Annotated in this window: 88 protein-coding genes (2 of these 88 cut by a window edge); 23 read left to right on the top strand and 65 right to left on the bottom strand. The window is 73.4% G+C overall.

Features of this window, described 5'->3' with window-relative positions:
- Positions 1 to 13 carry the final stretch of a hypothetical protein gene (locus tag CLV34_RS04080; RefSeq protein ID WP_100348908.1) on the top strand. Its footprint begins 353 nt before the window's first position, so only the last 13 of its 366 coding nucleotides appear in the window; its start codon lies beyond the left edge, outside the window; the stop codon is at positions 11 to 13.
- 184 nt (positions 14 to 197) lie between these two features.
- Here the strand turns inward: CLV34_RS04080 and CLV34_RS04085 are convergent, their stop codons facing one another.
- The 3 genes from CLV34_RS04085 to CLV34_RS04095 all read right to left on the bottom strand — a co-directional run bounded on the left by CLV34_RS04085 (position 198) and on the right by CLV34_RS04095 (position 1,666).
- Positions 198 to 494 (bottom strand): WXG100 family type VII secretion target, encoded by a 297-nt coding sequence (locus tag CLV34_RS04085; protein WP_100348907.1) that lies wholly within the window; start codon positions 492 to 494, stop codon positions 198 to 200.
- Positions 495 to 635: 141 nt separating this feature from the next.
- Positions 636 to 950: a hypothetical protein gene (locus CLV34_RS04090; RefSeq protein WP_157803683.1), complete on the bottom strand. Its 315-nt coding sequence runs from the start codon at positions 948 to 950 to the stop codon at positions 636 to 638.
- On the bottom strand, positions 947 to 1,666 hold the full coding sequence (locus tag CLV34_RS04095; RefSeq protein ID WP_100348910.1) for a hypothetical protein: 720 nt from the start codon (positions 1,664 to 1,666) through the stop codon (positions 947 to 949). The genes CLV34_RS04090 and CLV34_RS04095 overlap by 4 nt, the downstream gene beginning before the upstream one ends.
- Before the next feature lie 161 nt (positions 1,667 to 1,827).
- Here CLV34_RS04095 and CLV34_RS04100 point away from each other — a divergent pair, with 161 nt between their 5' ends.
- Positions 1,828 to 2,424, top strand: a complete 597-nt coding sequence (locus CLV34_RS04100; protein ID WP_100348911.1) for a hypothetical protein — start codon at positions 1,828 to 1,830, stop codon at positions 2,422 to 2,424.
- A 22-nt stretch (positions 2,425 to 2,446) separates the two neighbouring features.
- On the opposite strand, the gene CLV34_RS04105 is transcribed toward CLV34_RS04100, so the two are convergent.
- The 17 genes from CLV34_RS04105 to CLV34_RS04185 all read right to left on the bottom strand — a co-directional run bounded on the left by CLV34_RS04105 (position 2,447) and on the right by CLV34_RS04185 (position 30,908).
- The gene (locus CLV34_RS04105) at positions 2,447 to 3,067 is read right to left on the bottom strand and encodes a hypothetical protein (RefSeq protein ID WP_100348912.1); all 621 of its coding nucleotides are present in this window, start codon (positions 3,065 to 3,067) and stop codon (positions 2,447 to 2,449) included.
- Positions 3,064 to 3,687, bottom strand: coding sequence for a hypothetical protein (locus CLV34_RS04110; RefSeq protein ID WP_157803684.1), 624 nt, complete (start codon positions 3,685 to 3,687; stop codon positions 3,064 to 3,066). Before CLV34_RS04110 ends, CLV34_RS04105 begins: the two co-directional genes overlap by 4 nt.
- A gap of 23 nt (positions 3,688 to 3,710) precedes the next feature.
- Positions 3,711 to 5,141, bottom strand: a complete 1,431-nt coding sequence (locus tag CLV34_RS04115) for a hypothetical protein (protein ID WP_100348914.1) — start codon at positions 5,139 to 5,141, stop codon at positions 3,711 to 3,713.
- Between the two features lie 8 nt (positions 5,142 to 5,149).
- The gene (locus CLV34_RS04120; protein WP_157803685.1) at positions 5,150 to 5,449 is read right to left on the bottom strand and encodes a hypothetical protein; all 300 of its coding nucleotides are present in this window, start codon (positions 5,447 to 5,449) and stop codon (positions 5,150 to 5,152) included.
- Positions 5,450 to 5,564: 115 nt separating this feature from the next.
- The gene (locus tag CLV34_RS04125; protein WP_100348916.1) at positions 5,565 to 10,073 is read right to left on the bottom strand and encodes a type VII secretion EssC family protein; all 4,509 of its coding nucleotides are present in this window, start codon (positions 10,071 to 10,073) and stop codon (positions 5,565 to 5,567) included.
- Positions 10,070 to 10,816 carry a hypothetical protein gene (locus CLV34_RS04130; protein WP_100348917.1) on the bottom strand — a complete coding sequence of 249 codons (747 nt, stop codon included), beginning with the start codon at positions 10,814 to 10,816 and terminating at the stop codon, positions 10,070 to 10,072. Before CLV34_RS04130 ends, CLV34_RS04125 begins: the two co-directional genes overlap by 4 nt.
- Before the next feature lie 7 nt (positions 10,817 to 10,823).
- Complete coding sequence (locus tag CLV34_RS04135) at positions 10,824 to 12,584, bottom strand: serine/threonine-protein kinase (protein ID WP_100348918.1); 1,761 nt, start codon at positions 12,582 to 12,584, stop codon at positions 10,824 to 10,826.
- Positions 12,581 to 14,365: an FHA domain-containing protein gene (locus tag CLV34_RS04140; RefSeq protein ID WP_100348919.1), complete on the bottom strand. Its 1,785-nt coding sequence runs from the start codon at positions 14,363 to 14,365 to the stop codon at positions 12,581 to 12,583. The genes CLV34_RS04135 and CLV34_RS04140 overlap by 4 nt, the downstream gene beginning before the upstream one ends.
- A complete protein-coding gene (locus CLV34_RS04145; RefSeq protein WP_245858961.1) occupies positions 14,362 to 15,219 on the bottom strand; it encodes a PP2C family protein-serine/threonine phosphatase in 858 nt (285 codons plus the stop codon). Before CLV34_RS04145 ends, CLV34_RS04140 begins: the two co-directional genes overlap by 4 nt.
- Positions 15,213 to 16,823, bottom strand: coding sequence for an RDD family protein (locus CLV34_RS17165; RefSeq protein WP_100348920.1), 1,611 nt, complete (start codon positions 16,821 to 16,823; stop codon positions 15,213 to 15,215). Before CLV34_RS17165 ends, CLV34_RS04145 begins: the two co-directional genes overlap by 7 nt.
- Positions 16,820 to 19,219, bottom strand: coding sequence for a transglutaminase-like domain-containing protein (locus CLV34_RS04155; RefSeq protein ID WP_100348921.1), 2,400 nt, complete (start codon positions 19,217 to 19,219; stop codon positions 16,820 to 16,822). The genes CLV34_RS17165 and CLV34_RS04155 overlap by 4 nt, the downstream gene beginning before the upstream one ends.
- Entirely contained in the window at positions 19,216 to 20,499 is a 1,284-nt protein-coding gene (locus tag CLV34_RS04160; RefSeq protein ID WP_100348922.1) for a DUF58 domain-containing protein, read from the bottom strand. Before CLV34_RS04160 ends, CLV34_RS04155 begins: the two co-directional genes overlap by 4 nt.
- 1 nt (position 20,500) lies before the next feature.
- Positions 20,501 to 21,484 carry an AAA family ATPase gene (locus CLV34_RS04165; protein WP_211289337.1) on the bottom strand — a complete coding sequence of 328 codons (984 nt, stop codon included), beginning with the start codon at positions 21,482 to 21,484 and terminating at the stop codon, positions 20,501 to 20,503.
- A gap of 22 nt (positions 21,485 to 21,506) precedes the next feature.
- Positions 21,507 to 27,608, bottom strand: coding sequence for an Ig-like domain-containing protein (locus CLV34_RS04170; protein ID WP_100348924.1), 6,102 nt, complete (start codon positions 27,606 to 27,608; stop codon positions 21,507 to 21,509).
- A 158-nt stretch (positions 27,609 to 27,766) separates the two neighbouring features.
- Positions 27,767 to 28,711, bottom strand: a complete 945-nt coding sequence (locus CLV34_RS04175) for a polyprenyl synthetase family protein (protein ID WP_100349214.1) — start codon at positions 28,709 to 28,711, stop codon at positions 27,767 to 27,769.
- A gap of 161 nt (positions 28,712 to 28,872) precedes the next feature.
- The gene (locus tag CLV34_RS04180; protein WP_100348925.1) at positions 28,873 to 30,192 is read right to left on the bottom strand and encodes a geranylgeranyl reductase family protein; all 1,320 of its coding nucleotides are present in this window, start codon (positions 30,190 to 30,192) and stop codon (positions 28,873 to 28,875) included.
- Positions 30,189 to 30,908, bottom strand: coding sequence for a demethylmenaquinone methyltransferase (locus CLV34_RS04185; RefSeq protein ID WP_100348926.1), 720 nt, complete (start codon positions 30,906 to 30,908; stop codon positions 30,189 to 30,191). The genes CLV34_RS04180 and CLV34_RS04185 overlap by 4 nt, the downstream gene beginning before the upstream one ends.
- Before the next feature lie 71 nt (positions 30,909 to 30,979).
- Between CLV34_RS04185 and CLV34_RS04190 the strand changes: the two genes are divergently transcribed.
- Positions 30,980 to 32,338 (top strand): isochorismate synthase, encoded by a 1,359-nt coding sequence (locus CLV34_RS04190; protein ID WP_425436171.1) that lies wholly within the window; start codon positions 30,980 to 30,982, stop codon positions 32,336 to 32,338.
- Positions 32,339 to 32,569: 231 nt separating this feature from the next.
- On the opposite strand, the gene CLV34_RS04195 is transcribed toward CLV34_RS04190, so the two are convergent.
- From CLV34_RS04195 to CLV34_RS04210, 4 genes are all read right to left on the bottom strand, one after another.
- Positions 32,570 to 34,333 carry a S1C family serine protease gene (locus CLV34_RS04195; RefSeq protein ID WP_211289338.1) on the bottom strand — a complete coding sequence of 588 codons (1,764 nt, stop codon included), beginning with the start codon at positions 34,331 to 34,333 and terminating at the stop codon, positions 32,570 to 32,572.
- A gap of 56 nt (positions 34,334 to 34,389) precedes the next feature.
- On the bottom strand, positions 34,390 to 36,234 hold the full coding sequence (menD, locus tag CLV34_RS04200; RefSeq protein WP_100348927.1) for a 2-succinyl-5-enolpyruvyl-6-hydroxy-3-cyclohexene-1-carboxylic-acid synthase: 1,845 nt from the start codon (positions 36,232 to 36,234) through the stop codon (positions 34,390 to 34,392).
- A gap of 85 nt (positions 36,235 to 36,319) precedes the next feature.
- Positions 36,320 to 37,360 (bottom strand): o-succinylbenzoate synthase, encoded by a 1,041-nt coding sequence (locus CLV34_RS04205; protein WP_100348928.1) that lies wholly within the window; start codon positions 37,358 to 37,360, stop codon positions 36,320 to 36,322.
- A complete protein-coding gene (locus CLV34_RS04210) occupies positions 37,357 to 38,061 on the bottom strand; it encodes a TetR/AcrR family transcriptional regulator (RefSeq protein ID WP_157803686.1) in 705 nt (234 codons plus the stop codon). Before CLV34_RS04210 ends, CLV34_RS04205 begins: the two co-directional genes overlap by 4 nt.
- A gap of 104 nt (positions 38,062 to 38,165) precedes the next feature.
- Here CLV34_RS04210 and CLV34_RS04215 point away from each other — a divergent pair, with 104 nt between their 5' ends.
- Positions 38,166 to 39,149, top strand: a complete 984-nt coding sequence (locus tag CLV34_RS04215; RefSeq protein ID WP_100348930.1) for a 1,4-dihydroxy-2-naphthoyl-CoA synthase — start codon at positions 38,166 to 38,168, stop codon at positions 39,147 to 39,149.
- A gap of 4 nt (positions 39,150 to 39,153) precedes the next feature.
- On the opposite strand, the gene CLV34_RS04220 is transcribed toward CLV34_RS04215, so the two are convergent.
- Complete coding sequence (locus CLV34_RS04220) at positions 39,154 to 39,684, bottom strand: SRPBCC family protein (protein WP_157803687.1); 531 nt, start codon at positions 39,682 to 39,684, stop codon at positions 39,154 to 39,156.
- A gap of 99 nt (positions 39,685 to 39,783) precedes the next feature.
- On the opposite strand from CLV34_RS04220, the gene CLV34_RS04225 reads away from it, so the two are divergent.
- Positions 39,784 to 41,541, top strand: a complete 1,758-nt coding sequence (locus CLV34_RS04225) for a metallophosphoesterase family protein (protein ID WP_157803688.1) — start codon at positions 39,784 to 39,786, stop codon at positions 41,539 to 41,541.
- A 96-nt stretch (positions 41,542 to 41,637) separates the two neighbouring features.
- Here the strand turns inward: CLV34_RS04225 and CLV34_RS04230 are convergent, their stop codons facing one another.
- Positions 41,638 to 42,759 (bottom strand): ABC transporter ATP-binding protein, encoded by a 1,122-nt coding sequence (locus tag CLV34_RS04230; protein ID WP_100348932.1) that lies wholly within the window; start codon positions 42,757 to 42,759, stop codon positions 41,638 to 41,640.
- A gap of 99 nt (positions 42,760 to 42,858) precedes the next feature.
- On the opposite strand from CLV34_RS04230, the gene CLV34_RS04235 reads away from it, so the two are divergent.
- The 3 genes from CLV34_RS04235 (at position 42,859) to CLV34_RS04245 (ending at position 45,435) form a co-directional block, all read left to right on the top strand.
- A complete protein-coding gene (locus CLV34_RS04235) occupies positions 42,859 to 43,515 on the top strand; it encodes an ABC transporter permease (RefSeq protein ID WP_100348933.1) in 657 nt (218 codons plus the stop codon).
- On the top strand, positions 43,512 to 44,210 hold the full coding sequence (locus CLV34_RS04240; protein ID WP_100348934.1) for an ABC transporter permease: 699 nt from the start codon (positions 43,512 to 43,514) through the stop codon (positions 44,208 to 44,210). Before CLV34_RS04235 ends, CLV34_RS04240 begins: the two co-directional genes overlap by 4 nt.
- Before the next feature lie 133 nt (positions 44,211 to 44,343).
- Positions 44,344 to 45,435: a glycine betaine ABC transporter substrate-binding protein gene (locus tag CLV34_RS04245; protein ID WP_100348935.1), complete on the top strand. Its 1,092-nt coding sequence runs from the start codon at positions 44,344 to 44,346 to the stop codon at positions 45,433 to 45,435.
- 93 nt (positions 45,436 to 45,528) lie between these two features.
- Here the strand turns inward: CLV34_RS04245 and CLV34_RS04250 are convergent, their stop codons facing one another.
- The 4 genes from CLV34_RS04250 to CLV34_RS04260 all read right to left on the bottom strand — a co-directional run bounded on the left by CLV34_RS04250 (position 45,529) and on the right by CLV34_RS04260 (position 49,082).
- Entirely contained in the window at positions 45,529 to 46,206 is a 678-nt protein-coding gene (locus CLV34_RS04250) for a winged helix-turn-helix domain-containing protein (RefSeq protein WP_100348936.1), read from the bottom strand.
- The gene (locus tag CLV34_RS16280; protein WP_157803689.1) at positions 46,203 to 46,349 is read right to left on the bottom strand and encodes a hypothetical protein; all 147 of its coding nucleotides are present in this window, start codon (positions 46,347 to 46,349) and stop codon (positions 46,203 to 46,205) included. The genes CLV34_RS04250 and CLV34_RS16280 overlap by 4 nt, the downstream gene beginning before the upstream one ends.
- A gap of 109 nt (positions 46,350 to 46,458) precedes the next feature.
- Complete coding sequence (locus CLV34_RS04255; RefSeq protein WP_100348937.1) at positions 46,459 to 47,988, bottom strand: dihydrolipoyl dehydrogenase family protein; 1,530 nt, start codon at positions 47,986 to 47,988, stop codon at positions 46,459 to 46,461.
- 44 nt (positions 47,989 to 48,032) lie between these two features.
- Complete coding sequence (locus CLV34_RS04260; protein WP_211289339.1) at positions 48,033 to 49,082, bottom strand: DUF3048 domain-containing protein; 1,050 nt, start codon at positions 49,080 to 49,082, stop codon at positions 48,033 to 48,035.
- Positions 49,083 to 49,289: 207 nt separating this feature from the next.
- Here CLV34_RS04260 and CLV34_RS04265 point away from each other — a divergent pair, with 207 nt between their 5' ends.
- Together CLV34_RS04265 and CLV34_RS04270 are read left to right on the top strand one after the other, a co-directional pair.
- Positions 49,290 to 50,567, top strand: coding sequence for an AMP-binding protein (locus CLV34_RS04265; RefSeq protein ID WP_100348938.1), 1,278 nt, complete (start codon positions 49,290 to 49,292; stop codon positions 50,565 to 50,567).
- Positions 50,568 to 50,665: 98 nt separating this feature from the next.
- The gene (locus CLV34_RS04270) at positions 50,666 to 51,550 is read left to right on the top strand and encodes a 1,4-dihydroxy-2-naphthoate polyprenyltransferase (protein ID WP_100348939.1); all 885 of its coding nucleotides are present in this window, start codon (positions 50,666 to 50,668) and stop codon (positions 51,548 to 51,550) included.
- Here the strand turns inward: CLV34_RS04270 and CLV34_RS04275 are convergent.
- Positions 51,502 to 52,665, bottom strand: coding sequence for a VanZ family protein (locus CLV34_RS04275; protein WP_100348940.1), 1,164 nt, complete (start codon positions 52,663 to 52,665; stop codon positions 51,502 to 51,504). The two genes, CLV34_RS04270 and CLV34_RS04275, sit on opposite strands and share 49 nt — an antisense overlap.
- Positions 52,666 to 52,721: 56 nt before the next feature.
- Entirely contained in the window at positions 52,722 to 53,045 is a 324-nt protein-coding gene (locus CLV34_RS04280; protein WP_157803690.1) for a DUF4229 domain-containing protein, read from the bottom strand.
- Between the two features lie 31 nt (positions 53,046 to 53,076).
- On the opposite strand from CLV34_RS04280, the gene CLV34_RS04285 reads away from it, so the two are divergent.
- A complete protein-coding gene (locus CLV34_RS04285; RefSeq protein ID WP_100348942.1) occupies positions 53,077 to 53,397 on the top strand; it encodes a PLDc N-terminal domain-containing protein in 321 nt (106 codons plus the stop codon).
- 45 nt (positions 53,398 to 53,442) lie between these two features.
- Here CLV34_RS04285 and ccsB read toward each other — a convergent pair whose 3' ends face one another.
- The 6 genes from ccsB to CLV34_RS04315 all read right to left on the bottom strand — a co-directional run bounded on the left by ccsB (position 53,443) and on the right by CLV34_RS04315 (position 59,183).
- Positions 53,443 to 54,507: a c-type cytochrome biogenesis protein CcsB gene (ccsB, locus tag CLV34_RS04290; RefSeq protein WP_100348943.1), complete on the bottom strand. Its 1,065-nt coding sequence runs from the start codon at positions 54,505 to 54,507 to the stop codon at positions 53,443 to 53,445.
- Positions 54,504 to 56,276: a cytochrome c biogenesis protein ResB gene (resB, locus tag CLV34_RS04295; RefSeq protein ID WP_100348944.1), complete on the bottom strand. Its 1,773-nt coding sequence runs from the start codon at positions 56,274 to 56,276 to the stop codon at positions 54,504 to 54,506. Before resB ends, ccsB begins: the two co-directional genes overlap by 4 nt.
- Complete coding sequence (locus tag CLV34_RS04300) at positions 56,273 to 57,091, bottom strand: cytochrome c biogenesis CcdA family protein (RefSeq protein WP_100349219.1); 819 nt, start codon at positions 57,089 to 57,091, stop codon at positions 56,273 to 56,275. The genes resB and CLV34_RS04300 overlap by 4 nt, the downstream gene beginning before the upstream one ends.
- 102 nt (positions 57,092 to 57,193) lie before the next feature.
- Complete coding sequence (locus tag CLV34_RS04305) at positions 57,194 to 57,757, bottom strand: TlpA family protein disulfide reductase (RefSeq protein ID WP_100349220.1); 564 nt, start codon at positions 57,755 to 57,757, stop codon at positions 57,194 to 57,196.
- 152 nt (positions 57,758 to 57,909) lie between these two features.
- Positions 57,910 to 58,557: a histidine phosphatase family protein gene (locus CLV34_RS04310; RefSeq protein ID WP_100348945.1), complete on the bottom strand. Its 648-nt coding sequence runs from the start codon at positions 58,555 to 58,557 to the stop codon at positions 57,910 to 57,912.
- An 89-nt stretch (positions 58,558 to 58,646) separates the two neighbouring features.
- Positions 58,647 to 59,183: a MarR family winged helix-turn-helix transcriptional regulator gene (locus tag CLV34_RS04315; protein ID WP_100348946.1), complete on the bottom strand. Its 537-nt coding sequence runs from the start codon at positions 59,181 to 59,183 to the stop codon at positions 58,647 to 58,649.
- A 178-nt stretch (positions 59,184 to 59,361) separates the two neighbouring features.
- Between CLV34_RS04315 and CLV34_RS04320 the strand changes: the two genes are divergently transcribed.
- Complete coding sequence (locus CLV34_RS04320) at positions 59,362 to 59,913, top strand: YceI family protein (protein ID WP_100348947.1); 552 nt, start codon at positions 59,362 to 59,364, stop codon at positions 59,911 to 59,913.
- 134 nt (positions 59,914 to 60,047) lie between these two features.
- On the opposite strand, the gene CLV34_RS04325 is transcribed toward CLV34_RS04320, so the two are convergent.
- On the bottom strand, positions 60,048 to 60,305 hold the full coding sequence (locus CLV34_RS04325) for a glutaredoxin family protein (protein ID WP_100348948.1): 258 nt from the start codon (positions 60,303 to 60,305) through the stop codon (positions 60,048 to 60,050).
- 82 nt (positions 60,306 to 60,387) lie between these two features.
- Here CLV34_RS04325 and CLV34_RS04330 point away from each other — a divergent pair, with 82 nt between their 5' ends.
- A complete protein-coding gene (locus CLV34_RS04330; RefSeq protein WP_100348949.1) occupies positions 60,388 to 60,711 on the top strand; it encodes a DUF2277 domain-containing protein in 324 nt (107 codons plus the stop codon).
- Between the two features lie 11 nt (positions 60,712 to 60,722).
- Here the strand turns inward: CLV34_RS04330 and CLV34_RS04335 are convergent, their stop codons facing one another.
- Positions 60,723 to 62,990 (bottom strand): exo-beta-d-1,3/1,6-glucosidase, encoded by a 2,268-nt coding sequence (locus CLV34_RS04335; protein ID WP_100348950.1) that lies wholly within the window; start codon positions 62,988 to 62,990, stop codon positions 60,723 to 60,725.
- 238 nt (positions 62,991 to 63,228) lie between these two features.
- Here CLV34_RS04335 and CLV34_RS04340 point away from each other — a divergent pair, with 238 nt between their 5' ends.
- Complete coding sequence (locus CLV34_RS04340; RefSeq protein WP_100348951.1) at positions 63,229 to 64,017, top strand: HAD family hydrolase; 789 nt, start codon at positions 63,229 to 63,231, stop codon at positions 64,015 to 64,017.
- Positions 64,018 to 64,527: 510 nt separating this feature from the next.
- Here the strand turns inward: CLV34_RS04340 and CLV34_RS04345 are convergent.
- Both CLV34_RS04345 and CLV34_RS04350 read right to left on the bottom strand, forming a co-directional pair.
- Entirely contained in the window at positions 64,528 to 64,626 is a 99-nt protein-coding gene (locus tag CLV34_RS04345; RefSeq protein ID WP_003792170.1) for a 30S ribosomal protein bS22, read from the bottom strand.
- Positions 64,627 to 64,819: 193 nt separating this feature from the next.
- The gene (locus CLV34_RS04350) at positions 64,820 to 66,013 is read right to left on the bottom strand and encodes an acetoin utilization protein AcuC (RefSeq protein WP_245858965.1); all 1,194 of its coding nucleotides are present in this window, start codon (positions 66,011 to 66,013) and stop codon (positions 64,820 to 64,822) included.
- A gap of 109 nt (positions 66,014 to 66,122) precedes the next feature.
- Between CLV34_RS04350 and CLV34_RS04355 the strand changes: the two genes are divergently transcribed.
- Both CLV34_RS04355 and CLV34_RS04360 read left to right on the top strand, forming a co-directional pair.
- A complete protein-coding gene (locus tag CLV34_RS04355; protein ID WP_245858967.1) occupies positions 66,123 to 67,511 on the top strand; it encodes a TrkH family potassium uptake protein in 1,389 nt (462 codons plus the stop codon).
- A gap of 28 nt (positions 67,512 to 67,539) precedes the next feature.
- A complete protein-coding gene (locus CLV34_RS04360) occupies positions 67,540 to 68,256 on the top strand; it encodes a potassium channel family protein (RefSeq protein WP_100348953.1) in 717 nt (238 codons plus the stop codon).
- Positions 68,257 to 68,562: 306 nt separating this feature from the next.
- On the opposite strand, the gene CLV34_RS04365 is transcribed toward CLV34_RS04360, so the two are convergent.
- The 18 genes from CLV34_RS04365 to proC all read right to left on the bottom strand — a co-directional run bounded on the left by CLV34_RS04365 (position 68,563) and on the right by proC (position 100,102).
- Positions 68,563 to 69,129 carry an isochorismatase family protein gene (locus tag CLV34_RS04365; protein WP_100348954.1) on the bottom strand — a complete coding sequence of 189 codons (567 nt, stop codon included), beginning with the start codon at positions 69,127 to 69,129 and terminating at the stop codon, positions 68,563 to 68,565.
- Positions 69,130 to 69,189: 60 nt separating this feature from the next.
- The gene (locus CLV34_RS04370) at positions 69,190 to 70,599 is read right to left on the bottom strand and encodes an MFS transporter (protein ID WP_100348955.1); all 1,410 of its coding nucleotides are present in this window, start codon (positions 70,597 to 70,599) and stop codon (positions 69,190 to 69,192) included.
- Between the two features lie 5 nt (positions 70,600 to 70,604).
- Positions 70,605 to 71,045, bottom strand: a complete 441-nt coding sequence (locus CLV34_RS04375; RefSeq protein WP_100348956.1) for a MarR family winged helix-turn-helix transcriptional regulator — start codon at positions 71,043 to 71,045, stop codon at positions 70,605 to 70,607.
- A 168-nt stretch (positions 71,046 to 71,213) separates the two neighbouring features.
- The gene (locus CLV34_RS04380; RefSeq protein WP_100348957.1) at positions 71,214 to 71,720 is read right to left on the bottom strand and encodes a hypothetical protein; all 507 of its coding nucleotides are present in this window, start codon (positions 71,718 to 71,720) and stop codon (positions 71,214 to 71,216) included.
- Positions 71,696 to 73,705, bottom strand: coding sequence for a family 43 glycosylhydrolase (locus CLV34_RS04385; RefSeq protein WP_170044565.1), 2,010 nt, complete (start codon positions 73,703 to 73,705; stop codon positions 71,696 to 71,698). The genes CLV34_RS04380 and CLV34_RS04385 overlap by 25 nt, the downstream gene beginning before the upstream one ends.
- A gap of 331 nt (positions 73,706 to 74,036) precedes the next feature.
- A complete protein-coding gene (locus tag CLV34_RS04390) occupies positions 74,037 to 79,550 on the bottom strand; it encodes a family 43 glycosylhydrolase (RefSeq protein WP_100348959.1) in 5,514 nt (1,837 codons plus the stop codon).
- A gap of 115 nt (positions 79,551 to 79,665) precedes the next feature.
- A complete protein-coding gene (locus tag CLV34_RS04395) occupies positions 79,666 to 83,196 on the bottom strand; it encodes an Ig-like domain repeat protein (protein WP_157803691.1) in 3,531 nt (1,176 codons plus the stop codon).
- A 103-nt stretch (positions 83,197 to 83,299) separates the two neighbouring features.
- Positions 83,300 to 88,027, bottom strand: a complete 4,728-nt coding sequence (locus CLV34_RS04405) for an alpha-L-arabinofuranosidase C-terminal domain-containing protein (protein WP_100348962.1) — start codon at positions 88,025 to 88,027, stop codon at positions 83,300 to 83,302.
- A gap of 236 nt (positions 88,028 to 88,263) precedes the next feature.
- Positions 88,264 to 89,433, bottom strand: a complete 1,170-nt coding sequence (locus tag CLV34_RS04410; protein WP_100348963.1) for an ABC transporter permease subunit — start codon at positions 89,431 to 89,433, stop codon at positions 88,264 to 88,266.
- Entirely contained in the window at positions 89,430 to 90,509 is a 1,080-nt protein-coding gene (locus CLV34_RS04415; protein ID WP_100348964.1) for an ABC transporter permease, read from the bottom strand. Before CLV34_RS04415 ends, CLV34_RS04410 begins: the two co-directional genes overlap by 4 nt.
- Positions 90,506 to 92,068, bottom strand: a complete 1,563-nt coding sequence (locus CLV34_RS04420; RefSeq protein ID WP_100348965.1) for a sugar ABC transporter ATP-binding protein — start codon at positions 92,066 to 92,068, stop codon at positions 90,506 to 90,508. The genes CLV34_RS04415 and CLV34_RS04420 overlap by 4 nt, the downstream gene beginning before the upstream one ends.
- A 105-nt stretch (positions 92,069 to 92,173) precedes the next feature.
- A complete protein-coding gene (locus CLV34_RS04425) occupies positions 92,174 to 93,160 on the bottom strand; it encodes an ABC transporter substrate-binding protein (protein WP_100348966.1) in 987 nt (328 codons plus the stop codon).
- 152 nt (positions 93,161 to 93,312) lie between these two features.
- The gene (gene araA, locus CLV34_RS04430; protein WP_100348967.1) at positions 93,313 to 94,821 is read right to left on the bottom strand and encodes an L-arabinose isomerase; all 1,509 of its coding nucleotides are present in this window, start codon (positions 94,819 to 94,821) and stop codon (positions 93,313 to 93,315) included.
- Positions 94,822 to 94,823: 2 nt separating this feature from the next.
- The gene (locus CLV34_RS04435; protein ID WP_100348968.1) at positions 94,824 to 95,588 is read right to left on the bottom strand and encodes an L-ribulose-5-phosphate 4-epimerase; all 765 of its coding nucleotides are present in this window, start codon (positions 95,586 to 95,588) and stop codon (positions 94,824 to 94,826) included.
- A complete protein-coding gene (locus CLV34_RS04440) occupies positions 95,578 to 97,221 on the bottom strand; it encodes a xylulokinase (RefSeq protein WP_100348969.1) in 1,644 nt (547 codons plus the stop codon). The genes CLV34_RS04435 and CLV34_RS04440 overlap by 11 nt, the downstream gene beginning before the upstream one ends.
- A gap of 422 nt (positions 97,222 to 97,643) precedes the next feature.
- Positions 97,644 to 98,066 (bottom strand): hypothetical protein, encoded by a 423-nt coding sequence (locus tag CLV34_RS16285; protein ID WP_157803692.1) that lies wholly within the window; start codon positions 98,064 to 98,066, stop codon positions 97,644 to 97,646.
- 145 nt (positions 98,067 to 98,211) lie between these two features.
- Complete coding sequence (locus CLV34_RS04450) at positions 98,212 to 99,270, bottom strand: LacI family DNA-binding transcriptional regulator (RefSeq protein ID WP_342747197.1); 1,059 nt, start codon at positions 99,268 to 99,270, stop codon at positions 98,212 to 98,214.
- 1 nt (position 99,271) lies between these two features.
- Positions 99,272 to 100,102, bottom strand: a complete 831-nt coding sequence (proC, locus tag CLV34_RS04455; RefSeq protein WP_100348970.1) for a pyrroline-5-carboxylate reductase — start codon at positions 100,100 to 100,102, stop codon at positions 99,272 to 99,274.
- A 104-nt stretch (positions 100,103 to 100,206) separates the two neighbouring features.
- On the opposite strand from proC, the gene radA reads away from it, so the two are divergent.
- The gene (radA, locus tag CLV34_RS04460) at positions 100,207 to 101,655 is read left to right on the top strand and encodes a DNA repair protein RadA (protein WP_245858970.1); all 1,449 of its coding nucleotides are present in this window, start codon (positions 100,207 to 100,209) and stop codon (positions 101,653 to 101,655) included.
- Between the two features lie 62 nt (positions 101,656 to 101,717).
- Positions 101,718 to 102,800 (top strand): DNA integrity scanning diadenylate cyclase DisA, encoded by a 1,083-nt coding sequence (gene disA, locus CLV34_RS04465; protein ID WP_100348972.1) that lies wholly within the window; start codon positions 101,718 to 101,720, stop codon positions 102,798 to 102,800.
- Between the two features lie 117 nt (positions 102,801 to 102,917).
- Here disA and CLV34_RS04470 read toward each other — a convergent pair whose 3' ends face one another.
- The gene (locus tag CLV34_RS04470) at positions 102,918 to 103,772 is read right to left on the bottom strand and encodes a hypothetical protein (protein ID WP_100348973.1); all 855 of its coding nucleotides are present in this window, start codon (positions 103,770 to 103,772) and stop codon (positions 102,918 to 102,920) included.
- A 360-nt stretch (positions 103,773 to 104,132) separates the two neighbouring features.
- On the opposite strand from CLV34_RS04470, the gene CLV34_RS04475 reads away from it, so the two are divergent.
- Positions 104,133 to 105,050, top strand: a complete 918-nt coding sequence (locus CLV34_RS04475; RefSeq protein WP_100348974.1) for an HhH-GPD family protein — start codon at positions 104,133 to 104,135, stop codon at positions 105,048 to 105,050.
- A gap of 6 nt (positions 105,051 to 105,056) precedes the next feature.
- Here CLV34_RS04475 and CLV34_RS04480 read toward each other — a convergent pair whose 3' ends face one another.
- Positions 105,057 to 105,578: an amino-acid N-acetyltransferase gene (locus CLV34_RS04480; protein WP_100348975.1), complete on the bottom strand. Its 522-nt coding sequence runs from the start codon at positions 105,576 to 105,578 to the stop codon at positions 105,057 to 105,059.
- 85 nt (positions 105,579 to 105,663) lie between these two features.
- Complete coding sequence (locus CLV34_RS04485) at positions 105,664 to 106,662, bottom strand: sugar-binding transcriptional regulator (RefSeq protein WP_100348976.1); 999 nt, start codon at positions 106,660 to 106,662, stop codon at positions 105,664 to 105,666.
- Positions 106,663 to 106,752: 90 nt separating this feature from the next.
- On the opposite strand from CLV34_RS04485, the gene CLV34_RS04490 reads away from it, so the two are divergent.
- From CLV34_RS04490 to glpK, 3 genes are all read left to right on the top strand, one after another.
- On the top strand, positions 106,753 to 108,507 hold the full coding sequence (locus CLV34_RS04490; protein WP_100348977.1) for a glycerol-3-phosphate dehydrogenase/oxidase: 1,755 nt from the start codon (positions 106,753 to 106,755) through the stop codon (positions 108,505 to 108,507).
- A 129-nt stretch (positions 108,508 to 108,636) separates the two neighbouring features.
- Entirely contained in the window at positions 108,637 to 109,365 is a 729-nt protein-coding gene (locus tag CLV34_RS04495) for an MIP/aquaporin family protein (protein ID WP_100348978.1), read from the top strand.
- 108 nt (positions 109,366 to 109,473) lie between these two features.
- Positions 109,474 to 110,991 (top strand): glycerol kinase GlpK, encoded by a 1,518-nt coding sequence (glpK, locus tag CLV34_RS04500; protein WP_100348979.1) that lies wholly within the window; start codon positions 109,474 to 109,476, stop codon positions 110,989 to 110,991.
- Between the two features lie 74 nt (positions 110,992 to 111,065).
- Here the strand turns inward: glpK and CLV34_RS04505 are convergent, their stop codons facing one another.
- On the bottom strand, positions 111,066 to 112,502 hold the full coding sequence (locus CLV34_RS04505) for a helix-turn-helix domain-containing protein (RefSeq protein ID WP_100348980.1): 1,437 nt from the start codon (positions 112,500 to 112,502) through the stop codon (positions 111,066 to 111,068).
- A 172-nt stretch (positions 112,503 to 112,674) separates the two neighbouring features.
- Here CLV34_RS04505 and CLV34_RS04510 point away from each other — a divergent pair, with 172 nt between their 5' ends.
- On the top strand, positions 112,675 to 114,645 hold the full coding sequence (locus CLV34_RS04510; protein ID WP_100348981.1) for a phosphoenolpyruvate carboxykinase (GTP): 1,971 nt from the start codon (positions 112,675 to 112,677) through the stop codon (positions 114,643 to 114,645).
- A gap of 45 nt (positions 114,646 to 114,690) precedes the next feature.
- Here CLV34_RS04510 and CLV34_RS04515 read toward each other — a convergent pair whose 3' ends face one another.
- Positions 114,691 to 115,343, bottom strand: partial view of a sugar-binding transcriptional regulator gene (locus CLV34_RS04515; protein WP_100348982.1) — the 3' portion only. Its footprint extends 331 nt past the window's final position; the window shows 653 of its 984 coding nt (coding positions 332–984); the start codon falls outside the window, past its right edge — the gene reads right to left on this strand; the stop codon is at positions 114,691 to 114,693.

Genomic DNA, 115,343 nt, shown 5'->3' on the forward strand with positions numbered 1-115,343 from the left:
CGAAGCCCTCTGACGGAAGGCCGACCCGGAGGGCGCCGCAGCGCGCGCCGACACGATCGCCCGGATCATCGCGGACCACGCCAAGCTCAAGACCGACGGCAAGATCTGACGTCGGCCGCCGAACGACGACGGGGCGGTGGTCGCCCCCTGCGACCACCGCCCCGCTCCCCCTGCCGACCCCGGGAGGGCCGACCGCCTCAGCCCCGGATGCCGGACGCGAGCTGCGAGTCCACGTCCTGCAGCGTCTGCGCCGCCTGCTCCAGGAAGTGCGCCATCCCCTCGATACCCGAGACCGCCTGCGTCGTCCCCGTCGTGAACTGCTCGTACGACGACTGGAACGCACCCGACGCCTGGTCCGTCACGAACCCACCGGCCACCAGGTTGTCCACCAGCGACTTCAGGTGGTGCAGCGTGTCCGTCAGCTGCTGCTGACCGTTACGCAGCTGACCCGCCGCACCGCGCATCTCCTCGTACGTCACGTTCACGTTCGCCATGACAAAGCTCCTCGGATCGACCGTCGTCGGACCCCTGCGGTCCGGCACGTCGCTCACGCTAACGGACCGCGTCACGACGCGACATGGGGAGCACTCCCCATGGGTCGCGCCCGGGCGACGCCGCAGGCCGCGGGCCGCAGCTCAGGGCGTGCGACGCCGCGCCAGCGCCCGCCGGAGGTGGGCCCACGCGCCCACCAGCAGGGTCACGACCGCCCCGACGAGCGCGCCGAGACCGACGGCACGCCACGTCGCGGCGTCGGTCGTCTCACGCCACAGGGCGCGGGGATAGTCGAACGGATCACCTGTGCCGACGCCGTCGTGCAGGACCCCGACGGTGACGGCGACCACGAACGCGATCGCCGCTCCCGCGAGCGCCACCACGATCACCATCTGCCACAGCGCCGGGCGTCCCCGGCCGGCGGTCGGACCGACCCGACCCTGTCGCGTACCGCTCACCGGATCTCCCATCGACGGTCCTCTCCCAGTGGCCGCGAACGACGTCGCAGGAGCACGAGCGCCCACCCGTAGGACCCTGCGGCCAGCGCTCCGGCCAGCACCCCGCACACCAGGCGCGCGCCGTCGCCGACGTCGACCGCGATCGCTCCGAACATCAGCACGTACGCCACCCCGGCGGGGAGCATCGCGACCGCGGTCCGACCGTCGGGCTTCCACCCCGCCAGGTAGAACGCCATGAGCAGGTCCGTCGCGCGGCTCCGACGCACGGGCAGCAGCGACAGCGTCGCACCCGTGGTCGCAGGCGGTCCGATCGTCTCGCCGAGCTCGGTGCGCTCCGACCGTGAGAGCGGCTCGGCCGCGTACGACGGGCGCAACGACCGCAGCACGTAGACGCCCGACAGCGCCGCGAGCGGCCACGTCGCGCACGGGAGCACCCAGAGGACGCCCGGACCCCACACCGCGACGAAGGCGGGGAGGCCGACCAGCACGAGGCCCACGAACCCGCCCACCGACGAGGTCGCCGGGCGGGTGATCTCGTGGACCGTCAGGTCGCCCGACACGATCCCGTACACGGGGATCGCCCAGGCGAGGCCGAGCACGACGAGCCACAGCGCGGTCCACGTCACGGCGGTCGTGAGGTAGCCCACGGTGCGCAGCGCGCGACGCGTCGGCGAGATCCGGACGGGACCGCGCTCACCGCACGTGATGGTGTTCACGGTCGCACTCCTCGCTCTCGCCGCCGGTCCCCGAGCGCCCTGCCGCCGGGCACGAGCACGGTATCCCACGCTTGCTACCCTCGGTCGTCGGGACCGCGAGCCGCGGCCGACGACGACGGCGGACCGCACGCGGGCCGACAGCGGACGGAGTGGTGAGGACGATGACGGACACGCCGTGGATGGCTCCCGGAACCCGGTCGGGCGTGCTGCTGATCGACAGCCCGACCGCGCGGCCGCAGGAGGCCGCCGCAGCGCGTGACCGGCTCGACGCGGCGCTCGGCGCCGTCGTCGACCCCGAGGGTCCGGGGTGGTACCGACCGCTCGCGCGGCTCGGCCGCTGGTGGTACCTCGTGTGCGCCCTCGTCTGCGCCGCGCTGCTCCTGCTGACGCCGCTCCCGTGGTGGGCAGCGCTTCTCGTGGGCCTCGCGTTCGGCCCGATGGTCGGCGGCTTCAGCGGCGCAGCCCTCGCCGGCATCGCTCGCACCGTCAGCGTGACCGACGAGGTCAGGGGCGCCGCCCGGGCAGCCCGGACCGCCGAGCATCCCTTCGTCCGGACCGTGCTGGACGGCACCGCCGAGATGGTCCGCGACATCGTCGAGCGCGCCCCCGACCGCGCCGCCGAGGCGCACGCACGTGGCTGGGACGTCGCCGTGATGCACCCGGACGACCCCGTCGACGAACCCGCCGCCGCCGCGCTCGTCGACCTCTGGGAAGCCACCGGCGGGGTCCTGCCCGAGGGCCTCGGCCGCACGACCTGACGAGCGGGCCGCAGCACCCGGGTCAGGTCCGCTCCGCGCCGCCGCCCGTCACGAAGGTCACCGAGTCGACGATCTCGTCGAACAGCGTCGCGAACGGCTCGGCCGACGGGATGCCCGGGACCACCACCCTCACCAGCAGCAGGCCGTCGCCGGCGGGGTACGGCACGTGGTACTCGAGGCGCATCGTGAGCGACGGCTCGCCGTCGTCCGTCGTGACGTCCGACCGCGCCATCTCGACCAGGCGCGCGACCGGCCCGCTGCGCTGCTCGGCGACCTCTCCCGCCGGGTAGGCCGCGGCGAGAGCGGCCGCGACGTCCCCCGCCGCCAGACCTGCCGCCGCGGCGGGCGGCCACGCCTCGTCGAGCAGGAGCATGGCCGCGGGGAACGGGATGCCGGGGAGGATCTCCAACGACATCAGGTACGAGTGGACCCCGATCCCCACGGCGTCACGCACGTTGGCCACGAGCTCCTGGGTCGCGTCGCGCCGGACCCGCGCGAGACGGTCGGCGTTGCCCACCTGCCGGCGCACGATCCGCTTGACGAACCGGGTCGCGACCTCGGGCGAGTCGAGCGGGACGTTGACCCACGTGCCGGGCAGGACGATCCTCATGCGTCCGTCGACCAGGCCCACCGCGCGCGTCATGCGGCCTCCGTCCGGACGGTCAGCCCCGCCAGGAGGTCGACGGCCACCTGGGAGACGTCGTCGAACGTGCTCGCCGCGGCGGCCACGAGCGTGAGCTCCAGCATGTCGCCGCAGCCCACGGGGGCGACGCCGAGCGCGACGCGCTCCTCGAGGTGCGCCACGCCCGGGCCGGCCTCGGGCTCGAGGTGCCCGATCACCAGGTGCATCCCGGCCGCACGACCCGCCAGGACGGTCGCGTCGATCCGCTGCGCCGACAGGTAGCCACCGCCGGACCGCACGGCCTGCTCGATCTCGCCGACGTAGGTCTCCGGGACGACGTCACGCTGGAGCACCACCGTCAGCATCGCGTCGACCCTCCCGAGCCCGGGACGACGGACCAGGGCAGCTCCCCGCAGAGCCGGCAGCCCTGCCCCCTCGACCGCGGCGAGCACGGCGCCGATCGCGTCGGCCAGGGACGTGATCGCTGCGGGATCGGGCGGCGCGTCACCCGCGGCGACGTCGGCCGCCACGAGCTGCGACGCCGCGGCGCGGCACCACGCCGGACCGTCGTCGACGCTCGCCGGGAGCAGGCACCAGTCCTCGGGCAGGTCGAGCGAGAAGTCGACCACCCTGGTGCGCACGAAGCCTCCCCGCGGGGCCCCGCTCACCCGAACACCGTCTGCTTGATGTCGACGACGTCCTTCGGGATCTCGCTCCACGGCGCGTCGAGCCCGGACGTGCTCAGGCTCGTGCCGTCCGACGTGAGCTGCCACCCGTCGAAGCCGGTCGTGGCCCGCGCGAAGCTGCCACCGGCCTTCGCGAAGTCGGTGATCTGACGCAGGCCCGACGCACCGCCCGCCACGAGAGCGACGACCCGCGTCGGTCCGTCGATCACGGTGCCCGCGCTCCGCGCCACCCGGACCATGTCGATGACGTCCTGGTTCCCCGTCAGCGCCCGGAGCCGGAAGTCCGTGAAGGGGTTCGGGAACGCGTCCTTCGCCGCGCCCACCGCCTGCCGTCCGAACCCGGCCAGCGTCCGGTCCGCCCTGAACGCCTGCAGGCGTGCGGCGTCCTCCGAGCCACGGACGAACGGCGAGGCGAGGAGATCGAACGCACGCTTGCCGCCGGTCGTGCCCAGCTCGTCGCGGGCCTGCGTGATCGCACCGGCGCCGAACCGTGAGACCGCCGAACCCGTCGACAACGTCTCGGCGGTCTGCACCACCATGCGCGCCTTGGCGTACCTGGCCAGAGCCGTCACGGCCTTCCCGCCGAACAAGGTCAGTGCCGCGCCGCCGACCGCGAGCAGGAGGTCGCCCAGACCCGCCTTGCCCCGCCCCATCTTGATCGCCGTGTCGACCACCGCCATGATCGCGCCGACCGCTGCCAGCACCACGAGGACCTGACCGAGCACGGGCACCCACGACAGGAAGATCGAGAGGATCCCGGCGACGTCGCAGACCACCTTGAACACCTTGTAGACCGAGTCCCAGACCGTCCCGACGTGGTCCCAGAACGAGTCCTTGAGACCGTTCACCTTGTCCCCGGTGACGACCTCGTCGATCTTGCTCCTCGCAACCACCGCGGCGACGTCCTTGTCCCGCTTGGCGTCGTTCCACCGACCCTGCCACTGCGTCAGGAGCGTCTCCAGCCCGCTCGTGTGCCAGGTCGCCGAGCTCAGTGCGCCGTGCGCGCTCAGCACGTCGTCGCTCGACGCGTCCTGCGGGAGGTCGTCGACGACGGACTGCGCGTTCCGCGTCGCCGTCCGGGCCGCGGCCAGCTCGGCCTCGAGCGCCGCGATGTGCGTGGCGGCGGTGTCGGAGTCGTCGACGGCCCGGCCGAGCGCGTCGGCGTACGTGGTCAGGGCGTCGCCGGTGTACCGGTAGCGGTCGGCCGCCTTGCGGATGTCGTCGCGCACCCCCGCCGAGAGGGTCTTCGTCGCGTCCATGGACTTCGCCCTGGTGCTCGCGTCGTCGACGATGGCGTCAAGGGTCCCCGTCGCGCGGGTGATCGCGTCGGCGATCTCCTGGTACCTCGTGCCCTTGCTGCGCACGAGGTCCGCGTCGCCGTCGAGCCGCTGCCACTGGGAGTCGCCCATGATCCGGCCTACGCCCTCTCCGCGCCCTTTTCGAGCGCCTTCGCGAGGTCGGCGTCGACCTCGGTGAACGTGTCCACGATCTGCTGGAGGATGCCCTGGAGCTTGTCGACGTTCTCGGTCATCTCGTCACGCTTGATGCGCCACGCCGCCGAGAAGTCGTGCACCGTGTCGTGCAGACCCGCGTCGCCGGTCGCGCTCGCGGCCTCGTCGGCACGCTCGTCGGTGCCCTGGAACTCGTCCCCGATCGTCTTCAGGTCTTTGGCCAGCTCGCGCAGCGCGTGCATGTCGATCGACAGGTCGTACGCCACCTCGAAAGCCTCCTCGTGGTCGTCGTCGTGCTCGGTCCGGCAGCACCGTAGCGTGTGCCGGCACCCGCGGGCGGTGGGGAGCACTCCCCATGTGCTCCCCCGGGGGGACCCGGCGTCAGCGCTCGCCCAGCACCAGCGGGACCTGGACGCGCGCCACCTTGCCGCGGGCGACCCACGCCCCCCGGCCGACCGGGTACTCACCCTTCGACGCCCGCGGGAGCGAGGTGCGCAGGATGTTGTCGCCGTCCAGGTTGTCGGGCTGGAGCAGCAGACCCCGGCGTGCGGCCTTGACCTCGGCGAACAGCGGCCACGACGCGTTCCACGCCGACGTCTCCGCGTCCGCGACGAGCAGGTGGCCCGACGAGCGCGCCGCCTTGATGAGCTCGACCAGGTGCCGGTCCGCCGGGGACTGCAGGTACTCGTTGATCGACTCCACGACGACCAGCACGCGACCCTCGGTGTCCTCGTCCGTGATCGCCGCGGCGAGGTCCTGCGCGAGCGTGGCCGCCGCGTCGACCGTCGTCGCGACGGCGGCCCACGCCACGGCGCCCGCGAGCGGCGAGCGCCCGGGCGCGAACAGGTACGCACGGGTCGACGGGTCGGCCCGTCGGACCGCGCCGACCAGCGCCGCCACGGCGTTCGTCCGGCCGGACGCGGGCGGCCCCGCGACCAGCAGCACGCCCTCCGGGGCGAAGCCCACGGGCTCGAGCGTGACCGCGTCCAGGCCGACGACCGGCTGACCGCCGACCGCGTCGGGCAGGCGGCTCGCCGGGTACTCGGCCGGCAGCACCGCGACCTCGGGCGCCGGACGGATCCCCGCGCGCCGCATCGCGTCCGCGAGCCGCTTCGTCGCCGCCGCCTGCTCGGCGACCGACGACGTGCCGCCCAGCACCGCGACCTGCACCTCGACGTTGTCCACGACGGCGCGCCCGCTGGGCGACGTCGGCGTGATGATGTCGCGCGGCGCACCGAACGCGACGTACCCGTCGTCGGTGAGCCGGTGCAGCACGTTGCGCTGCACGAGCGAGCGCACGTACGTCGGCACCGCGCCCGAACGGTCGGCCGTGAACACGACGTGGATGCCGAGCTGGCGGCCGTTCGCCAGGATGTCGCGGAACACGTCGAACCACTCCGCCCGGCCCGCGCCCGCCTCGAACTGGTCGCGGAACTCCGCGAGGTTGTCGAGCAGCAGCAGCAGGCGCGGCAGGTCCGTCCGGCCCGTGATCCGCCGGAACTCCGTGATGCTCGACGCGTTCGCCTCCGCGAACGCGTCCGCCCGGCCCTCGAGCTCGGTGCGCAGCATGCGCATCAGCGCGACCACGCGCTCCACGTCGTCGCCGTTGATCACGGCACCCACGTGCGGCAGGTCGTCCAGCATGCGCAGCGCGCCCGCCGCGAAGTCCAGCGCGTACACGTGCACGGGCCCGCCACGCGGCGTGATGCCGGCCGCGCCCGCGAGCGTGCGCAGCGTCGTCGACTTGCCTGCACCCGACGTGCCGTAGACCGCCAGGTGACCCTCGACGTCCGGCAGGAAGTACACCGGGCTCTGCACCTGCCGCTCCGGCAGGTCCGCCACCCCGAGCAGGAGCTCCGAGTCGGTGCGCTGGCGCAGCTTCGTGAGGTCGTACGCGGTCGCGAGCTCGTCCTGCCACGGGCGCCGCGGCGCCGGGATCCGCGCGTGCTCCGACGCCGCGCCGATCGACGACACCAGGCGCTGCTGGTCCGTGGGACCGAGGTCGTCCTCGGCGGCCACCTCGTCGACCGTGCCGGCCGGCTCCTCCCACCGGACCTCGCCACCGAACCGCAGCTCGGCGACCTCGACGTCGAGCCGCTCCGGCTCGCGCGTCGTCCAGCCGCCCGCGTACGCCGACTGGAACACCTGGAGACGCCCCGGACCGGTCTTCGCGAGCCCGCGGCCCGGCAGCCCCGGGTCGAAGCGCGCCGGGTCGGGCACGTCCACCACGTCGACCGCGTCGGTCTCGTCCGCCATGCGCAGCGCGACACGCAGGTTCGTGTTCGCGCGCAGGTTGTCCTTGATGACGCCCGCCGGACGCTGCGTCGCCATGATGAGGTGGATGCCGAGCGACCGGCCACGCTGCGCGATGTCCACGACCCCGTCGACGAACTCCGGGACCTCGCCCACCAGCGCCGCGAACTCGTCGATCACGAGGACGAGGGCCGGCGGGCACTCCGGGTCGCCGCGCTTCTCCAGCTCGAGCAGGTCCTTCGCCTTCTTGCGGTTGAGCAGGTGCTCCCGGAAGTGCAGCTCCGCGCGCAGCGACGTCAGCGCGCGGCGCACCAGGTGCGGCGACAGGTCCGTCACGAGGCCCACGCAGTGCGGCAGGCTCACGCAGTCCGCGAACGCCGACCCGCCCTTGTAGTCCACGAACAGGAAGGTCACCCGGTCCGGGCTGTACTCCGCCGCCATGCCGAGCACCCACGCCTGGAGGAACTCCGACTTGCCCGAGCCCGTCGTCCCGCCCACGAGCGCGTGCGGGCCCTGCGACCGCAGGTCGAGCTGCATGGCGTCCACGCCCGCCGACCCGACGATCGCGCGCAGCGTCCCCGCCTTGCGCCGCTTCGGCGTCGCGCCCGGGGTGCGGTCGTGCACCGACTGGTTCTGGCGCCACCGGTCCAGGACGGCGTCCGCGCCCTCCGCCATGTCGTGCCCCACCAGCGTCACGAGCGACACCGAGCGCGGCAGGTCGGAGGAGTCCTCGACGATCGCGCCCGCGTCGAACACCGGCGCCATGCGCCGCGCGTAGTCGTACGCGGCCTGCGTGTCCACGACGTCCTGCGACACGTCGACGCCGTCGATCCGCTCCCCCAGGCGCACCAGGCCGACCGCCGCGCGGCCCGCCTCGTCGTACGCGAGGAACGTGCGGCACGCCCCCGGCAGCCGCTCCACCGTCGGTGCCACCCAGATCGGGTAGACGCCCGCGTCCGCACCGCGCTCCGCGAGCTGCGTCAGACGCGCCCGGTCCACGCCCGCGTCGTCCGCGACGATCACGACGAGCGCCGGCAGGGGCGCCTGCGACCCCTTCGCCTTGTCCGTCCCGACGCTCGCACCCCGGTCCAGCGCCGCGTCGTCCGCGCCCACCGCGCCGCGCCACGTGCCCGACTGCGCACCCTTCGCCGCCAGCCGCGTCGAGACGACCTCCTCGATCTCCGCGAGGAGGGTCGCCGCGCTCGACGGCGAGTCCGCCAGGTGCGACCCCTCGAGCGGGCTCTGCGGCGACGACGTGTGCGGCATCCACGACAGCCAACCCAGCGGCTGCGTCCACCCCGGGCTCACGATCGCCGCGACCGCCAGCTCCGCCGGCGAGTGCAGCGCCGTGAGCTGCACCAGCAGCGCCTGCAGCGTCGCGACCGTGTACGACGGCGACCCCGCCAGGCCCAGCGCGCCCACGTCGTGCAGGTTCTCGATCACCGGGACGCCCGGCACCCGGCGGTACCGGTCCACCAGCGCGTCCAGCCGCTCCGTGTACTCGGGCAGCATGTCGCCGCCCTCGCGCGTCTTCACCGTCGTGCGCGACGGCATCGCGCCCACGCCGAGGCGCACGTTGAGGAACGACCAGTGCTCCGGACGACGCGTCCACAGCAGCGGGCCGCGGCGCACCGCCTCGCCCAGCGCCTGCGTCGTCGCCGGCGCCTCCAGCAGGCGCCCGACGTGCTCCTCCTGCGCGCGCGAGCCGAGCGTCGCCTCCAGGCCCTCGAGCCGCTCCTCGAAGCGCTCCACCTGCCGCTCGCGGCGGCGCTTCCTCTGCTTCTTCTGCGTCGCGAAGTTGCCGATCAGCATCATCGGCGTCATCACGACGAAGATCAGCGAGGAAGGCCGCCCCGTGATCGCGTACATCGCGCCGCCCATGAGCAGCGGCGCCAGCATCCCGAGCAGCGGGAACGGCGCCTTCTCCTCCTCCGCCGGGGCGTCCGGCGACGCGAGCTCCACCCCCTCGTAGCGCGGCTCGACCCGCGGGGACCGGTTGAACGGCACCGGGCCGGCGCTCGCCTGGACGCCCGTCAGGACCGTCCCGCCGTGCGGCTCGACCACCAGCACGGTGTCCCCGATCTGGACGGTCTGCGCCGCCTCGACCCGCAGGCGCGTGATCAGCCCGCCGTCGACCTGCACGCCGTTCGCCGACCCCAGGTCCACCAGCTCGATGCCCTGGTTCACCTCGAGCCGCGCGTGCCGCTTCGACACCAGGGCGTCCGACAGCAGGACGTCCGCGCCCGCCGCCCGGCCGATCACGTAGCTGCCGTCCGGCAGGTTCACCGTCAGGCCCGCGTCCGGACCCGCGACCACCCGGACCTGCACCCGGACCGGCGCGTCGCCCAGCGCCGGACCCGACCGGTGCACGCCGGCGTCCAGGACCGCGACCGCCGCCCCCGACCCGATCCACGCCTCGCCCAGCGGGACGTCCGGCGGCAGCACCACCGGGCGCTCCTGACCCGGCAGCTGCGCCTGCAACGTGAGGCCGCCCGTGCTGCGCTCCGCGACGCCCCCGCGCGGGTCCACCCGCACGATCGTGCGCGCGACGTCCGCGACCGTGGTCGCCGCGTCCGCGGTGACCACCACGTCGTCGCTGGTCCCGCTGCTGCGCACCAGCGTCAGCTTGAGCCTCACTGCGTCACTCCTGTCTCGTGGTCGGCATCCGGGCCGGTCTCGGGATCGTCCGTCACGTCGAGCAGCGGGAGGTCCGCGGAGGTCACCAACCGGCTCGCCACCGCGTACTCGACCAGGCGGGCCCGCCGGTTCTTCGCGTGCGACGCCGGGCCGCCCCGCAGCCCCTTCACACCGATCCGGTCCAGCTTGTCGCACACGTTGTCGAGCTTGCGGTTGAAGCGGGTCATCGCCCACCCCAGCCGGGCCGCCGCGTCCGCCGACGACGGCAGCTCCGACAGGCCCGTGCCATCGCGCCGCAGCATCGGCTCCGCGAGCGCCACGATGAGCTGCCGCTGACTCACGGTGAACGGCACCACGCCGATCGTCACCGTGCCGTCGCCCGCGTCGTCCGGGTCGGGGTGCACCGCCTGCGTGTACGGGGCGTCCTCCAGCCGGGCCGACAGCTCGTACGTCGTCGGACCGGCCGTGAACACGATCGTCGTGCGCCCGAACACGAGCGGCAGCCGCGTCCCCGGCGCGAGCCACGACTGCACGCCACCGTCCGCGTCGCAGACCGTCGCCGAGAGCAGGCCGCCCACGTTCGACAGCCACCAGATCCCGAACTCGTGCGTCACCCGCAGGAAGCGCCGGTGCAGGTACGGGTTGTCGTCGATCGCGAGGTCACCCTCGCGGCCCACCTCGAACGGGACGTCCGGGTCGACGTCGAACCACTCCCCGCAGAACTCCAGACGCAACGCGCTCATGAGGGCCCTAGTCCCCCTGTGCCGTCGCGCACGCGTGCGTCGGGTTGGCCGAGAACTTGCCGTCGCGGACCACCACCACCTTCAGGCACATCGGGTCCTGAGTGATCGGCAGGTCGACGTTCGTCCCCGCGACGGTCACCCACGGCGAGTCGTCGGACGTCGGGTCGACGACCTGGTACGCGTAGGTGTCGCCGATCTGGCTGTCAGCGGGCTGGTCCCACGTGAACACCGCGTCGCCCAGCGCCGGGTACGCCGAGCCCTCGAGGTGCCGGACGGACGGCACCAGGTCTCCCAGGTTGTCGTGGGCGTCGCCACCGCCGTCGACCTGACCGCCGTCCGCGTCCGTCACGACCGGGTCGGGGGTCCCGCCGCGGCCCCCGCCGAGGAGCAGCGCGGCCGCGACCACGACGGCCGCGAGCACCGCGACGCCGCCGCCCACCAGGGCCACCACGCGACCGCGTCCCGGCCCACCCGCCGGACCCGGGGTGCCCGGGTCCCACGTCCCCGGCGCCGACGTGCCCGTGTCCGGCCGCAGGACGGTGTCCTCCTGCGGGACCTGCAGACCCTGCGGTGCCGACACGAGCGCCACCGGCGTCGACGACGCGAACTGCGGCGCCGGCTCGACCACCGCGACGCGCGCCGTGTCGTCGTGGACGGCCGGCGGCGCGACCGGTACCGGCGCGTCGAACGTCGGCGGGACGTCACGGCCCGGACGACGCGCGGCCTGCCACGGGTCCGCCACGTCGCTGCGTCCGCCCGGCGTACCGGGCGCGCCACCCTGCGCCGGACGGGGGGCACGCGCACCGCCCGCACCCGACGGGTCGATCGACACCACGCCACGCAGGCGGGTGCCCTGGTCGTCGTCACCCGACGACACGACGTCGTCCTGCACCACGCCCGAGTCGTCGAGCAGGTCGATCGGGGTCACCGCGAGACCCAGCTCGATCTGCACGTGCTGCAAGGCCCGCGCGAGCTCGAGGACGCTCGGGTACCGCGCCTGGGGGTTCTTCGCCATCGCGGTCGCCAGCGCCATCTCGAGCGACGGCGGGGCGTCCGACCGGCCCGTCGGCGCGAGCGGCTGCGCACAGATGCGCTGCACCAGCTCGGCGCTGCTGTTCGAACCACCCGGCACCTCGAACGGCGACCGGCCCGCGAGGAACGAGTACAACGTCGCCCCCAGCGCCCACACGTCCGTCGCGGCGCTCGCCCGCGGCGGCTCCTCGAAGGACTCGGGCGGCGACCACGGGATCGACAGGCCCTCGGCCCGCGTCACGTCGTCCACCGTGGACGAGATGCCGAAGTCCGTCAGGACCGGGTGCCCGTAGTCCGTGCCGAGGATGTTTGCCGGCTTGATGTCACGGTGCAGGATCCCGGCGCGGTGCGCCGTCTCGACCGCGCCCGCGATCTGCACGACCACGCGCAACGACTCCGCGACCCCGAGACGCTCGGTGCGGTAGCGCGTCCCCAGGCTCGGGCGCGAGCAGTACTCCATCGCGAGGTACGGGCGACCGTCGGGCGCGACGTCCGCCTCGTAGATCGTGACGATCGACGGGTGCGTCGACAGGCGGGCCATGACGTCCGCCTCGCCCTCGAACGCGGCACGCTGCCCCGGGCTCGACCACTCGTGGAGCAGCACCTTGACCGCGACACGGCGACGGGGACGCTGCTGCTGGTACAGGAAGACGTCCGCGAAACCGCCCGACCCGACGAGCTGCAGGTGCTCGAAACCGGGGATCTGCGGCGGCGGGGACGGCGCGCGCTTGCTCACGGGAGGTCCTCGAACACCAGGGTCGCGCCGTCGCCGAGGTCCACGAGGTCGCCCGAGACGACGAGCACCGGCTCGTTCGGGTGGATGCGCAGCGGCTCCTGGCCAACCCGGCGCAGCATCGTGCCGTTCGTGGTGCTGAGGTCGACGACCAGCACGTGCCAGCCCTCGATCCGCACCTCGACGTGCGAGCGCGACACGTCCTGCTCGGGCGACGGGACCGTCACGATGCGGTGCAGGTCCGCCGTGCCCGCAGCCCCCGGGCCGCGCGGGGAACGTGGCCTGCGCCCCACGACGAGCGGCGCGTCCAGCTCGAGCACCTGACCCGTCGACACGCGCACCCGGCCCAGCGGCGGACGCGGCACCGGACGGGCCTCGCCGCCGACCGCGGCGCCGCACCAGGCGCACCGGCCGCGCGACGGCGGGTTCGCGTGCCCCGCCGCGCACAGGCGCGCCACGATCATCGGACCGGCCGTGACGGCCGGCTCGGCCGGGACGGGCAGCCCGGCCCCGCCCTGCGCGGCAGCGGCTGCCGCGACGTCGTGCAGCTCGCCCAGGCTCGACGACAGCACCGTCTGGCCGTCGTGGTCGAGCCCGTCCGGCGCCGCCGCCGCAGCCACGGGCTGCGCGGGCCAGGGCGTCCCTGTCGCCACCGGCGCAGGCTGCTCGGGCGACGGGGCAGGCGGCGCGGGGACGACCGGCGGGACCGTCCAGTCCTGCGGCACCGAGATCAGCCCGGCGTCGGGCGCCGTGGGGCTCGCCGGTGCCCGGCCGTCGTCGGCGCCCGCGTCACCGGCACCACCGTGCTCGTCCTCGTCCTCGTCCTCGGCACGCACGGCCGCGTCCTCGACCGAACGCAGGATCGTGCTGCCCCACAGCGCGGCGTAGTCGTCGGACTGGCCGGCGGACGCGGCGGCGTCGTCGTCGGGACCCGCCGGGGCGACGGCAGCGTCCGGCGTGTCGCCGTCCGGCGCGATCGTGTGCTCGGGCGCGATGGTCTCGCCGAGGGGGAGCTCACCGGGAGACGCGTCGACGACGTCGTCGACCGAGCCCTCGGCGGAGTCGTCGGCGGAGTCGTCGGGCCGGTCGACAGAACGGTCGTCGGGCCGGCCGGTGAGCTGGTCGTCGGCCGAACCGTCGGACGTCCCCGCGGCGTGCGCGGTGCCGGCGTGCGCGGGCCCGGCGTCCACGGGCTCGGTGCCGGCGCCGGACGTGGGCTCCTCGTGCACCGGCACGTCCTTCGCCAGCACGACCGGCGACGACGCGGGCGCCGACGACGGGTCCGCAGCGGACGCCCGGGACGTCAGGTCGCCGTGCTCCACGACGGACGCCCGCACGACACCCCCGAGCAGGGGCAGCCCCGGCAGCCCGGCCGACACGTCCGACCGCCCGCCCGCGGCGCCCCCTCCGACACGCACCTGGACGCCGTCCACCGGCTCCGCCGAACGCTCCACCCAGGTGGTGACGTCACGCCCGTGCAGCACGACGGTGCCGTCCTCGGTCGCGAGGGTGACCTCGACGTCGCCCCGGACCAGCACGTGCGCCCGGCGGCCCGTGCGCACGACGACGGCGAACGGCGGCAGCGCGGCCAGGCTGGTGCCGAACGCCTCGCCGACCGCCTGGAGCACCTCCATCACGCCGTGCGCGTCGTCCGTGGCCGCCCACGTCGCGGTCGCCTGATCGGCGGTCGCGCTCGGCAGCACCACGAGCAGGCTGCCGCGCACGACAGCCCAGCCCGAACCGGTCGCATAGCGGGACAGCTCCCGCGTCACCACGTCCGTCATGCCACTCCTCCAGTCGTCGCGCGGGCCTCGCGCGGCAGCGTGTCCTCCCACGACACGGACGGCGTGCTCGCCCGGGGGGCGGTCGCCGCGTCGTCCGCGTCGTCGCTCCCGTCCACACCGACCGCGTCGATGACCAGGACGGTGATGTTGTCGCGCCCCCCGGCGGCGAGGGCGTCCGCCACGAGGGCGTCCGCCGCGTCCTGGGGGTCGGGCCTGCCGAGCAGGACCTCCGCGATGCGGTCGTCGTCGAGCTCGGTCGTCAGACCGTCCGAGCACACGAGGAGCCGTCCCCCCGCCTGGAGCGGGAGGTACCAGTAGTCGGCGTCGGGGCGTGCCGTCGCGCCCAGCGCACGCGTCACGACGTGCCGGCGGGGGTGGTGCGCAGCCTCCTGCGGCGTGAGCGCGCCGGCGTCCACGAGCTCCTGCACCTCGGAGTGGTCGACGCTGACCTGCTCGAGGGCGCCGTCCGCCAGGTGGTAGGTGCGCGAGTCGCCGACGTTCGCGACGAGCCAGTAGGGCCGCCCGTCCTGCTCGGACACGACGACACCGGTCAAGGTGGTCCCCGCGCCCCGGCCCTCGGGCGCCTGGATCCCGGCGACGTCCGCGTGCGCGACGGCGACACGGTCGCGCAGGTCGTCCGCGGGGACGACCTCCATCCACGACAGCGGCCGCATGGCGTCGATCGCCATCGCCGACGCGACCTCGCCGGCCTCGTGGCCACCCATGCCGTCCGCCACGAAGAACGCCGACGCGGACGCCAGGTACGAGTCCTCGTTGAGGACACGACGCGCGCCCCGGTGCGTCGCCGCACCCCAGCGCAGGTGCACCCCGCGACCCGTGGCCGCGTTCACCACGTACCCCCACCCTGAGGGGGGCGCCGCGCCGACATGACGGTCTCCTCGGCGATGCCGCCGCCGTCGAGCAGGAGCATGCGCCGCTCCCCGAGCCGGACGGTCGACCCGGTGGGGACGCGGACGGGGACGCCCGCGTCGGCACGCGACTCGGTGCCGCCGGGAGGGGTCACGAACGAGCCGTTCGTCGACCCGCGGTCCACGAGGAAGACACCGTGCTGGTCGACGCCGAGCTCGGCGTGCGTCTTCGAGGTGGAGCGCTGCGGGTCGGGCACCGGGACGAGCCGCGGTCCCGCGGGGCCGGTGGGCGTCCCGGGCGCGACGACCGGGTCGCGGCCGAGCAGCATCGGTCCGGTCACGGGGACCCGGTGGCCGTCGCCGAGGTCGAGCTCGTAGCGCGGCGCGGTGCCGTGCGGGCCCGCGACCGGGGCGGCGACGGCAGCGGGCTGCTGGGGCACCGCGGGCTGCTGCGGCACGACCGGGTGCGAGGGGACGGGAGCCTGCGGGGCCGGTGGCGCCGCAGGTCGCGCGACCCCGGGGACGCCGGTGACGAGCCCGCCCTCACCGCCGGGAGCGGGGGCGCGCGGGGGTGCGGCCGGGGCGGGGAAGAAGCCGGTCCCGGGCAGGGGCGCGGGAGGCGCGGTCGGCACGCCGACGGCCGGGAAGGCCGCCTGCTGCCCGAGGCCGCGGTCCGCGACGGGGGCGGGCAGCCCGGCGCCCTGGCCGGGCATGACGGAACCAGGCCCGGCGTATCCGGGCGTCGCGGATCCGGGCCCGGCGTATCCGGGCATCGCGGATCCGAGCGGTGCGGAGCCCGGCGCGGGGTGCACGGCGGGCGCCCCCCGGAGCGGGACCACGCGTGCGCGGCCCACCTTGTCCTGCCACCCCTGGCGGCGCGGCGAGGAGTCGAACACCGGGCTGAGCACGACGAGGACGACACCGATCGCGCACGCGAGCACCCCGGCGAGCACGATCAACCCGCGGAGCAGGCCGCGTCCGACGCCGAGGGTGACCCCGGTCGTGGCGTCGACGGTCCGCAGGCCCAGGAGCGACTTGCCGACGGTCCGGCCGGTCGCGCCCTCCCAGGCGAACAGCCCGAGCGCGAGCAGGACCGCGAGGCCGTACCCGAGCAGGACGGGCGCGAGGCTCGGGCCGTCGGCGACGCGGCCGCCCTCGACGAGGGGCTGCTGGTTGACGGCGATCCGGAACGACGCCCCACCGGTCACCGCGACGGCCACGAGGTACGGCAGCGACACGACGAACGCGTCGATCGCGGCGGCACCGATGCGCCGGCCGATGCCGGCGGACTCTGTCGCGGGGTCGACGATCGGACGTCGAGCCGGGGTGAACCCGGGGACGCCGGGTGCGGTGGGACGGCTCGTGCCGAGGACCGTCGCCTCGGGCGCCTCCGCGGCCCACGGGAACGCCGGCGCACCCTGCTGCGCCGGGTTCTGGCCGGGCAGCCGGACGGGTTCGGTGGTGTGGCCCGACGGGGCGGCACCGAGAGCAGCCGGCATCCCGGCCACCGGGAGGCCGCACACCGCGCACGCCGGCGCACCCGCCGGGACACCGTTCCCGCACCGGGGACACGCTGCAGGGACGGTCATCGCTGATCTCCTTCAGGGGTGCGCGGTCGGCGCCGCGTCGTTGCTGCCCGCCGCGACCGCCGCAGCGACCGCACCGAGAACCGGGAGGCGAGCCTACGGCGCCACGGCACGGACGACCGCATCTCGCGCACGGCAGCGTCGACGCCCGTCCAGTAGGCGGTGACCTCGTCGTGCTCCGGGTCGGTGCCGCCGAAGACCGTGCGGTCGGCGTGCTCGGCGAGGGCGGTCGTCGCGACCTTCGGGTACGCCTCGGTGAGGAGCTCGGCGGTCTCGCGCCGGGTGGCGCCGGACGGCACGTCGTGGCCGAGGTCGACCGCGGTGTCGAGCACCTCGCGCCATCCGCCGCTGATGCGGTGGGCGGGGTGCCCGGTGTTGCGACGTCGTGCGCGACGCCGCGACTTGAGCGCCAGCAGCACGAGGAACGGCAGGGCGAGCAGGCCCAGCGGGATGACGACGGCGGCGGTGACGGCGGCCGCGTGGCCCCAGTCGAACCCGTCGGCGGTGTTCTTGTCCTGCTTCTTCTTCTCGTCCTTGGTGGCGCCGGTGTCGGCCTGGTTCGGCTCGGCAGGCGGGTCAGGGTCCTGCAGGACGGGCGGCTTGGGCACCTGGGCGCTGCGCGGCTGCGGCTGCACCTTGTTGTCCTCGTCGGGCACGACGTCGATCGGCACCCAGCCCTTGCCCTCGAACGGCACCTCGACCCACGCGTGGACGTTCGCGCCGGTCGCGACGAACGGGGTGCCCTCCTTCCAGGCGCCCGCGTCGGGGTAGACCCCCATGACGACGCGGGCCGGGATGCCGAGCGACCGCGCCATGAGGGCGTACGCGACGGCGAACTGCTCGTCGTCGCCGACCATGGTGTCGGACGCGAGGAGGGTGTCGATGCGCTCGGCGGAGTGGCCGGGACGGGACGGCATCTGGGTGCTGAGCCCGCTGGAGTACAGGCCGCTCTTGACGAGGGCGTCGTGCAGACGCAGGAGCTGCTGGCGCGGGTCGGTCGCACCGCCGATGAACTGGTCGGCCTTCGCGGCGACCGCCGCGGGCACACCGCTCGGGTCGGGCACGGCGACCTGCTCGACGGGGACGCCCTTGAGGTCCGCCAGGGTGGTGGGCGCGGTGGTGACGACGTCCACGGTGTAGCTGTCGCCGGGCGAGAGCCGTGCCGTGTTGAGGACGGTGCCGGTGGTCGCGTTGTAGAACGTGCCCTTGGCGAGCGTCGCGGCGTCGCCACCGAGGTAGCGGATGCCGGTGACGCTCCCGGCGTCGGGCACCCAGGGGCCCTGGTAGCCGTCGTCGACCTTGACCGTGAGCGTGCTCGCGGTGCCCTGCGCGTCGGACGCGACGTGCTGGCCCGCGCGGACGAACACCCCCGAGCCGTCCTCGTCGCTCGACGCCGCGTAGACGATGCCGTCGTAGGAGTCGAGGGTCGCGATGCGCACCCGCTCGCCGGACGTCAGCCCGGAGACGGTGAGGACCTTGTCGTCCTTGAGGTCCTTGGCGTAGTGGCGGAACGAGACGAGCGGCGTCGGGTACTGGTGGAGGTCGGGCGGTGGCTCGACGCTCTCGCGCAGGACGGTGCGGCCGCTGTCCGGCAGGACGACGGGCGCGACCGCGACGGCCACGGCGGCGGCGCCGGCGAGCACGGCGAGCCCGCCGACCGCACGGTGCCGGGCGAGGCGGCGGCGCGCGTCCGCGGACGCGTCCGACTGGAGTTCGCTGTCGCCGGTGCGCGCCTGCGTGACGCGCCACGCGGACCACAGCAGCCCGACGGTCGCGAGGACGACGCCCTGGACGAGCGGGTACGCGGTCTCGACGGTCCCGAGGAGGACGGTCGCGACGAGCCCGACGAGCACGGGGACGAGCGCCCAGGCGGCGTGCTTGGCGCGCCACGCGACGGTCCCGGCGACGACCGCGACGAGCAGCAGGACGAGGAACGGGACGAGCGCGAGGTCGGGGAACGACGCGAGCGGAGGCGCGGTCGTCACGAACGACTTCCACGACAGCACGGCACCGCGCAGCAGGCCGCGCGCGGTCTCGGCGGTGGGGACGACGCCGGCGACGGTGGTGCGGCTGAGCGCGAGCGGCCCCCCACCGAGCAGGTAGGCGAGCACGACCGCGCCGGCGACGGTCAGCGTGGACCAGCGCCGCGCGGCGGCGACCCAGGCGATGCCGAGCCCGAGGACGGCACCGCCGCCCGCGGCGAGGACGAAGCCCCAGGAGCCCCACACGGGGCGGAAGCCGACGGCGACGACGCCGAGCAGCACGACGAGGACGGCGAGGTCGACGAGCCCGTCACGGGTGAGCGCCCGGGGCCGGAGACCGCTGGCGCGGGCAGCGTCGGCGCGGGCCGTCGAGGACGCGGCTGCCGACCGGGGAGCGGGCGCGAACGTGGTGGTCATCCGCCGGTCACCGCCCGCATGGCCCGGGGCAGGTCGTCGAGGCCGCCGATGGTGACGACGAGCAGGTCGGAGATGGTGCGTCGCGAGACGGGCTCGCCGGGCACGCAGCGCGCCGCGACGACGCGCACGTCGACGGGCATCCGCGCGGAGGCCGCCCGGAGGGTGGCCGGGGACACGTTGCTGCCGACGATGAGGACGACGACAGACGCGTCGTCGAGCTCGCGCACGGACGCGCGGGCCAGCTCGGCGAGGCCGGCCGCGAGGGACGTGGTGCCGACGCCGGAGAGGTCGTCGAGGAGCCGGATGCGGCTGTCGCCGCGCAGCGTGCCGTGGTTGGACAGCACGGTGAGGCCACGGTCCTCGCGGATGGCCTGGAGGCCGAGGGAGCCGCAGACGGAGACGGCGAGCTCGAACTCCTCGTCGTGCGCGTAGTCCTCGGCCCGGGTCGACAGGATGACGGCGAGGTGCGAGCGCCGGGTCTCCTCGAACTGGCGGACCATGAGCTGTCCCGTGCGGGCGGTGGACTTCCAGTGGATGTGCCGGCGGTCGTCGCCCGCGACGTAGTCGCGCAGGGCGTGGAACGACACGTCGGAGTTGGAGATGTCCTGCGTGGCCTGGCCCTCCAGGTCGCGCAGGAAGCCCGACGACGACCCCATGAGGCCGGTCGTGCGGGGGTGCACGTAGAGGTCCTCGACGCCGGTCCACGCGACCTGGCGGCGCAGCAGCCCGAGGGGGTCCTGGCGGACGGACCGCACGGGGCCGACGGGGATGACGGCGCGCTTGCGGGTCGGGACGGCGAACACGTCCTCGTGCTCGGCCCCGCCGCGCAGGCGCGGCACGGGGAACGTGGCGAGGCCCTGGCCGACGGGCAGCTCCATGACGGCGGGCAGCATGGGGCGCGTCGTCGGGTTGGTGACGACGACGCGCCCCACGGCCCGCTCCCCCACGACGACGCGCGTGCCGGCCATGTCGAGCCGCACGTCGTAGCGCAGGCGTCCGGCGACGAGCACGCCGGCGACGGCGAGGGCGACGGTCCCGACGACCGCCGCCGCCACGATCTCGGCCCAGCGGTAGTGCAGCCCGGCCCACCAGGCGAGCCCTGTGAGCACGAGCACGGCCCACCCGAGCGCGCTGACCGTGTCGCGCACGGGGCGCAGCACGGGCGCGACCCGCGCGGACACCGGGCGCAAGGCGTCGACGACAGGCGCCACCAGCGCCCCCGCGCGGGCGACGACGGTGCGCCGCGTCCGACGGACGCTGCGGGTCGGGCTGCTGGTCATGTCAGGCGCCGGCCCTCTCCTGCGGCGCCGGGACGTCCGCCATGACGCGCGCGAGCACGCCCTCGGCGGTGGTGCCCGTGAACTCGGCCTCGGGGTCGAGGACGAGCCGGTGCGCCCACACGGGCAGGGCGAGCTGCTTGACGTCGTCGGGCAGCACGTAGTTGCGGCCCTGACCGGCCGCCCAGACCTTGGCGCAGCGCGTCATCGCGAGCGCACCGCGGACGCTCACGCCGAGCCGGACCTCGGGCACGGCACGGGTCTGCTCGCACAGGTGCGCGACGTAGTCGAGCACCGCGTTGTCGACGTGGACGGTCGCGGCGAGGTCGGCCATCTCGGCGACCGCCTGCGTGGTCGCGATGGGCTTCAGCGCGGCCGACCGGTCACGGGTCGCCGACCCGGACAGGATCTCGACGGTCGCGGCGCGGTCCGGGTAGCCGAGGCTCGTCTTCACGAGGAACCGGTCGAGCTGCGCCTCGGGCAGACGGTAGGTGCCGGCTTGCTCGATGGGGTTCTGGGTCGCGATCACCATGAACGGGCGGCCCACCGAGTGCGGCACGCCGTCGACCGTGACCCGACCCTCCTCCATGACCTCGAGCAGCGACGACTGCGTCTTCGGCGAGGCACGGTTGATCTCGTCCGCGAGGAGGATCGACGCGAACACCGGTCCGGGGTGGAAGTCGAACGAGCCGGTCTTCTGGTCGTAGATCGTCACGCCCGTCACGTCGGACGGCAGGAGGTCCGGCGTGAACTGGATGCGGTTGTGGCTGCCCTGGACGCTCGCCGCGATGGCACGCGCCAGCATCGTCTTGCCGGTGCCGGGCGCGTCCTCGAGGAGGAGGTGGCCCTCCGCGAGCATGCAGGTGAGCGCAAGGCGCACCACGGTCTGCTTGCCGAGCACGGCCTGGCCGACGTTGCCGGCGAGGCGGTCGAACGTCTGCGCGAACCAGGCGGACTGGTCGGGGGTCATCCGGGGGAGCGTGGTCATCGTTCGCACTTCTCCGAGCTGTCTAGTTGGGCCATGTGATCGCGTCCTTCTTGTACGAGGTCCCGTCGACCGTCACCCAGGCGATCGCGCCGCTGTGGTGACCGGCGACGCACGACATCGTGATCGTCGCGCCAGCGTTGAGGGTGACGTTGTAGCTGTGCCCGGTGACCGAGTGGTCCGCGCCGCCGTACGTCCAGAAGCACTCGATGTCGTGCGAACCGCTGGGGAAGTTGTCGCTCGCCGTGACGTTGAACTGATGGCAGGCCGAGCCGACGCACCCGGTCACGTCCTTCTGCGGGCCGCTCGAGACCGTGACGTGGATCTCGGGCTCCTTGCCCGACGTGGCGCTGGCGGGGTCCGACTCGGCGGTCCGGCTGCTGTCGCCGGTCTCGATCGTCCGTGCCTTGATCGAGTGCTTCTCCGAGTATCCGTTTCCGACCGTGGTGGACCCACCGCCGGACTTGTTCTGCCAGCCCCCTCCGTCGACGCTGATCTGCAGCTGGTACGGGTGGCCGTTCGACCCCGGGTCCGTCCAGCTGAGCGTCACGGACTTGGCGTTCCCGGACGCGGAGACGCCGGGCGTACGCGGTGGTCCGTAGGGCGTCGCCGTGTCTGACGACGAGGGGCCCGCGTTGGTCGTGTCGAGCGAGCCCTCGAAGTTCGGGACCGCGCGGACCTGGTAGGTGTATCGCGTCCCGTTCGACCCGCACGTCACGGTCGCCGCCTTGGCACCGTTGCTGGTGCTCGTCCACCCGCCACCGCACGCCGAGTACTGGTACATGATCTCGGAGTCCTTGAGGCCGGTCGCGCTCGCGGTGCCCCAGGCCAGCCTGACCGTGGTGTTGGCACCCGTGGCCGTCGCCGTCACCGTGCCGGGGCTGCCCGGCTTGGCGAACGCGCGCACCGCGTTCGACGCAGGGCTCCACGCTGCGTCGCCGAACTTCTCGGTCGCCTTGTTCTTCGCCCGGACCTCGAACGTGTAGTCGGTGGTGTTGGCGTCGACGTCGATGACCTGCGAGGTCGCAGCGGCCTCGGCCGTCACGACCTTCTGCTCCGAGCCCCCGCGCAGGACCCGGATGTCGTACCCCGAGATCGTGCCGCCGTTGTCGCTCGGGGGCACCCACTCGACCTTCATCTGTGCCTGCTGGCCCAGCGAGGTCCGCGTGACGGTCGGCTTCGCGGGCGCCGCCGGCTTGCCGGCGGGCGTCTCCGCGGCCGAGACCGCGCCCCAGTCGGAGGGTTCCGGCGCCTGGTTCACGGCCTGCACGCGCACGGTGTACCCGGTGCCGTTGGCCAGGCCCTTCCAGACGAACTTGGTCCCGGTCACGCCGGTCTGCTCGTCCCCCTGGCCGTCCGGTGCCGGGGAGATCTGCAGGTTCACGTTCTCGATCGGTGAGCGGTCGTCGTACGTCTTGTTGTCCCACGTCACGGTGAGCTCTCCGTCACCGAACTCGAGGGTCGGCGCGTCGGGCGCGTCGGGCTTCTCGTCCGGTCGCGCCTCCTCCGACTCGGGCGACGGGTCGGACGTGTTGACCTCGTTCGTCGCGGTGACCGTGAACGTGTACTTCTGGTTGTTCGTCAGGCCCTCGATGGTGCACGTCGTGGTCTCGCACCTCTGGCTCACGCTGCCGTCCGCGGACTGCACCGTGTAGTACTCGATCGGGTCGCCGTTGTCGTTCGGGGGCGACCACGACAGCACGACCGTGTGGCTGCGGACCTCGACGGTCTCAGGGGTCGCCGGGGCGTCCGGGCGACCCTGGACGGTCACCTCGATCTGGCCCTCGGCGTCACGGTCGGGGTCCTTGGTGGCGTCCTGGACGGTGTACCGCAGGCGCAGGGTGCCGACGAAGTCCGCGTCCGGCGTGACGACCACGTCGTCACCCTGGACCGTCGGCTGGGCGGCGCCGCCGGTGGCGAGCGTGACGGCGGTGACGGTGAGCGGCTTGCCCTCGTCCGCGAAGGGGTTGAAGTCGTTGTCGAGCACCGGGATGCGGAGCTCCTCGCCCTGGTGCGCCTTCGCGACGTCGTCCTCGACCGCGCGAGGCTTCTCACGGTCCGACGCCACGATCTTGACGGTGAGGTTGGACCCCACCGCAGCGTTCTTCTCGTCCTTGACGGTCACCGGGACGACGATCGTCGCCCCCTTGGCGAGCTCGGGGGGTGCCGAGACGGTCACGACCGAGCCGTCGAGCGAGACCTTGAGGCCCTGGCTCCCCTGGCCGGCGGTGAACGTCAGGGGGTCGTCCTCCGCGTCGGAGGCGGACTGGGCGAGATCGACCCGGACGGGCTTCGCGCCGACCTCACCGCCCGACGGCACCTGCACCGTGGGCGACTGCTTCCAGACCGGCGGCTCGTTCTTGGGCGCCGTCACGTCGATGCGCAGCGACAGCGTGGCCTTGTGGCCCTTCGGGTCGTCGGCCCCCGTGCCGTCGGTGACCTCGAAGGCCACGGACGCGTCGCCCGCGAAGTCCTCGTCCGAGGTGAAGACGATGGTGTGCTTGTCCTTGACGACGCGCGACCCGTTGACCGCTGAGACCTTCGACTCCTCGGTGAGCACGGGTGTCTTGCCGTCGGCGACCCGCACGTACTTGCGGATGTCGATCGTGAGCGGCTCGTTGCTGCGCACGGTCGGCGGGGACACGTCGGTGCGCAGCGTCGGGGCCTCGGCCTGCAGGCCGGGGACGCGCACGAAGGCGCTGGCCGTGAGCCCGTCCGGGTCGGTGACGGTGTAGAGGATCGTCTGCGGGTCCTCGGTGAGCGGCACGACGACCTTGCCGGCGACGACGGTCGCCCGCGTGTCCTTCGTCGAGACGGTCAGCGCCGTCGCAGCGCCGTCGGGGTCCTCGTCGTTCGCGCGGACGTCGACGGAGACAGACGTCCTGCCGATGATGTCGTCGCCCGAGAGTACGTCGTCGCGCGCCACCGGAGGCTTGAGAGGCGCGTCCTTGGCGACCTGCACGACGAGCACCGCGGACGCCCGCGCGCCGGCGGTGTCCTGGATCGTGTACACGATCGAGTAGGTCCCCGGCTTCGAGGGCGTGCGGAACGCGATGCGGTCCTGGGCGACCTTCGCCGTCACACCGTGACCCTCGACGGCCTGGCGCACCAGCGCGATGACGTCACCGTCCGGGTCCGAGTCGTTCTTCATGACGGCGACCGACAGGTCACGGTCGGGCCGCGCCTGCACGGTGTCGTCGACCGCGACCGGCGGCTGGTTCTGCGCCGGCGGGGACGCGACGCCCACGCGGACCGACCCGCTGGCCGTCTGGCCGCGGGCGTCGGCCACGGTGTAGGTGAAGGCGTCCGTCCCGGTCGAGCGCTTGCCCGCCGTGTAGACGATGGTGCCGTTCGTGACCTTGGCCTGCCCCTTCGACGGCGGCGTACCGATGCCGGTCAGGCGCACGGAGTCGCCGTCCGGGTCGGTGCCGTCGAGCGGCACGGTGATGGTCACGGAGCCGCCGGAGAGCGTGCGGGCGTCCAGCGTCGGAGGCTTCGGCGGGGAGTTCTGGTCGCCGCCGAGGATGTGGACGGTGATCTGCGCGGAGTCCACCTGGTCGTTCTTGTCGCGGACCTTGTAGATCGCGTACGCGGTACCGGGCGTCGTGCCCGCCTGGAAGCGCACCACGGTGTCGGACACGAACGCCTTGCCGAGCTTCGGGTCGGGCTCCTGGCTGAGCTTGGGGTCGAGCGTCAGCGCGAACCCGTCCGGGTGCGTGTCGTTCGCGAGCACCGGGATCGTCACCACGTCGCCCACGTGCACGGTGGCCTCGTCGGCGACCGCGTTCGGCGGGTGCAGCCGGTTGGGCGGCGGCACGCTGATCACGCGCACCTGACCGGTCGAGCTCTGCGTCCCGTTCGAGGCCGTGTAGTGGATCGTGATCGGCTGGTCGAAGTGCTTGACCTCCGTGATGCGGAGCACCGAGTGTGCGAGCACCGCGACCGTGATCCCCGCGTCGTCCGGCACCCTGACGGACTGCACGACGAGCACGCCGCCCGACGGGTCGGTGTCGTTGTCGAGCACGCCGACGAGCGTCTGGCCGCCCGACGGGAGCAGCGCCGTGTCCGGCACGGTCACGGGCGCGCCGTCGTTCTTCGCCGGGTCGACGACGTCGACGCGGGCGACGCCGGTCGCGGTCGAGGGGCCGTCCGTCACCTGGTAGGTGAACACGTACGAGTCCGCGGCCTGGGCGACGAACTGGAACGTGCCGTCGGACGACGTCGTGATCTTCGCGCCCGGGACGTTCGCGACGCTCGCGAGCCGGAGCTCGTCGCCGTTGGGGTCCGAGTCGTTCTTGAGCGGCTCGACCGTGACGGGCTCCCCGACCCGCGTCTGCGCGTGGTCGCCCACGGCGACGGGCGGCAGGTTGCCGGGCGCCTTGACGTCGACCCAGAGCGTGCCCTCGACCGTGCCGCCCAGACCGTCCGCGACGACCAGGGTCACGGCCTTGCGGCCTGTCGTCGCGCCCGTGTCGCGGTACTCGACCGTGCCGTCGGGCTCGAAGCGCACCTCGTCGCCCTTGACCTTCGGCTGCGCGTCCGCGAGGTAGAGGTCGTCGCCGTCGGGGTCGCGGAAGTACGGCAGCACCTTGATGCGTCCCGTCGTGCCCTTCTCGAGCTGGAGCACCGGCTCGCCGGTCTGCTCGGGGTTGCGCTCCTTGTCGAGCGGCACGACCTCGAGGCGCACCGACGCGGTGTCGTTCCCCCCGCGCCCGTCCGTCACCTTGTACTGGAACGTCGACGTCCCCGAGGCGTCGGGGTCCGCGGTCGCGAGGAGCGCGTCGCCGCCCATGGCCTGGTCGACGTGCGCGTTGGACGGCTGGTCGCCGTCCAGCGCCGCGACCATGACGTCGCCGTCCGGGTCGACGTCGTTGCCCAGCACCGGCAGGACGGTCGAGCGGCCCGGCCGCACGCCGAAGGTGTCGTTCTTCGCGATCGGGTCGTGGTTCTTCTTGCGCTGGGCGCTGATCGGCTTGTCGACCTGCTCCGGCTTGTCGTTCTCGGCCTCGGTCTTCTCGCCCTTGGCGTTCTCCGGAAGCTTGAGCTCCCAGTCGTCGACCTTCTGGAACTGGTCGGCCGCCATCCAGACCGTGCCGGCGGACAGCTCGTTGAGGACCACGACGTCCCGGTTGAACCGGTAGGAGAGCGCGGCGGACGGGTCGACCCCGTCGAGGGTCTTGACGAGGTCGCGGTCGGTGCCGGCGCAGTCGCGCACCACCTGCCCCGTGCCGGCCCACGCCCCGTACGTGCAGCCGCCCACCTGGACGGGCGCGGACGGACGGCCCGAGCCGTCCTTGACGACCGAGGCCGAGCCGTCGAGCGGCTGGGACACGAGCGCGGTCGTCGTGGCCAGCGCCACGCTGGACGACCCCGGGCCGGCCTGCTGGAGCACGGGCTGCGCTCCGTCGACGGCGACCCACGTGCCGTCGGGGAGCCGGACCTTCCCGGTCGTCGTGTCGAGCACGACGAGGTCGCCGCCGACCGTGGTGGCGGACACCACGTCGCTCGCCGCCGTGCCGTCGAGGTGCGCGGTCGAGACGCCGTCGACGCCGCCCTTGCCGGTGGTGCGGACGGTCGTGACCGTGCCGGCCGGGTCGACCACGCGGACCGTGCCGTCGAGACCGACGGTCAGCACCGAACGCTTGCCGACCTCGGCGGTCGCCGGCGTGACCTCCTTGTCGAACGCCGCGACGCCGTCGGTCGGGACGACCCACAGGTGCTGACCCGCCGCGTCGAGGATGGCGGTCGCCGCGCCGCCCATGCCGACCTGCGCGTCGGCGGGGAGCTTGGCCGTCCCCTGGAGCTTCGCGTTCGCGACGTCGACGCGGCTGAGGCTGCCGAGGCTCGGGTCGAAGGCCAGGACGGACGTGCCCTGCTGCAGGACGTCGACGGCGGTGCTGCCGCCCACCAGGGTGGCGTCGATGGCCTGGGCGGACTCGTTGAAGCGGCCGAACATGGCGCTCGAGCCCTTGGTCACCCACACGCCGGAGTCGTTGAGATGCACGTCCGCGGTCGGCTGACCGTCGTAGGTCAGCGCCAGCGCGATCATCGCCGTCGAGACCACGGAGACGGTGCCTACGGACGTGACCGTCTTGCGACGCGCGCCGAGGCGCTGAAGGATGCCCACTGCTGATACCGCCCGATCTCGTCCGCCACCCTGGTTGCGACGGCACTCGGGACAGCACGCCGCGCGGGAACCTTAGCCTGCGCGAACGGTCTGGGCGTAATCCCGCTCGCTGGTCGGGACGGCGTCACGGCGTCTGCGCAGGTGAACGCCTCGCGGGCTCAGGACGCGCGATCGGAGAGCGCGTCCGCGAAGGTCGAGAGCGCGTCCTTGACGTGGCCCGCGGGCAGCGGGGCGAGCTCGGCGACCGCGTCGTGCGCCCACCGCACCGCGAGGTCGCGGGTCTGCGCGACGACGCGGTGCTCGCGCAGCGCGGCGACCGCCCCCGCCAGCACGGCGTCGTCCGACAGGTCGGAGTCGAGGAGCGCGAGCAGGTCGACGTCGGCAGGGCCCGCCTCACCCGACGCGACGAGCCGGCGCAGCAGCAGCACCGGCATGGTCGGGACGTGCTCGCGCAGGTCGGTGCCGGGCGTCTTGCCCGACGTCGAGCCGGACGACGTGAGGTCGATGACGTCGTCGGCGAGCTGGAACGACACGCCGACCTTCTCGCCGTATCCCGTGACGGCCGTGACGACCTCGGGCGCACAGCCCGACAGGAGAGCACCGAACCGCGCCGACAGGGCGATGAGCGAGCCCGTCTTGTCGGCGAGCACCTGGAGGTAGTGGTCGACGGCGTCGTCGCCGTCCTGCGGGCCGACGGTCTCGTGGAGCTGGCCCATGCACAGGCGCTCGAACGTCTCCGACTGCAGCAGCACCGCGTCCGGGCCGAGCCCCGACACGAGCGCGGACGCCCGGGCGAACAGCAGGTCGCCCATGAGGATCGCGACGGTGTTGCCCCACACCGCGTGGGCGGCCGGGACGCCGCGGCGCACGGCCGCCGAGTCCATGACGTCGTCGTGGTAGAGCGAGGCGAGGTGGGTCAGCTCGACGACCGTGCCCGCCACCACCGCGTCGTCCGCGCCGCCGTCGCCGAGCTCGGCGGTGAGCAGGGTGAGGAAGGGTCGCAGCCGCTTGCCGCCCGCCGCCATGAGGTGGCGCGACGCGGTGTCGGCGAGGGCGTCGTGGTTCGCCGTCGCGGCCCGCAGCCGCGTCTCGACGAGGTCCATACGGTCGACGAGGCGCGCCGCCAGGGCAGCGTCACCGACGGGGATCGCCGCGGTCACCGGAGAAGTCACCCCCCGACGATAGTCGGGACGAGCATCCCCCGTGTCCTCGAGAGGCCTCGCGCGGCGCGGGCGTGTGCCGAATCACCCCCGCCGCCCGCTCGTCAGGCGGCCGGCGCCCAGCGCGCGGCGGTCGCGACGACCCGGTCGACCCAGTCGCCGCCGTGCGGCTCGTACGAGTCCGCGAAGAGTCTCAGCACCACGTCCATGACGGCCCGGCGCGGCAGCCCGTGCTCGACCGCGACCCGCTGGAGCGCGGGCTGCTCGATGAGGCGCGTGAACCAGCGGCCGAGCGTGTAGAAGCCGCCGAGCTCGGCGCGCACCCGGGCGTCGTACGCCGTCAGGGCCCGCTCGCGCGCGGCCGGCGACCCGGACGCGAGCGCGTCCGCCGCCGCCTCCGCCGCCAGCCGGCCCGCCTGCATCCCGTACCCGATGCCCTCTCCGTTGAACGGGCTGACCATGCCCGCGGCGTCGCCGACGAGCAGCAGCCCGCGCGACGCGAGCGGCGAGCGGTTGAGACCCATCGGGAGCGCGGCGGCACGCACCGGACCCACCCGGTGCCCGGGCGTCAGTCCCCACTCGGGCGGGAGCCCGGCGGTCCACCGGGCCAGGGCGTCCCGGTAGTCGTGCCCGGCCGCGGACTGCCGCGCGGGCGTCGAGTGCACGGACCCCAGGCCGACGTTGACGGTCCCGTCCGCGAGCGGGAACAGCCACCCGTACCCCGGCAGCGGGGCGGAGCGGCGCGGCTCCCCCGCCCACAGCCGCACGTGGCTCTCCATCCACTCGGCCGCCGGACCGCCGTGCCACGGCGACCCCGCCGGCACGCGGTAGTACGTCCGGACGGCCACACCGAGCGGCCGGTCCTCGCGCCGGGTCAGCCCGACCGCGACCGCGAGCCGCGACGACACCCCGTCCGCGGCGACGACGACCGGCGCCCGGTACTCGACGTCCGGGCCTGCCGCGCGGCCCGCGTCGTCGAGCGGTCGCGCGACCACGCCGACGACGCGTCCCGACCGCTCGTCCAGCGCCGGCCCGCGCACGGCCGTCCGCTCGACGAGCCGTGCCCCCGACGCGGCGGCGTGCCGCGCGAGGACCTCGTCGAGGGACGTCCGCGCGAGCGCCAGCCCGTACGACGGGAAGCTCGCGAGCTCGGGCCACGGCAGCTCGAACGCGCGGTCGTCCGCGACGAGCCGCAGCCCGCGCACCCGCGACCAGCGGTCGTCGTCCGTCGCGACGCCCATGCGGACCAGCTCGCCCACCGCGCGCGGTGTGAGGCCGTCGCCGCACACCTTGTCGCGCGGGAAGGCCGCGCGCTCGAGGAGGACGACGTCGAGCCCGGCCGACGCCGCGTAGTGCGCCGCCGCCGACCCGGCCGGGCCCGCACCGACGACGACGACGTCCGCCGTGACGACCTGCGCCGTCACGACGCGTCGGCCGCCACGTCGTCCGCCGGGCGCGTCGCCCGGTGCAGCGCCACGACCCCGCCGGTGAGGTTGCGGTAGCCGACCTGCGACCACCCCGACCGGTACAGCAGCTCGGACAGGCCGAGCTGGTCGGGCCACGCGGTGATCGACTCGGCGAGGTAGTCGTACGAGCCCTCGTCGCGCGTCAGGGCGCCCGCCACCTTGGGCAGCGCCGCCACGAGGTACTCCTGGTAGACCCGGCGGAACGGCTCCCACGTGGGCGTCGAGAACTCGCACACGACCAGCCGCCCGCCCGGACGCACGACGCGACGCATCTCCCGGAGCGCCCCGTGGACGTCGACGACGTTGCGCAGGCCGAACGAGATGGTCACGGCGTCGAAGCTCGCGTCCGCGAACGGGAGCGCCGTCGCGTCGCCCGCGACGAACGGCAGGTCAGGGCTGCGGCGGCGACCGACGGCCAGCATCCCGACCGACAGGTCGCACGGCACGACGCGGACGTTCGCGTCCGCGTACGGCTCGGACGACGTCCCGGTGCCGGCGGCGAGGTCCAGCACCGTCTCGCCCGGCCTCGCCGCGACGGCCCGGACGGTGGCGCGGCGCCAGCCGCGGTCCTGGCCGAGGGAGAGCACGTCGTTCGCGAGGTCGTAGCGGCGGGCGATGCCGTCGAACATGGACGCGACGTCGGAGGGGGTCTTGTCGAGACCGGCGCGGGGCATGCGGCCCAGGCTATCCGGCCGCGCAGCCCGTCGCGGTGTCGCGGGCCCGTCGCGCATACCCTGGGACCACCATGAGCAGCCTCCCCGCGGACGACGCGCACACGATGTCCAAGGCCGGCGTCTCCGACGCCCGCCCCGCCGTGACACCCCTCGTGGTCCGCACCGCCGCGCTCGACCCGGCGCTGCTCGACGACGGACCGGGTGCCCTCGTCGACCTGCTACCGGTGTCCGACGGCGTCGCGTGGGTCCGCCGCGGCGACGGGCTCGTGGGCTGGGGCGAGGCGCTGCGCCTCGTCACGACGGGCCCCGGACGCTTCGAGGACGCCGCCCGCGCGTGCCGGGAGGCGCTGGCGTCCGCGGTGGTCCGCGACGAGGTCGGCCTGCCCGGCACCGGGCCCGTCGCGTTCGGCTCGTTCACGTTCGGCGACGACGGCCCCAGCGTGGTCGTGGTGCCGCGGGTCGTCGTCGGGCGGCGCGGCGACCGCGCGTGGGTCACGACGATCGACCTCGCGGGCTCCCTCGGGCCCGCACCGAGCGCGGACCTGCTCGACCCGGCGCACCGCAGCCCGGTCGTCTCCCCCGGCGCCGTCAGCTACGCGCCCGGCGCGCGCGACGAGGACGCCTGGACGGACGTCGTCGCCCAGGGGGTCGCGCGCATCCGGTCGGGCGCCCTCGACAAGGTGGTGCTGGCCCGGGACGTCGTCGCCGTCACCGAGAACCCGGTCGACGCGCGGCACCTCCTCGGGCGCCTCGCCCGCGGCTACCCGACCGCGTGGACGTTCTCCGTCGCGGGCATGGTGGGCGCGACCCCTGAGCTGCTCGCGCGGGCCGAGCGCGGGCTCGTCACGTCGCGCGTCCTCGCGGGCACCGTGCGCCGGACCGGCAACGACGACGCCGACCTGGCACGTGCCGCCCAGCTCGCGCACTCGTCCAAGGACCTCGAGGAGCACGAGTACGCCGTCGAGTCCGTGGCGCGCGCGCTCGAGCCGTACTGCTCGTCGACGAACGTCCCCGAGAGCCCCTTCGTGCTCGACCTGCCCAACGTCCTGCACCTCGCGACCGACGTCACCGCCGTGCTGCGCGAGCACACCACGAGCCTCGCGATCGCCGCGGCCCTGCACCCCACGGCCGCCGTCTGCGGCACGCCCACCGCCGCGGCGCGCGACCTCATCACCGAGATCGAGGGTATGGACCGCGCCCGGTACGCCGGACCGGTCGGCTGGTTCGGCGCCGACGGCGACGGCGAGTGGGGCATCGCGCTCCGGTCGGCCGAGATCGGCGGTGGCGTGCACCCGGCCGGCCCCACGGGCGACCCGCGCTCGGTGCGCCTGTTCGCCGGGTGCGGCGTCGTCGCCGCGTCCGACCCGGCCGCGGAGCTGCGCGAGTCCGAGGCCAAGCTCGTCCCGATGCGGTACGCGCTCGACGCCTGACGCCCGGGCCCCCCGGGCTGCCGGCCCGGCGGTGGACATGACGGTGCCCGCGCCGGTCGACAGGAGGCGAGGGGGGTGCCTCCCGGACCGCGCGGGCACCGGGGCGGGCGCGCACCGGAAGGGGGGATCGGGAGCGCCGCGCCGGTCCCGGGACCGGAGGGGGGTCGGTCACCGGGACGGGTGGTCCGGCACGCTCGTCAGGACAGCCCGACGAGCGTGCCGGAGGTGTGATCAGCCTCCGTTGCCGAAGAAGTCACCGAACGGGTTGTCGTCCTGGCCGGACTGGCCGGAGCCGTCGCCCTGGCCGTCCTGGCCCGACTGACCCGAGCCGTCGCCCTGCTGGCCGGAGCCGCCGCCCTGGCCCGACTGACCCGAGCCGTCGCCCTGGCCCGACTGGTCGCCGCCCGAGCTGGCGGTCTGCGAGTCCTCCTTGACGGCGAGCGTCACGTCGACCGTCTTGGACTTGCCGTCGCGGACGAGCGTCAGCTTCACGACGTCGCCGGCCTGGTGGGCCCGGACGTAGCCGGTGAGCGACTCGGCACCCGGCGTCGGGTCGCCGTCGATCGCGACGATCACGTCGCCGTTCTCGACGTCGGCCTTCGCGGCCGGCGAGCCGTCAGACACCGAGCTGACCTTCGCGCCCATGCGGGTCACGCCGTCCGCCGTCGCGGTGCCGTCGGTGAGCGTCACGCCGAGGAAGGCGTGCTTGGCCGTGCCCGAGCTGATGAGCTGCGAGGAGATGTTCTTGCCGACGTTGATCGGGATCGCGAACCCGAGCCCGATCGACCCGGACTCCGAGTCACCGCTCGACGACGAGCTCGAGAGCGTCGCGATGGACGACGTGATGCCGATGACCTGACCCTTCGCGTTGAAGAGCGGGCCACCCGAGTTGCCCGGGTTGACGGCCGCGTCGATCTGGATCGCGTTCGTCACGACGGCGTCGGAGCTGTTGTCGGTCGCCGTCGAGACGGGACGGTCGAGCGCGGACACGATGCCTGTGGTCGCCGTGTTCGCGAGGCCGAGCGGGTTGCCGACCGCGAGGACCGACTCGCCGACCGTGACGTCGTCCGAGTCGGCGAGGGTCGCCGGCTGCAGGTCGGACGGCGGGTCCTGGATCTGCACGACCGCGAGGTCCGACGTCGGGTCGGTGCCCACGATCTTCGCGGTGTAGATGCGGCCGTCGGACAGGGTCACCTGGACCTGGTCGTCCTGCGCACCCGACACCACGTGGTTGTTCGTCAGGACGTGGCCCTTGGAGTCGAGCACGACGCCCGAGCCCTCGGCCTCTCCGTTGCTGAGCTGGACCGAGATCGCGACGACCGACGGGGACACCGTCTTGGTGACGGCTTCCCAGTTCGGGTTCTCCGAGGTGGACCCCGACACGGGGACGGTCGCCTCGTCGGACGAGCGGTCGTTGCCGAGCGACGCGATGTTCGCCGCGCTGCTGCCGTCGTGGTCGTCCAGCGCGTACACGACGCCACCGGTCGCCGCGGCCGCGACGATCGCCGCGGCGGCGACGGAGCCGACGAGCGCGCCCCAGCCGGGACGGCGGCGCTCGCGCTTCGTCGCGGTGGCCGTGGCGGACCCGTCGGCGGGCGGCTGCGCCACGCCGAACGCGGCCCCGGGCTGCGTCGTCGGGTGCTGCGGCGCACCGTGCTGCGCGGTGCCGTGACCCGGCTGCTGCGTGTACGCGGCCTGCTGGCCGTAGGGAGCCTGCTGGCCGTACGGCGACTGCGGCACCTGCTGCTGGCGGGCGTAGCCGCCGTACGCCTGACCGGGCGCCTGCTGGCCGGGCGCCGGCACGGCGGGCTGCTGCAGGGTCGGCTGCGCGGGGGGCGCCGGGACGGGCTGGCGCGGGATCGGCTGGGTCGCGTGCACCTGCGGGGCCGGGTCCTGCTGCGCTGCGGGCTGGTGCGCGGGCTGCTGAGACGGGGTCCCCTGCGGCGACGCGGGGTCCTGCGGAACGCGGTCGTTGTCGTTCGTCGGCTGGCTCATGACCTCTACTTCACACCATCCCTCTGGAGTATGGCTGGACCATTCCTGGGAGTTCGCTACGAGTCGCTCGCGTCGGCATCGCCGCCAGCCCCGAGGACGGCACGCACGGCGGACAGCACCGACCGCGTCACATCGTCCCCTGCGCTCCGACGCCCCGCACGGTCGACGACGGCCTCCACGACCACGAGCCCGTGCGGCGGCTCGGCGAGCGCGGCCGCCAGCGCGGCACGGGACTCGACGCGCACGTGCCTCACCCCGTACGCCGCGCACAGGGCGGCGAGGTCCACGTCGTGCGGCGTGCCGAACACCCGCTCGAACACGTCGGCAGGCGTGGACGCGGCGTCGCCGGGCTCGAGCGTGCTGAAGATCGAGCCGCCCCGGTCGTTCGCGACGACGACCTGGAGGTCCGGCCCGGGCTCCCCGGCCGCCCGCAGCAGGCCGCCCACGTCGTGCAGGAGCGTGAGGTCGCCGAGCAGGGCGCGCGCCCGCCGCGGGCTCCTGGCACCGCCGCGCCCCGGGCGCGCGGCCGCGAGCGCCACGCCCGTGGCCGTCGCGACGAGACCGTCGATGCCCGCGAGGCCGCGGTTCGCGACGACGGTCGGCGGCTCGTCCCACGCGGCGACGAGGTCGAGGTCACGCACCGGGCTGGACGACCCGACGACGAGGACGTCGTCCGGCGTGGACGCGCGGGCGACCTCGGCGGCGACCTGCGGGCCGGTGAGCCCGTCCGCCCGGGTGTCGACGTGCGCGCGCACCGCGGCCGCTGCGGCGGCCGACGCGTCCTGCCAGGTCCGGGTCCAGGCGGCGGCCGCTGCTGTCGGGTCGACCGGTCGCAGCCATGCCCCGGGCAGCGACGGGAGCACGACGGCGGCGTGCCGGGCGGCGTCGGGCCACGGTCCGGCACCGGGCGCGACGACGACCACCTCCACGTCGTGGGGGGCGAGCCCCCCGGCGAGCAGCCGCTGGACCGGGCGCGACAGCGTCGGACGTCCCAGCACGACCACGCGCCGCACGCGGTCACCGAGCCCACCGAGCACCAGCGGGTGCGCGACGACCCGGGCAGGGCCGCTCGCGGCACCGGACGACGGCTCGGCGAGCAGCGGCCACCCGCGCGCCTCCGCGAGGGCCCGGGCGGCCGGTCCGGCGCCGTCCCCCGCGACGACCACGGTCTCGACGACGTCCGCGGCCAGCGCGGGCGGCAGGTCCACGTCGACGGGGGGTGCGGGCGCGACGACGACGGGCGGGCGGGCGGGCGCCCCGATGGCGGCGTCGGCCGGGTCGTCCCGGGTGGCGGCCGGGACGAGCGGGTCGCGGTAGGCGAGGTCGAGATGCACCGGCCCGGGGTGGCCCGACCGGGTACCGCGGGCGGCGGCGACGGCCCGCGCGGCGAGGTGGTCGAGGTCGCGGAGCTCGCCGGGCCGTCCGTCGGGGGCGGGCACGTCGACGGTGAGCCGGGTCGCGCCGGCAAAGATCCCGACCTGCTCGGTGGTCTGGTTGGCGCCCGTGCCGCGCAGCTCGTGCGGGCGGTCGGCGGTGAGCAGGAGCAGCGGCACGCCCGCGTGGTGCGCCTCGAGGACGGCGGGGTGCAGGTTCGCGACCGCGGTCCCGGACGTCGTGACGACGGCGACGGGTGCCGCGACGGCACTCGCGACCGGAGCGGCCGCTGCGCCCGGCGCGCTCAGCGCGCTGCCGCGGGCGAGCCCGAGGGCGAGGAACGCGGCGTCCCGCTCGTCCACCCGGACGTGCAGGTCGATGCGCCCGGCGGCCGCGAGCTCCGCCGCGGCGAGGGCGAGCGGCGCGCTGCGCGAGCCCGGCGCGACGACGACGTCCCGGACACCCAGCACCGCCAGCGCGTCGAGCAGACGGTGGGCGGCACGGACGGACGGTGGGAGCGCGGGCACCCTCCGAGGTTAGCCGCGCGCGGAGCCCGGCTCCGACCGAGGGGCCCCTGCCCGGCAGGTGAACCCGCGGGCCACACGGGCCTGCTCAGGCGAGCGATCGCACCCGGGCGAGCCGCCGCACCCACGCGTCCTGCACCTCCGACGACGCGCGTGCGGCGTCGAGCAGCGCCGGGTCGGGCGTCACGTGGTGCCCGGGCCCGGTCGGGACGGGGATCGCGCCGTCGACGGGCAGGAGCGACGGCGCGACGTCCCGGACGAGCAGCTGCGCGGTCGCGAGACCGCACGCGTGCGGCAGGTCGGGCAGCGCGGCGGCGAGCGCCACGCCCGCGGCGAGCCCGACGGACGACTCGAGAGCGGACGACACGACGACCGGCAGCCCGACCTCCTCGGCGAGCCGCAGGCACGCCCGCACCCCGCCGAGCGGCTGCACCTTGAGCACCACGATGTCGGCGGCCTCGGCCCGGACGACGGCGAGCGGGTCCTCGGCCCGGCGGATCGACTCGTCCGCCGCGACGGGCACGTGCCCACCGCGTCGCACCGCGGCGAGCCCGTCGACGGTCGCACAGGGCTGCTCGACGTACTCCAGCCCTCCAGCGGCGCGGTCGAGCAGGGGCAGCCGGCGGAGGGCGTCGTCGACGTCCCAGCCGCCGTTCGCGTCGATCCGGACGCGTCCGCCCGGGCCGAGCGCGTCGGCGACCGCGGCGATGCGCTCGATCTCCGCGCCCACGGGCTCGGGGTCGCCGCGCGTCCCGTCGGGCCGCAGCGGACGTTCCGCGACCTTGACCTTCGCGGTCCGGCAACCGCCGGACGCGCGGACGATCTCCGCGGCACGCTCGGGCCCGACCGCCGGCACGGTGACGTTCACGGGGACGGACGTCCGGACGGGCTCCGGCCACCCCTCGACCGCGGCCTCGCGGGCGGCGCGCCACCAGGCGTGCGACTCGGCGTCGCCGTAGTCCCAGAAGGGCGAGAACTCGCCCCAGCCCGCCGGCCCGCGGACGAGCAGCCCGTCGCGGACGTCGAGCCCGCGGAACCGGGTGCGCATCGGCGTGGACCACACGACGGGGACGTCGAGACCGTCCTGGTCCGGGTACCGGGCCGGGCCGGCGTCCGACGCGGGGGTCATGCGCCGTCCTCGCCCGAGACGGTCCGCACGAGCTCCCGCATGCGGGCGAGCGCGACGGGCCGGACCGGCCGCCCCTCGGACAGTCCCGTCAGCGCCGCGCCGTCGACGACCGCGATGACGAGCTGCGGCGACAGGTCCAGGCCCAACCGGTCGAGCAGGTCGCGGACGGTGTCGTCGAGCTGGGTGCGCGTCGCCGCGTAGGTGCGGCCGAGGACGTCGGAGCGGCCCGCGACGACCAGGTGCTCGTAGAAGCCGCGCACCGCCGCGTCGTCCCCGCTCGGGCCGAGCGCGTCGACGATGCGCTCCGCCCGGCCCTCGGGGGTGTCGGGCAGGTCCGTCCGCTCCGCGACCTCGCGCGTGTGCGCGGTCCACCGGGAGACGAGGAGCCGGCCCGCGGCCTCGACGAGCTCGTCGAGGCCAGAGAAGTAGTAGGTGGTGGCCGCCAGGGGGACGTCGGCCCGGGCGGCGACCGTCCGGTGGGTCACCGAGGTCGGCCCGTTCTCGAGGATCAGCTCGGCGGCCGCGCGCACGATCGCGTCGCGACGCTGCGTGCCGCGGGTCTGACGCCTCGGCTCGGCCGCCGGACGACGCGGACGCTGACCGGCGACGCGCGGCCGGTCGGCGCCGGACGCGCCGGCCGTCCCGGGCGCGGACTGCGGGCGGTCGGCGCGGACCGGCCGCTCGGGACGCTCAGCCGTCACGGCTCCCCCCTCAGCCGGCGCGGCGCTTCGTTGCCGTGGCGCATGCTCTCTCCCCTGACCCCCCGTCGACGTAGCCGACACCGTACTCGCCCTAGAGTGGACCGGTGAGCAGCCTCCCCGCACGCGTGTCCGAGACCTTCGACCCGAAGCGGTGGCGGACCGTCGCCGGGTTCGAGGACCTCACCGACATCACGTACCACCGCGGGGTCGACCGCTCCGGGCCCGACGGCGAGCGCGACCTGTCCGTCGTCCGCGTCGCGTTCGACCGGCCCGAGGTCCGCAACGCGTTCCGCCCGCACACCGTCGACGAGCTGTACCGCGTGCTGGACCACGCGCGCACGACGTCCGACGTCGGCACCGTCCTGCTCACGGGCAACGGCCCCAGCCCGAAGGACGGCGGCTGGGCGTTCTGCTCGGGCGGCGACCAGCGCATCCGCGGCCGCTCCGGGTACCAGTACACGACCGCGGTCGAGGACCCTGCCGGCGGCGCAGCCGTGCTCGGGGAGACCGCCGACGCCGTGGACCCCGCCCGCGCGGGCCGCCTGCACATCCTCGAGGTGCAGCGCCTCATCCGGACCATGCCGAAGGTCGTCATCGCCGTCGTCAACGGGTGGGCCGCCGGCGGCGGGCACTCGCTGCACGTCGTCGCCGACCTGTCCCTCGCGTCGCGCGAGCACGCCCGCTTCAAGCAGACGGACGCGAACGTCGGGTCGTTCGACGGCGGGTACGGGTCCGCGTACCTCGCCAAGCAGGTCGGGCAGAAGCGCGCCCGCGAGATCTTCTTCCTCGCCCGTGAGTACTCCGCGCAGGACGCCTACGCGTGGGGCGCCGTCAACGAGGTCGCCGACCACGCCGACCTCGAGGACCTCGCCCTCGAGTACGCCGCGACCATCGCGACCAAGTCGCCGCAGGCGATCCGCATGCTGAAGTTCGCGTTCAACCTCGCCGACGACGGGCTCATGGGCCAGCAGGTCTTCGCGGGCGAGGCCACCCGGCTGGCGTACCTCACCGACGAGGCGGTCGAGGGACGCGACGCGTTCCTCGAGCGCCGCGACCCGGACTGGTCCGGGTTCCCGTACGCGTACTGACCGGTCACGACGAGCAGGGCTGACCTGCGTCGGGACGCGACCGGAGGCGCACGGCGAGACCCGCGCCGCCGCGGCGCATGACGTGCGCGTGCGACCACGCGAACGCGGGGCTCGCGACCGGGCCGAGCGCGTTCATCCAGCCGCGCGTGGTCGCGACGTCCCACCCGACGACGACGCGGGTGCCCACGGGTCCGGGATCCTTGTCGCACCGGCCGCCCGGGCGTGCGTCCGCCGGCGCGAGGTCGACCGTCCCCCGTCCGACGAGGTCGCCGCGGACCGCGAACGTCGCCGCGACGGGCGGGCGGGCCGCGACGAGCGCGAGCTCGATCCGCAGCGTGAACCCGAACGGCGAGCGGTAGCGCAGGCGGGCGCGGGAGCCCACGTGATCGCGCGCGGCCGGTCCGAGCTCCACGACGTCCCCCGCAAGCCCCGGCCACCACGACGGCCACGACAGCGCCGGGTCGGCGAGGACCGCCCAGCACGCCTCCACGGGCGCGTCGAGCAGCCACGTGGTCTCGAACCGGTAGCGCCGCACGTCACGCACGCTACGGCCGGGCACCCGTCGTCGCACGCACCCGCCGCACGCACCCGGCCTGCGTGCAGCGGGCCGACGAGTGCGACAGGGTGGGACGCGATGAGCGATACCGACCGCGACGACCTCCCGACCGAGCAACCCTCGTCCCAGCAGCCCGACGGCACCCGCCACGACGCGACGCCTCGACGCCGCCTGCTCCCCCGGTGGGCGCGGTGGACGCTCGCCGGCGTCCTGGCGGTGCTGGTGTGCGCGGTGTGGGGCGTCACGACGGCCCGGACGGAAGGCAGCCTCGGCCCCAACGAGGCGACGTACGCGGTCACGACCGACGGCGAGGTGACGGTCGACCTCGGCCCCCTGGGCACGCTCGTGGTCGACTCCCCCGCACCGCTGAACCTCGGCGTCGGGGTCACCGTGCACGAGATCCCCGCCGAGCTGACCTCGCTCAACCAGGCGCAGACGCTGTCCGTGCTCGGCGGCGACCTCGACTCCTACCTGCAGTTCTTCGCGACCCCCGAGACGACCGCCCGACGGGTCGCCACCGACCTGGCCGTCGACGCCGCGTGGCGGACGCTCGGCGCACTCGTCGTCGTCGCCGCCGTCGGCGCCGCGGGGTTCTTCCTGCTCGGCGCCGCCCGCCGCCGCGAGCTCGGGGCGCGGGCGTCCGCGCACACCGGGAAGCTCGCCGTCGGGACGGTCGTCGTGCTCGTCGCCGTCGTGGGACTCACCGCGAGCGAGGAGCGGGCCGAGCTCCCGCCCGCAGAGTCCACCCCCGTCCTCGCCGGGACACCGCTCGAGGGCGCCCGCATCACCGGGCGTCTCGCCGGCGTCATCGACACCTACGGCACGCAGCTCATCGCGCAGTACCGCAGCTCGCAGTCGTTCTACGCGCGTGCCGACGCCAGCCTGGGCCGGGCGTTCGACGTCCGGGACGCGCTGGACCGGGCGGCGGGGACGTCCTCGGGCGCGGCCGGAACTGACGGGACAGGCGCCAGCGCCGCGCCGCCGACGCTCGGCGCCGACCTCGGCGCGGCGGCGCTGCCGACCCCGTCCCCCGACACGTCGCACGTCGTCACCGCGCTCGTCGTGTCCGACCTGCACTGCAACACCGGCATGGCACCCCTCATCACGACCGCCGCCGAACGGTCCGGCGCGCAGCTCGTCCTCGACGGCGGAGACACGACCATCAACGGCACCAGCGTCGAGCAGGTGTGCGTCGACTCGTTCGCCGACGCGGTCCCCGACGGGGTCAAGGTCGTCGTCTCCGACGGCAACCACGACTCCCGGCTCGTGTCCGGGTTCGAGAAGAAGCGCGGCTGGACCGTCCTCGACGGCTCCGTGACGACGGTCGAGGGCATCCGGATCCTCGGCGACCGCGACGTCCTCGAGACCCGGATCGGTGTCGCGTCCCGCCCGAGCGGCAGCACCACCCCGGCGGAGCAGCAGCAGGCGCTCGCCGACGCGGCGTGCGCGGCGCGGTCCGACGACGGCACCCCCGGCGTCGACCTCCTGCTCATCCACGACCCGACCATCGGCGGGCCCGCGCTCGAGACCGGCTGCGTGCCGGACCAGGTGTCCGGACACCTGCACCGACGCATCGACCCGACGCAGGTCGGCCTCGGCATCCGGTACGTGAGCTCGTCCACCGCCGGTGCGACGCTCGGGCAGCCCACCGTTGGACCGCTGCACGGGACCGCCGAGATGACCGTCCTGCGGTTCGACACGCAGGCGCACCGCATCCTCGACTGGCAGCTCGTGCAGGTCACCAAGAAGGGCGTCGCGACCGTCGGGCCGCGGCAGGAGTGGCCGACCCCGTCGTCCACGCCCGTGCCGCTCGGTCCGCTGCCGCCGGGCGACTGACGTCCGCGGGCGGCGCGCCGGCACCTGCGGTTCGTGACGCCAAGCACCGGGGCCGGGCGACGCGCGGCTGCGGTGCTCGGCGGCACGAACCGGAGGTCAGGCCGCCGGGTCGGATCGGTCAGCAGGCTCCGGCTCGACCGCGCGACGCAGGGCCGCGAGCACGCCCGCGGCGTCGAGCGTGCCGAGCACGCCCGGGTGGTCGGCGCGCGCGTCGGCGGGGGCGTCGGACGGCAGGACCGCCACCCGCCCGCCGACCCCGGCACCGGCCTCCGCGCCACCCGCCCCCGTGGACGCCTCGGCGACGGCCTCGAGCGCGGCGGCGAGCGTGTCGCCCACGCGGACGACGGGCGCGTCCGGCGCCGGCGGCCCGCCCGCGGTCGCGTCCTCGCGCGACACCCGCGTGATGCCGAGCAGGCGCACGGGCGCGCCGTCGCCGACGAGGTCGCTGACCGCGTCGGTCGCCGGGCGCGAGAGCACGGCGACGGGGTCGTCGAGCTGCTCGACCACGCCGCCCCGGCTGAACACGGCCACCCGGTCGCCCAGGCGCACGGCCTCGTCGATGTCGTGCGTGACGAGCATGACCGTCGTGCCGAGCTCGCGCTGGATACGGTGGAACTCCTCCTGGAGGCGGCGGCGCCCCGCAGGGTCGACGGCACCGAACGGCTCGTCCATGAGCAGGACGGGCGGGTCGGTCGCGAGCGCCCGCGCCACGCCGACGCGCTGCTGCTCGCCGCCGGACAGCTCGTGCGGGTACCGCTTGCCGTACCGGTCGGGGTCGAGCCCGACGAGCTCGAGCAGCTCGGACGCGCGGGCCCGCGCACGCCGCCGGTCCCAGCCCACGAGCCCGGGGACGGTCGCGACGTTCTGCGCGACGGTCCGGTGCGGGAACAGGCCGACGCTCTGGATGACGTACCCCATGGACCGTCGCAGCCGGACGCGGTCCTCGCGGGTCACGTCGGTGCCCTCGACGACGATCCGCCCCGACGTGGGCTCGACGAGCCGGTTCGTCATGCGCAGCGTCGTCGACTTGCCGCAGCCGGACGGTCCGACGAGCGCGAGGATCTCGTGCCGGCGCACCGCGAGCGACAGGTCACCGACCGCGACCGTGCCGTCGGCGTACTCCTTGCGGACGTGCTCGAAGACGATCGCGTCGTCTGCCGCCGTGCGCCCCGAGGTGCTGGACCCCGGACGACGGTCCAAGGGCTGGTTGTCGACCATCGTCCGACCGTACCGGCGTGCACTCGCACAGGCCCTGCGGGGACGCCCGTCCGACCGGCCCACCCGGCGAGAGTCGGTGCGCCCCGCTAGGTTCGACGGGTGCCGGACAACCCGTGGTTCTCGTGGAGCTACGTCACCTCGAGCTGGGACGAGCTCAGCACGCTGCTGTGGCAGCACGCGCTCATCACGGTCGAGGCGGTGCTCATCGCGTTCGTCGTGTCGGTGCCGCTGGCTGCGCTCGCGGCGCGCGTGCGGTGGCTCGCAGGGCCCATCCTCGCGGGCACGTCCGCGCTCTACACCATCCCGTCGCTCGCCCTGTTCGCGATCCTGGCCCCGGTGCTCGGCATCGGCCGCACGTCCGTGCTGGTCGGGCTCGTGCTGTACGCGCTGGTGATCCTCGTGCGGAACACGCTCGCCGGGCTCCAGTCGGTCGACCCGGCGGTCCTCGACGCGGCCCGCGGGCTCGGGTTCGGCAGGTTCCGGCGCTTCTGGTCCGTCGAGCTCCCGGGGGCGCTGCCCGGCATCCTCGCCGGCCTGCGCCTCGCGACCGTGTCGACCGTGGCGCTCGTGACCGTGGGCGTCGTCGTGGGCTACGGCGGGCTCGGCACCCTGATCCTGCGCGGCTTCCAGAGCTTCTACCGGGCCGAGATCATGACGGCCACGCTCCTGTGCCTGCTGCTGGCGCTCGTCCTCGACGTCGTCATCTGGGCGGTCGGCCGTGCGCTCACGCCCTGGCGACGAGGGGCGGGCGCATGAGCGACAACGTCCTGCACGACGCGTTCGTCTGGCTCAACGACCCGCTCAACTGGCAGGGGCCCGACGGCATCCTCACCCTGACCGCGCAGCACCTCGGGATGACGGCGGCAGCGGTCGGCATCGCCGCGGTGATCGCGCTCCCGCTCGGTACCTGGCTGGGGCACGTCCGCCGGTTCGACCGGTTCAGCGCCGGCCTGCTCGTCGCCGCGAACACCTCACGTGCCCTTCCCACGCTGGGCGTCATCCTGCTGCTCGCCACGGCCGGGCTGTTCGGGAACACCGCGACCGTGATCGCGGCCGCGCTGTTCGCGATCCCCGTGATCCTCACGAACACCTACACGGGCGTGCGGGGCGTCGACGCGGGCGTGACGGACGCCGCGCGCGGCGTCGGCATGGGCGGGACCCGCATCGTCTGGCAGGTCGAGCTCCCGCTCGCGGTACCGCTCGTCGCGGCCGGGCTGCGCACCACGATCGTGCAGGTGGTCGCCACGATCCCGCTCGCGGCGCTCGCGGGCGGCGGTGGCCTCGGCCAGATCATCAACCTGGGGTTCGGCACGCAGAACTACGGCCAGGTGCTCGCCGGGGGGCTGCTCATCGCCGTCCTGTGCCTCGTGATCGACGGGATCCTCGCCGTCCTCCAACGGGTCGTCACGCCGCGCCCGCTGCGGGTGTCCGGGCGGCCGCGGACCGCCTGACCTGCACGCCCGCGCGGCGCCGGCCACGCCACCGGTTGCCGGGACCGGTCCCGCGTCATCGAATGGCACCTTGAGAAGCCTGCGTGCGACCCCTCGCACAGCCGCCACGCCCCGAACGGTCAGGAGCAGCACGATGTCACCCTCCCTCCGCCCCGCACCTCTCGGCTCCCCACGCCGCCGCAGCGCCGGCACCCGCACGCTGCGGGCCGCCACCACCGTCGTCGCGGCGCTCGGCCTCGCCGCGTCGCTGGCCGCCTGCGGCGACTCCGGGTCGTCCGGCACCAAGGCGCCCGCCGCCACGGGCAGCGCCGCCGCGGCGACCTGCGACCCGGTCTCCGGCGACCAGCTCGTCGTGCTCACGGACGACAAGCACCTCCAGACCGTCGACAACATCATCCCGGCGCTCAACGCGAAGGCCGTCGAGGGCGACGAGGCGCTGGTACCGCTGCTCGATGCGGTGTCGGCGTCGTTCACGACGGATGACCTCATCGCGATGAACAAGGCGGTGGACGTCGACCGCCAGAAGTCGATCGTCGTCGCCAAGCAGTTCTTCGACGACCACGGGCTCGCGGCCCAGGACTCGGGCGTGGGGACGGGCAAGAAGGTCGTCATCGGCGCGGCGAACTTCTCCGAGAACCAGACGCTCGCCTACCTGTACCAGGACGTGCTGGTGTCGGCGGGCTACACCGTGACGGTGAAGACGGTGGGCAACCGCGAGCTGTACCTCCAGCAGCTCGAGAAGGGCGACCTCACGATGGTGCCCGAGTACACCGGGACGCTGACCGAGTTCCTCAACCAGAAGATCAACGGCTCGGACGCGGAGCCGAAGGCCAGCAGCGACCTCAACGCGACGGTCACGGCGCTGACGGACCTCGGCAAGCAGGTCGGTCTGACGTTCGGCAAGCCCGCGCAGGGGGCCGACCAGAACGCGTTCGCCGTGACGAACACGTTCGCGGACCAGCACCAGGTCAAGACCCTCTCCGACCTGGCGAGCAAGTGCGGCAACCTGGCGCTCGGCGGCCCGCCGGAGTGCACGGAGCGGCCGTTCTGCCAGCCCGGCCTCGAGAAGACCTACGGTCTGACGTTCTCCAAGTTCACGTCCCTCGACGCCGGCGGCCCGCTCACCAAGACCGCGATCCTCAAGGGCCGCGTCGCCATCGGGCTCGTGTTCAGCTCGGACGGCCAGCTCGGAGGGTCCGACCCGACGGCGACGAGCACGAGCTGACGCGCGTCGCCACGACGTGAGGCCGCCCACCACCCCGCGGGGTCGGTGGGCGGCCTCACGTCGTCGCGGCCCCAGCCCCCGGGTCGCTGCGGCTCAGCCCGGCTCGACGGCGGGCGACCCGGCCCGCCGCGTCCGCGCGGCGCCGGCGCGGTCCTCGTGGTCGAGCTCCGGGTTGAGGGTCGCGAGCAGGCGCGCGTGCACGGCTCCCTCAGGGCGCAGCGCCGGGTCGGTCCCGCGGCCGGCGAAGGCGTCGACGAGGTGCTGGATCTGCGCACCCAGCGCGCGCAGCTCCTCGGCGGTGGCCCAGAATCCGGCCGTCGTGAACGTCACCGTCGAGACCCACTCGGGCGGCAGGGTCGCGGACGTCGCGAAGAAGCGGGCGAGGCGGGTCGCCTCGTGCTGCAGGTAGGCGGCGCTGATCACGCCGGACTCCTGCACGGAGCGGGCGTCGTGCGGGTCGGGCTCGAGCGACCGGTGCCGGTGCGCGGGTCGCCACGGCTTCTCCCGGCCGGTCGCCGCCGCACGCTCGATGAAGCCGGCCTTCTCGAGCTGGCGCAGGTGGAACGACGCGTTCGCGACGCTCTGCCCCGTGAGCTCGCCGAGCTCGCTCGCCGTGGCCTCACCGAGCTCGTCGAGCTGTGCGAGGAGCTCGACGCGCAGCGGGTGCGCGAAGGCCCGCAGGACGACCGGGTCGTCCGTCCGGAAGACGGCGCGCTCGGAGACCGCTGGTGCGGTGCCCTCGCCGGTCGTGCGCGCGACGCCGTCGGTCACAGCGGACGCTCGAGCCCGGCCTCGTTCCGACGGCGCTCGTCACGCCGGCGACGCAGCTCGTTCTCGCGCTCGACGCGGAACGTCTCGTGGTGCGCCGGGCGCTCGGACGGCCCGCGGACGGTCATGAAGTGGACCTCGAACATGGTGCCCTCCCGCTGACGAGGGGCCGCCGACGCGACCCGATATCCGCAACAGTAGTTGCGCAACATTCCTTGCGCAAGAGTTGTTGCGGATTCGGGATCGCGTCACCCGTCAGAGCCCGTACGTCTCCAGGAGCCGCAACCACACCTCCGACACCGTCGGGTAGGCGGGCACGGCGTGCCAGAGGCGGTCGAGCGGCACCTCGCCCACGACGGCGATCGTGGCGGCGTGCAGCATCTCGCCGGCCTCGGGTCCGACGAACGTCGCGCCGACCACGACGCGGCGCGCCTCGTCGACGACGAGCTGCGCCGTCCCTGCGTAGTGCGTACCCATGAGCGAGCCGCCGGCGACGTCGCCGAGCCCGAACGACACGGTCCGGACGTCGAGGCCGGCGTCGTGCGCAGCCTGCTCCGTCAGGCCCACGCTGGCCACCTGGGGACGCGTGAACACCACCTGGGTCTGCGCGGTGTGGTCCGCCGACGCCGCGAACCGCGACCACGGTGCGACCGCGTCCGCCGCGGCACGGCCGTCGGGCGTGGCCGGGGCCGGCACGCTGTCGCCGGACGCGTCGGGCGAGCCGAACCGGGCGGCGATGACGTCGCCCGCGACCCGGCCCTGGTACTTGCCCTGGTGCGTGGTGGCGACGCGCCCGGTGACGTCACCGGTGGCGAACAGCCACCCGCCCTCGACCCCGTCGACCAGCAGGTCGTCGCCGACGGGCAGCCCGCGGCGCAGGTCCGTGAGCCCGACCGCGTCGAGGCCGACGTCGTCCGTCCGGGGGACGCGACCCGTCGCGGCGAGCACCTCGGACGCCGTCACCTCGTGCTCGCCCTGCGGGTCCGTGAACGCGACGGTCACCGAGCCGTCGTCGTGCCGTGTGACGCGCGTGGGCGACGCACCGAGCCGGACGTCCACGCCGCCCTCGCGCAGCCCGGCGCCGACCTGCTCGCCCGCGAACGCCTCGAACGGGCGCAGCAGCCCGCTGCGCGCGAGCAGGGTCACGCTCGCGCCCAGGTCCGCGTACGCCGTCGCCATCTCGCAGGCGACGACGCCGCCGCCGAGCACGACGAGCGACTCCGGGACCTGCTGCGCGGACGTCGCCTCGCGGCTCCCCCACGGACCGGCGTCCAGCAGGCCCGGCACGTCCGGGAGCACGGGCACGCTGCCCGTCGCGACGACGACCGCGTGCCGCGCCTGCACGAGGTGCGCGGGAGCGTCGAACGTGTCGGACGCCGCCGACGGCGACACCTCGACGAGCTTCGGGCCGACCAGCCGTCCGTGCCCGCGCAGCAGCGCGATCCCCGCGCCGTCGAGCCACTGGACCTGACCTGCGTCGTCCCAGTCGCTCGTGAAGGTGTCGCGCGTCGCGAGCACCGCCGCCGCGTCGAGGTCCGCCGACGCCGACACCCCCGCGACGTCGCGCGCCGCCGCGAGCGCGGCGCCGGGGCGCAGGAGCGCCTTCGACGGCATGCACGCCCAGTACGAGCACTCGCCGCCGACGAGCTCGGACTCGACGATCGCGACGGTGAGGCCGGTGCGCCCGGCCCGGTCCGCGACGTTCTCGCCCACCGGCCCGCCGCCGATGACGACGACGTCGTAGGTCAGGTCGGGCGTGCGGTCGGATCCCGTGTCTGCAGTCATCTGTCGATCGTCGCCTCCCGCCGCGCGCGCCGCAGCGCGGACGCTCAGGAGACGGTGACGTCGCCCGTGGACGACGGGACCAGCTCGATCCACGTCTGCCCGGGTGCGAGCAGGACGTCCTTGCCGCCGGCCCTGACGTGCAGCACGGACTTCTGGTCCTTCTTGCTCCAGGTGACGCTGAGCGCCTTCCCGCCCGTGAGGACGATCGCGTGGCCCGACCCGATCACCTCGGTCTCCGGGACGGGGTTGCCCGCCGGGTCCTTGTACGTGGTGTTCACGACGTCGACCCGCAGCACCACGACGTTCGTCGCGGACAGCCGCACCCCCGCGGTCGACACGGACGGCACGCCCCGCTCGTCGCGCAGGTACGTGCGGGTCTTCGTGCTGTACGTCCAGCCCGGCTGGTAGGCGGGCGACATGCGGATCGCGGCCTTCGTGCCCGGGGTGCCGTCCTCGACGGCCGTCGCCTCGGACGCCGCGCCCGCGAACCGGAGCTGCTGCGGCGGCGGTGACGTCCGGTCGTCGTCCGCCTGGGCCCACAGGTCCTTCGTGCCGACGTACACGTTGTGCGGCGCGTACCGGGTCGGGTCCCGGAGGAAGCCCGCGGACCCGCCGTCCATGCTGAGCACCTGCGTCCCGGACGCACCGACCGCCTGGACGAACGGCCTCTGGCCGCCCGAGAACGCCAGGACGCCGTGCAGCGGCGCCACGATGTTCGGGTCCATCGGACGCACGGAGCGAACGGGCTCGACCCGCTCCGCCTCCTTCGACTGGTACACCGCGAGGAAGCGGGTGATGCCGCCCTCGACGACCTCCTCCCAGACCATGTCGGCCTGCTCGAGGCCGGTCTGCGGGCGGGCGTCCGTCGAGTTCTCGACCTTGATCCCGAGGGCGGGACGGTCCGCGACCCGGGTCGCGGGCATGCCCGTCAGGGGCCAGACGACCGGCTTCCGCGTCGGCGTCGGGGTCGGCGTCGGGGTGACGACGGGCCCGGCGGTCTCCGCGAGCGTCGCTGTCGGCGCCGGGTCGCCGTGCGCCGAGCACCCCGCGACGACGAGCAGGACGCCGAGGATCGTCAGCGCTCCCGTCGGCACTGCCGCGGGTCGGCGGGCGTGACCCGCCACGGGTCGGGGCGCATGAGCCAGGACAAGGTGTCGTGCCCGCTCGCGCAACGCTCCTCCTCCGGCGGACCGTTCGCCCGGGCGTCCGTCGCGCCCCACGTGTCCTGCGCCACACCCTAGGTGCCCCGGGCGGCCGTCCACGGGACCGTCCGGCCGTGTCCGCGCGCCTACGCTGGACGGGTGCCCCCCGTCGTCGTCCCCGCGTCGCTCCCCGAGCTCGCCGCAGCCCTCCAGGACGCGCTCGCCGGGCCCGCGGACGACGCACCCGTCGTCGCGTTGCGCCCCCTCCTGCACGCCGCCGCGCCGCTGCCGACGGGCGGCGCGCTCGTCGTGCGGACGTCCGGGTCGACGGGTGACGCCCGCGAGGTCGTCCTGCCCCGCGCCGCGCTGCTCGCCTCGATCGGCGCGACGGCCCGGCGGCTCGGCGGCCACGGCCGGTGGCTGCTCGCGCTGCCCTGGGAGCACGTCGCGGGCGCGCAGGTGGTCGCGCGCGCGGTCGTGTCGCAGGCCGTCCGCGGCGGCGACCTGCCGTGCGCCGCGCTGCCGGACGTCCCGTTCACGCCCGACGCGTTCGCCGACGCCGCCGAGCCGTTCCTCGATGTCGACATCGGCGACGGCGCCTCGCCCGCCTACCTGTCGCTCGTGCCCACCCAGCTCCATCGCCTCCTGACGGATGCCGCGACCGACGCCGTGACCGACCCCGCCGGCCCGGAGCCGCGGCCCGGGGGCCGAGCGCTCGCCGCGCTGCGCCGGTTCGACGCCGTCCTGCTCGGCGGAGCGGCCGTCGCCCCCGACCTGCTCTCCCGGGCGCGCGCCGCCCGCGTCCGCGTCGTGACCACGTACGGCATGTCGGAGACGTGCGGCGGGTGCGTCTACGACGGACGCCCGCTCGACGGCGTCCGCGTCGAGCTCGACGGCGACGGTCGGGTCCTGCTGCGCGGGCCGATGGTCGCCGCCGGGTACCTCGGCGACCCGGGCACGACGGCCGCGGCGTTCGGCGACGGTCCGGACCGGTTCTTCCGCACCTCGGACCTCGGGGCGTTCGCCGACGACGGGCGGCTGCGCGTCCTGGGGCGCGCGGACGACGTCGTCGTCACGGGCGGCGAGAAGGTCGCACCGCTGGCGGTCGAGCACGCGCTCACCGCCGCGGCCGACCTGTGGAAGCCCCCGCTGTGGCCGCGCGGCAGCACTCCCGAGGTGTGCGTGGTCGGCGTGCCGGACGCGGAGTGGGGCCAGGCCGTCGTCGCGGTCGTCGTCGACCCAGCCGCGCACGCCGCGGCTCCGGCCCCCGACGCGCTGCGCACCGCGGTCCGCGCGGCCGTCACGGCGCGCGCCTCGTCGCGTGCGGCCCCCCGCCACGTCGTCGTCGTGCCGTCGCTGCCGCTGCGCGGACCTGGGAAGATCGACCGGACGGGACTCGCCGCGCTCGTCCGGGACGTCGTCGGCCGGACGGGCTAGAACCGGCACCCGCCCCGGCACGGCACTCCTGGAGCACCAGCACCGCGCCACCACCCACCGCACCACCCCCGCCACACGCACACCGAGCAAGGAGCACCATGGCCACGACCGCCCAGTGGGTGGAGGGCGCCCGCCCCCGCACCCTTCCCGCCGCCGCGACCCCCGTCATCGTGGGCAGCGGCGCCGCGGCGCAGGCGGACGGGTTCGCGCTGTGGCCCGCGCTGCTCGCGCTGGGCGTGGCGCTGGCGCTCCAAGTCGGCGTCAACTACGCGAACGACTACTCGGACGGGGTCCGCGGCACCGACTCCGACCGGGTCGGCCCGCTGCGCCTCACCGCGCAGCACCTCACGCTCGCGCGCAACGTCCGCAACGCGGCGTTCGCAGCGTTCGGGGTCGCCGGCGTGCTGGGCTTCGTGCTGGTCGCCGTGTCGGGCACGTGGTGGCTCCTCGCCGTCGGTGTGCTGTGCGTGGCCGCGGCCTGGTACTACACGGGCGGCAAGCGCCCCTACGGGTACGCGGGGTTCGGCGACGTCGGCGTGTTCGTGTTCTTCGGGCTCGTCGCGGTCCTCGGCACCACGTACACGCAGCTCGCCTACCGCGGCGACGCGCGCATCACCTGGCCGAGCCTGCTCGGCGCCGTCGCGGTCGGGCTGCTCGCCTGCGCGATCCTCATGATCAACAACGTCCGCGACATCCCGACCGACCTGCCCGCGGGCAAGATGACGCTCGCCGTCCGCCTCGGCGACTACCGCGCCCGCCGCGTGTACGTCGCCGAGCTGTGGCTGCCGCTCGCGCTCGGCGTCGCGTGCGCGTTCTGGGCGCCCTGGACGCTCCTGGTGCTCGTGCTGCTGCTCCCCGCGGCCCTCCTGTCGATCCCCGTGGTCGTCGGCGCGTACGGGCGCGCGCTCGTCCCCGTCCTCGCCGCGACGGGCTTCTACGAGCTCGCGTTCGGGGTGCTGCTCGGGCTGGGGCTCGCGCTCTGAGCCCGGACGTCCACCAGCCAGACGCCTGACAGGACGCCGGACAGGCCGCGCCTGCCGCGCGTGCACGGGACCGCGACGACCGCTGCGACCGCGAGCACCCATGACGCCGCCGAGGCTGCCGACCGCAGTGCGTCCGGCGCCGCGTGCGGGAGCGACGCGAGCGTCGAGAGCAGCCCCCACAGCACCCCGCCGGACGCCGCGCGCACGGCACGGCGCGTCCAGGTCCGGCGCGCGCCCGCCGGCCAGCGCGGCGCCAGCCAGACGATCCGCTGCCCCCACGACGCCCCGGACCCGGCGCACGCCGGCACGACCAGCACGACGACGAGCGGGACGGCGCTCCCCAGCAGCCAGTCCCACCCGTCCTGGTGGGCGGGAAGCGGCGACCCCGCGGCGACGAGCCCCAGCCGGTACCCGAGGTCGAGCACGAACCCCAGCACCACGTACGACGCCGCGTCGAGCAGCATCCCGAGCCAGCGCCGCCACACCGTGACCGGCCGCACGTCGCCGCGGTGCGCGTGGAGCCTCGCCGCCTGCGGCATCCACCGCAGCACGTGCGGCGCCAGCAGCGCCCCGAGCAGGCCGCCCAGGGTGTTCGTGATCAGGTCGTCGACGTCGGCCACGCGGTACGAGCAGCCGACCAGACCCCAGATGCCCGTGTACTGGGTCGTCTCGATCGCGAGCGAGATCGCGAACGCCCCGGCCACCGTCGCGCCGGTGCCCCACCCGAGGTAGCGCCGGGCGACGACGCCCCACGGCACGAACAGCAGCACGTTGAGCACGAGCTGGAGGACCAGGGGGTCACGCAGGCCCGCAGGGAACGGGCTGCGCCCGAACGCGGTCCCGAGGTCGCGGAACAGCTGGAACGGGTCGAGCTGCGCGGACGAACGCCCGTGCTCGGCGCACCACGCCGCGACGTCGCCCGACGGCAGCGGTAGGAGCGTGTACGCCGCGAGAGCGACGCCGTAGACGGACACGGCCGCCGCGCCCAGCAGGCGGCGGGCGTCCAGCGCGCCGTACCGCCGCACCTGGAAGACCAGCGCGGGGACCAGCAGGACGACGAACAGCAGCAGCCCGCCCACCACGCCGACGTACGCCGGCCACGTCCAGCCGCCCATCCCGCGACCCTAGGTCGAACAGGCCGCCACGGCGCGGGGTCAGGCGGTGCACGGGGTCAGGCGGGGCGACCCGGCGCGTCGTCCGTGTCGGCGCCCGGCACGTCATGACGCTGCGCGTCGACGATCGCGTCCTCGGCGGCGTCGTCCTCGTCGATCGACGCGGAGATGCGGCGCTCGCCGGCGCCGCGACGCTGCGCGCGCTCCTGCACGTAGCGCGCCGCTCGGTCCCGCGGCCCGCGGAAGGCCAGGTAGGAGATGAGCAGGGCGAGCACGACAGCGATCGCGAAGGCGAGGAGGCCGCTCACGTGGAACGCGAGCAGGACGACCCAGATCACGACGAGCAGGACGAGTCGGATCGCGGAGTACAGCACGACAGGCACGACGCCCAGGGTACGGGCCTAGGCTGTGAGGATGGCCCGCGCTGTCCTGATCCTGATCGTCCTCGGACTCCTCGTGTACGCGCTGACGGACTGCGCGCTCACACCGGCCAAGCGCGTCGCCGGGCTCCCCAAGGGCCTGTGGCTCGTCGTCGTGCTGGTCGTCCCGGTGATCGGCCCGGTCTGGTGGCTGCTCGCGAAGCGCGCGGAGACGGGCGACGGCTCGTCCGGCGGTGGCCCGCAGCGTCGCCCGGGTCCGGTGGCGCCGGACGACGACCCCGACTTCCTGCGCCGGCTCGAGCAGGAGAACCGCCGCAAGACCCACGGCGACACGGACGACAGCGCCAAGCCCTGACGTCGGTGACGACGCCGGGTCCGGGCTGTCAGCGGCCGCGGAGCGTCAGCTCGTCAGGCCCGAGTACGAGTGCTTGCCGTTGAAGATGAGGTTCACGCCCGTGAAGTTGAACAGGACGCAGGCGTAGCCGACGAGCACGAAGTAGGCGGCCCGGCGGCCCGACCAGCCGCGCGTCGTGCGGGCGTGCAGGTAGGCCGCGTAGACGATCCAGACGATGAACGTCCAGACCTCCTTGGGGTCCCAGCCCCAGTAGCGGCCCCAGGCGTGCTCGGCCCAGATCGCGCCGGCGATGAGCGTGAACGTCCACAGCACGAAGCCGACGGCGTTGAGGCGGAAGCTGAGGACCTCCAGCTTGTCCGCCTTCGGCAGCCCGTCCAGGAACCGGAACCCGCGGTGCGCCATGAGGCCCGAGCCGTTGTCGCGCGAGTCCTTGAAGAGCTGCAGGACGGACGTCACGAACGCGACCGTGAGGATGCCCGTCGCGGTGATCGCGACGCCCACGTGGATGACGAGCCAGTACGACTGGAGCGCCGGCTGCACGCCGTCCGCCTGGACGAAGAAGACCTCCTGGCCGAGCGCCATGAAGAGCACGGTGAGCAGCGTGACGAACGCGCCGAGGAACCTCACGTCGCGGAACCGGTTGACCAGCAGGAACACGGTGAGGGCGACGAACGACCCCACGAGCGTGAACTCGTACATGTTGGCCCACGGCGCGCGGCCCGCGGCGATGCCGCGCGTCACGATCGCCGCTCCCAGGAGGAGCCAGCCCAGGACGGTGAGCGACATCGCGATGCCCACCGCCTTGCGGCGCGGCCCGGCCTGCGTCCCGTCCTCGACGTCCCCGGGTGCGCTCGGCGGTGCGTCGGACGGGACGGACGCCGTCGTGCCCGCCGTCGCGCCGGAGCCACCGGCCCCCGCCGTCACGAGCTCGGCGTCGCGCGACTCCCGCACGGCCGCCGCGACGACGCCACGGGACTCGCCCAGCTTGGTGAGGTCGACGAGGAACGCGATCATCGCGACCGTGAGCACCGTCATGGACGCCCACACGAGGTGGGAGCTGAGGGTCGCGTAGCTCGCGGTCTGGGTGGTGGTGAGCGCCGCCAACGTCATCGCGTGGCCTTCCTGGTGTTCGCCGCGGACGCGGTCGTCCCGGTGGTGCGGTCGGTGTCCCCCGTCGCCGCGGCGAGCGCCGCGTCGACCTCGCGTTGCAGGCCGGAGTCGTCGCCACGGGCGAGACCGGCCGCCTCGATCACTGTACGCGCGCTCCCCGCGGCAGGATCGCCGTCGGTCGTCACCCGCAGCCAGACGCGGCGGCGCGGCGTGAACAGCGACAGCGCGAGGCCGAACAGCGCCCCGAGCGCGAAGACGAGCACCCACGTGAGCGCGGGGTCGTAGCGCAGGTCGAGCGCGACGTAGCGCGGCAGCGAGTCGAACGTGATGGTCCCCATGCCGTCGGGCAGCTTGACGGTCTCGCCGGGCTGGATCGTCAGCGTCACGGGCTGCCCGTCGGTCTTCACCGACTCCTTCATGCCGCTCGTGTCGAGGCGGTACACGTTCTGCGGCAGACCCTGGTCGAGACCCAGGTCGCCGTGCCACACGTTGAGCACGAGCAGCGGGTTGAGCGGCTGCGGGTAGATCGACGGGGACGTCGTGTCGTCGCTCGCGGCCGTGGGGAGCAGGAAGCCGACGAGGCCGAGCTGCTCGAGCCCCTTCGACACGTCGGGCACCTTGATCACGCCGCGCGACGTGTACTTCGAGTCCTGCGGGACGAACACGACCGGGCCGGAGTACGCGACCTGGCCCTTCGCGTCCTTGACGGTCACGACGGGCGCGTAGCCGTTGCCCTGGAGGTAGACCTTCGAGCCGTCGACGTCGAGCGGGTGGTTGACGCGGATGGTGTCGCTCGTCGTCTTCCCGGTGTCGGGGTCGCGGGTGGTCACGAACGCCGTGAAGTCGCGCGGCTCGGCGGTCGCGTCGTTCGTGAACTCCGACGTGAACCTGTCGAGCGTCATCGAGAACGGGTCGAGGGTGCTCGCCCGGAAGAGGCGGCCCGACTCGAACGTGTCGTAGTCGACGACGGCGTTCGCGAAGCCGCGCCCTTCGGTCACGATGACCTGGCCGCGGTAGTGCAAGGCCTGGCCCACACCGACCGACACGAGCAGCCCGACGAGGCACAGGTGGAAGACGATGTTCCCCGACTCGCGCAGGTACCCGCGCTCCGCGGCGACCGTCCGGCGGCCCTGCGCGTCCGTGCCGGTCTCGACGCGGAACGTCGGCAGCCAGCGCACCCGGCCGCGCAGGTGCCGCACGGCGGCGTCCACGACCTCGTCAGGGGTGCGCTCCGTCGTCCCGTCGGCCCGCGCCGGGAAGCGGTCGAGCTTGCGCGGCACGCGCGGCGGGCGCGACCGCAGGTTCTTCCCGTGCGCGACCGCGCGCGGCAGGATGCAGCCCACGAGCGAGACGAACAGCAGCAGATAGATCGCCGAGAACCAGACCGACGAGAACACGTCGAAGAACCCGAGCTTGTCGAGGATCTTCCCGGCCGTCGGGTTGTCCTGGAGGTACGTGAGGACGGCCGACGGGTCGACCGGGCGCTGCGGCAGGATCGAGCCCGGCACCGCCGCGACCGCGAGCAGCATGAGCAGGACGAGCGCGACGCGCATGCTCGTGAGCTGGCGCCACATCCAGCGCAGCCAGCCGCGCCACCCGAGGGTGGGCAGGACGGGTGCCGCAGGACGTCCGCCGCCGGCCCCGCCGCCCTCGCCTCCGTCGGTGCCTCCCGCCGGGGCGCCTCCGGTGGCCTCGGGCGCGTCGTCGTCGTGGGACACGAACGCGTCGTCGATGCCCTCCGGGCGGTAGCCCGCGCGCTCGGTCGTCATACCAGTCCCCCGTATCCGGCGGCCCAGCCCTGGAGGGTCGTGGTCCACGACCCCCAGACGCCGGTGATCATGGCGAGACCGATGACGACGAGCATGCCGCCCCCGACCCGCAGGAACGCGACGCGGTGGCGTCGCAGGAAGTCGAGCATCCGGCGGCTGGACTGCAGGCCGAACGCGATGAGCAGGAACGGGACGCCCAGCCCGACGCAGTACGCGACGGCCAGGACCGCGCCGCGCACGACGGTCGCCTGGTCCAGCGCGAGCGAGTACACCGCCGCGAGCGTCGGGCCGAGGCACGGCGTCCAGCCCAGCCCGAAGACGATGCCGAGCAGCGGCGCGCCCCACAGGCCCGTCCGCGGTGTCACGTGCAGCCGCGCCTCCCGCTGCAGGAAGGGCAGGAACCCGAGGAACGCGAGGCCCATCACGAGGACGACGACGCCGAGGACGCGCACGATGGTGTCCTCCCACTGCACGACGTGCGAGCCGAGCGCCCCGAAGAACCCGCCCAGGACCACGAAGACCAGGGTGAACCCCAGGACGAACAGCCCGACGCCCGCGACGACGCGGCGGCGTGCGGCGGCCGGCGAGCCTGCGGGAGCGCCCGGGACCGCGCTGCCCGTGGCGGGGGTCGCACCCTGGCCCGCCACGGCGGTGCTGGGGACCGCCACGCCGGTCACGGGCGCGGCGCCGACGACCGCGTTCGTCGCCGCCCAGCCGCTCACGTACCCGACGTAGCCAGGGACCAGCGGCAGGATGCAGGGGCTCGCGAACGAGAGGAACCCGGCGATCGCCGCGACCGGGATCGCCAGCAGCATCGAGCCGCTGAAAGCGGTCGACGCGAAGCTCGCGGGGGCGACGAGGCCCGCGGCGACGGGCGCCGCGACCGGGATCGCCGTGGACAGCACGCTCACGACCGATCAGGACCCTGCGGTGGGCGCGGTGCGCACGTCGTCGATGAGGTCGTCGAGCGTCGTCGCGGTCGTGGCGCCGAGCACGCGGGCCGCGACCCGGCCCTCCTGGTCCAGGATCACGGTCGTCGGGACGGCCTGGACCGGGACGACGCCCTGCAGGGTCGCGACGACCGAGCCGTCCTTGTCCGCGATGGACGGGTAGGGGATGTCGAACGTGCGCTGGAACGCCTGCGCGGCACCCGCGTCGTCCGTGGAGTTGATGCCGACGAAGTGCACGTCGGACCCGGCCGCGGCGGCCTCCTTCGCGAGGTCCGGCGCCTCCTTGCGGCAGGGCGCGCACGACGCGTACCAGGTGTTCACGACGACGACGTCGCCGCGGTAGTCGGACGTGTCGATCGTCGTGCCCTCGAAGTCCTTGCCGACCAGCGTCACCGCGTCGCCGCGGTCGCCGGCGTCCCACGTCTTGACCGAGCCGTCACCGGCCACGTAGCCGAGGTCGACGCCGTTGCCCGAGCTGGACGTGCAGGCGCTGAGCAGGAGCGTCGACGCGAGGGCGAGAGCACCGGTCATGGCGGCCACGGGGCGCCGGGCACGCCGACGGGCGACCCGGTCGGGCGCCGTGCGGGACGCGGGTCGAGCAGGGGGAAGCACCCCCGCAGCCTGCCGGGAGTTCCTGGGCAGGTGCTGAGAAGGTGTCGCGGCGGCGGTGCGCAGGACAGATCTCATGCGCCGGGGACCGTGGACGCGCCCGGCAGCAGGTCGCCCGCGGGCTCGGAGTAGTCGACGCCGACGAGCCGGTCGCCGTCGAACCGCAGCGACGTCACGGACGCGAGCGAGCACTGCCGCTTGCGCGGGTCGTGCCACAGGCGGCGGTGCTCCGCGGACAGCCGGGTGATCCAGATAGGGAGCTGGTGGCTCACGAGGACGGCCTCGTGCCCGCGCGCGGCCTCGCGCGCGGTGTCGACGGCGGCGCGGACGCGGCTGGCCTGCTCGCGGTACGGCTCGCCCCACGACGGACGGAACGGGTTCCACAGGTACGGCCAGTGCCGCACGTGGCGCAGGGAGCCGTCGCCGACGCCGAACGTCAGGCCCTCGAAGTGGTTCGCGGCCTCGATGAGGCGGTCGTCGGTGCGGATCTCGAGGCCGAGGCGCTGCGCGAGCGGCGTCGCGGTCTCCTGCGCGCGCTGCAGCGGCGACGCGACGACGACGGCGACGTCGCGCACCGGGTCGGCGAAGTGCTCGCCGATGCGGTCCGCCATGGTGCGACCGAGCTCGGACAGGCGGTAGCCGGGGGCCCGCCCGTAGAGCACGCCCTCCGGGTTGTGGACCTCGCCGTGGCGCACGAGATGGACGGTCGTCAGCTGAGGCATGTCGCCGATTCTCCCATCCCGGCGTGCTCGCGGGGGTCGGGAGGGCGTTCGTCCGGCACGGACAGGACGGGAGGCTCGGGACGAACCGGTCAGGAGGTGGCGGGCGTCACGTCGTCGTCGGGCAGGAGGTCGCTGCCGACGTCGGGCGCGGTCGCGCGGCACGCCTCGGCGACGCGGGTCATGACCTCGCCGAGCGCGAGCAGGTCGTCGTGCCCGACGGGGTCGACGAGGTACCGGCGCACGAGCTCGACGTGCACGGGTGCGGCGGCGACGAGCGTGGCCCAGCCCTCGTCCGTCATGGTGCACCGCACGCCGCGGCGGTCGGCCTGCTCGGCCTCGCGGCGCACCCACCCCGCCTCTTCCATGCGGCGGACGGTGTGGGTGACGCGCGAGCGCGAGTGAGCGAGCCCGTCGGCGAGCTCGGACATGCGCAGGCTGCGCCCGGGCGCCTCGGACAGGCGGACCATGACCTCGTACTCGGGCAGCGAGAGGGCGAGCCGGCGTTCGTGCTCGCGGGCGAGGGCCTCGGTGAGCCGCTGCGACCCCACGAGGTAGCGGCGCCACGCGACCTGCTCGTCGACGTCCAGCCAGCGCAGCTCGGCGCGCGGCAGGCGGGCGGGGTCCATCGGGCCATTGTCGCCGCTCGGCTCACGGAGCGCAGGGCGCCGCGCGCGGGTGGTGCGGACCGTCCGCGCAGGTGGGGCCGCTGTGACAGAGGTCACATCGCGGGTTCGGAATCGCGACCCCGTACCGCGTGTTCTAACCTCCGTACCGTTGAACCTTCAACTACTCGAGGAGAACCCGATGACGACCACAGCGCTGCCCACCGGCGTCGTGCCCGGCACGTACACGATCGACCCCGCCCACTCGACCGCCTCCTTCACGGTCCGCCACGCCGGCATCTCGAAGGTCCGCGGCACCGTCGCGATCACCTCGGGCACCGTCACCGTCGGCGACTCGTTCGAGGTCTCCTCGGTGACCGCCGAGCTCGACGCGAAGAGCATCTCCACCGGCGACGCGAACCGCGACGGCCACCTCCAGAGCGCGGACTTCTTCACCGTCGAGCAGAACCCGACGTGGTCGTTCGTCTCGAAGTCCGTCAAGGGCGCCGGCGAGGAGTTCGTCGTCACCGGTGACCTCACCATCAACGGCGTGACCAACGAGGTCGAGCTCGACACCGAGTTCACCGGTGCCGCCGTGGACGCGTTCGGCAACGAGCGCGCCGCGTTCGAGGCCCACCTCGAGATCTCGCGCAAGGAGTTCGGCGTGAGCTGGAACGCGGCCCTCGAGGCCGGCGGCGTCCTCGTCTCCGACAAGGTCAAGATCGACCTCGACCTGTCGACCATCAAGGGCTGACGACCTGACCTGAGCAGAGCAGGTCCTGCACGACCCGACGGGCCGTCCGCGCGGCTCTCCCACCCGAGGAGAGCTGCGCGGACGGCCCGTCGTCGTGCTGTCGGTCTCCCGGCTCCGGAGCCCGGTGCAGGCCCTCAGCTCGTGAGCGCGTCCCGCAGGTGGTCGGCGTCGATCTGCCAGAACCCGTGCTTCACCCCGTCGACCGTGACGACCGGCACCAGGTCCCCGTACGCCGCCACGAGCACCGGGTCGACGTCCACGTCGACCTCGAGAAATCCTTGCCCCGTGTCCGCGCAGACGCGCTCCACCACGGGCCGCGCCTCGTCGCACAGGTGGCAGCCGGCCCTCCCGTACAGGACGACGCGGGGTGCGGTCGATGTGTCGGTGCTCATCCGTCCAGCCTAGGCCGGAGTCCGCCCGACGCCCGCGCGCGCCCGGCTACCGGGGCCGCGCGGAGCGGCATAACCTCGAAGGATGTGCCGCAACATCACCACCCTGCGCGGGCTCGACCCGCCGGCGACGCCCGAGGAGATCGAGGCCGCCGCCCGCCAGTACGTCCGCAAGGTGACGGGCGTCCAGAAGACCAGCGACGCGACGGCCGAGGCGTTCGAGGCGGCGGTCGCAGCCGTGACCGCCGCGACGGTCCTCGTGCTCGACGCGCTGCCCGAGCGCCGCACCCCGCCCCCGACCGTGCCGCCGCTGCGACGCGCCGAGGTGCAGGAGCGCATCGCCCGCCGCATCGCGGAGCGCGAGGAGCACGAGCGGATGCACGAGCTCGGCGTCCCGCACACGCACTGAGTCGTGCGACGTCAGCCCTTGATCGTGAACGGCGCCCGCAGGAGGCGCTCCTCGCGGGACGACGGACCGACCCGGAGCTCGAAGTCGCCCGGCTCGACGACGCGTCGGCCGGAGGCGTCGACGAGCGTGCAGTCGGCGGCCGGCAACTCGAGCTCGACGAGGCGCGTCTCCCCCGGTGCCACGTCGACCTGCTGGTACGCCTTGAGCTCCTTGTCCGCCCAGGTCACGGACGTCACGACGTCGCTCACGTAGACCTGCACGGTCTCGCGGGCCGGGCGGGTGCCCGTGTTGCGGAGCGTGACCTCGGCCCGCACGACGTCGTCGGCGCCGACGACCGGGTCGAGGACGCGCAGGGCGTCGTACTCGACCGTCGTGTAGCTCAGGCCGTCGCCGAACGCGAAGGCCGGGTCCTGCGTGAGGTCGGCGTACCGCGTCCCGTGCTGCCCGCGGACCTGGTTGTAGTACGTGGGCTGCTGACCCGCGTGCCGCGCGAACGAGATCGGCAGGCGCCCCGTCGGCTCGATCTGCCCCAGCACGAGCTCCGCGACCGCCCGGCCGCCCGCCATGCCGGGGTTCGCGGCCCACACGATCGCAGACGCCCGGTGCGCCGACGGCGGCAGCACGAGCGGCTTCGACGCGACGACCACCACGACCATCGGCGTCCCCGTCGCCTCGACCGCGTCGAGCAGCGCGACCTGGTCGCCGACCAGCTCGAGCGTCGCCGTCGACCGGCCCTCGCCGACCAGCTCGATGCGGTCGCCGACGACCACGACGACGTGGTCCGCGGCCTGCGCGACGGCGACGGCCTCGGCGATCAGCGCGGCGTCGGGCTCGGCGGGCAGCACGACCTGCGGGCGCGGCTGGCCGTCCGGGAAGAGCTCGCCCTCCGGGTCCGGCCCGACGGACAGGACGCGCGCGCCCTCCGCGGTCGTGACCTCCCAGCCGGCCGGGACCTGTGCCCGGAAGCCGTCGAGGACCGTGCTCGTCATGGCGCGCGACCGGCCGTCCGGGTCCGTCCACACCGCCTGGCCGGACGCCGCGGCCCAGTCGCCGAGCTGCGCCTGGACGTGGTCGGCGTTGGGGCCGACCACGGCGACCGTCCGTGCCGGGGCGTCGGCGGCGGCGCCGGGATCGGTGGCGAGCGGCAGCAGGCCGTCGTTCGCCAGCAGGACGACCGAGCGGCGCGCGGCCTCGAGGGCGAGCGCCTGGTGCTCGGCGGTGCCGGTGACAGCGTCGCGGCGCGCGTCGTCGGGGTGGCGCGGGTCCTCGAAGAGGCCCAGCTCGAACTTGAGCGTGAGGATGCGCGTGACGGCCGCGTCGATCGCGGACTCGTCGATCCGGCCCTCCGCCACGCCGGCGAGCGCGCCCTCGAAGAAGCCCGGCGTCGTCATGATCATGTCGTTGCCCGCGCGGACCGCCGCGGTGGCGGCAGCCGTGTGGTCCGGCTGGATGTGCTGCTCCCAGACCATGCGTCCGACGTTGTCCCAGTCCGTGACGAGCGTGCCCGTGTAGCCCCACTCGCCCCGCAGGACGTCCGTGAGCAGCCAGTCGTTGATCGTGACGGGCACGCCGTCGATGGACTGGTAGCCGAGCATGAAGGTGCGGCAGCCCTCGCGGGCGACCCGCTCGAACGGCGGCAGGAACCAGGCGCGGAGCTGACGCGGGCTGAGGTCCGCCTCGGTGGCGTCGCGTCCGCCCTGCGTCTCGGAGTAGCCCGCGAAGTGCTTGGCGGTCGCGAGGATCGCCGTCGGGTCGTCGAGACCCTCGCCCTGGTACCCGCGGACCATCGCGGACGCGAGCTCCCCGATGAGGTGCCCGTCCTCGCCGAACGTCTCGTCGACGCGCCCCCAGCGCAGGTCGCGCGCGATGCACAGGACGGGCGAGAAGGTCCAGTGGATGCCGGTCGCGGCGACCTCGACGGCGGTGGCACGGGCGACGCGCTCGGCGAGGTCGGCGTCCCAGGCGGCGGCGAGGCCGAGCTGCGTCGGGAAGATCGTGGCGCCGACGCCGAACGAGTGGCCGTGGATGCAGTCCTCGGCGACGAGCACGGGGATCCGGAGCCGGGTGCGCGCGACGTGCCGGTGCGCCTCGTGGATGTCCTCGGGGGCCGCGTGCAGGATCGAGCCCGCGTGCATCTCCTCGACCAGGTGCGGGACCCCCGTGCGCGCGTCGAGCTGGAGCATCTGCCCGACCTTCTCGGGGAGCGTCATGCGACCGAGCAGGTCGGCGACGCGGTCGGGCACGGGCAGCGCCGGATCGAGGTACGGCAGTGCGGTCATGAGGGGTCCTCTCACGGCGGTGTGAACCGGGACTTCTGCGGGTCGAAACGTTTCGACGCCGGGGCTCGTGACTACTGTAGAGGAATACTTACTGACCTGTAAGTCAGGTTCGCGGGCGACTTCCTGTGAATCGGGCCGCGGGAGACCGCGCGGACGCCCCGTGCAGGGTCTGTGCACGACCCCGGTCGCTCGCCGGACTCACAGGGGACACCGAGACTCCGCGCCTAGGGTGTGACCTATGTCTCCGGCAACCGTGGCGGCGTTCTTCGACGTCGACAACACGATCATCCGCGGGGCGTCGTCCTTCCACCTGGCGCGCGCCCTCCACGCGGAGGGCTACGTGCGCAGCCGCGACATCGCCCGCTTCGGCGTCGACCAGGCGCGGTACCTCGTGTGGGGCGAGAACTGCGACCGCCTCGGAGACATCCGCTCCCGCGCCCTCGGGCTCGTCGCCGGCTGGTCCGTCGACGACGTCGCCACCCTCGGCGAGCGCGTCTACGACGACGTGCTCTCCGCCCGCGTCTTCCCCGGCACGCGCCGCCTCCTCGACGCGCACCGCGACGCCGGCCACCAGGTCTGGCTCGTCACCGCCGCCCCCGTCGAGATCGCCGACCTCGTCGCCCGGCGCCTCGGCGCGACCGGCGCGCTCGCGACCGTCGCCGAGCGCGCGGACGGCGTCTACACCGGCCGGCTGCACGGCGAGGTCATGCACGGCGCCCAGAAGGCCCGCGCTGCCCGCGAGCTCGCCGAGCGCGAAGGCATCGACCTCGAGGCGTCCTACGCGTACGGCGACTCGCTCAACGACGTCGCGCTCCTCGCGTCCGTCGGCCACCCCTGCGCCGTCAACCCCGAGCCGCGCCTGCGCCGGCTCGCCCGGTCGTCCGGCTGGGCCGTCGAGGAGTTCCGCAGCACCAGCCGGCGCGCGACCCACACCGGCGTCCGCACCGCGAGCTGGGCCGGTGGCGCGTGGGTCGCGACCGTCGCCGTCCGGCGCGTGACCCGCGCCCTCGCCGCCCGCGCGCACTGACGTCCCGGGGCCCCGCGTTCGTGACGCCGAGCACCACAGCCCCCCGCGCCGTTCGTGACGCCGAGCACCACAGCCCCCGCGCCGCTCACGAGCCCGCGCGGCGTTCGTGACGCCACCCACCACAGCCGCCCGCGAGGGACCGCCGCCACACCTCCCGCACGACGACGAGGCGCCATATTCCGGCGCCGGTCGGTGCTTCGAGGGACGTCCGGAGCGGCGCTCGGGTGCTCGGCGTCACGACAGCCGACGCCCGACGCATCCCGTCGACGTACCCGAGCGGGCGGCTGTGGTGCTCGGCGTCACGAACACCCCCTCGCGGCCGCGCGCCGCAGGCCACCACTCCGCGCCGTCTCGACCGCACCGCCGCGGGCTGTGGTGCTCGGCGTCACCAAGACCGGCCACCACGCTACGAAGTCCGGCCCCGTCAGCGCCCCGGGACGCACGAAGGGCCCGACCGCAGTGCGGTCGAGCCCTCGCTCGGCGTCCAGCGCCCTGACGGGCGCGGGAGGCTTACTTCTTGTTGCGACGCTGGTGGCGCGTCTTGCGAAGCAGCTTGCGGTGCTTCTTCTTCGCCATGCGCTTGCGGCGCTTCTTGATGACGGAGCCCATGGGTCCTCGCAATGATCGACGGTGTTCTCGGCAGGTCGTCCGATCGGGCCGAGCCACGCGCCGAGGTCTGACCGAGGGGCCTGACCACGAGCCTGCGCGGCCGAGACGAACCGAGCCGAGACGAAATCCATCCCTAGCCTACCTGGTGCCCCAGCACCGGGAGAAACCAGCACCCCCCGCGAGGCCGGGGACCTCAGTCCAGCAACGGATCGAGGCCCAGGTACGGGAACACCGCACGCCGCGTGGCGACGATCGCCCGGTCGAGCTCGTCCGCCGGATCGAACCCGCTCGACCAGGGCCGGAACTCGACGGGGTGGTCGCCCATGCGGGCGGGCGCGTCCTCGCCGGCGCCGGCCGACACGGCGTCGCGCCAGTCCTGCGGCAGCGGGGTCGCCGGGTCGAGGGGGGCGTGCACGACCTCCGCGACGACGTTGGCCCACGCGCGCGGCACCACGTTGATCACCGCGTAGCCACCGCCGCCCAGCGCGACCCAACGGCCGTCGGCGACCTCGTGCGCGAGCGCGTGCACCCGCTGGAGGGCGTCGCGCTGCGCGTCCACGCCGACACGCAGGTCGGTCAACGGGTCGAGCGCGTGCGCGTCGCACCCGTGCTGGCTCACGACGGCCTGCGGCTCGAACGCGCGCAGCACCGGCGGGAGCACCGCGTCGACCGCGCGCAGGAAGGCGCGGCCGTCCGAGCGCGGCGGGAGGGCGACGTTGACGGCGGTCCCCTCGGCGCGCGGACCGCCGACGTCCGTCGGGTAGCCCGTGCCGGGGAACAGCGTCCGTCCGCTCTGGTGGACGGAGAACGTCAGGACGCGCGGGTCGTCCCAGAACACCGACTCGACGCCGTCGCCGTGGTGTGCGTCCAGGTCGACGTAGGCGACGCGCTCGGCGCCCTCGTCGAGCAGGCGTTGCACCGCACCGGCGGCGTCGTTGTAGATGCAGAACCCGGACGCGGCGTCCCGCTTGGCGTGATGCATCCCGCCCGCGATGTTCACCGCGTGCTCCGCGTGGCCCTTCCAGACGGCCGACGCGGCGAGCAGCGAGCCTTCGAAGATGCGTGCCGCGGCCTCGTGCATGCCCGGGAAGACGGGGTCGTCGTCGGTGCCCAGGCCACGCAGCGGATCCGTCACGCCGCGCTCGGACGCCTCGCGCACCGCGGCGACGAACCGCGGGTCGTGCACGGTCGCGAGCGCGGCGTCGTCGGCGGGGGCGGGGTCGACCTCGCGGACGCCCGGAGCGTCCAGCAGGCCGAGGCCGCGGACGAGTCGCATCGTGAGGAGGAGGCGTGTCGGCGCCATCGGGTGGCCCGGTCCGAAGTCGTAGCCCAGCAGCTCGGGGCTCCACACCACGAGGGAGGAGGGCGCGTCGACGGGTTCCGGCACGCGCCCCACGCTAGTCTGCCGTGGCGAACGCGGCGAAAGACGGGCACCGTGACCGTACGGGCGGCCGTCCGGCGACCGCACGGAACGCACCTCGGCGAGGGAGGACACGTTGACCAGCCTCGCGACCTCCCGCGTGAGCTCGAGCTTCCGGACCACGCGCGGCGTGATCGACCGGGTGGCCCGCCACTCCCCCGCCCGGCTCGCCGTCGCGTCGTTCGCGGGCGTGATCGTCGTCTTCACGATCCTGCTGTGCACGCCATGGGCCGCCCGGAGCGGGCGGGGCGCCCCGTTCGTCGACGCCCTGTTCACGGCGACGTCCGCGGTGTGCGTCACGGGCCTGACGGTCGTCGACACCGGGACCTACTGGTCGACAGCAGGGCAGGTCGTGATCCTGCTCGGCATCAAGGTCGGCGGCCTCGGCGTCATGACCCTCGCGTCGATCCTCGGACTCGCGGTCTCGCGGCGCCTGGGTCTCACGCAGCGCATGCTGGCCGCGACCGAGGTCAAGACGAGCCGGCTCGGCGAGGTCGGTTCGCTGCTGCGGGTCGTCATCGTGACGTCCACCGCGATCGAGCTGCTGCTCGCGGTCTGGCTGTTCCCGCGGTTCCTCCTGCTGCACCAGGGCGTCGGGTCGGCCGCGTGGCACTCCGTGTTCTACGGGGTGTCCGCGTTCAACAACGCCGGTTTCGTGCCGACCGCCGACGGGCTGGCCGGCCACGCGGGCGACTGGGGTCTGTGCCTGCCCATCGCGTTCGGGGTCTTCGTCGGATCGCTCGGCTTCCCCGTCATCCTCAACCTCATGCGCAACCGGCGCCGCGTCGACCGCTGGTCGCTCCACGCCAAGCTGACGATCACCACGGGGTTGGCGCTCGTCGCCGCCGGCGCCGTCCTCTTCCTGGCGTTCGAGTGGGGCAACCCGGGGACCTTCGGCCCGCTGGGCGTCGGGGACAAGGTGATCGCCGCAGTGTTCCAGGGCGTGATGCCGCGCTCGGGAGGCTTCTCGACCGTCGACGTCGGGTCGATGCACGAGACGAGCTGGCTCATCGGCGACGCCCTGATGTTCGTCGGCGGCGGCAGCGCGTCCACCGCGGGCGGCATCAAGGTGACGACGCTCGCCGTGATGCTGCTCGCGATCCGCGCCGAGGCCCGGGGTGACCGGGACATCGAGGCGTTCGACCGGCGCATCCCCCCGGACACCGTCCGGCTCGCGATCGCGGTGACGTTCATCGGCGCGACCATCGTGCTCGTGTCGTCGCTCCTGCTCCTCGAGATCACCGGTCTGACGCTCGACCGCGTGCTCTACGAGGCGATCTCCGCGTTCGCGACCGTCGGCCTGTCCACGGGCATCACCCCTGGACTGCCGGAGCCCGCGAAGTACGTCCTGGTCGCCCTGATGTTCGTGGGGCGCACCGGGACGATGACCCTCGCTGCGGCGCTCGCCCTGCGCAGCCGCCGCCGCGTCATCCGGATGCCCGAGGAGAGGCCGATCATTGGCTGACAACGACGCCGACCGCTTGCCCCCGACGATGTCGGTCCCCCGCGTGCTGCTGCCCGACGAGAGGACCAGCGGCCGGGACCGCAAGAAGGTGAACCCCCGCGACAGCGGCGTGCTCGTCGTCGGGCTGGGACGGTTCGGCCAGTCCCTCGCGACGACGCTCGACCGGAGCGGCCAGGACGTCCTCGTCGCCGAGAAGGACCCGGACCTCGTCGCGCAGTGGTCGGGCCGCGTGCCGATCGTCGAGGCGGACGTCGCGAACCCCGAGGCGCTCGAACAGCTCGGGGCCCGCGACTTCTCCATCGCCGTCGTCGCCGTGGGGACGGCCCTCGAGGCGTCCGTCCTGATCACCGGCAACCTCGTCGACATCGGGACGCCGCAGATCTGGGCCAAGGCCGTGTCCGTCGAGCACGGACGGATCCTGCAGCGCATCGGCGCGCACCACGTCGTCTTCCCCGAGCACGACGCCGGCAAGCGCGTCGCGCACCTCGTGTCCGGCAAGCTGCTCGACTACATCGAGGTCGAGGACGGGTTCACGATCGTCAAGATGCGCCCGCCGGCGGAGACGCACGGGTTCACGCTCGCGCAGGCAGGCATCCGCACGAAGTACGGCGTGACCGTGATCGGCGTGAAGTCGCCCGGGGTGGACTTCCAGTACGCGACGCCCGAGACACGCATCGCGCCGACCGACCTGCTCGTCGTGTCGGGGCCCGCGGAGCTGCTGGAGCGGTTCGGCGCCCGCCCGTAGGTTCCGTGGGAGGGGTGCGGGCGTCAACCACGACCGGTTGGCGCGGCCCTCGGGTCAACCATGACCCTCCGGCGCCGGCCGCAGGTCAACCACGACCGCGCTGAGACGGTTGGACGCGGTCTCCCCCGCGTCACGCCGCGGTGCTCAGGCCCCGGAGCGCTCGGCACCGGGAGTCTTGGCCCCCTCGACGGTCGTGGCTGCCCCGAGCGCCGCGCCAACCGGTCGTGGCTGTCCCGAGCGCCGCGCCAACCGGTCGTGGCTGACGCTCGGCCCACGCAGACCCGTCGTGGCTGACGCCCGCGACCGTCAGCGCGTCGAGGCGAGCAGCTCCAGCACCCCGGCGGTCGTCCCGCGCTCGCCGAGGCGCGGGAAGATCTGGTCGACGGAGTGCTGGTGGTTCTCGGCGGACCGGTCGGCCATCGCGTCGGTCGCGAACGTGACGTGGTAACCGTGCTCGTGCGCGGCGCGGGCGGTCGACTCGACGCCGATGCTCGTCGCGATACCCGTCAGGACGATCTGGGTGACGCCCCGCCGGCGCAGCTGCAGGTCCAGGTCGGTGCCGTAGAACGCACCCCAGTTGCGCTTCGTCACGACGACGTCGCCGAGCGGTGCGAGCTCGTCGACCACGACGTCCCAGCCCTCCGGGCGCGTCCGGCTGCCGCCGGCCGCCTCGATGCGTCCGGGCACGGCCGGGCCGCCGGACACGCGCACGAGGACCACGGGCAGGCCCTGGGCGCGGAACGCCTCGGCGAGCGCGGCGGAGCGGGAGACGACGTCCGCGGACGCGTGCGGCGCGGTGTCCATGGCGACGATGCCCTGCTGGAGGTCGATGACGACGAGGGCGGACTTCGGGTCGAGGGTCGTGAGGGTCACGGGTGCTTCTTCTTTCTTCGGGGGATGCGGATCAGCGCTGAGGTTCCGGGGGTCCGCGGTTCAGGCGGTGGCGCCCGCGGTCCGTCGTGACGGCCGCGAGCGGGACAGGGAGCGGTCGACGAGCACGACGACGAGCAGCAGCGCACCGCAGGCAGCGGTGAACAGGCCCATGTCGTGCAGGCCGGACGTGTCGGCCCCGCCGCGGAAGAACGCGGCGTTGGCGGCGGACGCGACGAGCGCGCCGAGGTAGGTGAACGTCCGCAGCAGGCCGGACGACGCGCCGATGCGGTCGGGGTCGGCCTGGAAGTAGAGGGCGTTCTGGTTGGCGAGCCCGACGATCCCCTGCGGCACGCCGAGGACGACGAGCAGGCACACGATCGCGACGAGCGACGTGTCGGCGTCGACGAGCAGCAGCCCGGAGCAGGCGACGACCTGCGCGATCGCGCCGACGACGAGCTTGGAGCGCAGGGCCGGGGATCGTCCCGAGAGGGCGGTCGTGAGGATCGCGACGGCGAACAGCGGGAGCATGACGAGCCCCGCCTGGGACGCCGTGAGCCCGTACCCGGCCTCGAGCCACGACGTGAACCCGTAGAGGAACGAGTACGACACGACGTAGGCGAGGATCTGCCGGACGTAGGTGAGGAGCAGCGGGGTGTTGCCACCGAGCACGCGCAGGTCGATGAAGGCGTCGGGGGTGCGCAGCTCTTGCCGCACGAACAGGGCGCCGAGGACGACGGCGGCGACGGGCAGGTACCAGGTGGACGCCTGGACGTCCATGAGGAACAGCATCGCCGTGACGAGCATCCCGCCGAACAGGACCATGCCGAGGGGGTCGAGCCGGGCGGGGCCGCGCTCGGGCACCAGACCGGACGCCTCGAGGGTGCGACGCGTCGGGATCCGCAGCGCGCCGAGGACGAGGCACGCCGCCGCGAGCGGGATGTTCACGGTGAACACGGCGCGCCAGCCGCCGACGTCGATGAGCAGGCCGCCGATCGTCGGCCCGACGACCGAGAAGACCTGCACGGAGATCGCGAGCGCCGACAGGATCGCGGCGGGGCTGTCCTTCCCGGTGCGGCGCCCTTCGGTCCGCAGCAGGTACATGGCCGCGGGGTACCCGGCGCAGGTCCCGAGCCCGATGAGGACGCGCGCCAGCACCAGCGTGCCGAGGTTCGGGGCCAGCGCGCCGAGCACGCCCGCCGCGCCGACGAGGGCCGCACCGACCAGGTACAGGGTCTTGGGGCCGAACAGGTCGACGAGCCGTCCGACGACGGGCTGCCCGACGGCGGTGGCGAGGTAGAGCGCCGAGACCAGCCAGATCGTCTCGGACGGCGGTGCACCGAACGCGATCCCGATGGGGACGAGCGCGACGGCGAGCATCGACGAGTTCACCGGGTTGAGCAGCGACCCGAGGATCATCGGGACGATCAGCCGACGGTCGAACTGGTCGGGCGGCGGGGTGCGGGAGGCCATGGGCGTCACTCCTCCACGAGCCGTTCGAGGAGCGCGATCGCGTCGGCGACCGTCCGGCGCTCGTCCTTGGTGAACCGCTCGTCGAAGGCGCGGGCGAGCCACTCCTGGTTCGCGCGGCGGCTGCCCTCGAACTGCCGCCGTCCGGCGTCGCTGAGGTGGACGAGGTGGCGGCGGCCGTCGTGCGGGTCGGGGGTGCGGACGACCAGGCCCCGCTCGTCGAGCACGGCGAGCGTCGCCGCGATGGACTGGGGGCGGACGGACTCCGCGACGGCGAGCTCGCTCGCGGTCTGCGGGCCCGACTTGCCGAGGCGGCTGACGAGCGCCGTCTGCGAGGGCGTGAGGCCGTCGCGGTCGTACAAGCCCTGGAGCTTGCGGCGCAGGCGGCTGACGAGGGCGCGGAGGTCCTGCGCGACGACAGCGGGTGCAGCGGGCTCGGCCGGGTTCACCTCGCCACCGTACGATTCGACAGTCCAGCCTGTCCAGTTGTGCCTGTCGGGATCGGCCCCATCACGGCCGCCGCGGATGGCGGCTCGACCCTCCCGGAGCCGCCGAAGCGCACGTTCCGCACCTCCCGCGCGAGCGGAGAGGTGCGGAACGTGCGCCTCGGCGGAGGATCAGGACGCGTTCTTGACCGTGATCTTCTCCGTGACCGTGGTCTTCTCGCCCGACGTGTTCGTCGCCGTCGCGAGCAACGTGTGCACCCCGTCGGACGACGTGCTCGTGTCCAGCCGGAACGTGAACGTCCCGGCCGTCGGCTGATAGACGTGCTGCAGACCCGCCGAGTCGACCCGCAGGTCGTACGCCTGCAGACCAGCACCCGCACGATCCACCGACCCCGCGACCGTCCCCGACACCGTCGCCCCTGACGACGGCGCACCGAACGACAGCGCCGGCGGGTTGTCCACCGTGAACGAGACCTTCTTCTCGGTGGTCTTCCCGTTCTTCCCGACCGCGTCGATCTTCAGGCCGTACGTCCCGTTGACCAGCTTCGTCGTGTCCACCACGAGCCTCGGGTGCAGACCCGCGTTCGTCGACCCCAGCGCCTTGGCCGTCGCCGCCGTGCTCTCCGTGACCCACACCTGGCCCGAACCCTTGTTCAGCTCCAGGTACGTGTACGACACGTCCTTCGCCGCACCCCGAGATCCACCTGGAACGCCCTCGTCCCCGAGACCACGCCACCCGCCGACACCGACGCCGCGTCGATCACCGGACCGGTGGCCGGGGCCGCCGCCTTCGTGAAGGTCCACGACCCCACGTCGAACAGGTGATCGTCCGCCCCGCCCACGAAGGTGAAGAACACGTCGTGCGTGCCCGTGACCGTCCTCGCGAGGTCTGCGGAGACGGTCGTCCACGACGTCCCGCCGCCTGCAGGGACCGTGAGCGTGCCCACCACGTCACCGTCGGGGGCGTCGAGACGGACCTTCACCGTCCCACCCGCCCGCGGCAGGACGCTCGCCGAGACCGTCGACGCGCCCGTCGTGCCGAACGCGACCCCCGCGAGCGCGGTCCACTCGCCGTCGTCGACGTTCGCGAGCACCTGCGTTCCGGTCGGGTCGTCCGCGTCCTGCGGCGCGACCCGGACGCCCGACGACGCCTGGTACGCGTCCTGGATGCCGGAGTCCCACGCGATCGTGGCCGCGGAGACCTCACCGTACGGATCGAGCGTCCCGACCTGAGCGACACCCTGGTAGGTGCCGGTCGCCTGGCCGATCGTGCCGTCGGCGCCGATCGAGAGCCGGTCGATCTGCGTCGACCGGTAACCGTGCTCCGTGTCGAGCGAGCCACCCTCCACGAGCGCCGTCTGGACCGTCTGCGAGTGGTACGTGATGTACCACTGGTCCTGGAACTCGAACATCGCGTGGTGGTTGTTCCCGCCCGCACCGAAGAACGTCCCCGGGTTCGCCAGGATCGTGCCCTGGTACGTGAAGGGGCCCATGGGATCCTTCGACGTCATGTACGCGATCGTCCCCGTCGGGATGCTGTGCCCGTCGATGGTCGCCGAGTGCGAGAAGTTCGTGCAGTACGAGTAGTAGTACGTGTCGCCGATCTTGTTGATGCCCGAGTCCTCGAACACCGCCGGCGCATCGATCGTCGCAGCCGAGCCGACCGTCGAGACCATGTCGTCGCCGAGCCGGATGACGCGGGACGACTTCGGGTGGTCCGTCTGCTCCGCCGACGAGGTGCCGTTCGTGCTCGGGACGCCGCCACCGAAGTACAAGTAGGCCGACCCGTCGTCGTCGACGAGCACGGCCGGGTCGAACATCCACACGACGCCCGAGGTCCCCGGAGTGGCCGAGCTCACGAGAGGCTCGCCGATCGGGTCGTTCCACGGACCGGTGGGCGAGTCGGAGGTGAGGACGCCGATGCCTCCCGCGCTGTTGGCGAAGTAGAGGAAGAACTTCTCCTTGCCGTCGATCGTCCGGTGCGCGGCCGCGGGCGCCCACGAGTTCGAGGCCCACGTCGCGGCACCGTGGGTGCCTGCGACCTTGATCGCGCCCTCGTTGCGCCAGTTGACCATGTCGGCCGACGAGATGACGTCGATCGTCTGGATCCTCCCGTAGGAGTTGTCCTTGACGTTCCCGCTGCCGTCCGTCTCGTACGCCCGGACGACGTGGCCGTCGTCGTCGATGTGCGAACCGTCACCGGTCATGTACTCGTAGACGCGGCCGTCGTAGACCATGGCCCACGGGTCCGCGCCGTACTGGTAGTCCATGAGCGGGTTCGACGTGCCGACGGCCTTGGCCGCGGCGGCGTCCCCGCTCGGGTGGGTCTGAACCACCGTCTCCTCCTTCATCGAGATGTCGTCCGCCGAGAAGTCCATGAGGTCGTTCGCCGCGTCGGGCGTCCCTGTCCAGACCGTCTCCACGAACACCTTCGCCGAGACGTCGTAGGTCCCGCCTGCCGTGATCGCGCCCGCGACGCTCTGGATCGGGCCGTCGCCCGCGGCCTTCCGCCCGGTCACGTGCACGCTGCACGCACCGGACGCCTTGTCGTCCGATCCGAGCGCGAGCCCCGCGGAGCCGTTCGCGGCCCACAGGTCCAGCGCGCCGGCCTCGAAGCCGCCGTTCGCCAGGACGCCCCCGTCGAACGCCCCAGGGCCCGTCACGGACACGTCGTCCGCCTGCATCGACAACGGCACGGGACTCGACGCCGAGGGGTCGCACGCGGACAAGATCGGGGACTACTCCTACGTCCTCATGATCGAGTGGCCGTCGAACGAGATCCGGCAGGAGATCGTCTGGCGCTCGAAGACCCTCACGCCGGAGCGCTCGCTTCCCTGGCTTGGATATCGATATCGAACTGCCGCAGCCATCCCTCTGCGGGATCACTCCCCGGACCCCGACGCCGCAGCGACCGGGACGTGCTCCTGCCGAGGCGCACGTTCCGCACGTCTCGCACGTGCGGAGAGGTGCGGAACGTGCGCCTCGGCAGGGGGGTTACTTGGTGATGCGGAGGGTGGTCGTGGCGGACGAACCGGTGGCCGTGGACGACCCGGCGTACGCGACCTTGACCGTGTAGGTGCCCTTCGCGAGCTGCGGGAGCCGCAGCGACGCGGTCCCGTTGCTCGACAGGGCGACCCGACTCGACACGACGGTCCGCGTGACCGTCGTCGTCGCCTTGCCCTGCTTCACCGCCACCTTGTGGGTCACCGTCACCGTGACGGTGCCCGACGGCTTGGCCGTCGAGACCTTCGCCGTGACCGTCGCCCTCTGCACGTGCGTCGGCGCCTTCGGGCTCACCGAGACACTCGTCGACGACGAGGCCTTGGCCACCTTCACCGTCACCGTGTCGGACGACCCAGCGAACGCCTTGTCACCCGAGTAGGCGACCACCAGCGCGTGGGGACCCACCGCCAGGGCCGACGAGACACTCACCGTCGCGCGACCCGACACGAGCTTCGCCGAACCCACCAGCGTCTTCCCTTCCGTCACCCGCACCGTCCCGGACGGGATGCCACCCGTGCCGGACACCTTCACGGTGACCTTCACGGACTTCCCGTACGTCGCCGAGGACGACGACGCGACCGCAGCCGTGACCGAGTCTCGGAGCACGACGCCTGCCTCCGGCACGGTGGCGGTGTTCGTCATCTCGACGTTCCCCGCGACGTCCACGGCCCGGTACTGCACGGCCGTGGCAGCCGCACCGACCGTGACGGGCGCCGAGTACGCCGACCACGAGCCCGTGGCCCCGACCCGGTACTCCACCCGCGCCACCCCGGACAGCCCGTCCGCCGCGCGAAGCGTCACGGTCCGGGCGTCGGCATCCACCGTCCCGCTGGACACCGGCGCCGCCGAGTCCACGAGCACCGCGAGCGACACCACGTCCGAGACGTTGCCCGCCGCGTCCGTCGCCCGTGCCTGCACCAGGTGCCGACCGTCGGCCAGCGACGCCGTCACGGACGTCGCCGCCGACCCCGCCACGAACCCGCCACCGTCGACCGAGATCTCGGTCGACGCCAGCGCCGTCTCGTCCGCACCGGTCGCCGTCACCGACACCGGTGACGTCGTGAACCAGCCCGCCGACCCGTCAGCAGCGCCCGGCGACGTCACCCACGACACCGTCGGCTTCGTGAGGTCCGGGACGACCTCGGGGGCGACCGACGTGAGCGTCGGCACCACGGGGTTCATGAGGCCGTCGGGCGAGAACGTGACGCGGTCGATCGTGGTCTCGCGGTGCGTCCCGTCCCCGCCGGGGATCCCGAAGCGGTGGTACGCGATGTACCAGTCGTCGGTACCGGGAACCTGGACGATCGACGAGTGACCGGTCCCCAGGATGCCCTGGGACGGGTCCTTCGCGAGGAGCGTGCCGCGGTTCGTCCACGGCCCGTCCACGCTCGACGCCGTCGCGTAGCTCACGTGGTAGTTCTCGCTGCCGGTGTCGTCCACCGACCACGTGAGGTAGTACGTGTCGTTCCGCTTGTTGACGAACAGGCCCTCGCGGAAGTCCGTGAGGCCGCTGATCGTCGTGACCTTCGACGCGTCGTAGGAGATCAGGTCCTCATTCAGGGGGACCATGCGCGCGGTGCCGTTGCCCCAGAAGAGGTAGGTCGTCCCGTCCGTGTCGGTGAACACGGCCGGGTCGATCTGCTGGGCTCCGCCGAAGTCCGCCTTGTGGATCAGCGGCTCGCCGAGCGCGTCCGTGAAGTGGCCCGTCGGGGAGTCGGACACCGCGACGCCGATCTGCTGGTCGGCGACGAAGTAGAAGTAGTACCTGCCGTCCTTCTCCGTGATGGTCGGCGCCCACGCGTGGCCGTCGGCCCAGCTGACGTCCGGACCGAGGTCGAGGATGACGCCGTGGTCGGTCCAGTCGACGAGGTTCTTGCTCGACCAGACCGTGAACGACGTGCTCCCCCACCCCGCGACGCCGTCCGTCGTGGCGTAGATGTAGTAGGTGTCGCCGAACACCACGATGTTCGGGTCGGCGTTGTAGCCCGGCAGCACCGGGCTGTTCATGACGAGCGCCTTGACGGTCCACGCCTGCGTCGCCCCGTCGGAGCCGGTCACCGTGTAGGTGACGGGCTGCGAGAAGTCGTGCACGGAGCCGTTTGCGGGCGACACGGTCGCCCCCGGGACCAGCTCGAGCGTCGGCGCGAGCGCGCTGAGGTCCGTCCCCGGCTTGACCGGCAGCGTGACCGTGCTCGACGCGGAGTCCACGATCGCGGGCACCTTGAGCGTGTCCAGGGACGCGCCGACGACCGCGGTCGTGTTGCCGGCCTGCGCGAGCACCTCGGCCGACGAGAGCGCCCGGTCGTAGATGCGGAAGTCCCGCACCTGGCCCTTGAGGTACGTGTCGGCCGTGTACACCGAGCGACCGATGTAGTTCGCCAGGGTCGAGCCGTTGCCGATCGAGCCCGGGGTCAGCGTGACCCCGGTGTTCTGGGCGACCTTGACCCCGTCCTCGTAGAGCGTTCCGGTCTTCGTGGCCGCGTCGAGCGTGTACGTGAGGTGCTTCCACACGCCACGGGCGAGGTTCGACCCCTTGGTGGTGTTCTGCTCGGTCGTCCAGTTCCCGGACGCGATCGCGGTGCGGTACCCGTCACCGGTCGTGAACAGGTAGCCGTTGCCGACGCCCGAGCTGTCGGTGTTGCCCAGCCCGTAGACGAAGTACGGCGTCGTCTGGCTCGCGTCGATCTTCACGTCGATCGACACCGTCGTGGACGTGAGGTCCTGGAGCACGTCGTCCGGCAGGTCGACGTAGTCGTTCGTGCCGTCGAGCGTGACACCGCTCGCCGACGGGACCGCGCCGTTCACCAGGGTGGCGTCGAGGCCGTGGCCGGACGCGTCGTGCACGACCGTGCCGCTGGTCTCGTCGAGCGGGTAAGAGACGACGAGGTCGGGGTCGACCGTCGGCGCGCCCACCGAGAGCGTGGCCTTGCCGGAGCTCGCGCCGACGACCCCGTACCCGGCGTAGGCCGCGGAGACCTCGACCGCCCCGACCGGGAGGTCGGCGGGCAGGTCGACGACGGCCTTGCCCGCGTCGTCCGCGTCGAGGTGCACAGTCGTGCTCCATGACCCGGCCGACACGACGACGTCTCCGGCGACCTGGCCGCCGTCGGACGCCTTGACCGTGACGGTCGCGGTCGTCGCGTCGCCCTGCTCGACGACGGTGTCCGCGAGCGTGACCTTCGTGGTCGACGTGACCGCGGACGCCGCGGTGCCCGTGATGCCGTCCCACTCGCCCTCGGTGATGTTCATGACCGTGCCGTGGCGCGGGCTCGACGGCAGCGACCAGGACGCGGGGGTCTCCCAGTCCGGGTTCGCGAGGCTGTCCGAGTGCAGCGGCAGGTACTTGCGGTAGCCGTACTCGTCGACGAACAGGTAGTACCCGCCGCCGTTGACGTCACCCGCGTTGGCCTTGAAGATCGACGGTCCCTCGGCGCGGACGAGACCGGCCTTGGTCGCGATGCAGGTGTCCTGGACCGTCCAGTCGGCCACCGGCGCGAGGAGGTCCGTGGACTCGTCCTGGAAGATGTCCGTGCAGCCGCCCGCGCTCGCCTCGTCCTTGGTGAACCGGTAGTAGGTGTCACCCTCCTTGTAGACGGTGGTGTCGATGCGCGACTTGCCGCTGTCCTGCCAGACCTTCGCGGGCGAGAACGTCACGAAGTCGCGGGTCGTGGCGTACATCATCCGGTGGTAGGTCGAGCCGGAGTGCGCGGTGTCCGTCGGGTCGTACAGCGACGACGCCCAGAACACGACGTACGAGCCGATCTCGTCGTCCCAGTACGCCTCGGGCGCCCACGTGTTGCCCGCGGTGTCGGGCGAGACCTTCACCTGGCGCTGGTCGGACCAGTGCACGAGGTCCGTCGACTCCCAGATCTCGATGTTCTTCGAACCGGTCCTGACCGAGTCGCCCCACGACGTGCCGGACCCGATCGAGAGGTCGGTGGCGATGAGGTAGAACGTGTCGCCGTCGTGCGACCGCATGATGAACGGGTCGCGCAGACCCTTGGTGCCGAGCGTGGAGGTGAGCACCGGCTCGCCGTCGTTCAGCTCGCTCCACTTCAGCGCGTCGTTGCCCTGGCTGGCCGCGAAGTAGATCTTCTCGCCAGGGAGCGAGTCGCCAGTGAAGTAGGAGTACATGTAGCGGGTCGTCGGGACCGTCCGCGGCAGCGGCTGGACGTGCGCGGTGTACGTCCGCGTCGCGTGGTCGTCCCCGAGGGTGGCGGTCGCCGTGAGCGCCACGTCGACCGCGTCCTCGCCGTAGGCGGGCCGCGTGACCTCACCCGTGGCCGAGACGACGTCCGCGGCGGGCGACGCCCACGTGATCGCCGAGCCGTAGTGCCCGTCGGTCGGGAGCGTGAGGTTGCCCCGGACGTCGTCGAGGTTCGTCACCGTGAGGTGCTCGGCGTCATAGGCCACCTTGTCGGACGACGCGGGCGCCGCGAGCACCGTCGCGGTGAACGCCTTCGTCCGGGTCGCGGTGCCGTTCGTGACGGACGCCGTGAGGGTCACGGTCGCCGACGGCTGACCGGCTGCCGGCCGGGTGACGGTGCCGTCCGTCGCGATCACCGTCGGCGTCGACGACGTCCACGTGACCGTCGCGCCCTGGGCGCTCTTCGGCAGGGCGAGGTCGTCCGTCACCGCGGACAGGTCGCCCAGGTCGAGCGCGGAGAGCGCCGCGTCGGCGCCAGCCTCCGCGGTGTCCTCGGCGAGCGCAGCGGCCTCCGCCGCGTCGAGCGTGCGTCCGTAGACGCGGAAGTCGCGGATCTTGCCCTTGAACGACGCGTCCGCCGGGTAGCCCGAGCGTCCCAGGTAGTTGCGCGTCGACGTGCCGTCCGGCTCGCCGATCTGCGCGGGAGACTGCGTGATCGCCGTGCTCGAGCCGACGAGCGCACCGTCCTCGTAGAGCTGCGCCGAGCCGGGCGCAGCGGTCGTGCCGCCGTCGAGCACGTACGTGACGTGCTTCCAGGTCCCGGTGGCCAGGGCCCCCGACTTCTTGACGCTCTGCTCCGTGGAGTAGCCGGCCGTGGCGAGGGTGCCGCGCAACGTGCCGCCCGCGCCCGTCGTGAAGAAGTAGCCCGTGCCGTTCGGGTACGTCGCCGAGTTGCCGAGGTTGTACATGAACCAGCTGCCCGTGAGGCTCGCGTCGACGTACACGTCGAAGTCGACCGTCACGTCGTCCTTGCCGGCGACGAGGTTGTTCGGCAGCTTGATGGCGTTGCCGCTGCCTGCCGAGCCGCCGCCGAACGTGAAGCCGTCCCCGGCGTTCCAGGTCGCCGTGCCCTCGACCGTCGCGTCCTTGCCGTTGCCGGACGCGTCGTGCGCGGTCGTGCCGCTCGTCTCGTCGAGCGGGTAGTAGGCGATCAGGCCGCTCGAGAGGTCGGCGGCGGAGACGTCCGCGGTGACGTCGTCGGCCGCTCGGCCCGCCGCGTGGGCGGAGACGGACGGCAGCATCGTCGCTGCCAGCACGGCCGCCGTCCCGACGGCCGTCGCTCTTCTCGTGTTCCTCATCCTCTTCCTCTCCTTGCTCCGGCGTCGTCGAGCTGACGGACGCCACCGCCGAGGCGCACGTTCCGCACGTCACGCGCGTGCGGAGAGGTGCGGAACGTGCGCCTCGGCGGGTGGGTTACTTCGTGATGCGGAGGGTGGTCGTGGCGGACGAGCCGGTGGCCGTGGACGACCCGGCGTACGCGACCTTGACCGTGTAGGTGCCCTTGGCGAGCTGCGGGAGCCGCAGCGACGCGGTCCCCTTCGACGTCAGGGCGACCTTCTGCGACACGACCGTCTTGGTCTTGCCGCTCACCGTGTGCGTGACCGTCACCGTGACGGTCCCCGACGGCTTCACCGTCGTGACCTTCGCCGTGACCGTCGCCTTCTGGGTGTGCGTCGGAGCCTTCGGAGACACGGACACCGACGTCTTCGACGACGTCTTGGTCACCTTGACCTTCACCGTGTCCGACGACGACCCGAACGCCTTGTCACCCGAATACGTGACCGCCAACGAGTGCGACCCGACCGCCAGCGACGACGACACCGTCACCGTCGCCTTCCCGCCCGACAGCGTCGCGGACCCGACCAGCGTCTTGCCGTCCGTCACCCGCACCGTCCCCGACGGCGTGCCGCCCGTGCCCGCCACCTTCACGGTGACCTTCACGGACTTCCCGTACGTCGTCGACGACGAGCTGACCACGGCAGCGGTCGAGGTGCCCTTCAGCACCACGCCCGACGCCGGGACCACCGCAGCGTTCGCGGCCTCGACGTTCCCCGCGACGTCCACGGCCCGGTACTGCACCGTCGTGGCAGCCGCACCGACCTGCACCGGAGCCGAGTACGCCGACCACGAGCCCGTCGTCCCGACCCGGTACTCCACCCGGGCGACCCCGGACCACTCGTCCGCGGCGGCCACGGTGACCGAACGGGCGGCGGCGTCGACCGTGCCCTTCGAGACGGGCGCGGCCGTGTCGACCAGCATCGCCTGCGACACCACGGCGGACGTGTTCCCCGAGGCGTCGACGGCCTGGGCCTGCACGACGTGCCGGCCGTCGGCGAGCACCGGCGTCGACGCGGACGCGCCGTCCGTGCTCGTCCACGCGCCGCCGTCGACGGAGACCCGCACGGACGCCACCGCGTGGTCGTCCGTGCCCGTCGCGGTGACGGTGACCGGCGCCGTCGTGAACCAGCCGGACGCCGGCTGCCCGGGCGTCGTCGTGATCGTGGCGACCGGGTCGACCGCGTCGGTGACCGTGACGGTCGCGACGGCCTGGACGTCCGAGCCGGCGGCGACGTCGGTCCGCACCTCGAAGGTGCCGGGCTGCGCGTACTGCGCGGGGTCGACCGTCGGCCACGTCACGGCGACGTCCTTCTTCGTGCCGTCGTGGTACGTCACGGAGACCTTCGACGGCAGGACCGGGGCCTCGCCCTCGCGGGTCGTCACCGACACGGGTGCGACCGACTCGACCAGCAGGTCGGGCTGGTACGCCGTGAGCACGCGCTCGTACTCGGCCTGCGTGAGCGGCAGGACGGTGCCGTGGCGCGGGCTCGTCGGGAGATCCGACTGCGTGGCCATCGACGTGAACGTCCCCGCGTCGAGGTCGGTCGTGGCGAACGGCACGTAGCCCTTGCCGCCGTGGTAGCTCGGCTGGTCCATGAACAGGTACCAGGTGTCCTGGCCGTTCGTGTTGACGTCCCCGGGGTTGGCCTTGAAGACCGTCGGACCCTCACCGGCGCTGAACGTGCCGCCCCACTGGTTCGCGAGACCCTGCCCGACCTTCTCCGTGACGAGCTGCCAGCCGGGCGTCGAGGTCGTCGTCGGGAGCGAGCCGGAGACGGTCGCGAGCAGGTCGGTCGACTTCTCCTCGCGCGGGATCATGTACTGCTCGTCCTTGACGAAGCGGTAGTACTCGTCGCCGTCCTTGATGACGGTCGCGTCGATCATGCCGAGGCCCGTGCCACGCTTGACGTCGATCCACGGCTTCGGCTCGCTGAACGTCACGAAGTCGCGCGTCGTCGCGTACATCATGCGGTTGTACGTCGACGTGTAGGTGCGGCCCGTGGTGTCCGTCGTGTCGTAGATGTTGGACGCCCAGTACACGACGTACGACCCGAGGTCCTCGTCGTAGTACGCCTCGGGCGCCCACGTGTTGCCCGCGAAGTCGGACGACACCTTGACGTGGCGCTGCGCCGACCAGTGCACGAGGTCGTCGGACTCCCAGACCTCGAGGTAGGTCGAGCCGGTCTGCTGCGGTGCCGCGAACGAGCCCGTCGGGTAGACCTTGAGGTCGGTCGCGAGCAGGTAGAACTTGTCGCCGTCGGCCGACCGGATGATGAACGGGTCCCGCAGGCCCTTCGTGCCCAGCGTGGACGTGAACAGCGGGCTGCCGCCGTTCAGGTCGTCCCAGTGGAGCGCGTCGTTGCCCTTGCTGGCGCCGAAGTAGATCGACTCCCCCGCGTCGGTGGACTCGCCCTCGAAGTACGCGAAGAGGTACGCGTCCTTGTCCTCCTGCTGGGGCAGCGGCTGGACGGTGAGCGTCAGGGTCTTCTGCGCGGTGGCGTCACCGGCCGCGACGTCGGCGGTGAGCGTGACCGTCTTCGCGGCCTCGCCGTGCGCCGGGCGCGTCACGCGGCCGTCGGTCGCGACCACGGACGGGTCGGACGACGTCCAGCCGACCGTGGTGCCCCAGCTCCCCGTCGTCGGCAGCGTGACGTTGCCGCGGACGTCGTCGGCGCTCGGGACGGTCAGGGCGGCGGCGGTCGCGTCCGCCGCCTCCTGGTCGGTCGGTGCGACGCCGGCGAGCGTCGCGACCTCGGCCCCCGACAGGGTGCGGTCGTAGACCCGGAAGTCCTTGATCGTGCCCTTGAACGAGTTGTCGCCCGCGTAGGCGGACCGCCCGATGACGTTGAGCGTGCTCGCCGTGATGCTGGCCGGCGACGTCGTGACGTTCCTGCGCTGGGCGACGAGGACGCCGTCCTGGTAGAGCGACACGCTGCCGGGCGCGGCGGTCGTCCCGCCGTCGACGACGAGGCTCACGTGCTTCCACGCGGCCGTCGCGAGGCCGCCCGGGCGGGCGGCGCCGACCTCGGTCGCGTACCCGGCGGTCGCGAACGTGCCGCGGTACCGGCTGCTGCTGTCCTTGCCGGTCACGAACAGGTAGCCGGTGCCGTTCGGGAAGGTGGCCGCGTTGCCCAGGTTGAAGAGGAACCAGTTGCCGGCCAGGGATGCGTCGACCTTGACGTCGAGGTCGACGGTGACGTCGTCCTTCCCGGCGACGAGGTTGTTCGGCAGCGTGATGGCGTTGCCGGCGCTCGACGCGCCGCCGCTGAACGTGAAGCCGTCGCCGGCGTTCCAGGTCGCGGCCCCGGTGACCGTGCCGTCCTTGCTGTGGCCCGACGCGTCGTGCGCCGTGGTGCCGGTGGTCTCGTCGAGCGGGTAGTACGCCACGAGGCCGGCGGTGAGGTCGGCGGCTGCGGTGGTGCTGGTCGTGGTGCTGCTGGTCGTGGTGCTGCTGGTCGTGGTGGTGCTGGTCGTGGTGGTGCTGGCGGTGTCGTCGGACGACGCGGCGGCCGCGCTCGTGGGCAGCGCTGCCCCGAGGCCGGCGACGACGACGGCCGCTGCGGCGGCTGCCGCGGTGGACCGCCTGGTGCGTGCGGTGGAACTCATGGACGCTCCTTCGTCGGAGGGTGAGTGAGGGGGGCCGCCGAGGCGCACGTTCCGCACGTCACGCGCGTGCGGAGAGGTGCGGAACGTGCGCCTCGGCGGGGGGTTACTTGGTGATGCGGAGGGTGGTCGCGGCGGACGAGCCGGTGGCCGTGGACGACCCGGCGTACGCGACCTTGACCGTGTAGGTGCCCTTGGCGACCTGCGGGAGCCGCAGCGACGCGGTCCCCTTCGACGTCAGGGCGACCTTCTGCGACACGACCGTCTTGGTCTTGCCGCTCACCGTGTGCGTGACCGTCACCGTGACGGTCCCCGACGGCTTCACCGTCGTGACCTTCGCCGTGACCGTCGCCTTCTGGGCGTGCGTCGGAGCCTTCGGAGACACGGACACCGACGTCTTCGACGACGTCTTGGTCACCTTGACCTTCACCGTGTCCGACGACGACCCGAACGCCTTGTCGCCCGAATACGTGACCGCCAACGAGTGCGAACCGACCGCCAGCGACGACGACACCGTCACCGTCGCCTTGCCGCCCGACAGCGTCGCGGACCCGACCAGCGTCTTGCCGTCCGTCACCCGCACCGTCCCGGTGGGGGTACCGCCGGCGCCCGTGACCCGGACCGTCACCTTCGGCGACGTCCCGTAGGTCGTCGACGACGGCGACGCGACCGCGACGGTCGACGTGCTCTTCAGCACCACACCCGCGGCGGGGACGACGACGGCGTTCGTCGCCTCCACGTTCCCGAGGGCGTCGACGGCCCGGTACTGCACCGTCGTGGCCGTGGAGCCGACCTTCACCGGCGCGGTGTAGGTCAGCCACGCGCCGGAGGTCCCGACCCGGTACTGGATCGAACCGGTGCCGGCACCCGAGTCGGCCGCGCGCAGCATGACCGTGCGGGCCTTCGCGTCCACGACGGCGTTGGAGATCGGCGGCGTCGTGTCGATCGCGAACGTCACCGGACGGATCTCCGAGACGTTCCCGTCGGCGTCGGTCGCCCGCACCTCGACGGTGTGCTCGCCCTCGCCCGAGACCTGCACCGAGGCCTTCGACGTGGAGTCGGAACCGACCCACGCGCCACCGTCGACGCGCGTCTCGAGCGACGTGACACCCCGGTCGTCCGACGCGGTCGCGGTGACCGTGACGGGGTCGGCGTACCAGCCGCGCACGCCCGAGGACGACAGGTCGAGCGAGTCGATCGTCGGGGCGGTGGCGTCCACGGTGTGCAGCCGCAGGAACGTCACCGAGTACGGCTGGAAGTCGTACGAGAAGTCGCCCGACAGCCCGGTGAGCTGGTGCTCGACGGGGACGACCTTCTCCTTCTTCGCCTTGGTGTTGGTGTCGGTCGGCAGGCCCGTGAGCACGGTCGCGGTCCCGGTCGCGCGCACGCCCACGTCGGACACGTGGACGGCGGTGCGGCGCGTGGTGTCGGACGTGTTGACGACCTTGACGACGAGGTCGCCGGTCGACGCGTCGCGCGTGACGTCCTGGAAGACGTCCTGCGTGGCGACGACGTCCTCGTAGTCCATCTGGAGCACACCGTCCATGTACAGCTTGATGTCGCGGCCGTCCACGACGACCTTGAGGTGGTACGTCTTGCCGGTCGTGACGCTGCTGTTCTCGACGGCCTTGACCTCGCCCGCCGAGCCCCCGTCGGCCTTCTGCAGGGCCTGACGGGTGTTGGTCCAGCCGCCGATGTTCCACCAGAAGAAGTTGTTCGCTCCCGTGGCGGCGAACCCGACGAGGAAGCCCTCGGACCCTGCGGTCTTCGTGGCGTCCAGCTCGAGCGTGTAGCTCGACCAGTCCTTCGTGTACGCGTCCGTGACGATCGTGCGGGCGTCGGTGACCGACGTGCTCGACTGCGTGTACGCGCCGTTCGCGACCGACCACGTGCCGCTCTGCGCGGCCCACTGCGAGGCGCCCGCCGAGAAGTCGTCCGAGAACAGCGTGCTGCTGTCGTCGTTCGACGTGACCTTGACGTTGTCGTACGTCGCGGCCGTGCTCCACGTCGACAGGAAGACGCCGCCGTCGAGCGGCTCGGGGGTGATCTGCGGACCGCTGTACGTGCTCGGCACGACCTCGTCACCGGCGTCCAGGTTGTTCATGAACATCTTCTGGACGTAGTAGTTCGGGCTGCCCCACGACTCGTCGTTGTCGAACCAGATGGCGTCCGGGGACCACTGCACGTAGTCCTCGTTGGACAGCAGCGGCGCGTAGGACGCGAGCTGCACGACGTCCGAGTTCCGCTCGAGGCTCGTCATGTACGCGGCCTCGCTGAGCGAGTTCCACAGGGTGTTGCCCTGCGACGCGTACTCGCCGAGGAACACCTTCGGGCCGTTGCGGTCGTAGGTGTCGTAGCGGTTCGTGTTGCTGAGGAACCACGACGGCGAGTTGTAGTAGTGCTCGTCGACCATGTCGACCTTCTGCTGCCGGTTGTAGTCCCACAGGGTGTCGAACCGGCTGCCCGAGTCGTCGGGGCCCGAGTTGGAGATGACGGTGACGTCCGGGTAGGCGGCGTTCACGGCGGCGCGGAACGTCGGGAAGTTCTTCTCGAACTCCGTGTTGTTCTCCTCGTTGCCGAGCTCGATGTACTTCACGCCGAACGGCTTCGGGTGGCCGAGGGCGGCACGCTTCGCGCCCCACTCGGTCGTGACGTCACCGTCGGCGAACTCGAGCAGGTCGAGCGTGTCCTGCACGTAGCGCTGGATCGTGGCGCTGTCGGTCGTCCCGGCGAGCGACGAGCCGCAGCCCTGCGCCCCGACCGTCACGACGGGAAGCGGGGTGGCGCCCAGGTCCTCGGCGAACTCGAAGTACTCCATGTACCCGATGCCGTACGACTGGTTGTAGCCCCAGAAGTTGGCGTTCGTCGGGCGGTCCTCGACCGCTCCGATCGTCTCCTTCCACTGGTACATGCGCTTGCGGTCCGTGCCGCCCGACTCCGTGTAGGACGGGAACGTGCCGACGTCGGTCACGCAGCCGCCCGGGAACCGGAGGAACTTCGGCTTGAGGTCGGCGATCTTCTGCGCGAGGTCCTTGCGGAGCACGGACTTGCCGTTGACCGGACCGACCCAGGTGTCGTCGGGGAACAGCGACACCATGTCGAGGCGGACGGTCGACGCGGCGCCGGCGAGCACGGCGAGGCGCGCCGAGTCCGTCGTGGTGTCCGCGGTGAGGCTGACCGTGTACTTCTTCCAGGTGTCGGAGCCGTCGACCGCGACCTTCCCGGTCGCGTACGCGGTGGCGCCGTCCTTCGTCTCGAGCCGCACGGCGAGGTCCTGCGCCGTCGCCGAGCGTGCCCACACCGAGAAGTCGTACGTCGCGCCCTTCTCGATCGCGATCCCGGAGTTGTAGCCCGCGTTCTGCACGCCGGCGCCCGCGCCCTTCGCGTCGAGCGTCAGGTAGTAGCGGTTGTTGTCGTTGAGCCGCTGGTCGCCGGTGCCGACGGTCGCGGTCGACCCCGCGCCGTCGCCCCGCGCGAGCGTCGACCACGCCGTCATGCCCGTGAAGCCCGACGCGTCCGAGCTGTTGAACTCGAACGAGCGGTTGCGCACGAGCTCGGCGTACAGGCCGCCGTCCGCCGCGTAGTTGATGTCCTCGTAGAAGATGCCGTAGAGGTCGTCGGAGGCCTTGACGCTCGTCGCGTCGCCGTCGATGTCGAGGCTCGAGCCGTCGGTGACCTTGACGGTCTGGACGGTGAGCTTCACGGCGTCGGCCTTCGACCCGACGACGAGCAGCCCGTCCTGCAGGCCGACGTAGCCGTCGTCGCCCGTGGCGTCCGCGGTGCGCAGGACGACCTTGCCGCCGCCCGCGTCCGTGATGCGCAGCGAGGCGGGCGTCGCGCCCGGATCGCCCATCGCGAGCGTCTCGCCCGTGCCCAGCACGACCGGCACACCGCCCGATGCGAGCGTCACCGCACCCTCGGACACCTCGGTCGCCGTGAACGCCAGGGTGCTCGTGGGCCGCACGTCGGTCAGACCGAGGCGCCCGTCCTCGGTGGACAGGTACTGGTCGCCGTCGCCGCCGAGGAACGTGAACGTGCCGGGCGGGACGACGTCCTTGCCGTCCGCGGCGTCGTACGCGAAGTCGTCGAACACGGCCGGGAAGGTCGTGCCGTCCTGCGCGGCGAGGGCGTAGAGGCCGAGGTGCGTGATGTCGAACGACACGGTGACCGAACCGGTCTGCACCCACGCGCCCGCGCCCGAGGCCGCCGACGCGTCCCAGTAGCTCGTCGTGACGACGTCCCCGGTGCGCCGCAGGCGCAGGGTCTCCGCCTGGGAGCCCGGACGGTCGCCGAAGCTCGCGGCGGTGAACGACGCGTTCGTCTCGATGTCGTTCTCGATCGCGACGCCGGACGCCGACAGGCTGCCCACGTACGTGAGTCCGGACCGGACGTAGTTGTCCAGGTCGTCGAACGCGATGAGCCCGGCGCCCTGGTACACCTTCGAGACCGGCGCGTGGACGGTCGTCACGACGTCGAAGTCGCCGTCGGGGACGTCGACCGCGAACACGTTCTTCGCCGTGTTGGTCGTCTGGTAGGTGTCGCCCGCCTGGGCGGTGAGGGTGAGGGACCCCGGGTTGGTCGCGAGCGACCACGCCGAGGAGGCCTCGTTGGTGATCGACCACTGCGAGCCCAGGGTCGCGGCGTCGAACGAGTCGACGGACCCGGGGAGGTCGGGGACCGCCGTGGCCGCGGCGGCGACGGTGCCGCCGAGCGCCCCGGCGGGGGCTGCGGCCACGCACGTCGCGAGGACGGCGGCGGTGGCGAGCAGGCCGACGGCCCGCAGCGGAGGTGCGGAGCGGGGTCGCGACCGCGAACCCCGTTGTGACACGATCATCTGTGCTCCTGCCTGGTGGGGACTGCCTTCAAAGGAGGTCCGCGAGGCAAAGGAGCACGCCGGGAGGAACCCGTCGCTCCGTTGCTCACGGGTGGTGGTTCCCCTGGTACGCCGGTCCCGTCCGCGCGGGGCTCCCTGGTGGCAGCCAGGGCCGTGCGGGCGGGACCGGTCGTCCCGGGGTGATCGGCGGTCGCGGGTGCGTCGTGCGGCCGCCGACAGCTGGTGGTGCTGAGGGGTCAGGCGTCGGCGGTCGGCGGTGGCGCCGCGGCGGCGCGGAACCGGCGTGACCGGCCGGGGCTCTCCTCCCGGTTGCTGCGGCGGCGACCCGCCCGGGTCGAGGTCAGGGCCCGCTGGAGCAGCACGAACGCGAGCAGCACCGCCCCGATGAACACCTTGGTCCACCACGAGTCGAGGCCCTCGCGGGCGATGAGCACCTGGATGAGCCCGTAGACCATGACGCCCGCGACCGTCCCGAGGACGAAGCCGCTGCCGCCGGTCAGCATCGCGCCACCGATGACGACGGACGCGATGGCGTCGAGCTCCATGCCAATGCCCGTGAGGTTGAACCCGGACCGGGTGTAGAAGGCGAACAGGATGCCCGCGATGCCGGCACAGGTGCCGCTGATGACGTACACCCACACCTTGGTGCGGGCGGCGCGCAGGCCCATGAGGCCGACGGCCTGGCCGCCGTCCCCGGCGCCGAGCCCGTAGACGGTGCGCCCGAACCGCGTGTAGTGCAGCAGGTAGACCGCGACGAGCACGACGACGAGCGCGACGATCATCGAGAGGTTGACGTACCAGATGTCGCGACCCTCGCCGAACTTGAGACGCCACGAGGCGAGGTCCGTGAAGCCCTTGTCGTCGATCGACAGCGACTGGACGGACACGACGTTGCACAGGCCGCGGGCCAGGAACATGGCCGCGAGCGACGCGATGAACGGCTGGATCTGGAAGTAGTGCACGAGCACGCCGATGAGCAGGCCGAACAGCGCCCCCGTCAGGACGCCGGCGGCGAGCACGAGGGGGAGCGCCACGCCCGCGATGAGGAGCTTCGCGACGACCAGGCCGACGAGCGCGACGACCGCGCCGACCGACAGGTCGATGCCGCCCGTGAGGATCACGAACGTCATGCCGACGGCGAGCACCAGCAGGTACGAGTTGTCGACGAAGAGGTTCGAGAAGAGCCGCATGTTGACGAAGCTGCGGGTGTCGGTCGAGTACCGCATCTGCCCGATCACGAGGATCAGGACGAGCGTGAGCAGCGTGCCGGCGACCGGCAGGTAGCGGCGGTCGGCGACCCGGTGGCCCCACCGGCGGGCAGTCGCACCGAGGCCGCTGGGCGTCTTCGCGGGCGGCGGCGTCGGGGCCAGCCCTCGCGTGGAGGACGGGGTCTGCGTGCTGGTCATGCTGCCACCTCCGCGGCGACGACGGGACGGCTGGTGCGGCGGATCTTGAGCTTCCCGCGCAGGCGCTCGGAGCCCGCGACGCACACGACGATGAGGACGAGCGCCTTGAAGAGCGGCGTCACCTGCGTCGGCAGGTGGAAGATCACGACGGCCCGCTCGAGCGTCGTGAGGATCAGCGCGCCGACGATGGTCCCCGCGAGCGAGAACTTGCCGCCGTCGAGCTTGGTGCCGCCGAGGACGACGACCATGATCGCGTCGAGCTCCTTCATGAGGCCGATGTTGTTCGAGTCGGCCGCCATGGTCGGTGCGCCGTAGACGATGCCGGCGAGGCCCGCGAGCAGGCCGCACAGGATGTAGACGAACCACGTGATGTTGCGCGACTTCACGCCGGCGAGGCGGCTGGCCTCGCGGTTGATGCCGATGGACTCGAGCAGCATGCCGAGCGCAGTGCGCCGCACGAGCAGCGCCACGAGGACGAACACCCCGCCCGCGATGATCACCGGCGTGGGGATGCCGAGCACGAAGCCGGACCCGATGGACTTGAACGGCGGGCTGGTGACCGTCGTGATCTGGCCCTTGGTGACGAGCATCGCGATGCCGCGGCCCGCGATCATGAGGATCAGCGTGGCGATGAAGGGCTGGATGCCGAGGACGGTGACGAGGAACCCGTTGAACACGCCGATCGCGAGCGCGACCACCAGGCCGAGGAAGAGGCCGGTGAGCGCCGTCGAGAGGTTCGACCCGGTGCCCGACTCCGCGATGTACGTGAGGGACACGGCGAGCGAGATCGCCATGACCGCGCCGACGGAGAGGTCGATGCCGCCGGTCGCGATGACGAGGCACATGCCGATCGCGAGGAGCAGCGGCGTCGCGCTCTGCCGCAGGATGTCGACGGGCTGCCCGAACAGGTGGCCGTCGCGGACGGTCACGTCGAGGAACCCGGGGCTGACGATGCCGCACGCGAGCAGCAGCACGACGAGGGCCACGACGGGCCAGAAGAGCTGGTGGCCGGTGACGCGCGCGACCGTCGTCTGGAAGCGGGTGCGCCCGTCGGCGCCTGTGATCGTGCCGGTCATGATGCGCTCCCGGAGGCTGCGATCGTCTCGAGGACGGTGGTGGTCGTGACGTCGGGCCCGTTGTGGATCTCGCCGACCTTGTGCCGGTCGCGCATGACGACGACACGGTGCGAGAGGCGCAGGACCTCCTCGAGCTCGGACGAGATGAACACGACGCTCATCCCCTCGCTCGCGAGCTGGGCGACGAGGCGCTGGATCTCCGCCTTGGCGCCGACGTCGATGCCGCGGGTGGGCTCGTCCAGCAGGAGGAGCTTGGGCGCGGTGGCGAGCCAGCGGGCCAGCAGGACCTTCTGCTGGTTGCCGCCGGACAGGTTCTTGATGAGGGCGTCGGGGTTCGCCGGGTGGATGCCGAGCGCGTCGATGTACTTCGCGACGGTCGCGTCGAGCTCCTTGGCGGGCACGCGGCGCCAGGCGCCGCGCTCGGCCTGCATGGCGAGGGCGATGTTCTCGCGGACCGTGAGGTCCCCGATGATGCCTTCCTTCTTGCGGTCCTCGGACGCGAGCGCGACACCGCGCTGCAGCGACCCGAGGGGCGACGCGCCCTTGACGTGCTTGCCGCGCACGGTGATCGTGCCCTGGTCGGGCCGGTCGGCGCCGTAGAGCAGGCGGGCGACCTCGGTGCGTCCCGAGCCGAGCAGGCCGGCGACGCCGACGATCTCGCCCTCGAAGAGGTCGAGGTCGAACGGTTCGACGCTGCCGTCCTTGCCGAGGGCGAGCGCCTGGAGCACGGGCTCCCGGGCGCCCTCGGAGGGGGCGGCGGCCCGGCGGGCGACGGCCTCGATGTCCGCGAGGTCCTCGCTCGCGCGACCGACCATCTTGGAGACGAGCTCGAGGCGCGGCAGGTCGCTCGTGAGGTACTCCCCGACGAGGCGTCCGTTGCGCAGGATCGTCATGCGGTCGCTGATGTCGTAGACCTGCTCGAGGAAGTGCGAGACGAACAGGATGGCGACGCCGTCCGCGCGGAGCTGCCGGACGACGTCGAAGAGCTGGGCGACCTCGGCCTTGTCGAGGCTGGAGGTCGGCTCGTCCAGGATGAGGACCTTCGCGTCGACGACCATGGCCCGCGCGATGGCGACGAGCTGCTGGATCGCGATGGAGTGCGAGGCGAGCATCGACACGGGGTCGATGTCGAGGCCGAACCGGGCGAGGTGGGCGCGCGCGGCGCGGCGGGTGGCCGGCCAGTTCACGAACGGGCCGAGGCGCACCTCGTGCCCGAGCATGACGTTCTCCGCGACGGAGAGGTTCGCGCAGAGGTTGACCTCCTGGTACACCGTGCTGACTCCGGCGGCCTGCGCGTCGGCGGGGCCGTCGAACCGCTGCTCGGCGCCGGAGACGGTGATGGTCCCGGAGTCGATGGTGTACACGCCCGTGAGGGCCTTGATGAGGGTCGACTTGCCGGCACCGTTCTCGCCCATGAGGGCGTGGACCTCGCCGGGGCGCAGCGTGAGCGCGACGTCGTCGAGAGCCTTGACGCCCGGGAACTCGATGGTGATCCCGGTCATCTCGACGACGGGCTTCGCGGCCGCGGGCGCGGTGTCGGTGGTGGACGTCGGGGACATCGGTGTCTTCCGTCCTGCGGGGGTTGGTGGGGGTGTGCTGCGGGGTGGAGCGGCTGCGGGCCGGCGATCTCGGCGCCGGCCCGCAGCCGGGGTGAGCAGTGCTGCTCAGTACTTGCGGGCGTCGATCGTGTCCTGCGTGATCGTCTGGTCGAACGCCTGGTCGGTCACGATCGTCTTCTTCTCGACGGTGTCGCCTGCGACGATCTTCTTCGCCAGGTCGGCGATCTGGTCGCCGTAGACCGGGTTGCACTCGACGACGTAGTTGATCTTCTTGTCGTGCAGGGCCTGGAGGCCGTCCTTCACGCCGTCGATCGACACGATCTGGATGTCCTTGCCCGGCGTCTTGCCGGCGGCCTCGATGGCCTCGATGGCACCGAGGGCCATGTCGTCGTTGTGCGAGAAGATCATCGTCATGTCCGGGTACGCCTGGAGCGCGGCCTCGGTCGCGGCCTTGCCCTCGGCACGCGTGAAGTTGCCGGACGCCTTGCCGATGATGTTGTCGCCCATGACGGCGTCGAACGCCTTCTCGCGGTCGACCTGGGCCGACGCGCCGAGGGTGCCCTGGAGCTCGAAGATCTTCGCGTCGGGCGAGTTCGTCTTGACCCACTGCGCGGCCGTGTCGCCCTCCTTCTCGAAGTCGGAGCCGATGTACGTGGCGAACGGGTCGTCGACGGTCGTCTTGACCGTGCGGTCGACGAGGATCACGGGGATCTCGGCGTCCTTGGCCTCCTGGAGGACCTGGTCCCAGCCGGTCTCGACGACGGGCGAGAACGCGATGACGTCGACGCCCTGGTCGATGAAGTCGCGGATCGCCTTGATCTGGTTCTCCTGCTTCTGCTGGGCGTCGACGAACGTGAGGTCGAACCCGTTCTCCTTGGTGAACGCCGCCTTGACGGAGTCGGTGTTCGCCGTGCGCCAGCCCGACTCGGCGCCGAGCTGCGAGAAGCCGACCTTGATGAGGTCGCCGCTGCCGCCGCCGCTCGTGGAGTCGTCGTCGGAACCGCTGCTGCCGCCGCTGCACGCCGCGAGGCTGAGTGCCGCGAGGGCTGCGACCGAACCGGCGAGCCAGGACCGCTTGCGCTTGATGCTCATTGCTTCTCCTCCTTGAGATGCCGGTGGGGCCGGGGCCCCACCGTCTGGTCGACTCGCGACCGCTGGTTGATGTTAGCGCTCACATCTGTGCCTTCCGGGGGTCGGACGGTCACAGATCGACAACGCTTGGTGGTCCCGGGGGACCGGCGGGCTCAGACCCCGCCGGCCACCCGGTGGTACACGGCGTTCCAGCGCAGCTCGCGCTCGAACCCGGACTGGGTGGTGGTCTCGTCGATCGTGAGAAGCTCCGTCCCCGACATCCGCGCGAGGTCCTCGAAGACCTCCCGCGTCAGGGCCGTCGTCATCACGGTGTGGTGCGCGGCGCCCGCGAGGAGCCACGCTCCTGCCGAGGTCGGCAGGTCGGGGTGCGGTGCCCACAGGGCGTGGCCCACGGGCAGCCGCGGCAGGTCGTGCGGCGCGGCGACCACGTCGACCACGTTCGCCACCCACCGGAACCGGTCGCGCATGTCGCTCATCGCGACGACCAGGCCCGGGCCCGCGTCCGCCTCGAACACCAGGCGGACCGGGTCCTCCCGGTCGCCGATGCCGAGCGGGTGGATCTCGAGCCGCGGCCGCGCTGTGGTGAGCGTCGGGCACACCTCGAGCATGTGGGCGCCGAGGATCAGCTCGGAGCGCGGCGTGAGGTCGTACGTGTAGTCCTCCATGAGCGACGCGCCGCCCGGCAGCCCGTAGCCCATGACCTTCGCGACGCGCACCAGGACGGCCGTCTTCCAGTCGCCCTCCGCACCGAAGCCGTAGCCGTCGGCCATGAGGCGCTGCACCGCGAGACCCGGGAGCTGGCGCAGCGCGCCGAGGTCCTCGAAGCTCGTCGTGAACGCCCCGAAGCCGCCCTCCGCGAGGAAGGAGCGCAGACCGACCTCGATGCGCGCGCCGTAGCGCAGCGCCTCGTGCCGCTCGCCGCCGACGCGCAGCTCGGGAGCCACGTCGTACAGCTCCTCGTACTCCTTGACGAGCAGGTCGACGTCCTCGTCGGACGCCTCGTGCACCCGCTCCGCCAGGTCGTTCACGCCCCACGTGTTCACCGAGACGCCGAACCGGACCTCCGCCTCGGTCTTGTCGCCCTCGGTGACCGCGACGTTGCGCATGTTGTCGCCGAAGCGCGCCAGCCGCATCGAGCGCAGCTCGGCGTTGCCCGCCGCCGCCCGGACCCACGTGCCGACCTCGGCCTGCACGCGCGGGTCCGTCGTGTGGCCCACGACGACCTTCCGGGGGATGTCCATGCGCGACAGGATGTAGCCGAACTCCCGGTCGCCGTGCGCCGCCTGGTTGAGGTTCATGAAGTCCATGTCGATGGACGACCACGGCAGCTCGACGTTCGCCTGCGTGTGCAGCTGCAGCAGCGGCGTCGCCAGGGCGTCCAGGCCCCGGATCCACATCTTCGCCGGGCTGAACGTGTGCATCCAGGCCACCAGGCCGATGCACGCGTCGTCCGCGTTCGCGTCGAGGATCGCGCGGCGGATGCTCTCGGAGTCCTTGAGCACCGGCTTCCACACGACCGTGACGGGCACGGCGTCGGCCTCGTCCAGCGCCGCCGCGACCGCGCGGGACTGCTCGGCCACCTGAGCCAGCACGTCGTCGCCGTACAGGTCCTGGCTGCCGGTCAGGAACCAGACCTCGCGGCTCTCGAACGGGTTCTGCATGGTCATGCTCGTGCCTCCTCGGTGAGGACCGCGTCGCTGCGGTCCCGGTGCGTCGCGGCCCCCTGGCCGTAGACGTTCTGGTAGCGGTCGTACAGACGGTCGATCGCGGCCGGCTCGATGGGCAGCGGCTCGCCGAGCTGACGCGAGACGTGGACGGTCCGCGCGACCTCCTCGAGCATCACCGCGGCCTTCACCGCGGCCTTCGCGTCCGCACCGATCGTGAACGGGCCGTGGTTGCGCATCAGGACCGCGGGCGACCGGGACCCGGCGAGCGTGTCGACGATCCCCCGCCCGATCGAGTCGTCACCGATGACCGCGAACGGCCCGACAGGGATCGGGCCGCCGAACTCGTCGGCCATCATCGTCAGCACGCACGGGATCTCCTCGGCGCGCGCCGCCCAGGCCGTCGCGTACGTCGAGTGGGTGTGCACCACGCCCCCGACCTCCGGCATGCTCCGGTACACGTAGGCGTGCGCCGCGGTGTCCGACGACGGCGCCCCCGCGCCCTCGCCGCCCGGCACGAGGTTCCCCTCGAGGTCGCACACCACCATCGCCTCGGGCGTCAGCGCGTCGTACGTCACGCCCGACGGCTTGATGACCAGCAGGTCGTGCTCGCCCGGCCCGGTCGACGGGTCGACCACGACGCGCTGCGACACGTTGCCGGCCGTCCACACGACGAGGTCCCAGCGCGGCAGCTCGGCGTGCAGCGCGGCCACGGACTCCCGCGCTCGCGCGACGGCATCCTGCAGGTGCGGGTCAGAGAACATCGCCGGCCGTCCTCTCGATGGCGAGCCCGGCGCTGTAGCGCTCGAGGTAGGTGGCGTAGCCCCGGACGTCCTCGGGGTCCGGGTCGACGACGTCGAACGCGGCGTCCGCGAAGACCTCCGTCGCGAGGAACCGCTCGAGGTCCTGCGTCGCCGCGGCGTCCAGGAAGGACGCGAGCACCGCGATCCCCCACGCGCCGCCCTCGCCGGCGGACCGGCCCACCGCGACCGGGGCGTCCACGGCCGCGGCGAGCAGCCGCTGCGCCACCACCGCCGTCCGGAACAGGCCGCCGTGCGCGTAGAGCGCGTCGAGCCCGACTCCCTCCTCGTGCAGCACCCGCATGCCGAGGCTCAGCGTGCCGAACACCCCGTAGACCAGCGAGCGCGCCAGGTTCGCGAGCGTGAGGTGCGAGTCCGGCGTGCGCACGACGAGCGGGCGTCCCGCGTCGAGACCCGCGACGGGCTCCCCCGCCAGGTGGTTGTACGCCAGCACACCGCCACCGTCGGGGTCGCCCGCGAGGGCCTCGCGCAGCAGCACCCGGAACACCGCGTCGGCCTCGGTCTCGTGGCCGAGGGCCTCCGCGAACCGGTGGAACACGGCCGCCCAGGCGCCGAGCTCGCTCGCACCGTTGTTGCAGTGGACCATCGCGACCGGGTCACCCGCGGGCGTCGTCACCACGTCGATCTCCGGGTGGACGTGCTCGAGCGACTTCTCCAGCACGACCATCGCGAACACGCTCGTGCCGACGCTCACGTTCCCCGTGCGCGGCGCGACCGAGTGCGTCGCGACCATGCCCGTGCCCGCGTCGCCCTCGGGCGGGCAGAGCCGCACACCCGCCTGCAGCGTGCCGCTCGGGTCGAGCAGCGCCGCACCCTCCGCCGTGAGCCGACCGGCCTCCTGGCCCGCCGCCAGCACCTCGGGCAGCAGGTCGGCCAGCGGCGTCGTGAACCCGTGCGCGGCCAGCAGGACGTCAGCCTTCCCGAGCATCGTCGCGTCGTAGCCGAGCCGGTCCGGGTCCACCGGGAACATGCCCGACGCGTCGCCGACGCCCAGCGCGTGCCGCCCCGTCAGACGGTGGTGGACGTAGCCCGCGAGCGTCGTGAGGGACGCGATGCGTCCGACGTGCGCCTCGCGGTCCAGCACCGCCTGGTACAGGTGCGCGACCGACCAGCGCAGCGGGACGTTGTGCCCGAGGAGCTCCGTGAGCTGCGCGGCGGCCGGGCCCGTCGACGTGTTGCGCCACGTGCGGAACGGGACGAGCAGCGCGCCGTCCGCGTCGAGCGCGAGGTAGCCGTGCATCATCGCCGAGATGCCGAGCGCGCGGAACGTCGTGGGGCGGACGCCGTAGCGACGGTCCGTGTCCGCGAGCAGGTCCGCGACCGCGCCGGCGAGCCCCGCCCAGACGTCCTCGACCGCATAGGTCCAGCGTCCGTCGACGAGCTCGTTCTCCCAGGTGTGGCTGCCGGTCGCGACGACCGCGTGGTCCGGTCCGACGAGGCACGCCTTGATGCGGGTGGAGCCGAGCTCGATCCCCAGCGTCGTGGCGCCGGACTCCAGGAGGTCCCGGGTGCGCTCGTCGGCGACGTCCTGCGCGGCCCCCTGCCGCGTCGCGTGCCGCGTGCCCTTCTCGACCATCCTGAGCGTCCTCCTCGACCCTCTCCCCGGCGGCTGCGCCGGTCGGACGACTCCGTCCGTGTTAGCGCTCACATGAACGCCTGGTGAGGATGTTAGCGCTCACACAAGGTGGGGTGTCAACCCCTTCGGAGAACGTGACCGAACGGTGACCTCCCCGCCGCCCTCCGCAGGTGTCCCTCGCCTACGCGAGGTCGCTTCGCGTGCGCTGGAGCGCACGCGAAGGGCCGGAACGCACGCGGAGGACGGGCGCCGGAGATGGCAGGGCGGGGCGGTCCGGGGGCGACAGGCGGACGGGGACGCGGGCGCCGGCCGTTTCGCCCGCGCGTGCGTTTCGGTCCTTCGCGTGCGCCGAAACACACGCGAAGCGACCTTGCGTAGGCGACGGCGCGGCCACGAGGTCGCCGACAAACCGTCAGTCCTCGTCAGCGACCCAGAAGCATGTCGACGCCGTCCGGCCGAGCACCACGACCCCCGCGTCGAGCGTGTACTCCGTGGCGTCGGTCCAGGCACCGAGCCCCTCCCCCGGTGTGCTCAGGCCCCTCGGCGTTGACCGCGTACCGCGTACCCTCCGTCCCACAGGACCGGGCCAGCTCGCGCGCGACCTGCGCCGCCGGATCGTCGGCCAGGCGACGTTCCCGGTACGCGAGTCCGCGGCACAGCAGGTGCGTCAGGAACTGCTCGGCGCGGTGCGCACGCACCTCGGTCCAGCCGTCGCCGAGGGGTCGCAGGCCGAGCGAGCGAGCGACCACGTCGAAGTCCGTCGCGGGCGGCGCCTGGTACGCGAGCCAGACGCGTTCGGCCGGGAAGTCGCGCAGGAGCCGGAGCGTGGCGTCGGTCTGCATCACGCGGCACACCGTACCGGTGGCCACCGGCCCGGCTCCGCGTGCGTTCCGGCGCTTCGCGTGCGCCGGAGCGCACGCGAACCGACCTTGCGTAGGCGGCGGCGCACGGAGGGCGAGGCGGCGGGCGGCGCGGGACGACGACGACGGGTCAGCGGCGGCGCGGGACGCCGGTGCTCGCACGCGGGACGAGCGTCGGCCCGATGAGCCGGTTCCCGAGCGCGACGCCCTCGATCGCGTCGGCGAGCACCTCGAGGCACCGGCGCCCGAGCGACACGAACGGCTGACTCACGGTCGTGAGCGCGGGCACGAAGTACGCGGCGCCGGCGATGTCGTCGAACCCTGCGACGGACACGTCTCCGGGCACGGCGACCCCACGCTCCCAGAACGCCCGCAGGACGCCGAGGGCGAGCTGGTCGTTCGCGGCGAAGATCGCGCTCGGTCCTTCGCCGGCGACGATCGCGGGGACGAGCCGGCGCGCGGCCTCGTACCCGGACCGTGCGGTCCAGTCGCACCGGACGACGTCGGGCACGTTCCTGCCGCGGCCCTCGAGCGCCTGCCGCCAGCCGCGCTCGCGCTGCCGTGCGTCGAACCAGTCGGCCGGACCGGCGAGGTGCAGCACGGTCTCGTGTCCGAGGTCGAGCAGGTGCTCGGTGACGAGGACGGCCCCGCGCCGCTGGTCGACGGCGACCGGGATGGTCCCGGCGCGGTTCGGCTCGGCGTCGAGCGCGGCGATGAGGACGATCGGGAGGTCGGTCTCGATCGCCTCGACGGCCGCGGCGACGTCGTCCTGCGGCGCCACGACGACGATGCCCTCGACGCCCTGGTCCATGAAGTGGTCGAACACCTCGGCGAGGCGGGTGTGCTCGAACGTGCGCACGGACGCGAGCGACGCGAAGTACCCGTGCTCGCGGGCGGCCTCCTCGACGGCGCCCACGGTGCTCGCGGGCCCGTAGAGCGCCGAGCCGGTGGTGAGGATGCCGATGGTCCCGGTGCGCCGGGTCACGAGGGCGCGGGCGGCGCTGTTGCGCCGGTACCCGAGGCTGGCGATGGCCTGGGAGACCCGTTCGCGGGTCTCGGGCCGGACGCTCGGGTGGTCGTTCAGGACGCGCGACACGGTCTGGTGCGACACGCCCGCGACTGCCGCGACGTCCGCCATCGACGGTGGACGACGCGCGGCGGCGCTCCGGGTCCCGGTCGCGCCCGGCACGTCAGCTCTTCTCCGGGGCGAGCGAGCGGGCGAGCTCCTGCGAGCGGTCGTGCGCGGCGAGGAGCGCGTCGGCGAACGCGGCGCGGACGCCGGCCTGGTCGAGCCGGTGGAGCGCGCGGACGGTGGTGCCGCCGGGCGACGACACACGTTCGCGCAGGACGACGGGGTGCTCGCCGGTCTCCTGGAGCAGGCGGGCGGAGCCGAGGACGGTCCGGGTCGCGACCTCGAGGGCGGTGGCGCGGGTCAGGCCCAGCAGGACGCCGGCCTCGGCGAGCGCGTCGACGACGTAGAAGACGTAGGCGGGCCCGGAGCCGGACAGGGCGGAGATGGCGTCCTGGTCCTTCTCCGCGACCCGGACGACGAGGCCCGTCCCGGCGAGGAGGCGTTCGACGGTCGCGACCTGCTCGTCGGACGCGTGCGCCCCTGCGCTGACCGCGGTGACGCCCTCGCCGATCTGGGCGGGCGTGTTGGGCATGGTGCGGACGACGGCGGTCCCGTCGGGCAGGACGGCCTCGAACGCGGTGGTGGGCAGCCCGGCGACGACGCTCACGACGACGGCGTCGGGCTCGAGGGCGGGACCGATCTCGCGGAGCAGCGCGACGACGTCCTTGGGCTTGACGCCGACGAGCACGAGGCCGGCACCGCGGACCGCGGCGACGTTGTCGGTCGTGGTCTCCACACCGTGGGAGGCCTCGAGCTCGGAGGCCCGCTCGGCCCGCCGGACCGTCGCGACGACGTCGGACGGCTCCCAGTCCCCGCGCAGGGCTCCGGCGAGCACGGCCTCGCCCATCACCCCGGTTCCGAGGACGGCGAGGCGTGGGGTCGAGGTCATGGTGGGCTCCCAGCTCCAGAAGTTCGCTCACACCCAGGAAACACCAAGGGTGCGGGGGTCAGCGTACGGCGCGCGTGTCGGACCCGGCCCCTACCGTGGCCCGCGTGACGACGACCAGCGCCCGCGGGGCCGCCCGGAGCACCGCTCGGGCCACGACGAAGACCACCCGCCCGGCGTTCGCGTGCACGGAGTGCGGGTGGACGACGAGCAAGTGGGTGGGCCGCTGCGGCGAGTGCCAGGAGTGGGGGACGGTCCAGGAGGTCGGCGCGGCGGGGGTCGGCCCGCGCACGGCCGCGGTCGTCCCGACGCGGTCGACGGCGCGAGAGATCGCCGAGATCGAGGTCGAGGCGGCGCGGCACGCGCCGACAGGCGTCGGCGAGCTCGACCGGGTGCTGGGCGGTGGCCTCGTCCCGGGCGCGGTCGTCCTGCTCGCGGGCGAGCCCGGTGTGGGCAAGTCGACGCTGCTGCTCGAGGTCGCGGGCAACGTCGCGGGCACGCCGCGGGCGGACGGGCGTCCCCGCCGCGTCCTGTACGTCACGGGCGAGGAGTCGGCGGGACAGGTGCGGCTGCGGGCGGAGCGCACGGGCACCCTGTCCCCCGGCCTGCTGCTCGTCGCGGAGACGGACCTCGCGACCATCCTCGGGCACGTCGAGCAGGTCGACCCCGACCTGCTCGTCGTCGACTCGGTGCAGACGGTCGCGTCCGCCGAGGTGGAGGGGTCGCCGGGCGGCCCGAGCCAGGTCCGCGAGGTCGCGGGGGCGCTCATCACGGCGGCCAAGTCGCGCGACCTGCCGGTGGTGCTCGTCGGTCACGTCACGAAGGACGGCTCGGTCGCGGGCCCGCGCACCCTCGAGCACCTGGTCGACGTGGTGTGCCAGTTCGAGGGCGACCGGCACGCGCGCCTGCGCATGGTGCGGGCGGTCAAGAACCGGTACGGGCCGACGGACGAGGTCGGCTGCTTCGACCTGTCCGAGTCGGGGATCGTCGAGCTGCCCGACCCGAGCGGGCTGTTCCTCTCGACGGCCGGCCCCGACGTCCCGGGGTCGTGCCTCACGGTCGCGCTCGAGGGGCGCCGGCCGATGGTCCTCGAGGTGCAGGCGCTCGTCGCGCCGAGCGCGCTCGCCAACCCGCGCCGCGCGACGAGCGGTGTGGACTCGTCGCGGCTCGCGATGAACCTCGCGGTCCTGCACCGGCACGTCGGGCTCCGCATCGCCGACCAGGACGTCTACGTCTCGACGATCGGCGGGGCGCGCGCGTCCGAGCCGTCGGCCGACCTCGCGGTCGCGCTCGCGGTCGTCTCCGCGCGGGAGAGCAGCCCGCTGCCCCCGAAGACGGTGGTGTTCGGCGAGGTCGGACTCGCGGGCGACCTGCGGCCCGTCGTGGGTCTCGAGCGGCGGCTCGCCGAGGCGGTCCGCCTGGGCTACACGCACGCCGTGGTGCCCGCGGGGCGGCCAGGTGCGACGCCCGCCACCGGTCCGTCCGGCATCACGGTGCACCGGGTCGCGAGCCTGCGCGAGGCCGCGCACCTCGTGACCACCGGGCCGAGGTCCTGACGGAGTCGCCCGGACGGCCTGTTCTCCGGACCTTCCCAGTCCCCGCAGCGTAGGATTCGCACGTGGCGCCGACCCCCTCGACCTTCGACCAGAAGCTGCGTGACGTGCTGGCTGCCGTCGCGCCGGGCACGGCGCTGCGCGACGGTCTCGAGCGCATCCTCCGTGGCCGGACGGGCGCGCTCATCGTGCTCGGTCTCGACAAGACGGTCGAGTCGATCTGCTCGGGCGGTTTCGTGCTCGACGTCGGGTTCTCGGCGACGCGCCTGCGCGAGCTGTCGAAGATGGACGGCGCGGTGGTCCTCGACCGCGACGCGAACCGCATCCTGCGTGCGGCCGTCCAGCTCCTGCCGGACCCCACGATCGAGACGACCGAGTCGGGCACGCGCCACCGGACGGCCGAGCGCGTCGCCAAGCAGACGGGCTTCCCGGTGATCTCGGTGTCGCAGTCGATGCGGATCGTCGCGCTGTACGTCGGCAGCATGCGGCACGTGCTCGAGGACTCCGACACCATCCTGTCCCGCGCGAACCAGGCCCTCGCGACGCTCGAGCGGTACCGCTCGCGTCTCGACGAGGTCAGCGGCACGCTCTCCGCGCTCGAGATCGAGGACCTCGTGACGGTCCGCGACGTGTGCTCGGTCGTGCAGCGCCTCGAGATGGTCACCCGCATCGCGGACGAGATCGCGGGCTACGTCGTCGAGCTCGGCACCGACGGGCGCCTGCTCGCCCTGCAGCTCGACGAGCTCATCGGCGGCCTCGAGGCCGACCGCGACTCCGTCATCCGGGACTACGTCGAGCTCGGCAAGGGCCTCACCCTCGGCGCCGTCCAGGCCGAGCTCGCCCAGCTCGACTCGCAGGGGCTGCTCGACCTGCCCAGCATCGGGCGCGTCCTCGACCTCCCCGGTGCGGGCGACGCGCTCGACGCCGCCGTCGCCCCGCACGGCTACCGCCTCCTCAACAAGGTCCCGCGCCTGCCCGGGGCGATCGTCGAGCGGCTGGTCACGCACTTCGGCGGCCTGCAGAAGCTCCTCGCGGCGAGCGTCGACGACCTCATGGCCGTCGACGGGGTCGGCGAGCAGCGTGCCCGGGCCGTCCGCGAGGGCCTGTCCCGCCTCGCGGAGTCCAGCATCCTCGAGCGCTACGTCTGAGGCTCGCACCCTCGTCGACACCCGCCCGCTCCAGAGCACGACGAGCGCCGGAGTCCTCACCACCGGCCGTCCGGCACCGGCCGTCCGGCACCGTCCGTCCGTCCGCAGCGGCGGCACTCAGCCCTTCGACGACGGCTTCGACGACGGCTTCGGAGACGAGGACCCCGTCGCCTTCCCGGCGGCGCCCTTCGTCGTCTCGGACGATCTCGTCGGCGTCGCGGCCGGTTCGTCGGCCGTGCCCGTGCCGGTCGGTGGCGTGGTCACGGCCGGTGCGGGGGCCGGCTTGGGCGCGAGCGTGAACGCGACGGGGTCGGACGTCACCCCGAGCACGGTGACCGCGACGCGGAACGTCCCCACCTGCTCCTCGCCGAGACCGGTGGCGCACCCCTTCACGGACCGTTCGCGGTGCCACGTCACGGTGGCGGTGTCCACGTCGCCCGGTCCGAGCAGCAGGAGACGCTGGTCGGAGGCGCAGTCCGCGGACGACCACACGTGCGCCACGTCGCCGGCCTTCTGCTTCGACGCGGTGCCGGTCGTCGTCGGGGTCGCGGTCGCCTCGCCCTGGCGCGGCTTCGTCCCGGACGACGGCGTGGCCGTCGAGGCCGTGCCACCCGACGGGGTGGCCGACGCGTCCGTCACGACGACGGCGCGCGCGTCGTTCCCGGCGTCGACGACGCACGGTCCGTCGCCGACGTTGCGGACCGTGACCCGGAACGCGACGTCGGACCCCCAGGCGACGGTCGTGGGCGTGGGCGTGACGGACGCCTCGACGTCCCGCGCGGCGCAGTCGCCGATCGGACCGGTCGGGGTGGGCGACGCGGTCGGCGTCTCGGTGACCACCACGACGGGCTGCTCTCCCCCGCCGCCGAGCGCGGACGAGATCCCCGGCACGGCGGCCTTGACCCCGACGACCAGCACCCCGACGACCAGCACGAGCACCACGAGCGCGACGGCCCGGCGCACCCAGAACACGCGCCGTCGGTCCCGGCGGCTCGGCGGCCGACGACTACCGCCGCCGCCGGTTCGCGCCGCGCCCGTCGGACGCTTCGGGGTGACCGGCCGTGCTGCCGGACGACCGGAGCCCGACGCGGTGGACGTCGTGCGCGCGGTCCCGCGCTGCCCCGCGGGAGGCGTGCGACGGCCGTTCGCCTGTCCCGGTGCGTCGCGTCGGGGACGCGGCGACGGGTCACGACGTTCGGTCACGCAGGCCTCCTCGGGGATGTGTGGCACCAACCTACGGCGCGCGACCACCCACGCTCCCCAGGCGCGCCCGCGACGGGGCGCACTGGTGACGGCCCACGGGTGCGGTGCGTCGTCCCGCACAATGTGCGGGTGCCGATCCTCACCGACCCGCTTGCTGCTGCGCACGACGTCGCCACCCTCCGCGACGCGGTGGTCGCGTGGTTCGAGGACGCAGCCCGCGACCTCCCGTGGCGTCGCCCGGACCGGACGGCGTGGGGCGTCCTGGTGAGCGAGGTGATGCTCCAGCAGACGCCGGTGGTGCGGGTCGAGCCGGTGTGGCGCGCGTGGATGCTGCGCTGGCCGACGCCCGCGGACCTGGCGGCGGCGTCGACCGCGGACGTGCTGCGCGCGTGGGACCGCCTCGGCTACCCGCGCCGCGCGCTGCGGCTGCAGGAGTGCGCGCGGGCGGTCGTCGCGCGGCACGGTGGCGCGGTGCCGGACGACGAGGACGCCCTGCTCGCCCTGCCCGGCGTCGGCGAGTACACCGCGGCGGCGGTGCGGGCGTTCGCGTTCGGGCGCCGGTCGGTGGTCGTGGACACGAACGTGCGACGGGTCCTGGCCCGCACGCTCACGGGGACGGCGTTGCCGGAGCCGTCGTACACGGCGGCGGAGCGGGCGCTGGCGCAGGCGGTCGCGCCCGCGGACGACGACGCCTCGGCACGCTGGGCCGCCGCGTCGATGGAGCTGGGCGCGCTGGTGTGCACGGCCCGGGCACCGCGGTGCGCGTCGTGCCCGGTGCGGTCGTCGTGCGCGTGGCGGGCCGCGGGCCACCCGCCGGACGAGCTGGCGCACCGGCGTCGCGGGCAGGCCTGGCACGGCACGGACCGGCAGGTGCGGGGCCGTGTCATGGCGCTGCTGCGGGAGGCGTCCGACCCGGTGGACCGGGAGCGTCTGCTGCTCGTGACGGACGACCGCGCGCAGGCGGACCGGTGCCTCGCAGGGCTCGTGGAGGACGGGCTGGTCGAGCCGTCGGAGACCGACCCGGACCTCTTCGCGCTGCCCGCCTGACGAGCCTCAGAGCTCCAGGAGCATCCGCGAGTTGCCGAGGGTGTTGGGCTTGACCCGTGCGAGGTCGAGGAACTCCGCGACGCCGTCGTCGTGGGAGCGCAGCAGCTCGGCGTACACGTCGGGCGGCACGGGCGTCCCCTCGATCTCGTGGAACCCGTGGCGCTCGAAGAACGCGACCTCGAACGTCAGGCAGAACACGCGGGAGAGACCGAGCGCGCGGGCGCGGTCGAGCAGCGCCTCGACGAGGAGGTGTCCGGTCCCGGTGCCGCGGTGCGTGGGGGCGACGGCGAGGGTGCGGATCTCGGCGAGGTCGTCCCACATGACGTGCAGGGCGCCGCAACCGACGACCTGCGGGGCGCCGGTGGTGCCGGCGTCGGCGACGACGAACTCCTGCACGGCCTCGTAGTAGCCGACCATCTCCTTGGCGAGCAAGATCCGCTGCTCGGCGTACGGGCCGACGAGGTCGCGGATCGTGCGGACGTCGGCGGGCAGGGCGGGGCGGACGCGGGGCGCGGGGGTGGGTGCCACGTCGTCACTGTAACCACGCGACAGGCCGCCGGCATATCGATTCCGCCTGTCGCATATTTGCACGGCGTCCTCGCAGGGAGCCGCGTCAGCCCGGGTACCGGTCGACGTACGCGTGCGCGGTGAGCTCGTCCACGACGAGGTGGGTGACGACGCCGGCCTCCAGCGCCCCGCGCAGCGGCTCGACCTTGTTGTCTCCGGCCACGACGCACACGCGGCGCGCGATGCGCCGGAGCTGCGCGGGGTTCGGACCGGTCGCCCGCTCGTTGAGCGGGATGTCGGAGTAGGTGCCGTCGGCGCGCAGGAACACCGTGCACACGTCGCCGACGACACCCTCGGCGTCGAGGGTCTGGACGTCCTCGGGCTCGAGGTATCCCGCGGAGTACACGTGGCTCGGCAGGCCGCCCGCGAGCGCCCCGACCGAGAAGAGGGCGATGTCGCACCGGGCCTGCATCTCGAGCACGCCGCGCACGGACCGCTCTCGCCACATGGCGTCGCGGGTCTCGGCGTAGTCGAAGAACGCGGGGACGGGGAAGTAGTAGAGCTCGGCGTCGAAGGCGGCACCGAACGCCTCGACGAGCGCGCCCGCGTACTCGATGCCGCTGGACCGCCGGTTGCCGGCGCCGTTGAGCTGGACGACCGCGCTCCCCCGGGTGGGTTTGGTGGGGAGCTCGGCCGCGATCGCCGCGAGCGTGGTCCCCCACGCGACCCCGAGGACCATGCCCGAGTCGAACCACGAGCCGACGAGACGCGCGGCGGTGCGGGCGACCTGCGCGAGGCGTTCGTCCTCGGTGGTGAGGTCGGGCACGGGGACGACGTGCACCTCGATGCCGTACGGGTCGCCGACCTGGTGTGCCAGGCCGGGGACGCGGTGCTCCGGGGACCGGAGCGTGATCTCGACGATCCCCGTCTCCCGCGCGCGCTTGACCAGGCGCGACACGGTGGACCGCGACGTGCCGAGGTGTCGGGCGATCGTCTCCATGGTGAGGTCCTGGAGGTAGTACATCGACGCGGCGCGGACCATGTCGGCGTCACGCCCGTAGCTGTCGATCCTCGCGTCGTTCCGCACGCCGCCGTCTCTGCCCATGACACCAGTGTGCACGTTTGTGCACTCGCATTGCGCGTCCGTGCCGGTTGTGTTGCCCTGGTGAAGACCGCCGCTCGACGAGGAGGACCCATGAGCTCCAGCCGGCTCACCAGCGACTCGCGCCGACGCGCCCTCGAGGCGCTCGCCGCAAGCACCACCCCGCACCACGAGATCGACGTCCTGGTCGTCGGCGGAGGCGTCACCGGCGCGGGCATCGCGCTCGACGCCGCGACCCGCGGACTGTCGACGGTGGTCGTCGAGGCGCAGGACTGGGCGGCGGGCACGTCGAGCTGGTCCAGCAAGCTCGTGCACGGCGGCCTGCGGTACCTGCAGATGCTCGACTTCCACCTGGTGCACGAGGCGCTCACCGAGCGCGACCGGCTCATCAGCTTCGTCGCCCCGCACCTCGTGCGCCCCGTCGCCTTCCTCTACCCGCTCACGCACCCGGTGTGGGAGCGCGCGTACGTCGGCTCGGGCGTCGCGCTCTACGACGCTCTCGCGAGCCTCGCGCCGGGGCGCCGCGCGCTCCCGTTCCACCGGCACCTCAGCCGCGCCGGAATGACCCGCAAGTTCCCCGACCTCGCGCACGACGCCGCGGTCGGCGCGATCCAGTACTACGACGCGTCCGTCGACGACGCCCGGCTGGTCACCACGCTCGTGCGGACCGCCGCGTCCTACGGCGCGCACGCCGCGTCGCGCACCCAGGTCGTCGGCCTCGTCAAGAACTCGACCGGCACCGTGACCGGCGCGAAGGTGCTCGACCTCGAGACCGGCGAGGAGATCGACGTCCGCGCCCGGCACGTCATCAACGCGACCGGCGTGTGGACCGAGCAGACCGAGAGCCTCGCGGGCGACGAGGGCGGCCTGCGCGTGCTCGCGTCCAAGGGCGTCCACCTGGTCGTCCCGCGCGAGCGCATCCACGGCAAGGTCGGCCTGATCCTCCAGACCGAGAAGTCCGTGCTGTTCGTCATCCCGTGGTCCCGCTACTGGATCATCGGGACGACCGACACCCCCTGGACCCTCGACCCGCAGCACCCCGTCGCCACGGCGGCCGACATCGACTACGTCCTCGAGCACGCCAACGCGGTGCTGTCGCACCCGCTCACCCGCGACGACGTCATCGGCACGTACGCCGGCCTGCGCCCGCTGCTGCAGCCCGGCACGAAGGAGGGCACGGCGTCGCAGAAGGTGTCGCGCGAGCACACCGTCGCCTCCCCCGTCCCCGGCCTGACCGTCATCGCGGGCGGCAAGCTCACCACGTACCGCGTCATGGCCGAGGACGCCGTCGACTTCGCGATCGGCGCCGACCGTGCGTCCGGGCTGCCGTCGATCACCGACCGCATCCAGCTCCTCGGCGCCGAGGGCCTCGAGGCCGTCCGACGCCAGTCGCGCACCTACGCGAACACGTACGGCTGGTCGCCCGCGATCGTCGACCACCTGCTGCACCGGTACGGGTCGATGCTGCGCGACCTCGTCGACGCGTGCGTCGAGGACCCGAGCCTCGCCAAGCCGCTCGAGCACGCGCCCGCGTACCTGCGGGCCGAGATCGCGTACGCGGTCACGCACGAGGGCGCGCTCCACCTCGACGACGTCCTCATGCGGCGCACGCGCCTCGACTACGAGGTCGAGGACGCCGGGCTCGGCGCGCTCGACGAGATCGCCGACATCGTCGCCGGGATCCTCGGCTGGGACGAAGCCACCAAGGAGCAGGAGAAGGAGGCCTACCGCTCGCGCGTCGCCGCCGTCGAGGCCGCCGCGCAGCAGCCTGACGACGACGCGGCGGAACGGGTCCGCGACGCGGCACACGACGAGCTGCGCCCCATGCGCGACCTCTCGGCGGGCTGAGGCGCGCCGAACTGAAGAGAGCTCCACGGCCGGCTCCGCCCAGGGGACCGGGCGGCCGTGGCACCCCGCAGCGACGGCGCTGCGGGCACACGTGACAGCGATGTCAGAACGAGAAACGGAGACACCGACATGGCCGGTCAGATCTTCTGGTCCGAGACCATCGGCACCGCAATCCTGATCCTCCTCGGTGCGGGCGTGGTGGCGAACGTCATCCTGCCGAAGACCAAGGGTTTCGGGGGCGGTTGGCTGCTGATCAACTTCGGGTGGGGCCTCGCGGTCTTCGCCGGCGTCTACGCCGCGTGGAAGTCCGGTGCCCACCTCAACCCCGCCGTGACGGTCGGGGTCTGGGCGAGCGGGGCGGACGAGTTCGTCCCCGGCTTCGCCGTGAACTTCGGGCACATGCTCGTCTACTTCGGCGGGGAGCTCCTCGGCGCGTTCATCGGCGCCGTGCTCGCCTTCCTCGCCTACAAGAAGCACTTCGACGAGGACGCCGAACCGGCCGTCAAGCTGGGCGTCTTCTCCACCGGGCCGGAGCTGCGCTCCTACGCCTGGAACTTCATCACCGAGGTGCTCGCGACGTTCGTGCTCGTGTACTTCGTGGTGGTGTCGGGCCAGACCAAGGGCTCGGCGCTCGGCCCGCTCGCGGTCGCGCTCATCGTGGTCGGCATCGGCGCCTCGCTCGGTGGCCCGACGGGGTACGCGATCAACCCGGCTCGTGACCTCGCACCCCGCATCGCGCACGCGATCCTCCCCATCAAGGGCAAGGGCTCGAGCGACTGGGGCTACGCCTGGGTGCCGGTCCTCGGCCCGCTCGTCGGCGGCGTCCTCGCCGGCCTGCTGAGCCAGGCGACCATCTGACGGTCCGTGACGGCAGGTCGGGTGCCCGCGCAGGGCACACGAGCACCCGGCCCGCCGTCTGCACCGCCTCCACCGACGAAGGTACGAACGAAGGACTGAGAGAGAACCATGGCTGACTACGTCCTCGCCATCGACCAGGGCACCACGAGCTCCCGAGCGATCGTCTTCGACCACGGCGGCACCATCGTCGCCGTCGGGCAGCTCGAGCACGACCAGATCTTCCCGAAGGCCGGGTGGGTCGAGCACAACCCGGAGCAGATCTGGAACAACATCCGTGAGGTCGTGGGGATCGCCCTGACCCGCGCCAACATCACGAAGGACGACCTCGCGGCCGTCGGCATCACCAACCAGCGCGAGACCGCGGTCGTCTGGGACAAGACGACCGGCAAGCCCGTCTACAACGCGATCGTCTGGCAGGACACCCGCACGCAGAAGATCGTCGACCAGCTCGGCGGGTCCGAGGGTGCCGACAAGTACAAGGCGAAGGTGGGCCTCCCCCTCGCCACCTACTTCTCGGGCCCGAAGGTCAAGTGGATCCTCGACAACGTCGAGGGCGCCCGCGACGCGGCCGAGAAGGGTGACCTGCTGTTCGGCAACACCGACACGTGGACGCTGTGGAACCTCACCGGCGGCGTCGACGGCGGCGTGCACGTCACCGACGTGACCAACGCGTCGCGCACCATGCTCATGGACCTCGACACGCTCCAGTGGGACGAGTCCATCGCGAGCGACATGGGCATCCCGCTGTCGATGCTGCCCGAGATCCGGTCGTCGTCCGAGGTGTACGGGAACGGGCGCAAGCACGGGATGCTCGACGGGGTCCCGATCGCCGGCATCCTCGGCGACCAGCAGGCCGCGACGTTCGGACAGGCGTGCTTCGAGGTCGGGACGGCCAAGAACACGTACGGGACCGGCAACTTCATGCTCCTCAACACGGGCACCGAGAAGGTCCCGTCGAAGAACGGGCTGCTGACCACCGTCTGCTACAAGATCGGCGACCAGGCGCCCGTGTACGCGCTCGAGGGGTCGATCGCCGTGACGGGCTCGCTCGTCCAGTGGCTGCGCGACAACCTCGGCATGTTCACCGACGCACCCGACATCGAGTGGCTCGCCCACAAGGTCGACGACAACGGCGGCGCGTACTTCGTCCCGGCCTTCTCCGGCCTGTTCGCGCCGTACTGGCGGCCCGACGCGCGCGGCGCGCTCGTCGGCCTCACCCGGTACGTCAACCGCAACCACATCGCCCGGGCGGCCCTGGAGGCCACGGCCTTCCAGACGCGCGAGGTGCTCGACGCGATGAACGCCGACTCGGGCGTCGACCTCACCGAGCTCAAGGTGGACGGCGGCATGACCGCCAACGACCTGCTCATGCAGTTCCAGGCCGACCAGCTGGGCGTGCCCGTCGTCCGTCCGAAGGTCGCGGAGACGACGGCGCTCGGCGCCGCGTACGCCGCAGGCATCGCGGTCGGCTTCTGGTCCGGCGAGCAGGACGTCATCGACAACTGGGCCGAGGACAAGCGCTGGACGCCCGACGTCGACCAGGGCGAGCGCGAGCGGCTCTACCGCAACTGGAAGAAGGCCGTGTCGAAGACCCTCGACTGGGTCGACGACGACGTCGAGCAGTAGCCCGCACCCGCCGAGGCGCACGTTTCCCCCCTCATCCACGCCGGATGAGGGGGGAAACGTGCGCCTCGGCGGCGTCAGGCGGACGGCGCGTGGCGGGTCAGGAACTGGTAGACGTCGGTCTGGTCCACGCCCGGGAACGCGCCGGTCGGCAGCGGGCCGAACACGTGCTGGCGCATGCGGGCGCTGGGCCACGACGCCCCGCCCCACCGCGCGAGCAGCTCCTTCGAGGGGCGCCGGCAGCACGCGTCGTCGGGGCAGGTGGACGTGCGCCGGACGCTCGTGTCGCGCCCGCGGAACCACTTGGAGTGGGCGAACGGCACCCCGATGGTGACGGTGAACCCCCCGGACGCGGCCGACGCGGCCTGGGTCGAGCACCAGTACGTGCCGACGGGGGTGTCGCTGTACTGGTACCACTCGGTGGTCCGGTCGGCGCCGTGCAGCGCGGCGCGCGCGCCGAACCACCGGCACACCGGCTGGCCCTCGATCGCGCCGGTGACGTCGGCGCGCAGCGGGACGCCGTCGTTCTCGTAGCCGCGGTAGAGGGAGCCGTCCTCCTGGACGCGCAGGAAGTGGCAGGGCAGCCCGAGCACCTCGGTCGCGAGGTTGGTGAAGCGGCGCGCGGCAGCCTCGTGGGTCACGCCGAACGCGTCGCGGAAGTCCTCGACGGCGAGGTCGCGCTCGCGCTTGCGGTCCTCGAGCCAGGGCGCGGCGGCGAAGCGCGGCACGAGGCACGCAGCGGCGAAGTAGTTGATGTCGCTGCGCTGGTCGAGGAACTCCGCGTACGAGGCGGGGCGCTCGTGCCCGAGGACGCGGTGCGCGATGGCCTGCAGGGCGAGCGACCGCAGCCCGTGCCCGCCGGGGATGGACGACGCGGGCAGGTAGATGCGGCCGTTCTGGAGGTCGGTGACGGTCCGCGTGGTGGGCGGCAGGTCGTTCACGTGGACGAGCTCGAACCCGAGCTGGGACGCCATGACGGCGACCGTGCGGTGCGTCAGCGCCCCGACCGTGTACCCGGCCTTGCGGACGAGGTCCTCGGCGAGGTCCTCGACGCCCGGCAGGTAGTTGTTGCGCGCCTGCATGCCGAGGCGCTGGGCGGTGTTGGCGCGGCGCGCCTCCTCCGGGGTCGAGATGGACTCCGACTCGCGGCGGGCGAGCTCGCCGTGCAGCCCGACGAGCGACTCGAGGACCGGCCCGGGCAGCTTGGTGCTGACCTTGACGGACGGCAGGCCGAGCGCGGCGTAGGCGGGGCGCCGCTGGGCGCGGTCCAGCTCGATCTCGAGCGCGTCGCGACGGCTGGGCGCCTCGTCGGCGAGCAGGCTCGCGACCCCGACGCCGAGCGCCTCGGCGATCCCCTGGAGGAGCGAGAGGCGCGGCTCGCGGCGCCCGTTCTCGATCTGGGAGAGCTGGCTGGGTGCGGCGCCGACCGCGTCGCCGAGGGCGTCGAGCGTGAGGCCGCGGGAGGTCCGCGCGTGGCGGATGCGGCGGCCGAGGAGGAGCGGGTCGGTGGCCATGGCTTCACGCTACGTGAAGATCGACAATTCTTTCACTCGGGTCGACACGAAATTCGGCCCTGCGGCCGCGCAACCTGGAGCAGTGGCGGGCGCGAGGACGGGTCCGCCACACCGTCCCTGCCGCCCAGCCGACCCCACCCGGTACTCCGGGCCCGACCACCGAGGTGACCCGATGGCCATGACCGCGAACCCGCTCCGCACCCGACTGCCGCACCCCGAGGTCCCGTCCGCCCCCTACCTGCAGCCCGTCCCGGAGGCCGCGCAGGGCACGCGCGGCTCCGACGGCACGGCGTTCGCGCGCCCGGGCCGCACCGCCACGACGGCGGCAGCGACCTGGGTCGAGAGGATCGCGGACCTCACCCGGCCCGACGACGTCGTGTGGGTCGACGGCACCGACGCGTGGCGCCGCCGCCTCGTCGACACGCTCGTCGAGGCGGGGACGCTGTTCCCGCTCAACCCGGAGCTGCGGCCCGGCAGCTACCTCGCGCGCTCCCACCCGGACGACGTCGCGCGCATCGAGTCGCGCACCTTCATCTGCTCGGAGCGCGAGCAGGACGCCGGACCGACGAACAACTGGCGCGAGCCCGCGACCATGCGGGCCGTGCTGCGCGGGGCGTTCGCCGGCTCGATGCACGGTCGGACGATGTACGTCGTGCCGTTCTCGATGGGCCCGGTCGGCGGCCCCCTGTCGCGCCTCGGCATCCAGGTCACCGACTCCGCGTACGCCGCCCTGAGCATGCTCACCATGACCCGCGTCGGGCCGGACGTCCTGCGCCGCGTCGCGGACGGCGAGGAGTTCGTCCCCGCCGTCCACTCGGTCGGGATGCCGCTCGTGGACGACGCCGGCGAGGCGCTCGACGACGTCGCCTGGCCCTGCAGCGAGACCAAGTACGTCGTGCACTTCCCCGAGTCGCGCGAGATCTGGTCCTACGGCTCGGGCTACGGCGGCAACGCCCTCCTGGGCAAGAAGTGCTTCGCGCTCCGCATCGCGTCGGCGATGGCCCGCGACGAGGGCTGGCTCGCCGAGCACATGCTGCTCGTCCGCGTCACGACGCCCGAGGGCCGCCGCTACCACGTGGCTGCGGCGTTCCCGTCGGCGTGCGGCAAGACGAACCTCGCGATGCTGCGCCCGACGCTCCCCGGCTGGCAGGTCGAGACGCTCGGCGACGACATCGTCTGGATGCGTCCCGACGCCGACGGCCGCCTGCGCGCCATCAACCCGGAGGCGGGCTTCTTCGGTGTCGCCCCGGGGACGGGCGAGTCGACCAACCCCGCGGCGATCGCGACGCTGCGCCGCGACGTGATCTTCACGAACGTCGCGCTGACCGACGACGGGGACGTGTGGTGGGAGGGGCTGACCGACGAGACGCCCGAGCACCTCGTCGACTGGCGCGGCGAGGACTGGACGCCCGCGGACGGCGCCGCCGGACGCCCCGCCGCGCACCCGAACTCGCGCTTCACCGTCGCGGCGGACCAGTGCCCCACCATCGCCGACGACTGGGACTCTCCCGAGGGCGTCCCGGTCGACGCGATCGTGTTCGGCGGGCGCCGCGCGACGAACGTCCCGCTCGTCGCGCAGGCGTTCTCGTGGGAGCACGGCGTGTTCCTCGGCGCGACCATCTCGTCCGAGCGGACCGCGGCCGCGGAGGGGACGGTCGGCGAGCTGCGCCGCGACCCGTTCGCGATGCTCCCGTTCGCCGGCTACAACATGGCGGACCACTGGGCGCACTGGCTCGAGGTCGGCCAGGCCCTCGACCCGCAGACGCGCCCCAAGGTGTTCCAGGTGAACTGGTTCCGCAAGGGCGACGACGGGTCGTTCCTGTGGCCCGGCTTCGGGGAGAACTCACGCGTCGTGGCCTGGCTGGTCCGCCAGGTCGAGCGGTCGCGGGCCGTGCGCCTGGACCGCGGCGCCGAGCCGTCCGCGGTCGGACTCGTGCCGCTGGACGGCGCGCTCGACGTCGACGGGCTGGACCTCGCGGACGGCGCCCTCGACGACCTGTTCGCGGTCGACGTCGAGCGGTGGCTCACGGAGTGCGACCTCACCGAGCAGTTCTTCGACACGTTCGGCGACCGCGTCCCGGCCGCGCTGCGCGAGCAGCTCGCGTCCCTGCGCGCGCGACTGACGGCCGGCCCGCGCGACTGATCCGCCGGGCCCCACGCGCTCCGGGTCCATCGCGCGGGAGCGCCCTCAGCGACCGACGCTGAGGGCGCTCGCGCGCGGCCGCGCGAGCAGCGCCTGCGCCGTCTCGTGGTCCACGACGAGGTCGGTCGCGCTGCGGGCGAGCAGCGCGGCGTGCACGGGCGCCACCTTCGCGGTTCCGGTCGCGACAAGCATGCGCCGCGGGATCCTGCGCAGGTCCTTGAGCGGCAGGCCCGTGGACCGCTCGTTGAGGGAGAGCCGGTCCGACGTGCCGTCCGCGCGGACGAAGATCGACCCGACGTCCCCGACGACACCCTCTTCGCGGAGCTCCGCGACGTCCGTGCGCTCGAGGTACCCGGCGCGGTACAAATGGCTCGGCACCTCACCGGCGATCGTCCCGACGGAGAACAGGGCGACGTCCGCACGGCGCTGCAGCGCGAGCACGCGCCGGATCGAACGCTCCTCCCACATCGCATGGCGCGTGCTCGCCCGGTCGAAGAACGCCGGCACGGGGAAATGGTGCACCTCGGCGTCGAACGCCGCACCGAACAGGTCGATGATCCCGGACGCGTACTCGATCCCCGACGTGAACGTGTTCCCCGAGCCGTTGAGCTGGACGACGTGCGACCCGTGCGTGGCGCGGGGTGCGACGTGCCGGGCGATCGCGGACACGGTCGTGCCCCACGGCACCACGAGCGTCA

This window comes from Luteimicrobium subarcticum, assembly GCF_002798015.1.
GTDB classification, from domain to species: Bacteria; Actinomycetota; Actinomycetes; order Actinomycetales; family Cellulomonadaceae; genus Luteimicrobium; species Luteimicrobium subarcticum.

Excerpts from the sequence above, each read along its gene's own strand:
- CLV34_RS04085 (WP_100348907.1), bottom strand. The coding sequence starts at position 494 with ATGGCGAACGTGAACGTGACGTACGAGGAGATGCGCGGTGCGGCGGGT.
- CLV34_RS04100 (WP_100348911.1), top strand. The coding sequence starts at position 1,828 with ATGACGGACACGCCGTGGATGGCTCCCGGAACCCGGTCGGGCGTGCTG.
- CLV34_RS04105 (WP_100348912.1), bottom strand. The coding sequence starts at position 3,067 with ATGACGCGCGCGGTGGGCCTGGTCGACGGACGCATGAGGATCGTCCTG.
- CLV34_RS04115 (WP_100348914.1), bottom strand. The coding sequence starts at position 5,141 with ATGGGCGACTCCCAGTGGCAGCGGCTCGACGGCGACGCGGACCTCGTG.
- CLV34_RS04130 (WP_100348917.1), bottom strand. The coding sequence starts at position 10,816 with ATGAGCGCGTTGCGTCTGGAGTTCTGCGGGGAGTGGTTCGACGTCGAC.
- CLV34_RS04140 (WP_100348919.1), bottom strand. The coding sequence starts at position 14,365 with ATGACGGACGTGGTGACGCGGGAGCTGTCCCGCTATGCGACCGGTTCG.
- CLV34_RS17165 (WP_100348920.1), bottom strand. The coding sequence starts at position 16,823 with ATGACCGTCCCTGCAGCGTGTCCCCGGTGCGGGAACGGTGTCCCGGCG.
- CLV34_RS04155 (WP_100348921.1), bottom strand. The coding sequence starts at position 19,219 with ATGACCACCACGTTCGCGCCCGCTCCCCGGTCGGCAGCCGCGTCCTCG.
- CLV34_RS04160 (WP_100348922.1), bottom strand. The coding sequence starts at position 20,499 with ATGACCAGCAGCCCGACCCGCAGCGTCCGTCGGACGCGGCGCACCGTC.
- CLV34_RS04165 (WP_211289337.1), bottom strand. The coding sequence starts at position 21,484 with ATGACCACGCTCCCCCGGATGACCCCCGACCAGTCCGCCTGGTTCGCG.
- CLV34_RS04175 (WP_100349214.1), bottom strand. The coding sequence starts at position 28,711 with ATGGACCTCGTCGAGACGCGGCTGCGGGCCGCGACGGCGAACCACGAC.
- CLV34_RS04185 (WP_100348926.1), bottom strand. The coding sequence starts at position 30,908 with ATGCCCCGCGCCGGTCTCGACAAGACCCCCTCCGACGTCGCGTCCATG.
- CLV34_RS04190 (WP_425436171.1), top strand. The coding sequence starts at position 30,980 with ATGAGCAGCCTCCCCGCGGACGACGCGCACACGATGTCCAAGGCCGGC.
- CLV34_RS04195 (WP_211289338.1), bottom strand. The coding sequence starts at position 34,333 with ATGAGCCAGCCGACGAACGACAACGACCGCGTTCCGCAGGACCCCGCG.
- CLV34_RS04205 (WP_100348928.1), bottom strand. The coding sequence starts at position 37,360 with ATGACCCCCGCGTCGGACGCCGGCCCGGCCCGGTACCCGGACCAGGAC.
- CLV34_RS04225 (WP_157803688.1), top strand. The coding sequence starts at position 39,784 with ATGAGCGATACCGACCGCGACGACCTCCCGACCGAGCAACCCTCGTCC.
- CLV34_RS04230 (WP_100348932.1), bottom strand. The coding sequence starts at position 42,759 with ATGGTCGACAACCAGCCCTTGGACCGTCGTCCGGGGTCCAGCACCTCG.
- CLV34_RS04240 (WP_100348934.1), top strand. The coding sequence starts at position 43,512 with ATGAGCGACAACGTCCTGCACGACGCGTTCGTCTGGCTCAACGACCCG.
- CLV34_RS04245 (WP_100348935.1), top strand. The coding sequence starts at position 44,344 with ATGTCACCCTCCCTCCGCCCCGCACCTCTCGGCTCCCCACGCCGCCGC.
- CLV34_RS16280 (WP_157803689.1), bottom strand. The coding sequence starts at position 46,349 with ATGTTCGAGGTCCACTTCATGACCGTCCGCGGGCCGTCCGAGCGCCCG.
- CLV34_RS04255 (WP_100348937.1), bottom strand. The coding sequence starts at position 47,988 with ATGACTGCAGACACGGGATCCGACCGCACGCCCGACCTGACCTACGAC.
- CLV34_RS04270 (WP_100348939.1), top strand. The coding sequence starts at position 50,666 with ATGGCCACGACCGCCCAGTGGGTGGAGGGCGCCCGCCCCCGCACCCTT.
- CLV34_RS04275 (WP_100348940.1), bottom strand. The coding sequence starts at position 52,665 with ATGGGCGGCTGGACGTGGCCGGCGTACGTCGGCGTGGTGGGCGGGCTG.
- CLV34_RS04285 (WP_100348942.1), top strand. The coding sequence starts at position 53,077 with ATGGCCCGCGCTGTCCTGATCCTGATCGTCCTCGGACTCCTCGTGTAC.
- ccsB (WP_100348943.1), bottom strand. The coding sequence starts at position 54,507 with ATGACGTTGGCGGCGCTCACCACCACCCAGACCGCGAGCTACGCGACC.
- resB (WP_100348944.1), bottom strand. The coding sequence starts at position 56,276 with ATGACGACCGAGCGCGCGGGCTACCGCCCGGAGGGCATCGACGACGCG.
- CLV34_RS04300 (WP_100349219.1), bottom strand. The coding sequence starts at position 57,091 with ATGCTGCTGGCGATCCCGGTCGCGGCGATCGCCGGGTTCCTCTCGTTC.
- CLV34_RS04305 (WP_100349220.1), bottom strand. The coding sequence starts at position 57,757 with ATGACCGGTGCTCTCGCCCTCGCGTCGACGCTCCTGCTCAGCGCCTGC.
- CLV34_RS04310 (WP_100348945.1), bottom strand. The coding sequence starts at position 58,557 with ATGCCTCAGCTGACGACCGTCCATCTCGTGCGCCACGGCGAGGTCCAC.
- CLV34_RS04315 (WP_100348946.1), bottom strand. The coding sequence starts at position 59,183 with ATGGACCCCGCCCGCCTGCCGCGCGCCGAGCTGCGCTGGCTGGACGTC.
- CLV34_RS04320 (WP_100348947.1), top strand. The coding sequence starts at position 59,362 with ATGACGACCACAGCGCTGCCCACCGGCGTCGTGCCCGGCACGTACACG.
- CLV34_RS04325 (WP_100348948.1), bottom strand. The coding sequence starts at position 60,305 with ATGAGCACCGACACATCGACCGCACCCCGCGTCGTCCTGTACGGGAGG.
- CLV34_RS04330 (WP_100348949.1), top strand. The coding sequence starts at position 60,388 with ATGTGCCGCAACATCACCACCCTGCGCGGGCTCGACCCGCCGGCGACG.
- CLV34_RS04335 (WP_100348950.1), bottom strand. The coding sequence starts at position 62,990 with ATGACCGCACTGCCGTACCTCGATCCGGCGCTGCCCGTGCCCGACCGC.
- CLV34_RS04340 (WP_100348951.1), top strand. The coding sequence starts at position 63,229 with ATGTCTCCGGCAACCGTGGCGGCGTTCTTCGACGTCGACAACACGATC.
- CLV34_RS04345 (WP_003792170.1), bottom strand. The coding sequence starts at position 64,626 with ATGGGCTCCGTCATCAAGAAGCGCCGCAAGCGCATGGCGAAGAAGAAG.
- CLV34_RS04360 (WP_100348953.1), top strand. The coding sequence starts at position 67,540 with ATGTCGGTCCCCCGCGTGCTGCTGCCCGACGAGAGGACCAGCGGCCGG.
- CLV34_RS04370 (WP_100348955.1), bottom strand. The coding sequence starts at position 70,599 with ATGGCCTCCCGCACCCCGCCGCCCGACCAGTTCGACCGTCGGCTGATC.
- CLV34_RS04390 (WP_100348959.1), bottom strand. The coding sequence starts at position 79,550 with ATGAGGAACACGAGAAGAGCGACGGCCGTCGGGACGGCGGCCGTGCTG.
- CLV34_RS04395 (WP_157803691.1), bottom strand. The coding sequence starts at position 83,196 with ATGAGTTCCACCGCACGCACCAGGCGGTCCACCGCGGCAGCCGCCGCA.
- CLV34_RS04405 (WP_100348962.1), bottom strand. The coding sequence starts at position 88,027 with ATGATCGTGTCACAACGGGGTTCGCGGTCGCGACCCCGCTCCGCACCT.
- CLV34_RS04410 (WP_100348963.1), bottom strand. The coding sequence starts at position 89,433 with ATGACCAGCACGCAGACCCCGTCCTCCACGCGAGGGCTGGCCCCGACG.
- CLV34_RS04415 (WP_100348964.1), bottom strand. The coding sequence starts at position 90,509 with ATGACCGGCACGATCACAGGCGCCGACGGGCGCACCCGCTTCCAGACG.
- CLV34_RS04420 (WP_100348965.1), bottom strand. The coding sequence starts at position 92,068 with ATGTCCCCGACGTCCACCACCGACACCGCGCCCGCGGCCGCGAAGCCC.
- CLV34_RS04425 (WP_100348966.1), bottom strand. The coding sequence starts at position 93,160 with ATGAGCATCAAGCGCAAGCGGTCCTGGCTCGCCGGTTCGGTCGCAGCC.
- araA (WP_100348967.1), bottom strand. The coding sequence starts at position 94,821 with ATGCAGAACCCGTTCGAGAGCCGCGAGGTCTGGTTCCTGACCGGCAGC.
- CLV34_RS04435 (WP_100348968.1), bottom strand. The coding sequence starts at position 95,588 with ATGTTCTCTGACCCGCACCTGCAGGATGCCGTCGCGCGAGCGCGGGAG.
- CLV34_RS04440 (WP_100348969.1), bottom strand. The coding sequence starts at position 97,221 with ATGGTCGAGAAGGGCACGCGGCACGCGACGCGGCAGGGGGCCGCGCAG.
- proC (WP_100348970.1), bottom strand. The coding sequence starts at position 100,102 with ATGACCTCGACCCCACGCCTCGCCGTCCTCGGAACCGGGGTGATGGGC.
- CLV34_RS04485 (WP_100348976.1), bottom strand. The coding sequence starts at position 106,662 with ATGGGCAGAGACGGCGGCGTGCGGAACGACGCGAGGATCGACAGCTAC.
- CLV34_RS04490 (WP_100348977.1), top strand. The coding sequence starts at position 106,753 with ATGAGCTCCAGCCGGCTCACCAGCGACTCGCGCCGACGCGCCCTCGAG.
- CLV34_RS04495 (WP_100348978.1), top strand. The coding sequence starts at position 108,637 with ATGGCCGGTCAGATCTTCTGGTCCGAGACCATCGGCACCGCAATCCTG.
- glpK (WP_100348979.1), top strand. The coding sequence starts at position 109,474 with ATGGCTGACTACGTCCTCGCCATCGACCAGGGCACCACGAGCTCCCGA.
- CLV34_RS04505 (WP_100348980.1), bottom strand. The coding sequence starts at position 112,502 with ATGGCCACCGACCCGCTCCTCCTCGGCCGCCGCATCCGCCACGCGCGG.
- CLV34_RS04510 (WP_100348981.1), top strand. The coding sequence starts at position 112,675 with ATGGCCATGACCGCGAACCCGCTCCGCACCCGACTGCCGCACCCCGAG.